We start from the raw sequence: 115,343 nt of genomic DNA, 5'->3' as shown, positions 1-115,343 counted from the left end.
GGCTATTTGAGCTACGGTGAAACTGGCACAAGCACCTCCGGAACATTTGATTTTTTATACAAAAGCTTGATGTTCTTGGGAACAGCCTGTTTCGACAAACTTTTGGTGGAATCAAGTCAGATGCATTGTTTTCGCTTGTTGAAGCCTATGATGGCGGATTTGTATTTACTGGGTATAGCAATAGCTATTCCTCTGGTCCTTTAAACTTGGTAATTGGAAAAACCGACTCACTTGCCAATTTGCTATGGGTAAATGCTTATGGTTCCTCAGGGATTGATATCGGTTATGAAATAATTAATGAAAGAGATAGCGGCTTTTTAGTGATAGGAAATACCTACCAAAATGGCTCTGATGAATATTTTTTGTTTCATGTGAATGACAGCGGTAAAGTTGTGGGCATGCCGGATTGGAAAGAAAGATTAGATCAAGTGCAGGTGTATCCAAATCCAAACAAAGGAATCATTAGGATAGTTCTGCCAACAAAGGCTTCCGGCGAATTTCGGCTGGAACTTTTTACCCTCGATGGACAATGTGTTTATATGGATTCACAACAACAACAATATTCGAATGAGTTAGTAGTGCATTTTGGAGATTATCATACCGGTGGGGTGTATTTTTTAAAAATTACCCATCTTCTTGAAAACTATTATGCTAAGATTTTTGTTACCAACTAAATATAGTTAATTTTGCAAACATTCTTTAACCCAAATTAATACATGAAATCAATCTTTACACTTGCTGCTGCACTTTTTTTAGGCACTACTTTTACACAGGCACAAAGCCTCAAACTAATTGATTTAAATGGAAACGACGTTACAAACGGAGTTTTTAGTGATGTGGTAGATACCTCTAGCTTGGATCCTTATGAGTATGATGTGGATGTAATAAATCTCTCCTCAAATGCTCTGTCTATTGGTTGTTCAAGAGTGTTTAACCAGTTTCCCGGACAATCAGAAAGTTATTTTGCTGGGATGTATGTTATTTGCCAATGGTAAACGTGGCTTTCAGTCCTTTGTCAGTAAATGCAAACGACACCATTAGTGGTTATTTTCATTCTTATTTTCGCCCCAATTATGAAGTGGGTACTGCTACAACTCGATATAAATTCGTGAATACAGCCAATGCAAACGATACAGCCACTATCACCGTTATTTTATATTCGGGAACACTGGGTGTAAAGAATGCCAATTTGAATGCTACTTCAGCAAAAATTAATGCATATCCAAATCCAGCATCTAGCTTTGTTTCCTTAAAATATGACGTTGCTGCATCAAAACAATCGGCTGTGGTAATAACAAATGAGTTAGGGCAAACAGTTTATGAAAAATCAAACCTCAGCGGATTAGGTTCAATTCGCTTGGAAACAGCTGATTTTACACCGGGAATTTATTTTTATTCTTTGTTTGAAGGAAGCGCTCGAGTAGCAACAAAAAAGTTAGTGATTACTCAATAAATATTTTTTAAAAGCCTTTTTACTAAAGCCGGAACACCAGTTCCGGCTTTTTTCTTTATGTGTTTTGCTTGCGTTCCAATACTGGCAGAAATCGTATTGGGGTCCACCAAATAAATTGGGCAGTCTAAGGGAGCATAATTCAATAAATTGGCAGCCGGATACACATTTAGGGAAGTTCCCACTACAATAAATATATCTGCTGTTGCAGCTATTTCGCAAGCACGGTCCATTTGAGGAACTGCCTCTCCAAACCACACAATATGAGGTCTTAATTGAGCCCCTTTCGGACACAAGTCGCCCAAATTGAGTGTATCACCTTCGAGTTTTTGTATATATGCAGCATCAGAAGTGCTGCGTGCTTTGAGAATCTCGCCATGCAAATGCAACACTTTTTTGAACCGGCCCGTTCATGCAAATCATCAATGTTTTGTGTAATAACTTGTACATCGTATTTCGACTCTAACTCTGCTAAAGCAAAATGTGCGGAATTGGGTTTAGCCTTTATTACCTGCTTACGGCGCTCATTATAAAAATCCAATACTAATTTCGGATTACGCTCAAAAGCATGTGGTGTGGCTACATCCTCAATTTTATATTGTTCCCAAAGTCCATCGCTGTCGCGAAAGGTTTTTAATCCGCTTTCAGCACTTATTCCGGCACCGGTAAACACAACTATTTTCATAGCTTTTTGTGGATTGAATTAAGAAAAAATTAAGCGCGATGGTAGTCGGCTTTCCAATTTTTTACTGCTTTTTTTATATCCGTATTGCTTAAGTTTTCGGTAACAGCACGTTGGGCGAGCGGCAAAAATTCCTCATCAGGAGCAAAGCGCAAAGCCACAATTTGATTTATTTTTAATCTTGCATCAAGCAACTTTCCGCACAACACAAAATGTCTTAAATTTTCTTCCGCTCGAATCGCTCTGTCTTGTGCCTTAAGCGAATAAGAACGAAATAAAAAATAGGCCATCACAAAAGAGATTGCAATAATAACCAGTAATAAGGCTTCCATTCTACCACTGGCAGCAAATAGCGAGCGAATGAACAATGCTTGCGCAAGAATGTTCATAATTAGTAAGGAGGCATAAAATGCTATACTTAATTTGTTGAGAGACTTAAGTGTACTGTGGTTCTGAAAGTTTTGTGTAGTCATAGTTTGGGTATATTTTAAAACACGAAGTTAGAATATCAAATTGAAAAGCTAGAATCAAATTTTTTAGGTGTTTGGGTTCTTTAAATTCGCTAAGCGGTACTTGATAATCATTTCAATTTTATATATTTACTTGTTTTTTGCCTATCAAAAATTTGAGCCAAGATCACACCATAAAAATAAATAAAATGCTTCGCGCATTTCCTCTTTTTCGAAAGTGTGGCTTTCTTATTTTTATAATCGGCCTACTTTTATATCAAAAGAGTGCGGCGCAAAATATTACAACCTGTGGAAGTACTGGAGGAGTGAACATTGTTGGTTCTATGCAGGGCTATTCACAACCTATTAATTGTTCCGCAAATTATCGTGTGCTTAACTATCGCAAAGTTTCAACTACTGTTGCAAATCCCACCGATGGCCGAGGACAGTGGAAAACCATTTGCAATGTACAATCCTCAGGAGGAGATTTTGCTCCAAGTAATATGACCGGTGGCGGTGGAGGTGGCGGGGGTTTTTTATTGACAAATGGAGATGTTTGCGGTAATACCGGACAGTATACACGGAAATGGGTTTTTCCTTCTGTGTTTCAAGGAACTTTAAACGGAATTACTGCGGTGAATTATTTTACCTCAGGAGGTTCGGATATGGGTTTAAATATGGGAACCGCAGGGAGGTACACTGTAGTGCTTCAGGATGTTGGATGCGCAAATTCATTTTATTATATTGGCTATACCTCAAATGCCCCGGTTACCTTGGCTTTTGGAGCTCAAACTTTAAACGGAGACGGTTCTTACACAGTTCCAATCACCACCAGTGCCGCACCTTCTGCGGGTGAAAACATTTTTATTCGATACCGTTTAACCACGAATGATTTTACTACCAGCACTTTCTTGGTGCAAGCTACAGGAGCTGGTACTGCATGGACTGCAACTATTCCAATACAAGCTACAGGGACGGTGGTGTATTACTATGCATTTACCTCCACCCGAACGCTTGCTAGCTTGAATGCCGATTCGGAATCGAATCGCTCGCTATCCACTTTAGAATATTTAGATAATAGCGGTAATAATTATACTTATACACAATCAGTAGTTGTTGGACCCATTTTGGTGAGCGGAACAACTCCCGTAAGTTCAGCATACTATACTTCCCTCACTCAGGCTGCTGGTGCATTTGCGGCTATCAATGCCGGGACTCATAAAGGTGCTATTACTATTTCAATTATGGCGAATGTAGCTACAGAGAATGGATTAAATCCACTTTATCAAAGTGGTTATTTGGCAACCTCCAGTTATAGCAGTATAACCGTTACACCGGTAGGAGCAAGAACTATCAGCGGAAGCGTTACTACCCAAATGATTGATTTGAATGGCTGCGACAATGTGACGATAAATGGATTAAATAGTGGTGGAAACTCGCTGATAATTGAAAATACTAGTGCGGCAGCATCAAACGGCACGATTCGGTTTATTAATGATGCGAGTAGCAATACCATTACCAACTGTACCTTAAAGGGCTCTTCCAATCAATCCAATGCGGCAGTGGTATATTTTAGTTCGGCAGATGGAACGCTTTTGCAGGGTAACGACAATAACACTATTAGCAATTGCATCCTTCATGAGCATCAATGGTGATCCGGTGTTTGGCATTAATTCATTTGGAACAAGCGGAGGCGTTGCTCCTGCTGCCAGATGGAATTCGAACAATAACATCAACAATAATCAAATTTTAAATGTTTACTCTCCCAACACTGCGCTTTGTGCCAGCATTCAACTCACCAATGGCGCAAATACCGATTGGACAATTACCGGAAATAGTATTTATTGGACAAATACAAAGACCTCTACTGCTGCAGCTGCCGATTATTATTATGGCATTCGAATAACCGGTGGAAATGGAGTTAATTTTAATATTAGCAATAATTTTATTGGTGGAACGGCCGTGAATTGTGGTGGTAGTGCAATGACAATCAGCAACAGCACCTTTGGAAATAAAATTTCGGCCATCGACATTAATACCGCAACAAGCGGTACAGCTTCATCGCTGCAAGGAAATACCATTGCCAACATTTCATTTTTAACCAATTCCAATAAATCGTCTGCACCATTTGTTTTCTCCGGAATAGTAATAGAATCCGGATTAGTAAACATTGGTACTGTTGCCGGAAATACGATTGGTTCTAATTCATCCATGGGTTCCATTTCTATTGGAACCGCTGCCACCGGCGCAGGAGGAGTGGCATGTGGTATTGCAGTGCTGGGAGCCAGTTCCAACGCTACCATCTCAAATAATCAGGTTTCGGGAATATTCATGAACAACAGTTCAGGTACACATTCTATTAGCTTTTTTCGGTATTAGAATCGCTGCCGGTACTGCTGCTATTAGCGCTAATGTTATAGGAAGTACAACACTGGGAAATAGTATTTTAAATACTACAGGTACTGGGTCAGCCGACTTAACTTCACTTGTGGGAATTCAACAAATTTCGGGAAGTACAGTAAGTGCAATAAGTAACAATACGATTGCCAACTTGAGTTATTCTGCCAGCGGAACCAATGCATTTGTTTGGGGTATAATAAATAATTCCGGCTCTACTTCCATTACCGGGAATACCATTCGAAACTGTGTTAATTCGGGCGTCGGTGTGCTTGCTGATGCAACAGTGGGAATATATACCAGTGTGAGCGAAACGGTTTCACAAAACACTATTTATTCATTAATTAATCCCGCCGCAAGTGCCGATGGGGATGTAATTGGTATTCGAGCCATTGGAACCGGTACTCCCATTATTAGCCGGAATTTAATTTATGACCTGGGAAACAATAATAAAACAACCAACTTTACCTTTGGGATTAAGGTGGTGGCAACCAATGCACAAGTTTCCAACAACATGATAAGTTTGGGAACTGGTATCACAAATTCCTGCTCTTACCGCTGCATCAGTCTAGAAGGTGCCGGAACCTATTCGGTGTATTTTAATTCGTTGGTTATTACAGGTGCCAGTTCGGAACGAATGGGAATAGCTATGCTTTAAATATATTAAGTGGTACGGTAACCAGTACCAATAATATTTTTTATAACGACAGAACACCTGCCGGTATTGGCAGTAAATGCTTGTCGTATGTAGGATCACTCACCTCCAATTACAACGATTTTTATGCAAATCCGGCGAATGCCATTGCAAATACATATACCACATTACTTGCTTACCAAGGTGCTACAAGTCAGGATTTAAATTCAAAAAATATACAACCGGTTTTGTAAATACTGCAAATAATCTGCACCTCTCATCCGGCAACTGTTCCTTATATGGTGCAGGTACGCCAATAGTCATAACAGTTGATTACGACAACGAAACCCGAAAAAATCCACCTGATTTGGGTGCTGATGAAAATATTGGTACCGGTGCTATGACTTGGACTGGACTAACTTCTACCGATTGGAATGTGGCCACTAATTGGTGCCCGCCGGTAGTTCCTCTTTCGAGTAGTAATGTTACCATTCCCTCAGCGCCAATAAATCAACCTTTAATTAGCAATGCAAATGCTGTTTGTAAGGATTTAACCATTAATGCAGGTGCTGCCCATTTGGACATGAGTACAAGCAGAACCTTAACACTAACTGCGACTGCCGTGTTTACAAATAATGGAGCATTCAATTGTGGAGTGGCCAACGAAGAAGTAATTTTTGCCGGCACAGGAACAGTAACCGGAGCCTCGCCAACTACTTTCCGAAACTTAACTATAAATGCCACTACTACGTTACTTAGTATTCCCACCATAAGTGCTAATTTAAAGTTGAATTCAACAGCCAATGTTACGGCATCTCCCAATTATGGCGCTTCCTCCACACTTATTTATAATAATACAGGAAGCTACAATGTGGTAACCGAATGGACTGGAAGTGCTATTACTGCCGGAACCGGAGTACCCAATAATGTAATTATTCAAAACGGAACCACTTTAAACATGCCTGCTGCATTGCGCGGCATGGCGGGCGATTTAACTATTAGCTCCGGTACATTGCAAATGAATGGAACCTCCGGGGCGGATTTAAATATTGGTGGAAATTGGACACGCGTTGCAGCTACTGGGGTTTTTAATCCCAACAGCAGGGCTGTAAGTTTTAAAGGTGCTGCCAACCAAACGGTAACTGTTGTGGGGGGCGGAATTGAACGATTTAATATACTTGTAATTGATAAGCCTAATGCCGGAACTTATTTATTGCCGAGCGCTGTGGTCGGAAACCTCACCGATATTACTGTAAATGGAAATATGGCAAGCAATGTGGCGGTGCTTCAATTTATCAATCAAGGTAGCCTCGATTTAAATGGTCGTACTTTTCGTGTGGATGGAAATAATTCGAGCAGTTATCCTGGACATATTTATGTAAATGGTGCGCGGACCATATACAATTCCAGTGGTATAACAAACGGTTCATTTGCCATTATGTCGAGTGCAAACCCAAATCAATCCACCTGGTATACACGGTCGGTATGGAATAATTTTGGAACCGGTACACTTACTTTTAATCAGGATGTTCTTGTAACACTAGCTGATGGTCGTATGGATTGGGGCTTGGATGCTTTGGGTGTGAATGTAACCACCATTCAAGGAGTGCTTCAAATTAATTTGGGCGGAAGCGTAGTTTACAATTCCTGTTATTATTCTTCCTCACCTCCGAGTACTTTACGCTTTGCTAACACTATCGATTATCAAGTAAATGCAGGAGATAAAACCTGGGCGTTTGGGGCTATTTATTCCGGATTACCCGGCATACCTTTTAACGTAGATATTAATAACACCAATACGGATTTAACAATTAATGAAGTTAGAGCATTGCGTAATAATCTCACCATTACCGACGGACGACTTACTATTAATGCAGGACCATTTAATGTGGGCGGAGACTGGACACGTACTAATCCTGCCGGAGTAACGGTGCCTCCTTGCGCTTTTATTCCGAATTCAAATAAAGTAGTATTCGATAAAACCGGTGCAGTAGATCAAATTATTACCTGCACTGTGAACAGCAATACTGAAACTTTTTATGATTTGGATATTTCTCCAGCTACCGTGAATGTTGCTTTTGGCGGGGCAACCAATGTTGTTGTAACAAATAATTTAATTCTAACATCAGGTAAAGTAGATATGAATGGCAATATGCTTACCCTTGGAACCACATCCGGAGCAGGTACACTTACCGGTGGCAGTGCAAGCAGTTATCTTCTTGCTTATAAAGCGGCCGTTAATGGAACCTTTAGGCGTTATACGCCATCAACCGGTGTCAGCTATTTGTTTCCTGTGGGCGATAATACTAATTATACACCCATGAACATCACGTATAATGCCGGTACTACCCTTAGCAGTGCATTTACCGATGGACAGCTTTATGCCGTGGCACATCCCCAAAAAGGAACAGCTACCAGTTATATTACTCGCTATTGGCCCATTACACCAAGTGGTGTAACAACGCCCGACTATAATGCTGTTTACACTTATGTGGATGCCGATGTGATTGGAACGGAAGCTATTTTATTTCCCTTTAAATACAATTCGTATGGATGGGTAGGTAGTGGAGGCAGTGGTGCTGCTTTTATGCAAGGAACCGGTAGTGTAAATACAGCAAGTAATACTTTTACCTGGAACAACATTAACAGCTTTAGCGAATTTACCGGTTTGGGAAATGGAAGTCCATTGCCAATAAATTTAGTATCCTTTACCGGGAAATTAATGGAGCAGGATGTACACTTAAATTGGATTACCGTTACCGAACAAAACAACGATTATTTTACGCTGGAAAGAAGTTGGGATGGAATTCATTTTGAAATCATCACAAAACAAAAAGGCGCAGGAAATTCAAACTTCACACTCAATTATTTTCATTCAGATAAATCGGTTGCAAATAGCGGTTATGAAAGGGTATATTACCGCTTAAAACAAACCGATTTTAATGGTGCCTTCACGTATTCTACAACAATAGCAATAGCACTTTCTCCTTCTACAAAAAGCTTCTATGTTGCGTGTTTCCCCAATCCTTTTTCGGAGGTGTTTCAAATACAGGTAAATACCACTTCAAATGAAACGGCACAACTCGAAATTTATACTTTAAGCGGCAAATTGATTTTTGCAAAGGCACTGGAATTAAGTGCTGCAAAAACGGTTATACCAATTGAGGCACTCAAGGGTTTTTTCTTCAGGACTTTATGTTGTAAAATTGATTGGTAAGAATCAAACTTACGTCCATAAAGTTATAAAGAATAAGACATACAATTATTTAATTCATTAGCTTCAAAATCATATATGAAACAACTTTTTCGCGCATTTTTTTTACTCCTTTTTATTCAAGCCAACTTACTCAAAGCACAACAAAAATTTATTTTGCAAGGTTGGTATTGGGATTTTCCTAAAACCAATCAAGGCGCCTATTGGGTTGATACGATGAATTTTAAAGCAAAGGAATTAAGTAATGCCGGTTTTACAGATGTGTGGTTACCTCCCACGAGCCTCGCCAATTCTGGCGCGTATAGTAATGGGTATGATGTAAGAGACTTATTTAATTTGGGAAATATTTCCAACAAAACAGGTTTTGGTACGCGCGTAAAAATTGATGCACTCGTTGCTAACTATAATTCGAATGGGTTGCGCGTGATGAGTGATATGGTATTTAACCACCGCGATGGAGGCCAGTTCGAAAGCAATGAAGCTGTAGCAGGGTGGATAAAAAATTACACTTTAGCAAAGCACAATAGTGGTGATAGAGCGTATCCTTCCGACCGAGTATTAATGGTAATTCCGGTTGGGGGCGCTACTGGAAGAGGGGCAGGTCACTATTATTTTAAAATTCGTTCGGCCTCCCAAAGCCCCGATTATTACAATAAAGGATATACAGTTTTAGCCTACACTGGTAAAGTAGGGAAGAAAAATTTACCCGATCGAACCGAGTCAGCTGTGATTGGGGTGGAGACTGTGGACAAAATCATGATACTATAAAAATTGGAATTACTACACTCGCAACAATTGACAATAGCGGTTGTGGAATTGATGAGTTTGAGCTGGTGTTAGATTCACTTGATTTTTATCCAACAGGCGATAGGATTTATGTGTCGCTTTACAACCCGAATGCAGATTATGCCGATCAATATATTTATGGCTTGTGGGATGCTAACAACAGCTTAAATATTAAGGATACTGTTCAATATTGGACACGAACAAAATTTGGAGGAACGCGAGGTCAAATGAGCAAACTTAATTTTAAACCCAATGGTAATCCCACTTGCCTGTGCGGGGATTTTGATTCTCCCGATTTTTATTACGATTACGATCAAAATGTTCCTGCAACACGCGATACCCTTTTTGAATGGATTAAATGGATGTGGACAGGTGTTGGTGCAAGGAGTTTTAGAGTAGATGCAGTGAAACATTTTTCACCACAATTTGTGGGCGACATGCTCGACTTTTTGCACACCAACAGCATAGACCCACCCTTGTACATTGGTGAGTTCTTTGATTACAATCCGGCTGTGCTTAAGGGTTGGGTTGATAATGTGAAAAGCAATATGAATGCAGCCACGCAAGCTGCAATTAAACCTGCTGTTTTTGACTTTAGTTTGCAAGGTGCTTTGCGCGATGCTTGCGACGCGTTTGGTTATGATGCACGTACTATTTTTACCAGCGGAATTGTGGATGGAGCCGGTGGAAATGCCGAAAATGCAGGAACTTTTGTTAATAATCATGATTTTAGAATGGCCTCTCAAGCGGTGGATAACGATAGAATGTTAGCCTACGCCTATATCCTTACCAATAACAAAGTGGGCACGCCGTCGGTGTATTATACCGACTATTATGATACAGCTAACAACTCACAAGGCAACAAAAATAAAATTGACAAACTCATTGAAATTAATCGAAAGTACATCAATAACTCAGCAAATAGAGATTACCTAAATCGATTTGGAACTCCTTATGCCGCCAATTTTATTTCGGGTGCTTCTGCCAATAGCTTGATTTATCAACTAAGTGGTGGAACTGCCGGTTGTGCGCAGAATAAGGATGCAATTGTTGCCATAAACTTTTCGGGACTTCAACTAAAAGTGGATCAGCAAGTAAATACAGGCGGAGGATTTAATTTGGCGATTGGAGATACCCTGATTGATATTTTAGGAAATTCTTCTTTTCCTATGCTATTGTGAATGGAAGCAGTCAAGTATATATGCAGCTACAAGCCCGTAATTATTCCATTTGGGTAAGGGAGGGCTCACTAAAACACCTAGTATTGCAGCGATGGGTGCAACAACATTTTGCCAAGGTGATTCTGTTTTGTTAATCGCAGGAAATGGAACTGCCTGCTATTCCTATCAATGGCAATTAAACAATCAGGATATTCCCGGTGCAACATCTGCTACTTATTACGCAAAACTAAGTGGTGCCTACAAAGTAAAGGTGAGTCAAAGTGGTTTGCTAGCTAAAAGCTCAACAACGATTTCTGTGCTTACAAATGCACCGTCAATTCCAACTATTAGTATTATAAACGACACTTTGCAAGCAAGTGTTGCCAATCAATACCAATGGTATTACAGTAGCGATTCTGTAAATTATACGTCAATATTAGGTGCCATTCAGCAAACATATGTGGTTCCTCAAAGTGGTTATTATTATATAAAAATCACGGATGCAAGTGGTTGTTCAAGCAATTCATTAACTCAATATGTGAATATAACAGATGTATTGTCAATTTCAGGACTGACATCCATTTCCATTCGCCCTAATCCAAGTAATGAAGGGAAGTTTTATTTGCGTGCTGCTGTTGCCGGGATTCGTCCCGAATGGAAAGTTTACAATTTAATAGGGGATGAAGTGCAAAAGTAAAGAAATGAAAGGCAACCCGGCTCAGACCAATTGATAAACCTGAGCGATGCACCGGCTGGGATTTACTATCTTCAGCTAAAGCTTAACACTGAGCAGCGAACAATAAAATTAGTGAAGCAATAAGCTAGGCGCGCTCCTCCCAAATGGCGGCGAGGTTTACAAGTGTTTCAACAGCCTTATTCATGTCTTGAATACTTACCCATTCGAGTTTGGAATGAAAGGCGTGTTCACCTGCAAAAATATTAGGGCACGGCAATCCCATAAATGATAAACGTGAACCATCGGTGCCGCCGCGAATACTTGTTTGAGTTGGCGTTAAACCACTTCTGCGCATGGCTTCCATGGCGTATTCAGTTACTTGCGGATGTTTATCTAAAACCAATTTCATGTTTCGATATTGTTCCTGCACTTCAAAATTTAAAGTTGATTTTGGATAATGCGATAACACCTTTTCGGCAGTTCTTTTAAGTTTATTTTCAAGTTCAATAAGTCCTTCATTGGTGAACGAACGAATAATGAATTTTATGACTACTTTTCTAACAAGCCATTGATAGAGGTCGGATGAATAAATCCTTCTTTTAGCTCTGTTGTTTCGGGAGATTCTTTATCGCGGGCAATGCACAAATTATATTACTTGCAATTTTAATTGCATTCTCCATTTTGTTTTTTGCAAAGCCGGATGTGTGCTAAGCCATTAACAGGTAAGCTTACACCATCGGCCGAAAATGTTTCATCTTCCAAATGCCCTAAGCTTCGCATCCACCGTATAGCCAAAATCGGCTGCTAATTTTTTCATGTCCACTTTTTCAACCCCTCTTCCAATTTCTTCATCGGGTGTAAAAAGGATGCGTATGGTACCATGTTTTATTTCCGGATTTTTTATCAGGTGATGCACTGCATCCATAATTTCGGCGACACCGGCTTTATTATCCGCGCCAAGCAAAGTAGTGCCATCAGCAGTAATTATATCGTGCCCCAACTTGTTTAACAGGTCGGGATGCTCGCTTGTTTTAAGCACTTGCGTTTTATCTTTTGGTAGCACAATATTCGCACCTTGATAATTTTTATGCACCAGCGGCTTCACATTTTTTTCCACTGCAGTCGGGAGATGTATCCATGGGGAGCAAAAGCAAACCGTTGGAATTTTTTTGTAGTGTTAGAAGGAAGTGTTGTATACATACCCATGTTCATCGAGCGCAGCATCGCTTATTCCCATCTCCAACAATTCGGCAACAAGCACTTTTCCTAAATCCTTTTGTTTTTCGGTACTGGGGTTGCGACGAAGAGTTCGGATCCGATTGGGTATCAATTTGAACGTATTTTAAAAAGCGCTCACTTGCAGTATGATTAATTTTCATGTTATTTATTTTAATAGCATTTCTGCTGATTTATGTAATGTTAAATACTCGCTTTTATTTAATGCCACGGAATCAAAATCATTGAAGCGCGACATATCAATGCTCACACTTCCATCGTCTTCGTTGCTTATAATATTCACAAACTTTGCTCCCACACAAATTTCGGAATGCTTGAAAGAACTTCGCCAATATACGGTTTGTGAAAAACTATCGTCGAATCCTTTGAGTAAAATGGAGAATTCAACATCGCGCTTTTTAAATTCTTCGGCGCTCATGTTTTTATTGGACTCAATTCGTCAATAGGATGCACAACTGTCCAATTGGTTGGGAAAAGTGAAATTTTATTTCGCTCCAATTCCAAAGGTAAAAATCGCCGCACAGGTTGTCCGTTTTCAATTATTTCAAGCGCTGCAACCACTTGAATTTCTACTTCAATTAATTGATTAACCTTACCGTTTATAATGCGAAACATGAGCCCATTTATATCCTTGTGAGGTGCTATAAGCGCATTTTACTTTGAATAATTCGCGCTTTGGGTCGGGAAAAGCGTCCGTAAATTAATCCGGTAATAATGGCGAAACTCATCAAGCCAACAATGCTTTCAATAGCGGCTGCAAAACTTGCCCAAAATCCAACCGGACTAATCCTACCATAACCCAAAGTAGTAACAGTTTGTGCAGAAAAGAAAAAGGCATCAAAGAATTTTTCTAATTCTGTAGCTCCCATTGCTCCTGCCAAATGCTGCATCCTGATAAGGTAAAACACCCAGGCAAAAATTAAATTCACACCAATATAAAAGAGCGAAACAAAAATTAAAAACTTGCTCCAACTCATGGTAATGAGTGAGTGATAAATATTAAAGGTATCCCAAAACGATTGCCCTTACGAGTTACGTTAAAAGACCCGTCACGGTTAATCATCCGCTGTTCTCTACCCGTTATTTTGTTCCGAAACCTAAATCTTCGGGCACATTTTTTATGCATGGTTATTTTTCAGATCAAATTACTGCGATACTTAATCGGCTACAAATTTATATTATTTCAACTCAAGCCCAATCCCGGGCAAAGCGAATAAAACTATTTTCCATGCGTAAGTTCGGGAGTTTTAAACGGGTTGTTTGAAATCATAAACGGTCCGTCTAAATCCACCCAATCTGCCAAAGGCGCCAGTTGTGCGGCAGCTAAATTTGCACAACTGCTTTCATTCATGCATCCAATCAGCACTTTCAACTTAGGTTGTCTTGCCTTTTGAATCATTTGATGCGCTTCTCGCATCCCGGTGCATTTCATGAGTTTTATGTTTATACCATGATAGGCACCTTTATTTTTCGATATCATCTAATCGTTGTACTGCTTCGTCTGCAATAATGGGCAAAGGGCTTCTGGCACTAAGCTGCGGTTTCTCCCAGCATTTCCTTCGGGAGAGGTTGCTCAATAAAAAGTACATTTTTTTCGTTCAGCCACTGAATCATTTCAAGGGCAAATTCTTTATTGCTCCATCCTTGATTTACATCCACACATATTGGTTTATCTGTAACTTCACGAATTGCTTCAATTATTTTTTTATCGTTTTCATGGCCTAATTTTATTTTCAACACTTTAAAATCATTGGCTTCTGCTACTTTTTTCTTTATCATTTCAATGCTGTCGATACCGATCGTCATGGAGGTTTCGGGCATCTTTTCAGGAGCTGCTTCAATAATTTTATGCCAAGGTGTATTTAAAATTTTTCCGACCAAATCGTGCAATGCTATATCAATTGCAGCTTTGGCAGCTGTATTTCCGGTTTCAATTTTGTCTATCTCTGTTAAAATGCCTGCTAAATCAAAAGGTAAATCATATTTCGCCAAATTAACTTTCGCTAAAAAGCGTAAAACACTTTCGTGCGATTCGCCTAAATAGGGCGGCATGGAGGCTTCACCATAGCCAATTAAGTTTTCGTATTTTATTTGCACCAACACAATTGGCGTACTGTTTCGAGTATTTGTCGCAATGGTAAATGGATGTAAAAGTTGAAGCGTATAAGGTGAATAGGAGAGCTTTAGCATCGTTAAATTTTGAGCAAAAGTATTTTAATTATTTTTCATCAGATAACGAAGCAAATAATTCGTTCGTAGTTGATTTTAAGCCATTGAACAAAAGGGGGCTTAAAGTGTTGTAATTTAACTTTGCATTCACTTTTTTTTTTTTATGTTTGTTCAGATAAGATTTTCACTTTTATTAACATTTAAATACAAAAACAAAGAATGAGGACAAATTACTTGACAAGATTTTTGCTGATTGGGTTTTTGTACTTCTCGGGGATGCTGCACGCATGGGCCCAAACGGGAAGTATAAGTGGTACAATTACCGATAAAAAGGAGAAACAGTTCCCGGCGTTTCAGTTTCAGTGCAGGGTACAACTGTTGGTTCGGTTACGGATTTAAACGGAAAATTTAAGATTGACAATTTAGCCGCCGGAGTTTATAAACTATCCATCTCATTTGTGGGCTTCGATACACAAGTAAAAGAAGTTACTTTAAAAGACGGCGAAAGCATCACCATCGATACTAAAATGGAAGAAAGCTCAATTGGGCTCAAGGAAATGGTGGTGGTAGGATACGGTACAACCGCAAAGAAAGATTTAACGGGTGCTGTAACCTCAGTGGGTGCAAAAGATTTTAACAAAGGTAATTTCGCAACACCGGAGCAATTGCTTACCGGAAAAGTTGCTGGAGTGCAAGTTACTCCGAATAGCGGACAGCCCGGCTCCGGAAGCAGAATTCGAATTCGTGGAGGTTCTTCTTTGAATGCCAGCAACGACCCATTAATTGTTATTGATGGTGTGCCAATCGACAATGGAACAATTAACGGTTCAGGAAACCCGCTCAGTTTGATTAATCCAAACGACATCGAGAATATGACCATCTTGAAAGATGCATCAGCTGCAGCTATCTATGGTGCGAGAGCAGCAAATGGTGTAATTATTATTACCACTAAAAAGGAGTAGGTGATGGGAAAATTCACGTTGATTTTAGTACGACTACCTCTCTTTCAAAATCATTAAATATGTGGATGTATTGTCTGCCGATGAGTTCAGAACTTTGGTAACAGATAGTGGTACAGCCAATCAGAAAAAATTGTTAGGTCCTGCAAACACCGACTGGCAAAAAGAAATTTACCGCATGGCTTGGGGAACCGATAATAACGTTTCCATTTCGGGCGGTGTTAAAAAATTACCTTATCGTTTAAGCATTGGATACTACAATCAAGAAGGGATATTGAAACGTTCACAAATGGACAGAAAATCTATCGGCTTGAATTTAAATCCAAGTTTCCTTGAAGATCATTTAAAAATTGAATTGAGTACCAAATTTGCAAATACAAAGAGTTGGTTTGCCGATCAAGGTGCAATTGGAGGAGCATTGACCTACAATCCAACCATGCCTGTTTATTCCGATACTACATTAATCGGCTATAAGCCACGCACTCCTAAAAATGCAGTTCCTTCCGATTATGGAAATTATTTTGAGTGGATTGATCCAAACTCTAAAGGTCTTCCCAACTCGCTTGCGGCGCGAAATCCTGTAGGGCTTTTGTATCAGAAAGATGATATTGGATACGTAAACAGATTTATTGGAAACTTAGGTGTGGATTATAAAATTCATTGGTTTCCAGAATTAAAAGTGCATGTAAATGCGGGTACTGATCTTGCCCGAAGCCATGGTACTACTTTCATTCCTGAAACCGCAGCTTCTAATTTTAATCAAAAGGGTTCTGATACAAAATACGAACAATTAAAAGATAATTACCTTTTTGAATCTTATCTTAATTATGTAAAAGAAATTCCGAAAATCAACAGTAGATTGGATTTTACTGCCGGATATTCTAAGCAGTATTGGTACACAAAAACACCAACTTTTGCAAGCTTAAATGCATTGGGCGATACGGTTACTCCCGCAGGCCCAAATCCTTCTGAAGAGGATTACGGTATTCGTTCTTACTTTGGTAGATTAAATTTCTACATCGCCGAAAAATACCTATTCACATTTAATTTAAGAAGAGACGCATCTTCCCGGTTTTATGAAGAAGAAAGAGCCGGATATTTTCCATCTGCGGCTTTTGCATGGAGACTTAAAGATGAAAAATTTCTTAAAAACGTAAAGGTATTATCTGACCTTAAACTTAGATTGGGTTATGGTATAAACGGACAACAAGATGGATTGGATAACTATGGTTACATAGCGAACTACTCTCAAGGAACTTCCACTGCGCAATATCAGTTTGGATACGATGCTAATGGAAACCCTCAGTTTTATTACCTGTTACGCCCTGCTGCATTTAATAAACTTCGTAAATGGGAGCGCACTACAACCTACAACTTTGGTATTGATGCCGGATTCTATAATGGAAGAATATCTGTAGCGCTTGATTATTTCAAGAAAAATACCGATCAACTTTTTGTTGTAACACCTATCCCGGCAGGGGCTAACTTTAGCAACAACTTAAATGCTAACGTAGGTAAAAAAGAGATTAGCGGCTATGAGGTTGTGTTAAATTTGGTGCCTATAGTAAATAAAAACTTCGAATGGCAAGTTGGTCTTAATGCCACTTATATTACCAACGTGATTACTAAATTATACTTGAACGATGATCCGAATAGTATTGGAATTATTGTAGGTGGAATTTCAGGCGGTACCGGAAATTTAATCCAAGTGCATTCCATTGATTATGCAGCCAATTCATTTTATGTGTACAAACAAAAATACGACGAAAATGGCTACCCTATTGGTGGTACAGGAAGTCCAACAAAGGATGTAATTGCGTATGAAGATATTAATGGAGATGGAAAGATTACTCCGGATGACCGTTATATCTATAAAAATCCGGAAGCAAATATTTTATTCGGATTTAACTCTTCTGTAACCTACAAGAACTTTTTCCTTGGCTTTTCAGCGCGCGGACAAAGAGGCAATTATGTTTACAATAATGTGAACTCTGAGAAAGGTAATTTTGGATATGTGGATGGAACTAAAAACTACACCAATAACATCACCAGCGATTATTATGATTCGCATTTGAAAAAAGTAACTACAACTAATTTCTTGTCGGATTACTTTGTTGAAAAGGCTGATTTTATAAAATTGGACTATGTGAACGGTGGATATACATTTAGAAATCTGGCAAAAACAAATATGTCGTTAAAAGCATCTTTGATTGTTCAAAATGTGCTTACTATAACTAAATACTCCGGACTTGATCCGGAAGTTTCCGGCGGTATCGATAATGGAATCTATCCGCGTCCAAGAGTATATTCTTTAGGCTTAAACTTAACTTTTTAATACTACGATCATGAAAAAATCAATCATAGTTTCAATAGCTTTTCTTGTAATGTTGGCACTCCCTTTCTCTGCCTGTAAAAAGGGATTAGACTATAAGCCTAAATATGGCTTAAACAGCGAAACCGTTTATAATGATCCCGATAATTATATTCACGTGTTAGCTAAAATATACGGGTCCTTTGTACTTACCGGAAATCAAGGCCCTGCCGGTCAACCGGATATTACCGGTTTTGATGAAGGTTCATCAGGTTTAGTTCGTGTGCTTTGGAATTTGCAGGAATTAACAACAGATGAAGCTGTTTGCGGATGGAACGATGCCGGAATTCCTGAATTGCATAACATGACATGGTCGAGTGATAACGTATGGGTGAAATACATGTATTACCGTATTTATTTCACCATACCTATGTGCAATGAATTTATTAGAGAATCGTCCGATAGTAAATTGGACGAACGTGGCTTTAATGAGGATACCAAAAACAAAATTAAAGCTTACAGAAATGAAGCGCGTTTTGTTAGAGCCTTGACCTATTATTATTTGATAGACTTGTTTGGAGGTGGTCCTTTTATTACTGAAGAGGATGAAGCAGGAGCGTTCAATCCTGAATACGGATCGCGAACACAAATATTTGATTATGTGGAAAGCGAATTACTATCCATTGAAGGAGATATGACCAATGCACGCCAAAATCAATATGGAAGAGCGGATAAAGCTGCGGTTCAAACCTTACTTGCCCGACTTTATTTAAATGCACAAGTATACACCGGTCAAGCGCGATATGGCGATGTAGTTGCAAATTGTGAAAAGGTAATAAACTCCGGCTATTCACTTGAGTCAAGCTACAAAAATTTGTTTCTTGCTGATAATAACAAATCCAATGAAATCATATTCCCAATTAATGCAGATGGAAGAAATACTCAAACTTATGGTTGCACTTCTTACCTCATTCATGCATCCATTGGTGGAAAAATGACTACCGGTGATTTTGGTGTTGTAGATGCTTGGGCTGGATTGCGCACAACAAAAAATTTGGTGAACCTTTTTACCGATACACTCGACGGACGCTACCTTTTCTTTAAAAAGGGACAGGATGTGGAAATTGATACCATTAGTGTTTTCACAGATGGCTATGCAGTAGCTAAATACAAAAACATTACTTCAACTGGAGCAATTGGCTCTGACCCTACTAAAAAATATGTGGATACTGATTTTCCAATGTTCCGATTGGCGGATGTTTACTTAATGTATGCTGAAGCTGTGTTAAGAGGTGGTGGTGGTAACCTTGGAACTGCAATTGGTTATGTAAACAGTTTAAGAGAAAGAGCTTTTGGCAATGCTTCTAACAACGTAGGTTCAATTGATTTAAATTTTATTTTGGATGAGCGTGCTAGAGAATTGCATTGGGAAGCAACCCGCAGAACAGATTTAATTCGTTATGGTAAGTTTACCGATGGAAGCTACTTATGGCCTTTCAAAGGAGGCGCAGTAAACGGACAAGGTGTGGGTTCATTCTTAAATATTTTCCCTATTCCTAATTCAGATATCAATGCCAATCCAAACTTATCACAAAACCCCGGATATTAATTTTTGAAGGGTAAACATAAATGCAAAAAATGCTTCACACCGTTGAAGCATTTTTTGTTTAATAAATTAACAAAGCAAAACAATGAAAAACCTATTTTTAGCACTATTTCTTATGTCAACTTTTGTTGCAAAAGCGCAAATGAAAATCCCCGGAAAAAAATACCAACAATGGCCGTATGGAGTGAGCTACGAAATTTTTGTGCGCTCCTTTGCCGATAGCAATGGCGATGGAATTGGTGATTTAAACGGCATAACCGCTAAATTAGATTACTTAAAGGATTTAGGTATTGAAGCCATTTGGCTCACTCCAATTTGTCCGTCTCCTACCTATCATAAATACGATGTAACCGATTACAAGGCAATTGATCCGGAATATGGGACCATGGAAGATTTTAAGCAGCTCGTAAAGGAAGCGCATAAATTAAATATTAAGATTATCCCTGATCTGGTGCCCAACCACAGCAGTGTGAAGCATCCTTGGTTTTTAGAAGCAAAAAAGGGGAAGGATAATACTTACCGAAATTATTATGTGTGGAGCAATTCAAAGCACTTGAAGGATAGTGCGAATTGGTATTATCCTAAAGATGAAAACAAAAAAAATATAGGAGACGAAAAATACTATGGCTTTTTTTGGAGTGGTATGCCAGATTTAAATTACGATAACCCTAAAGTACGGGAGGAGATGATTAGCATCGCCAAGTTTTGGTTAGAGGAGACCGATGTGGACGGATTTAGATTGGATGCAGCGCAACATATTTACGATGCTACTGAAGTGCAAAAAAATGTGGCTTGGTGGCAAGAATTCAGAGCTGCACTCGACCCAGTTAAGAAAAATGTATACTTGGTGGGTGAAGTGATGAATAAGGATACCGTGGTTGCAAAATACTTAAAGAATGCATTAAGTGCCTGCTTTAATTTCGACTTGGGAATAGCTTTGCAAAAATCCGCAAAAAGCGAGCAAGCTCTTGATTTAATTGATAAAGTAATTCGTATTCGAAAACTGTATCTGAAAAATAATCCCGAATTTATTGATGCCACTATTTTAAGCAACCACGATCAAAATCGGGTTATGGACGACCTCAACGGGGACATCAATCAAGCGAGTATGGCTGCTGCCTTGTTGCTTACCTTGCCGGGTTCACCTTACCTGTATTATGGTGAAGAAATAGCCATGCATGGGCAAAAGCCGGATGAAAATATTCGTGAACCATTTTTGTGGGATAAAGGTAAATCGGATAAATCACAAACATCATGGATGACCGCTCGTTTTACCACCGATTATACCGTTACTCCTGCAAAGCAACAAATGGAGGATAGCACTTCTTTTTGGCACCACTACAAATCGCTGCTACAATTTCGTGCAAAAAATGAATTTATGCGCTCCGGAGAAATTGCTAAATCAAAAATTAATAATTCTAATGTGTGTGCGTTTTTTCGTGTGTGGGAAGGCGATTCGGTTTTAGTGATTCACAACTTGAGCAAAAAAGAAGTTACTTTTGAATTGCCGGAAAGCGAATTAAAATACGAAGATGTTGAATTTATGAGTGCTGCCAAATACCTGCGCACTAAAAATAAAATTAAATTATCGCCCTATTCCACTGTGGTATTAGGAGAGCGTTTGCCGGAATAGAATATATTTTCAGCGTCTTTCAAACGGAAGCAAGATTAGTTCTAAAAGCAAGTAATTCATTGTAAGAGGTATGTTTCATACTGCCTCTTACTAAAATAAGCACAGCGAAAATCCGCCCAATCCGCGCCCTCCGCGTTCCATTTAAATTCAACCTGTAACACTATAATTTTTAATTTTGGGTGCAAACAATAGATGTAAAGTATCATGAATAACGATAACATAGCCGATGCATTAAAACTCACCGCACAGTTAATGGAGTTGCACAACGACAATCCTTTTAAAATAAAATCATTGTTGAATGCATCTTTCAAAATTGATAAACTGGATAAAGAACTTTCTACACTCAGCAGTGCCGAAATGGAAGGCTTGGAAGGTATTGGAAAAAGTGTTGCTGCAAAAGCTAAAGAACTCATTGAACTCGGAACCACCAAGGAACTTCAATCCCTGTTAGAAATAACACCTGCGGGGGTGGTGGATATGCTCAGCATTAAAGGAATCGGACCCAAAAAGGTACAAGCACTTTGGAAAGAGTTGGAAATTGAATCCGTAGGTGAGTTGCTCTACGCCTGCAATGAAAACCGATTGGTGGAGTTGAAAGGCTTTGGCGCTAAAACGCAAGAACTGGTGCGCAAAGGCATTGAATTTAGAATGGCAAGCGCTGGTAAATTTCACTATGCAACAGCCGAAGCCTTGGGATTGCAGTTGATTGATTTTATTCAAAAAAAGTATCAGCCCAAACATATTTCATTTATCGGCGCATTGCGCAGAAAATGTGAAATCATTGAAAAAATTGAACTGCTCGTAAGCGCTGCAACTATTGATGTCAGCGAATTTGAAAACCCTGTTGGAATTCAAATTGAAATTACAAGTTGCTCCGAAACAGATTTTTTTAATCAACTTTTTTTAAGAACAGGAACGGCTGAACATATTGCAAAATCAGGAATTGTACTAGGTCAAGCAGCAACTAATGAAAGGGAAATTTACACCCAAAACAACTTGCAATTTATTGAACCGGAACTGCGGGAAGGTATGCAGGAAATTGACTTAGCGAAAGAGAATAAAATTCCCGAGCTCATTCGCTTGGAAGATTTAAAAGGTATTTTACACAACCACTCTAAATATAGCGATGGCAACAATACCTTGGAAGAAATGGCCCGCTATGCCAAAGAATTGGGATATGAATATTTAGGAATTTGCGATCACTCTCAATCTGCTTTCTACGCCAGCGGGATGAAGGAAGATAAAATTATTGCCCAACATGCAGAGATTGAAAAACTCAACATCGAATTGGCTCCTTTTAAAATTTTTAAAGGCGTAGAGTCCGACATTTTAAATGAAGGTGGCTTGGATTATCCAGAGGAAATTCTTAAAACCTTTGATTTTATTGTGGCATCGGTGCATTCCAATTTAAAAATGAATTTAGAGAAGGCCACCTCACGCCTCATAAAGGCAATTGAAAATCCATACACTACCATACTTGGCCATCCAACAGGTCGCTTACTTTTATCGCGCGAAGCATATCCCATCGATCATAAAAAAGTAATTGATGCTTGCGCCGCAAATGGTGTTATTATGGAATTAAATGCCCATCCCTACCGCTTAGATATCGATTGGAGATGGATACCCTATTGTTTGGAAAAAGGGGTAAAAATCTCTATCAATCCCGATGCGCACAAAACAACCGGATACCACGACATGTATTACGGAACCTGCGTGGCACGAAAAGGCATGCTCACCAAAGAAATGTGTTTTAACGCCTTTTCAAAATCCGAAATAGAAGCACATTTTTTAAGTCGAAAAATTTAATTAGGACCCATTTCCCTTTGTGAGACCTATGTTTCCTATGATCCTATGTGTTTCAAAATATATTCGGTAAAAAATAAACACATAGCCACATAGACACATAGTCCAAACCTATGTTTCCTATGATCCTATGTGTTTCAAAAAAAATGGCCAACCTATTTTATCCTTAAACAAAATCAATTCGGGATACAATAGTTACCTTTGCCAAAATTATTTTAAAAATGGCGCGTAGAGGTGGTTTCAGTTCAGCTGACGATAAAGATCTTCCCAAAGTAAAACTCTCCAAGAACTCATTAAAGAAGGCCATGCGCCTTTTTCAATATATAGGTCCCTACAAAGGGCAATTCTTTTTGGGCTTATTATTCTTGGTACTTACAGGAGTTACAGCAATTGTATTTCCACGATTCATGGGTTTACTGGTCGATTCGAGCCAAGTTTCACTTACCCGCATTAATGAAATGGGATTAAAATTATTGGTATTGTTCGCCCTTCAAGCCATCTTCTCTTTTTTTAGAGTAGTGCTTTTTGTAAACGTTACAGAGAACATGTTGCTAGCTATTCGCAAAGCTACCTATGCTCATCTTATTCAAATGCCCATGTCCTTTTTTGCGCAACGCAGAGTGGGCGAAATCAATAGCCGTATGTCGGCCGATTTGGCGCAGATTGGAGATACATTTACCACGAGTATCGCCGAGTTTTTACGTCAGTTTATCATTATTTTGGGTGGCATTACTGCCTTGTTTTTTACGTCACTCAAACTCGCATTTTTAATGCTGGCTATTGTTCCTGTGGTGGCAATAATTGCCGTAGTTTTTGGCCGCTACATTCGTGGCTTCTCCAAAAAAGTGCAGGATAAAGTAGCTGAAAGCAATGTAATTGTTGAAGAAACCATGCAAGGCATCGCAAATGTAAAGTCGTTTGCAAATGAGTTTTTCGAAATTTTACGCTATACTAAAAATATTACCGAAATTAAAAAGCTGGCAATGACCGGTGGAAAGGCGCGGGGAGCCTTTTTTTCCTTTATTATTTTTTGTTTGTTCGGCGCCATTATTTTATTGATTTGGTTTGCGGTTAAATTAGAAAGCCAAGGACAACTTTCTCATGGCGATATGATTCAGTTTATGCTGTATACTGTATTTGTTGGCGCTTCCATTGGTGGTATAGCCGAACAGTATGCGCAAATTCAAAAAGCGATTGGTGCAACCGAACGTGTGATGGAAATTTTAGATGAAAAAAATGAAGCAATTACACTTCCTGAAACCACTGAATTTAGCACCGTTCCATTTACACGTGTAGCCGGCAATGTGGTGTTTGATCAGGTTGCATTTACGTATCCTTCGCGCAGTGAAGTGCAAGTATTAAAAAATATTTCCTTTAAAGTGAATACTGGTGAGACCATTGCATTCGTGGGGCCTAGCGGATCGGGTAAATCCACATTAACCTCCTTGATTTTACGTTTTTATGAGCCAGAAAGTGGCAGTATTTTTATTGATGGGAAACGCAGTTCCGATTATTCTTTAACAGAATTGCGCAACAACATGGCCATAGTGCCGCAAGATGTTTTACTTTTTGGTGGAACTATTCGTGAAAATATTGCTTATGGCAAACCGGATGCAAGCACAGAAGAAATTATGGAAGCTGCACGTAAAGCAAATGCACACGATTTTATTTCGAGCTTCCCAGAAGGTTATGAAACAATAGTAGGTGAACGTGGAATAAAGTTAAGTGGCGGACAACGTCAGCGCGTGGCTATTGCGCGTGCTGTTTTAAAAAACCCTGCGATCTTAATTTTAGATGAAGCAACGAGCTCACTAGATTCTGAATCCGAACGATTAGTGCAAGAAGCCCTCGATAAATTAATGGTGGGGCGTACTTCCTTTGTAATCGCGCATCGCTTGTCCACTATACGCAATGCCGATAACATTATTGTAATCGATAAAGGAACTGTAGTAGAAATGGGAACGCACGCGCAACTCATTGAGAAATCAGATGGCCTCTATAAAAACCTAAGCAAACTACAGTTCGAATATGAGAGTGTAGGTTAATGCAGCATAGTTTGCTATGATCCTATGTGTTTCAAAAAATATTCTGTGAAAATAAACACATAGACACATAGATCAAACCTATGTTCCTATGATCCTATGTGTTTCAAAAAATATTCAGTGAAAATAAACACATAGGCACATAGACACATAGATCAAATCTATGTTCCCTATGATCCTATGTGTTTCAAAAAAAATCATTGCCCTTAATTCCCCACCCTATTCAAACCTGCTTTTGCTTTTTGAGAAATACTATTTTGATACTCGTGTTCCTTTAAATTGAGGCATTGGGTAAAATAGGCCTTTGCTTGGGGATAGTTTTTTTGCTCTTCGTAAATGAGACCTAATTGTAAGGCTGAATTAGCGGCAAAGTAATAAGCATATCCGCTGCCGTTTTTCAATGTCAGTTGATAATTGCTGATGGCTTTTTCCAGGTTGTTTTGTTTGTGGTAGATGCGTCCCATGCGATACACCAGTTCCAGGTTATCCTTTACCGTTTTCAGTTTCTTGGGTTTAATTTTATTTAACTCCAGAAGAGCTTTATCAAAATATCCTCCATCAAAAAGCAGCCGCGCTTTCAGCAAACTCACATTCGGGATTTCTGCCGACTCACTCTCGTGCTTCGCTTGCTTGTCTTCATCCACAAGGGCCGCGCCTTTGCTTCGCGCTTTGGTAATATAAAAAGTATATTTAGTTGCATCGCCCGATATTAATGCAAACCATGCCAGCCGCAAGTTTGCTGCTTTCACAAAATTTATTCCTTTAAAGGTTTTCAAAAAAGTTTCGAGCGCAACATTTGCATCCTTATCTAAACGACTAAGCTTTGCCTGACCCAACATATAGTTTAAATAGGGAAAGGAAAAGGACTCCTTACTGAATTTATTTTTTTCGAGAAATACAATGGCCTCATCGGTTTTTCCGAGTTTCATGCAGCTGTTGGCATAACAAAACACTTGCAAAGGATTGGGTTTTTTTTCCTTTTCCAGCTCCGGTAAAATATGTTCTTTCACAAAGCCTTCATTGTTACGTAGATTTAATTCAATAACGCTAAGCAATAGCGCCACTTCTGTTTTAAAGCCACTATATAATGGATTTTTGAGGCTGGCTTCATACACTTCCATTACCTCTGCTTCACCTTGTTTTATGCTGCCTTCAAACCCAAATAATTTAATGGCCCATTTGTATTCGTCGGGAATTGTACCAACAGCGGCATGCAATAAGCCTAAGCACTTTTTATTGAGTACAAAATCCGGAAATTTTTTCTGGTTTTCTTCCAGCATTTTAAAGGCACGATTTACTTCCAGCGCCGCAGTTAAATACTCGTTAAACTTAATTCTGGCGAAAGCCCATTGCAAATTAATTTCGGCTTGTGTAAGCAAATAATAAGGAGAATTTACATCTCCCTTCTCCAGCATTTCCAGTCGTATGGTTTTGTTGTTTTTGAGCAAATCAAAACGCGGTTTTTCTTCCGAAATAACCACCGTTAAAAAATCAATATAATTATCAAGGTAAAAAGGAATCAGGTTTTTGGGATTTCTTTTGCGTTCATGTAAAAGGATGCTTTTAGCTTTTTTGAATTCCAAATTCAGAATGGCTTCTTGGGCATTGATGCAGGTGCTATTTAACTCAAATTGTGTTTGCGAAAATAAAAACCGAGGCACTAAAATTAAAAGGAATATGATTATGATTTTTTTCATAAATATATGCCTGGCATGAGGGGATTAACAGTTAAGAAATTCAAGCGCAGCAGTTGAAATCGAAAACACAAAAGAATAGCTGTCCTTGCAAATTGCTTCTCCATTTACTTTTTTCAAAGATATAATTTTTACGATTATTTATATTGAATATCCGTCGTTCAATAAAAACAATAGCAAGGGAATAAACCGGAATTGTACTCCAAGAGATTCAAATGCTGTAAAAAATAACCACAAGGGGCACAAAGGTTTCACAAAGTTCACAAATACTGTAAATACCTAACTAGTTTTACTTTGTGAGTGTTTTTCATAGTGCGAATAGTGATAAGAAATAAGCCACTAACGAAATGTATTCTTATTAATGAAAGGCCTTAGTGTCCTTCGTGTATTACTTTGTGAACTTTGTGGTTAAATCATAAGAATCGTTTAAAAATAGGGTTCAATTTTTAAAACGGTGCAGCATTATACGCTGCGTTTTATGGCAATAAAAAAAGGGAACCAAACTGATTCCCTTTTTTATCTATTTTTTGATTTGCTTATAAAATCGCAGCATCCACTAATATTCTTCCGCAGTGCTCACACACGATAACTTTTTTGTGTGTACGAATGTCCATTTGTGTTTGTGGTGGAATTTTATTGAAACAACCTCCGCAAGAATCACGGTCTACTGTTACTACAGCTAAACCATTGCGTGAATTGTTTCGTACTTTTTTATAAGCATTTAACAAGCGATCGTCAATGTGCTCTTCCGCATTTTTCGATTTCTTTTGAAGCGATTGCTCTTCCTTTTCAGTTTCAGCAACGATTTCATCCAATTCTTTTTTCTTTGCTTTTAAATCCTTTTTGCGCTCATTTAAAATTTCTTTTGCCTGATCCAATACCAAATTTTTGGTAGTCATATCTTGCTGAAATTCTTTGATTCTTTTTTGAGACAATTGAATATCCAAGTTTTGGTATTCAATTTCTTTGGTAATGGAGTCGTACTCACGGTTGTTACGTACTTTACCTTGTTGTGCTTCGTATTTTTTAATTAAAGATTGAGCTTCTTTTATGGCATTTTTCTTTTGAACAATTCCATCTTCGAACGCATTTACCTCATCGGTAATGTTTTTTACGCGGGTTTCAAGACCAATAATTTCGTCTTCCAAGTCGCTCACCTCAAGTGGCAACTCTCCACGAACAATGCGGATTTTATCAATGGTAGAATCAATTTGCTGCAAGTTGTAAAGGGAGCGCAATTTTTCTTCTACCGAAATTTCTTTTTCTAAAACGTTCGATTTAGCTTTTGACATGTTAAAGATAATTTATGGGATTGCTGTTTATTTTTGTTAAACGGAGTGCGAAAGTACTAAATTTTTTCCGAATAATGTCATATAACAGCTCTTTTGTGAATTGCTCGCTCTCATAATGCCCTATATCGGCAATAACGATGCGGCTTTCAGCATCAAAAAACTGGTGGTATTTGTAGTCGGCGGTGATAAAAATATCGGCCCCGGCTAAAATCGCATCTTTCAGCAAAAAACTGCCCGAACCCCCACAAACGGCAACGGTTTTTATTTTTTTGTTCAACAATTTCGTGTAACGCACCGTTCCGGCTTCAAAGGTACTTTTTAGCTGCCTTAAAAATTCCATTTCATCCATTTCTGCAGGCAATTCTCCCACCATACCCGAACCAATGTAGGCATGCTTATTTTGTAAGGATAAAATATCAAAAGCTACTTCTTCGTAGGGATGGGCTGCTTTTAGCGCAGCAATAAGCTTATGTTCTAGGAAGGAGGGGAAAACCAGTTCTATTTTGATTTCTTTTTCGTAATGCCGCTCATTTGCTTTTCCTACAAAGGGTTTTGCTGCAGCTGAGGCGCGAAAAGTGCCGATTCCTTCGCCGCTAAAACTGCATTCGTCGTATTCTCCAATTTGTCCGGCACCGGCCATAAACAAGGCATCTCTTACTTTATCCAGTGCAGCTTCCGGACAAAAGGTAACGAGTTTTTTAAGGACTTCTTTTTTGGGTGCAAGGATGCGTAAATTTTGAAGCCCGAGTTTCTCCCCAATTTTGGCATTTACGCCGCCGGAAATGTTGTCGAGATTGGTGTGCGAAGCATATAGGGCAATGTCGTTTTTAATGGCTTTAATCACGCATTTTTCAACGTAGTTGGAACCGTTTAATTTTTTTAGGCCGCTAAAAATTATGGGATGATGCGCAATAATGAGGTTGCAATTTTCGGCAATGGCTTCGTCAATAATTTCTTCGGTAATGTCCAAACTAATTAAAACGCCTGTTACCACTTGTTGAGGGGAGCCTACCATTAAACCGGCATTGTCGTAACTTTCTTGCAAAGCAAGAGGAGCAATGCTTTCGAGGTAATTCGTAAAATCTTTAACTAAGTATTTTTCCACTTTTGTTGCTATTGAGGATTCAAAAGTAGGAAATTTGAAAGGACTGAATTATTCTTTTATCCATTTTCCGTTTTGGACGGAATGTGCCGTGCGGATGGTGTAAAAATAAATTCCTTTTTCAAGGCTTTCGGTAGCCATTTGGATGGCAGGAACTTTAAGTTGCGCTTGCATAATTTCCTTTCCCGTAGCATCCCATAGCGAAAAAACTCCGCTTTCGTGAATCCCGCTAATGGTAAGCCCTATGCAGGATGGATTGGGAAACAAGGTAATATTTTCGTTTTCTGAAAGCGCTGGAACAGCGGTAGAAATATTGTTAAAACAATCCGTTCCGGAGTTGAATTGATAGGGAGAAAAAGTAGAAGAAGTATAGCACAATAGCTTTTCAGGTAAACCGCAATAAATAATATCATTTGGAACGCCGGCACAAAGCGTTGTAAATCCGCCTATAGGTCCAAACTTTTCGTTGATAACGGTCAACAACGAAATAATGTTCGTATCCGTTGGGTTCTGCTCCCACACGATGCTGTCGCCATTGGCTTTGCAGGCATGCACAACTATATTGCGCAACGGCAAACCGTTGTAAGAAATAAAATACACCGAATCCACTTTTGCATATTCATGTTGGTTGCTATAGCTACTCATTCCCAAATCCCAAATTTCACCTACCGTTGCATTGGTTTTAAATGCAAGTTGAAAGGAATTGTTTTTGTAAATAAAAACAGAATCATTGCTTTTATACACATAATAATTTGGCGTTGGAGTGTAATTTACTACCGAAACCCAGGTGAATGGACCGGTTAGAATGCGCCCCCAATTTTGAGAACTAATTTTTTGGCAAGCTTGATTATTAATTACAGTATCACCCACATAGCTATTTTGCTCATATCCCCACATGCCATTTCGCGAATCGGTAAAATGCCACACGGCCGCACTATCCGCCCAATGAAAGCTGGTTTGAGCGCTTGATGATAAGTTGCTCAAAAGCAGTATTGAAACAAAGCACCAAATTAATCTGCGAAACATGAATTAATTAAGGATTTAATTTAGATTAAAACTAAGCAATTTGAAGCAAAGTTCAAAACATTGCGGATAGCTAAAATGGATACGGTTCAAATTTATATTCCAAAGAATTCTCAATCTCCAAATCAGTAAAACCCTAAAATCAGCAAATCAGCAAATTAACAAATCGGTAATCAGCTAATCACCCTTCGACTCCTCTCAGGATGACATGGGTTTTCAATATTGTTTATTAATTAATCAACACATCAAATAATAATCGGCTAATCACCCTTCGACTCCGCTCAGGATGACATGGGTTTTCAATATTGTTTATTAGTTAATCAACAAATCAAATAATCATCGGCTAATCCAAATAAGGGCGTTCCCAGCCTCGGCTGGTCGGGTTTTCGCTACTCGCTCTTTTTGCTACTGGAAGCGGTAAAATAAACTAAACCCGATGAGCAAAAAGGAGCTCAAACAGGCGCTCAAGCTCTAACGCGGCATTTCGTTTAATTTGAACAGCTAAAAACCCTAATTACAGCTACGAAATACAATTTGTTTTAGACTAATTGCATTTTATAGTTGATTGTTTGGTTTTTAATTTGTTTTTTTAGACTAGGAAATTGGAAAGGAGATGATTAATAGGATATTCGCTAAGCATAAGTTTATTGGTAACTAAGCGAATGAGGTTTCTGGAATAAATCCGTTGTAAGCAAGCGTAAGAATTACTGTGCAATCAAAGACTTTATAAATAAAAACTTTTAAATCAAGAAATATGAAAAGACAATCAGTGGAATCCTCAAATCTTGCATCTGTTGGTTATGATGCAGAAAATGAAATCCTAGAAGTGGAATTTAAGCACGGTGGTGTATATCAATATTTTGATGTGCCTATGCACATTTATGAAGAATTGATGGATGCAGATTCACACGGAGTTTATTTTTCAGCCAATATAAGAAATGATTATAATTACCAAAAGCTGTAATAATGAGAAACATAATTATTAATGCCATTAAAAACAGACAACTTCTTGAATTTACATATAATGGACATTTTAGAATTGTTGAACCACATACTTTTGGTGTTTTTAGCAATGGTAACGAGATACTTGTTACATATCAAGTTGATGGCACATGCGATTCAGGAAAAGTGCCTGACTGGAGACCTTTTACATTTTCTAAAATTCAAAATTTGCAAATTTTGAACAATACCTTTTCAGGAGCACGGAATGGCTACAAAAAAAGGGATTCAAGATTTCAAACAATTTATCAAGATTTATGATTAAAAGAATTGAGCAAATAACCAATTTCGGAATTTATAAAAATTTCAATTGGAACTCTGTTTCAGGGTTGGTAGATTTTAGCCAAAAAAACTTATTCTACGGTTGGAACTATTCTGGAAAGACTACGCTATCAAGGATATTTTGCTCACTTCAAAATAAAAAAATGTTTGATAGTTATTCTTCAGGGGATTTTAAAGTAGTAACTGATACGGATTCTTTTAATAAAACTAATCTTGAAGCATTTCCTTTTAAACTTTTAGTTTTCAATTCCGACTACATAAAGGATAACTTAAAATGGGAACTTGATGATAATATAAATGCCATTTTCTTTGAGGTTGGTGAGAAAGCAAAAATTTCAGAAAAAATTGATGCATTAGAAGGTGAAATTCTTAAAATAAATGGAAGTAATGAAGTAAAAGGAGCAAGGGAAAAGTTTAATATTAGTATTGAATCCTTTGATTTTTTTGAAAATGCTTTATTTACAAATGAATCAAGAAGAATCAAAAATGAGGTATTTTCAAGTCTAATAGAGTTTAATAAGGGGCATTTCAAAAAACAATTGTCTCTCGTTGTACAGAATATTAATAGCTTTATTTTAAAAAAGGAAGAAATCGAAAGACTTAATAGAATTGTAAAAATTGAAAAACCAAAACCTGAAATAGAAACAGTTATTTTTGATTTTCAAATCAACTCCCTGATTGATGAAGTAAACAAAATATTAATTTCAGAACCTACTAAACAAGACGTTCTACAAATATTGGAAAATAGACCAGATGCACTTCAATGGGTAAAAAAAGGATTAGAAATAAACAAGAAAAATGAAAAGTGTTTGTTCTGTGATAATATCATTTCAAAAGATAGAATTGATATTCTTAATAAATATTATCAAAATGAAGCTGCAAAATTAAGAGAGGCATCACAACCAATACTTGAAAGAATTAGGACAGAAAAGGAAAATTTGAAAAATATAAATTTCCCTAATAGTATTCAAGAAATTAATGATGGCTATCAAGAACAATATGCAAAATCGAAAAAGGCTATAGATAGAGAAATTACAATATATGTTAAAGAATTAGTTAAGGTTGAAAACCAGTTAAGGCAAAAAATTGAAAATAGAATTTACGAAAAAGCAAATCCTCTAAGCAATTATGACCTTGCTTCCATTCAAATGGCAGCAGAAAATATTAACGAAATATTGAACCAGAATAACAAATTTTCCAAAGAATTTGACACCGTTATTCAATCGGAAAGAAATAAATATATCAATTATCTGGTTGCTAGATTTTTAAAAGAAAATCAATATTTATCAAAACAAACTAAATACGATAAGGCTTTAATTGAAATTGAAAAACTAAATACCAAGGTCAGTACTTATCAAAAAGAAATTGAACGGTTATTGGCTTTACGAAATAGTGCAGAAGAAGGAGGGCAACAATTCGATTATTTTATTCAAAGTTTTTTAGGAAAAGATGATATCAAGATAAAATATGATAAAAACGTTCAGAAATACAATCTATACAGAGGAAATGAAATAGCTAAGCATTTAAGTGAAGGAGAAAAAATGGCTATTTCTTTTTCACATTATTTAGTCACACTAAAAAGTTTAGAGCAAAAAAATGAACTAAAGGATACTATTTTATTTATTGATGATCCTATTTCAAGTCTAGATGGAAATCATATTTTTCAAATAAACGCCATATTGAAGGATTTTTTATACGAGAAAGTTGATGACCCAAATAATGCTAGTCAAAAAATGTGGATTCAGAAGTGCAAACAACTATTTATCTCGACTCATAACTATGAATTCTTTAATCTTTTAAAGGAAATGCCAACATCAAAAGGCTTTGGTTATGATAAAAAGAATAAAAAGGAAATACGATATTTTATTTCAAGAAAAGTTAATGATTCAGAAATAGTTTGTCTGCCTAAAGTATATGACGATTTTAAATCTGAATATCACTATTTATTTAAACAGATATTTGAATTCAGCAAAGAATCTCCATCAGAAAAAGTTCTAATAATGCCAAATATTTTAAGACGATTTTTAGAAATCTATACTCTTGCAAAATATCCTAGTACCGAAGAAGTAGATGATAGGGCTACTGAAATATGGAATAATGAGATTTCTAAAAGAATTTGTAAGCCCTTCCACTATTTTAGCCACTTTAACAATATTGACCGAATTGGGCAACATAGCGAATTACTAGCCGATATAAGCCAGTCTTGTAAGGAACTCATCAAACAACTCAAAAAGGATAAAACGCACTATAAAGCGTTACAAGCAACATTATAATTATGGCAACAATAAAAATAAACCAACAACTCAAACGAATTGAAATCAAAGGATTTGAAATCGAGAATCAAATCGTTTTCAATTACTTTGACAATCTTTCTGCAAATGATAGAGATGATAAATTGCTAAGAGCAATTTACATTGGAGTGTTGGCTCTAATGGAAGACCGTATTTCATCTTTTCTTTCAAAAACATCCAATGAGTTGGGAACAGAACTCGAAAGTTTGAAATTGATTTTTGAAATGAAGAAAGAACTTTTCTTTAAATCAACCATTAAAGGAACTTTGGCAGAAGATGAAATTGCAGAATTTTTAAACCAATATTTTGCAGACAAAAAGCTAAAAGACAGAGCATTTTTAACAGGCAATTCAGCAGGTAATTTACCCAAAAACAAAACAGGTGATATTATCTGTGAAGTAAACGGAACAACTGATTTGAAAATAGCTATTGAATGTAAGTTTGACAAAAGTGTTCGTTTAGGCGACATTGAAAGCAAAGACATTTTTACTCGCAAATCTGATACAGCTTGGAGTCAGTTAATAGAAGCACAAGCCAACAGAGACAGCAAGGTAAGTTTGATTGTTTTTGACATTTCCTTATTAGAAAACTCAATTCTTAAGAATTTTGAAAATGTAGGTTACATTCCTAGTGTTGGTTTTGTTGCCATTATCAATTCACAAAAAGGAGACTACCGCAATTTAGCTATTGCATATATGTTAGCGAGAGATATTGCTTTAAATGCAAGAGAACTCGAACTCGATAAGGATATTTTGGCAATGATGGTAAACCGAATCATTAAAGACATTAATGAAGTTTTGACAATTAAATTACTAGTTCAAAACAACATTGAAAACAATAAGGCAATTTTAAGGCAATTGGAAAAATCAATCCTCTTAATGGAATTCAACCAAGAATATTTGAAACGCTTTTTAAGTCAAGGAACATTAACCAAAAAAGACTTGCTAGACTTTTATTCAGGAGAAGATGTAAAAGACAAATATCGTTTAATTGAAAAGGAAATTAATGAATTATAATGCCTAAACCGAAGGGAAATAAAAATTTTATGACCCCAGCTCGTACGCGTTTGCAACGCGGATGCCTTGAAGTATGCGTTTGTAACGTATAACTAATACTATTTTACTATTACTTCATACCCTTTGAAATCCGAATAATCCTATGTGCTGCTTTAAATATAACCTTCAGCATCCTGCACAATCCCATAACTCGTCCGCGTTTGCAACGCGGATGCCTTGAAGTATGCGTTTGTAACGCATAACTAATACTATTTTACAATTACTTCATACCCTTTGAATTCCGAATAATCCTATGCGCTGCTTTAAATATAACCTTCAGCATGCTGCACAATCTTTCTTGTAAATAAATCAAGCTCATCCGCAATAGTTAAGGTTAAGAAATAATGTCCTTGAATATTAGCTATTTTGTATCGATCTCAGCTCATAAATCAAATCTAAAAGATTCGTATTTACTTTTACAATAGTGTAAAAGCAGTATTTTTGTTTGTTGCGTTGCAAACGCAAATCTGGTGCATCCGTGTTGCAAACGCGGACGAGAAGGGGGAGGAATAATCATTTGACAGAATTATTAACTAAAATTACAAAACAATGTCAGTCGAAATTCTATTAAAAATAAAAAAAGCGTTAGCAGTCATTGTACAACAACAACCGGCAAAAATACTGAATGAGAAAATTACAAAATAAACGAACAATATTTTTTTAAAATAATAATGACAAGAATTAAACTTTCAGACTATGGCAATTCACCTTTTGAAAAGCTTATCGGACACAATAAAACTGTATTGGATAAGTGGATTGATTTAGAAGTTGCATTATTTTCAGAAACAAAACTTGACAAAAATCTAATGGAACAAGTTAGGAGAACAATTGCATTTGAAAATGAATGTGAATATTGTATGGTTAAAGCAGGAAAGCCAAATTTCGACATAACTGAAAAAAGAATAAGTTCCGCAACTGCATTTGCTCAACTTTTTGCAATTGACCACAAATCAATAAATGACAGTCATTTTGACATATTAAGAGAAGAATTTGACGAACAAGAAATTTCAGAATTATGTTCATTTATTAGTTTTATAACTGCATGTCAAAAATTAGGAAGAGTATTTAATTTAACCGAGAATTATCAGCAGAATAAAGCAATATCAATTGCAGAACTAACGAATGAAAAAACAACGAACCGTTAACAAGGGTTTTGCGTCAGGCAGGCTGAAGTGCAAACCCCCAACTCGTCCGCGTTTGCAACGTGGATGCCTTGAAGTATGCGTTTGTAACGCATAACTACATTCTATTTTACAATTAATACATACACTTTGAAATTCGAATAATTCTATGCGCAGCTGTAAATATAACCTTCCGCATGCTGCACAAACTTTCTGGTAAATAAATCTACTCAAATCAAGTTTTGTGGTAAAAGTCCCTCCAACTCATCCGCGTTTGCAACGCGGATGTCTTGAAGTATGCGTTTGTAACGCATAACTACTTAATATTTTATTATTCCTACATACCCTTTGATATCCGAATAATCCTATGCGCTGCTTTAAATATAACCTTCAGCATCCTGCACAATCTTACGTGTAAATAAATCTACTCCATCCTCAACAGTTAGGAAATAGCTATTTTGAGGATTGGCTATTCTGTATCGATCTCTGCTCAAAAACCAAATCAGAAAGATTCGTATTTACTTTTACAATTGTCTAAAAGCAGTATTTTTGTTTATTGCGTTGCAAACGCAAATCTGGTGCATCTGCGTTGCAAACGCGGACGAGTGGGGGAGTGGGGGTTGCAAATACAAATCTAGTGCATCGAGAAGAAAAGTTCAAGAACCAAGATTATCATTGCAGATAAGAGCTTTCAGCTATAAATCTCATTTCCAACATTTGCCAGCAAACCCTAATTGCTATCCTTCGTTTGAATTCAAACATTTGACACTTTTATTAATTTGCTGTCTTTTGTTGGTTTTTGATTATCTTTGCAATCTAAAGCGAACAAGACCTTGGCAAAAGATTTCATAATAGAACGACTTAAAAAGGAATTTAAAGGAAGAGAATCATTTTCCAGAGAAGAACTCTTTGACTTCTACCGTCATTTTGAACCTGAGTTGAAAGAGACAACTTTCAGATGGAGAATTTACCATCTCAAAAGCAAACAGGTAATCACTACAATTTCAAGAGGACTTTTTACACTTTCGTTCAAACCAGTTTTCAAACCTGATGTTGAAGACACTGAAAGAAAAATATTTTCAAAACTTGAGAAGCAATTTCCATCACTTAAACTCTGCATTTGGTCTACCAAAATCGCTAATGAGTTTATGCTTCATATTCCTGGAAAATTCATAACGATATTACAAGTTGAAAAGGAAGCAATAGAACCTGTTTACGGTTTTCTTAAAGACCAAAATTTTCGGAATGTTTTTATTCAGCCCGAAGAAAAAGAAATTAAACGCTACATTTATGAAACAGAAACGGCAATTGTATTACAGCCAATAGTTTCAAAATCTCCAACACAAAAAGTAAAAAAGGTTGCGACAACTACGCTTGAAAAGTTAATAGTAGATTTGTATTGCGACAAAAAGCTTTTCGGTGCTTTTCAAGGAAGCGAATTCGTTCACATCATCAACAACGCATACAAAAGATACTCAATTGACTTCACTAAACTTTTTCACTACGCAAAAAGAAGAAGGAAGGAAACTGACCTTGTAGAATTTTTTTCAGACAAAACCGATATTCCCAATAGTATATTGAATGATTGACATTAAATCACTTTCAGCCGAATGGGTTGCTGAGAAAAGAAATAAATACAGCAAAGACCCCAATTTGATGGAAAGCATGATTTATGCTTTGTATCTGTTAGAGCAATTGCAGTTAACGGGATTAGATTTTATTTTCAAAGGTGGAACGAGTTTGATTCTGTTGATGGTAGAACCAAAAAGATTTTCAGTTGACATAGACATTATAATCAGCCCGAAAATTAAAAGAGAAGAATTAGAGAAATACCTTTCGAAAATTATTGAGACAAGTGTATTCACAAGAATGGAATTGGACGAAAAGAGAAGTTATAATGGCGATATTCCAAAAGCACATTACAAGTTTATTTTTAATTCAAACTTTCCAAATAGAAATAAACAAGGGAACGTAATTTCCAATCCTGAAAGAGAAATTCTGCTTGATGTTCTCTTTGCAGACAATCATTATCCAACAGTTATTGAGAGGGCATTAGAAACAGATTGGTTACTACAAACTGACAAACCAGTAATCGTTAGAACTCCTGACATTAATTCAATTACAGGCGACAAGCTCACGGCATTTGCACCCAATACAACAGGTGTTCCATACAACATGGAGAAGGAAAAGGAAATAATGAAGCAACTATTTGATGTTGGAAGCTTGTTTCACTTACTGACTGATATGGAAATATTCAAAAAATCATTTAATGAATCAGCAAAAGGAGAAATTGCATACCGACCAGAAAGGAAGATTGAATCTGTTGAGCATGTTCTAAGAGACACTATTGAAACTGGATTGCTAATCGCAAGAAAGGACATCCTAAAAACTGATGATGAAAGAGCCAAGTATGGTGAGATAAACACTGGCATCAACCAATTCAGACATTTTGTTTTTCTTGGAAGATTTGACATCTTAGAAGCACAGGTAGCCAGTGCAAAAGCCGCTTACTTAGCTGCAATTATTTTGACAGACCACAAGGAAGAGTTAAATAAATTCAGCAAAGAAATTCCATTGACGGAATACTTAATAACGAACACTGACTACATTTACTTGAACAAGAGATTAAAATTTGTAGCAGAGGGAGAAGCACTTTTTTATTGGTATCACACAATTAATTTACTTTATCCAACGAATGAATAAGAAAGCTAACGCACAAAAAAATACACTCTTAAAAAACGCACAAGCCAACACTGAATGCAATTTTTTTAAGAGAGTATTTTTTTCGCCACCTAAAAAACCACTCTGCCTTTTTTTACAAATTAATTTTTCCCAACGCACGAGCTTTGCGGGTAATCGGACGAGCATCACTTCTAATGTAAATCGCTTCGTTCAAAGTGTGTGCGGATTTTGGACGATATCGCTTCGGATAGACAAAAGGGCATCCGGTAACAGCGGGTTTAAGAATTTAACGGTTCAGTGCTTAAATGAAGCGTTGTGCTCTGTATCAAGTACAGTGCTGGCAGACAGTTTTGTTCTCCAAAATCGCCAACTTCTTAAACCCTCAAACCGTTATGCGTCATGCTTGGGGACAGTGCTAACTTGAAACGGATATCAATAAACAAACTGAACAAAATTTAAAATGGATAAAGAAATATTTTCACACGTTGACAATTACATTAGCGGTTTACTTGCACCAGAAGACAAGGCATTGACCGACACAATTAAATCATTAGACACCGAAGGAGTTCCACAACATAGCGTTTCGGCAAACCAAGGAAAGTTTTTGCAAGTAATGATGATGGCTTGCAACGCAAAAACAGTTTTGGAATTAGGAACTTTGGGTGGTTACAGCACAATTTGGATAGCAAGAGCTTTGCCTGACAATGGAAAAGTAATAACTATTGAGGTTGACAAACACCACGGGGATGTTGCACAAAAAAACATTGACAACGCAGGGCTTTCACAAAAAGTAGAATTAAGAGTTGGAAAAGCGTTGGACATTTTGCCACAAATAATTGCAGAAAATCATGACCCATTTGATATGATTTTTATTGATGCCGATAAACCACCTTACACAGAATATTTTGAATATGCATTGCAACTGTCTAGACCTGGCACAGTTATTATTTGCGACAATGTAATTAGAGAAGGTAAAGTTCTTGACATGAATACCACAGATGAAAAAGTACAAGGTGTGCAACGGCTAAACAGAATGTTAAGCGAAAATAAAAAAGTTACAGCTACAATTATACAAACAGTTGGAGTAAAGGAATATGATGGGGTAGCAATTGCAGTTGTAAACAGAATTCACGAATGATAAATACTGCAATAGCAAAATGGGCTTTATCTGCAACCGATCTCATACGCTAGCGGTTTGTGACACGTTATCTAATCTGCATGAGTACTAATTATGAACATAAATCTTAAAACTAAAAGACTGAACATAAAACCTATTTCAGAGAATTACATTGAAAATGTATATCATTTACAATGCTTAGAAGAAACCGCAAAGTATAATACGTCAAGTATTCCTAATAGTATTAATGATACAAAAATTACAGTAGAAAAATGGATTAGTGAAAATAACAAAGAAAAAGTTACACAATTTACCTTTGCAGTAGAATTAATTGGTGAAAACAAATTCATTGGATTAATTGGAGTTCGTTTAGGAAAAGAACACTACAAAAATGCTGAAGTTTGGTTTCAATACGATTATTGTTTCTGGAATAAAGGATATGCAACAGAATGTTTAAGAAAAATAATAGAATTTGGTTTTGAACAGCTTAAACTTCACAGAATAGAAGCTGGTTGCGCTTTTGAGAATATTGGCTCTATTAGAGTATTAGAAAAAGTGGGAATGCAGAGAGAAGCACATACAAGAAAATTATTGCCACTAAAATCAGGCTGGTCAGATAATTATGGTTATGCAATTTTATCTATTGACCTGAGAAAATGAAATATTTTAAATAACTGATAGCTGATACGGAAATGATTTTACAAATTAAAACGACAACCAAAATGGAGTTAAAAGCTCAATTTAAAAATGAAAAATAAGCTTGCGATATTTGACATTGATGGAACATTAACGAATAGCGTCAAGATTCATCAATCAGCTTTCGTAAAAGCCCTTAATATCTTCGGACTATCTGACTTTAACACTAATTGGTCCGCCTATAAGCATCACACCGACAGTTATATTTTTAAAACAATATTCGAGACTCAGTTAAAAAAGCCTTTAATGCATAAAGACATAGAGCGCTTTGAGGGCTTGTTATATGAACTAATCTCGGAAGCGATAATTCAAAATCCGCTAAAAGAAATTGAAGGTGCTAAAAATTTCTTATCTACATTAACACACAATTCCAACTTTGACATTGTTTTCGCAACAGGCTCGCTATTTAATCCTGCTAAATTAAAGCTTGAACAGGTCGGCATTTCCTTACCCGACACATTAATAATTTCGGCAAATCAAATATTTTCAAGAGACGAGTTAGTTTTAAAAGCGATTGCAACGGCCAAAGTATTTTACTCTAATACTACATATGAGCAAATTATTTCTTTTGGTGACGGTCTTTGGGACTATGAAACTTCAAAGAATATAAATATTGATTTTATCGGAATTAATAATGAAAAACTGAAAGATTACAACGTTCCATCATTTTATTTAAATTTTGCAGACATCAAATTATCTAAAAAGCTAAACATTGAAAAAGCCACTCATGTTGAACCTGACTTCGAAGTAAAACCTAAAGGCAAAATCTCAGAAGCGTTTCTTAATAATGGTATTTTGACTTTTAGGCAGGCGACAAAATATATTCAAAACCTGCCTTACGGGCGTAATCCAAATAAAAACGACTTAACAACCTTGTTCACCGACAACTGCGGCACTTGCAGTACAAAGCACGCTCTACTAAAACAATTGGCGGACGAAAACAATTTCACAGACATTATTTTAATTTGCGGCTTATTTAGAATGAGCAGTCAAAATACTCCCGAAATATCTTCTACATTAAACAAGCACGGACTTGCCTTCATTCCGGAAGCACACAATTATTTAAAATACAAAAATCAAATACTTGATTTTACAAAACCAGATGCAAACGCTATTGATTTTATAGATGACCTTATTGAGGAGATTGAAATACTTCCGCATCAAATAACTGATTATAAAGTGACCTATCATAAAAAGTATTTGGAAAAATGGCTTGCAAATAATACTAAAATTAAACTATCGCTTGCTGAGCTTTGGACAATTAGAGAACAATGTATTCAAAACTTAGCAGATAACGGACACAAACAACCTCAACAATCGACATTAATAACCAAACCGAATACCGGAACACGTTAGCAAACCAAATGGAATTTACGCATCTGCTAAATCCTGATTTTCCCGAACTCGTCCGCGCTTGCAAAGCGGATGCATGAAGTATGCGTTTGTAACGCATAACTACTTCCTATTTTAAAGTTATTTCATACTCTCGTGTTCTGCAACAAATTTATACTTCCGCATGCCTCACAAACTTTCCCTAAAAGCCATATTTGTACGTACTAAAAATCATATACTTTAGACTAATTTATATTTTGTAGTTGATTGTTTGGTTTTTTATGTGTTTTTTTCACCTAGGAAATTATAAAGAAAGTTGAAGGAAAACATTTCGGGAAGTACTCTATTTGTGATTGCTATACGAATAGGATTTCGGTAATATAACCGTTAGCAGCAACAATATGACGACAGTAAAACAGACCATATTAGTATTGACTTTATTAGTTTACGGACTGACAGCCTGTAAGCATCAACAGACAACTGAAATTCGTAATGACTTTAAAAAGTATTACGATCAATTCAACGTTGAGGGTTCTTTCGTGCTTTACGACACGCAAGCAGACAAGTATGTTTTTTATAACCAAGACCAATGCGAACAGACTTTTTCACCTGCTTCAACATTTAAAATTTGTAATTCACTTATCGGACTGGAGACAGGAGTAATAAAGGGCAAGCACTTTGTGATTCAATGGGACAGCGTAGTAAGAAATCCAGTATGGGATAAAGACCACGATTTGCAGACTGCATTCACTAATTCTACCGTTTGGTATTATCAAGAGCTTGCAAGACGTGTAGGTGAGCAAAGAATGAAATATTGGCTTGACAAAACTAACTATGGCAATGCTGACACTTCAGGCGGAATTGACCAGTTTTGGTTAACAGGCGGACTTCGTATTTCACCACAACAACAAATTGACTTTCTAAAACGACTTCACGACAATCAACTTCCTTTTTCAAAACGTTCAGTAGATATTGTAAAAGACATAATGATTACAAAGGACACATTGGACTATGTAATAAGGGCAAAAACTGGCTGGGGTGGACATGGCAAAAAAGATATTGGTTGGTATGTAGGTTATCTTGAGACAAATGACAATGTTTATTATTTCACTAATTGTGTTCAAATAGAAAGCGAGAAATTAAACGATGTTAATCGTGCAATTAGTTTTGATAATTCAAGGACAGAAATTGTTTATAAAATATTGGAAGAACTTAAACTGACGAAGCAGTAAGAATTGCTGCTGGTAACACGGGTTTTTCGTTAGTGGGTGGACAGTGCGAATATGAACATTTGAGCTATTAATAAACTTTGGTGCTGGCAGCCAGTTTACGGTTTCAAAAGCCCACCAAAGCAAAGCCCGAAACCGCTAGTAGCTAATTGAAAAATAAATCCACAAATTCAAGAATCCAAGGCACATGCGAAAGATATTTTTAGGCATTACAATACTAGCACTCAGTGCTTCTTGTAATACACAACATGACCGTGTCAACCAGGAAAGCAAGGTTGAACAAAAAGCGAATCCAATTTCCGATCCGGATCTGTTTATTGGAAAACATAAGGCAAAGGCAATGGTTTTAGGAGTATTCCATTTTGACAATCCTGGATTGGATAGTTATAAGCCTAAATATGCTTTCAACATACTTGAAAAAAAAAGACAAGAAGAATTGGAAATACTTCTAAATAAAATTGCCGTTTATAAGCCAACAAAAATATTAGTGGAATGGGACAGAATCAAAAAAGATAGTATTACCAATAAACGTTATCAAGAATTTCTCAACGGAACTTTTAGCATTGACGATAAAAGCAATGAGGTATATCAAATTGGCTTCAAGCTTGCAAAAAAAATGGGACACCAAAGAATATTTTGCTCAGACGCTACTGCTGAATGGTTTGGCGTGGAGCTGGATTGGGACAACTATGATGTAGTGGCTTATTTAAAATCAAAAAGGCAATATGAAAAGAGCACACGTTATGATTTTCAATCGTTTTACGAATGGAGCGACTCATTAAAAACTTTACAAACGCTAACGGAACATTTAGCTATGCTTAACAGTCCCCAAAACAGACGAAAAGACCATCAAGCATATTTAACTGAAATAGTATTAGAAGGAGCTGGAGATAATTATATTGGAGCCGATGCTGTTGCAAAATGGTATAGAAGGAACTTGAGAATTTTTGCTAACGCCTATGATTTCACAGATTTTGATAGCGAAGAAAGATTGTTGCTTATCTACGGATCAGGTCACGTTTGGCAGCTAAGGCAATTTTTAATGGACTCTCCAGATTTTGAATATGTTGAATTAAATGAATACTTAACGAAATGAAAACTATTGCCAACAGCAGCTTTATGAAATTGGCGATTCTGAGTTTAGATGAAATTCCCAACTCGTCTGCGTTTGCAATGCGGATGCTAGAAGTATGCGTTTGTAACGCATAACTAATTAATATTTTATTATTTCCCTATACCTTTTGATATCCGAATAATCCAATGCTCTGCTTTAAATATAACCTTCAGCATCCTGCACAATCTTTTTGGTAAATAAATCTACTCCATCCTCAACAGTTAGCCTTAAGAAATAGCTTCCTTGAATATTAGCTATTTTGTATCCATCTCCGCTCATAAATCAAATCTAAAAGATTCATATTTACTTTTACAATAGTCTAAAAGCAGTATTTTTGTTTGTTGCGTTTGTAACGCATATCAACATACTTTTTTACGATTTCCAATTATACTAACGCAATTTTAAATCAATGAAAAATCTAACGAAAATACTCCTACTTTGTATGGCAACATTTTTATCTGTAGTGAATATAAGTTGTGAAACGAAATTTGATGATTCAAAAGATATTCAGGAGAAAATCATCAAGCTTGACAAAGCTGGTTGGGAAGCCTGGAAGAATAAAAGTGGTGAATGGTTTGAACAAAATACAACTTCAAACTTTGTTTCCATTAGTGCAGATGGTGTTAGCGACAAGAAGGAAGTTATTGCCGCAACCATTTCTAATTGCAATGTAACCAGCTACGCATTAGAAAATATTAAATTTAGTATGTTATCGGATAAATCGGCATTATTAACCTATAAAGTTTTTCAAGATGGAACATGTAATGGAGTAAAGTTAAGTCCGAAAATTCAGGTTGCTGCAAATTATATTTTTCAAAATGACAAGTGGTTAGAAGCCTTTTATATGGAATCCAAAATGGAGTAAAAATTCAATCAACAGGTAATAGCCCCGAACTCGTCCGCGTTTGCAGCGCGGATGCCTTGAAGAATGCGTTTGTAACACATAACTACATTCTATTTTACAATTACTTCATACCCCTACTCGCCTGATTTTATGATCTTGAAAACACGCACACAATCTTCTTCGGGCCTTAACTCCAGGTAATAGAGCCCGGGATGCAAATTGATGACGTTAATCTCGTTTTCATTTTCAATTCTACCGTCTTGAACAATCTGCCCTACAGCTGAGCAGAGTCGAAAGTGAGAGAGTTATTGCCAAGGTTTATGAACACTTCAAAAAAATCAGCGCTTATAGTTGCCGAATTTTTTCATACCTTAGACTCACAAAGCACTATCCCAATGCAAGCCCCAAAAAACAATCATACTTCTTTCTACTTATTATTTGAAAGAAATTTCATGTCTTTTATGATAACATTATTTTTTGTTATCACCGTGCCTTTCACCGTATTTTCTCAAGGTTGCTGGACTCAAGTAGCAAATATGCCACAAGCACGATACAATCTCGTTTCTTTTGCTATTGGAGATACAGGATATGTAGTTACTGGGCAATCGGCAGGCGGAACATTTCGAAATGAATTCTTCAAGTATGATCCGAATTTAAATCAATGGACACAACTAGCGAATTTCCCTAGCACTGGGCGCACAGGGGCTGTTGGCTTTAGTATTAATGGCAAAGGGTATGTTGGAACTGGCAGAGACAATACTAGTAATACGAATGAATTTTGGGAATACGATCCTCTCCTAAACAGCTGGACACAAAAAGCAAATTTTCCTCCCGGTAATCGCGAAAGTGCAACAGGTTTTTCTATCGGTAACAAGGGGTATGTAGGAATGGGACTCAATGGTTCAGGCAAAACAGATTTTTATGAATACGATCCGCAAACGAATACGTGGGCACAAAAAGCGGATTATCCGGTAGCAGTTGGCCGGTATGCGACGGTGGAATTTTCTATTGGCAGTAAAGGATACGTAGGCACAGGTTACCACAGTGGATTTACAAGAAACAACGATTTTTGGGAATATAATCCTGCAACAAATGCATGGACGCAATTAGCTAATGTTCCTGGCCCTTTAAGAGCATATGCCGTAGGTTTTTCTGTTTCGGGAGTTGGTTATGTAGGAACGGGAAATCAATACATGGATTTTTATAGTTATGATGTAAATAGCAATACCTGGTCGCAAATTACAGATTATGGTCCTGGAAGTAGAGAAAAAGCTACAGCCTTTGTTGTAAACAATATTGCTTATGTTGGAAGTGGATATTATCTATCTATTAAATCCGATTGGTGGAAACTGGATCCAGCATCGTTCGTGACCAATGCAGCATTACTGGGTTGTGATAGTTTGTTGCTCGATTCTATTTATTACACTGCAGACACCACTTTAATTAGGACAGTACCTGGTGTAACTGCCAATGGTTGCGACAGTATTTACTATCAACCCATCATCATCCATACTTCTTCTTCTGTTGTTCTTCCTCCGATCACCGAATGCGATAGTACGCTGATAGGTGGAATATTTTACAGTAATGATACAACCGTAATTCAAAATCTTTCAAGTGTAGTAACAGGTTGCGATTCTCTCGTGACAGTCGATCTCACCATTAATCGTGCAGATGCAACCGTAACCAGCATGCAAAATACCATCACCGCCAACGCAATGGGAGCAACTTACCAATGGCTCGATTGCAATAACAATTTTGCGTTAATTGTTGGTGAAACTTCTCAATCTTTTGCAGCTACATCCAATGGAAATTTTGCGGTCATGGTGACTGAGAATAATTGCACCGATACTTCCAATTGCGTAAACATTACAGGGATTGGGATAAATGAAATGATGGGATCGTTTAACATAACCATTTCTCCGAATCCGAGTTCTGGTAGTTTCTTTGTTTCTTCGGGTAACGAAGGCCAAATCAAAACTATTGAAATAGTAAACTTTCTAGGGGAAGTTGTTGCAGTGAAAAAAACGACTAATTCTATTTCAGAGTTTGATGTGAGTGAGCTGAAAGGTGTTTTTTTGGTTCGGTGTAAAGAGAATGGTATTACAACAAACGGACGCGTCGTATTGCTTTAGAGCAAAATGTAAAATTTAGCATCTTTTCATTGGATAAAACTTGGTAAATCCTATCTATAGTTTCCATCCCCCAACTCGTCCGCGTTTGCAACTCGGACGAGTTGGGGTTGCAGACGAGGACGATTAGTGCAAGCAGCCAACATAAAGACCAGGTAACATCCATAAAATTGAAATAAATACTTAGAAATATGGGAAGACAGATTTTATTCGCAGCATTACTACTACTATCTAATATCAATTCCTCATTTGCACAGGAAACACGTTGGGTGGATGATATTGTGCAAGATAGTTTGCAAGATGGAGTTTCGTTTAAGCTTTGTAACAGCAATGAGCAAATTATCCAATACTTCAACAATGGGAAAGGGGTGGAGTACATAGGAGGGAAGAAGGCCATTGATAGTTTATTCTTTGCAAGCTATCAAAAAGTGGACAGCGATAAATCAGGTATGATAAGAATTCGATTTGTAGTCAATTGTACTGGCGAAACAGGGAGATTCAGGCTGCTGAGTGCTGACTTGAACTATCAGCCCACACTCTTCCAGGATGCTGTAAGCAATCAATTATTGCAAATCACAAAATCAATGAAGGGTTGGCAAACAAAAACATGGAAGGATATGAAAATAGATTATTACCAAAATCTTATTTTTAAAATTGAAAAAGGTCAACTAATAAACATTGTTGTATGAAGCCTATAAACACCCTTGTCCTAATTCTTTTCTGTACTATAAACGCTACTGCTCAGCCCAATTGCAATGTATTTCTGTGGAAGGGAGATACAGCACAATATAAAGCGTGTACTCTTTTATCAGAAAACCAAAACAAGTATTATCAGTTTAGCAAGGAGTTTCATCATTTAGTGGACAGTGCCATTCAGATATGTCCTTACTTTGCTTATGCTTATAGGGAAAAGGCCGCACCTTACGTAAAATCCGGCAATTTTATACTTTGGAAAAAATACATTGACCTTGCAGTAAAATATGACACTTTAAGCTATCTGCCTGTCCGAGCATCTTTACGCTACAAATTCTTTGGTGATTATTCGGGTACGATTCAAGATATAGAACTACTCGAAAAAGTAAGTTCTACGGAGATGGCTTATACATCTAACGGAACCTATCACCTTACTGTTGTAAAAGCCCTGTGTTATAAACAACTTAATATGTTAGATGATGGTATTCGGATTATGGAAAATCTGCTATCTAATAAAAATTATGATATTGGATTTTTCGATCGGTTTCATTTGGGAGTAATGTATTATCAAAATAAGCAATACGAAAAAGCAATTGAGATTTTAAACAAGCAGCTTCTTGAATTCGATTTTGCGGAAGCCAGATATTATCTTTCATTAAGCTATAAAATGACAGGAAATTCAGAAGCGTATAACCAATCGAAACAATTTGCTTTAAAATTGTATGATGAGCAAAAAAGAATGTTTGACCAGTATCATTATATGATTGACCAGATTTCTAAACAAGAAATTAGCAGTTTATGATATTTATTTTTTACCATACTTCTTGCGCTTAAATTTTATGAGCTAAGCCAATCCATCAACTCTTTCTTTCGATCACGTGCAATACCGAGTTTTATACCGTTTGATAATTCAACTTGATCAGGACGTGTATTTAGTATTCTTTTAATGTTGTCTTTATTGATGATATACGATTGATGAATTCTGAAAAATTGTTTGTTATCAAAGGTATCTTCGAATTCTTTTAACGTTTTAGATGCGATATATTGTCCATCAGCTAAAACTATCCAGGTATAATTTTTATCGCCTTTCAAATAAATAATATCATTAACTTTAATAACCTCGTAACCGTTTTTATTGCTTACAATTATTTTTTCGGCAAATGCTTGTTGCTTCCCATAAATCTCTTTAAACAAGTCAATGTTTTTCGAAAAATCATTTTTTAATTCAATATTTTCAATAGCTTTTGATACTGCATTTTTAAGCTCAGCAACATTTATGGGTTTTAGTAAATAATAGCATGCAGAGAGGTTAATAGCTTTGATAGCGTATTCATCATAAGCAGTAGTAAAAATTATTTGCAAATTTTTTGTGGAAATATATTCCAGCATTTCAATTCCACTTTTGCCAGGCATATTGATATCTAAAAAAATTATTTCGGGAGATAATTTATTTATAAATCGAATTCCTTCATCAGCATCCTTAGCCTTACCAATCACCTCAATGGAAAGATCATTTTTTTTAATAATTAATTCAATTGTATCACGAGCAGTTAACTCGTCATCTATTATTAATGCACTATACGTCTTACGCATATTTGTTGGGTAGTATTAATTCCACTGTTGTGCCATTTGGTGTTTCAAAAATTTTCATGGAAGCTTTAGTTTCTGAGATACTATTTAAAGCTTGAATTCGGTCGTAAATTAAAGTTGTTCCTTTTGATTGATGTTTTGATGTGGATGATTTTAATTCAGTGCTTTTGGTGTATCCAATTCCATTATCTGAAACACTAATTTTAACAGCATCTTCTTCCACATGAATCACCCGAATAACAATTTCGCCTGTATTTTTACTATGTTCTAATCCATGCCAAATTGCATTTTCAACAATTGGTTGCAGTAACATTGAAGGTACCATCAAATTGTATTTATCAATATTTTTATCGATTAGTATTTCAAAGTTGAAACCACTTTCTTTTCTTATTTTCTCAATATCAACATAGTTTTGAAGATTTACTAATTCCTCTTGTAAACTTACGTGAGTTTTATCGGAGTTATTTAGTGTATTGCGGAGTATTGTCGAAAATTTGCTTAAATAATCTTGTGCTTTCTCTTCTTTATTGGATAAAAATAAAAACTGGATAGAGTTTAATGCATTAAAAATAAAATGCGGATTTAGTTGAGCCCTCAGCGCCTTTTGTTTAGTTTCAGAAAGAAGCAATTGTATTCTGTTTTCTTTTTCGGTTCTTCGTTTGTACAAATAAAACAATAATATAATACTTAGTACTAGCAGCAGAAATAATGTAGCTATGAATGTAAATGATTTATAAAAGGGTACATTTATTTGAATGGGAAGAACTAGCGTTTTACTCCAAGTACCCTCACTATTTTTGCATTTTAGCGCTAAAAAATAATTGTCCGGAGCAAGACTTAAGAAGTTTAAATTGGCAGAATTTGATTTTTTCCAATTCAAGGTATCTTTTCCGAAGGCATACCAGAATTCAATGTTTCTTCTACTTAAATAAGAAATACCACTAAAGCTAAGTTCAATATTGTTTTGGGTATGACTTAAGTTTAATGTTTTACCAAGTACTTGCTTGATTGAATTAACGCGTAAATCAACTATATTAATGAAGGGAGGCGGAGAGGTAATTTTTTTTTGATGATTTAATTCATACAAACCGGTTGGTGTAGCAAACAAAATTAATGAATCGTTTAATGGAAATAAGTCATTTATAAAAATAGTAGACAATCCCAAAGGAGCTGTTATATTTTCAGTTATAGAAAAAGTTTTAGCATTTAATTTTGATATTCCTTTAGTAGTTGAAATCCATATAAATTCATTTTTATTATCGATAGATAGTGAGTTTACTTGATTGCTAATTAATCCATCTGCAGTTGTAATGTGTTTAAGATTTCCATTTTTATAACAATAAACACCATCAATATCTGATGAAAAAATAAGGTCATTTTGAATGGTATAGGTAATTGATGTTATTCGAGAAGTTACATTGGGGAAATATTTTTCAAAACTATTCTTGCTTTTTTTGTAAACGCCATCAATTGCACCCAGCCAAATATCATTGTTAAGGTCCTTACAAATCGAAAAAGTTCTTTTGTGAAATATTATTTGGCTTTTTTGCTTTTCCGGATCTGAATCTACTAACAGATCTTTCAGCGATTGTTTTAAAACCGATGAAGATCTTGCAAAGTAAACAGAGTCTTTATCTATCAGAATTTTTTTGATTCCACCTTTCCACTTATTCGAAGCAAATTTTTGTGTTTTATTAGTTATTATAACTATCCCAACAGTACTTGAAATTACTAAATTGTCTCTTTCTAAAAACTCTATATCGGTTATTGGCTCTTGGTTCCAATAGGAAGAGTTAATGGCGGTTGCATTAATTTTTTTGCTAATTAAATTATAGGTAAAGAATTTTCCCACACTTGTTATAAATAGTTCGTTTTCATCGTATGGGTTAGCAATTATTTTATTTATGTTGGAATCGAAGCCTTCAATTTTATTGACAAAAGAGTTGGGATGATAATATATTCCATTGTTTCGAGTGGTTAGCCATTTTCCATTTTCAAAGTCAACTAAAATAGAAGTTGTTGCTTTATTGTTTTCTAACTTACCAATTACTTGAATTTTGTCGTTCAAAATAAATTCACCCGAGGAAGTACTTAGGTAAAGTTTATTTTGGAATTGAGTAATGGTATAGGGAAATGAAACAAAAAAATCTTTCTGTTCATCAAGTAGGACTTTCTTTAATTTTGATAAGGATGACCCATAATACATGGATAATTTTTCTTGCCCAGTTTCCCCTCTATCTAAAATAATATGTAACTTATTGAAGAAAATGTAATTTGTTAGAATTGAATTTATTTTGATACTATCCTTACAAATCAGTTGTCCATTTATGAAGTCATATAAAAAATAAATTTTATTGTTTCCAGAATCCAGTTTAAATGCTAATATTTTGGGTGTATTTCCCGCTTTATATAAAGAAACAAAATTGAATATTTTGCCCGATTGTATCCTAGAAAAGGTATTGTTTTTTAAAACATAGCATTCAGTTGAATACTCCTTAAAGAAAAGCAAATCACCATTCGTTAGTTCTGTAATAGTTGTGAAAAATGAAGAAAATTTTTGATTTGCTAAAAATGGGTTGTTTTGTGGATTGTAAAATTTTCCTTCTAAAAAATAACACAAAATTCCACTGTGTGTTAAAAACCAAATTCGCTTTTTCGAATCTTGAAATAGTTTAAATACCTCATTGTCTGTTAAGCCATCATCTATCGTGAAATTTTCGAATGTAAAGCCATTAAACCTTGAAACTCCATGGTTGGTGCCAAACCAAAGGTAGCCATTTGAATCTTGAATGGAACAGTAAATGGTGTTTGTAGATAGGCCATTTTCTGTTGAATAATTAATTGAACTAGATTGCGCAAATACAGTGATTGTGGTTAAAAGAAATAGAAAATGTAATAAACTGCTGCATCGAATCATGTAGCCAAAATAAAAAAAAATACTCTTGCTTAATGTAATAGGTAAATAATATTAGGCTGTATTTACAAGCTATTTGTCTATTTTGATATGAGTCTGTCCTGTATTTTGTACGAAGCATCCTTAGATTTATTCAAAGCGATAAATCGATACAACTTTAATTGAATATAGCTTTTTTATGCAAGAGATTTGTGCTGTCTTACTGCTAAATAATTCTCACATTCTAATGCTATGAAAAAAAATTACCTTGTTCTTCTGTTATCTATTTTATGCTCACTGCAAGACAGTTATTCGCAGTCTTGGCAATCAATAAATTCCGGTGCAAATTCTACACTCAATACCGTTTATTTTGCATCAGCAACACATGGGTGGGCAGCCGGAAATGGCGGAAATAACATCATTGCAACTACCAATGGAGGTAATACTTGGACAGCACAATCAACCGGATTAAGCTCTTTGGTTGTTTGGAATGGAATACACTTTACTTCTGTTAACAATGGTATTGTGGTAGGTCCTCAAGCGATACTATGCACAACTTCTAATGGCGGAAGTACATGGACACAGGTAAATAGTGGAACAAACTATGCTTTAAATTCAGTTCACTTTTCGTCAAGCACCAATGGCTTTGCTGCTGGCGAAGGAAGTGTAATTATTGCAACCACCAATGGAGGCTCATCATGGACTACAAAATCGGCCGGGGTTATAACAAATCCTTCAATAAGGAGTATTTATTTTGCAAGTAACTCAGTTGGTTGGGTTGTTGGTGATAATGGTTTGATTAAAAAGAGCAGCGATGGTGGAACAACATGGTCAACCCAAACTTCCGGGACTACCCAAAATTTATTGGATGTGTATTTTGTGAGTTCAAGTCAGGGATGGATAGTAGGATCAAATGGAAGTATTTTAACAACCTCAAATGGTGGAACAACCTGGTCGGTGCAAACTTCCGGAACTACCACCAAGCTAAGATCGGTTCATTTTGTTTCCTCTTCATTCGGATGGATTACGGGTGATAACGGACTTATCTTAACAACTACAAATGGAGGAACTACATGGACTGTGCAAGCAGCACCGCCATTTTTTAATGTTCCACTTCATAGTGTATTCATGAGTTCAGCAACATTGGGTTGGTCGGTTGGTGTAGCTGGAAATTTAATTAAGTTTTGTACTGCTCCTGCACAACCCGGTACAATTTCGGGAAATACTACTATTTGTGGAGGTAGTTCACAAACATATACTGTTGCTGCGGTTGCCGGTGCAACTACCTATACATGGACCTTGCCAAATGGTTGGACTGGCACATCTTCAAGCAACAGCATTACAGTTGTTTCAAACACAACAGTTGGACCAGTAACAATTTATGTAACGGCAAATAATGGTAGTTGTCTTTCAGCTCAAAGAGCATTGAATGTTACTATAAGTGCTTTACCGGTGCAGCCAGGAAATATAACTGGAAATAGTAATCCATGTGTTGGAACCAGTCAATCCTATAGCATTGCATCAGTAAGCGGTGCTACATCCTATACATGGACGTTACCTTCAGGATGGTCAGGTACTTCAACGTCAACTTCCATCTCAACTAATGTTGGAAATACCGGGGGTACTATTTCAGTAAAATCAAACGGCAGTAATGGATGTAGTTCAATTAATAGAACCTTGTCTGTTACCGTAAATGCAATACCTTCAAGCCCGGGAGTAATTTCAGGGAATGCAACAATTTGTTCAGGATCCGCGCAAACGTATTCTATTTCTACCGTAGCGGGAGCGTCAAGTTATAGTTGGACTTTACCTAATGGTTGGACAGGTAATTCTACTACCAGTACATTAAGTTGTAATGCTGGTGCATCTTCAGGAAATGTAACCGTATCAGCTACAAATTCATGTGGTACTTCTGCTCAAACGAATAAAGCTATTTCTGTAAATACAAGTCCTGCATCACCTGCAAATATTGTAGGTAGTACAAACATCTGTTTTAATACTGTAACGAGTTATAGCATAAGTTCTGTTTCAGGTGCTACATCTTACAATTGGACTTTGCCGGCAGGTTGGTCAGGTTCTTCATCTGCCGTGAACCTTGTTGCAACTTCCGGAAATTCAGGTGGAACAATAAGTGTAACAGCAACGAATAGTTGCGGAACTTCATCACCTAAAACATTGGCTGTATCAGTTAATACAGCCCCAGCGACCCCGGGTTCAATTAGTGGCGGTTCAACAGTATGTTCAGGGACAAGTGGCTTAAGTTACAGTATCAATACGGTTGCCGGCGCTACTACCTATACATGGTCATTGCCATTAGGATGGACGGGTGTTTCAACAACCAATAGTATTTCTTCTGTAACAGCAGGCTCAGCTTCAGGAAATATTTCTGTAACAGCTACTAATCTTTGTGGTTCTTCAAGCTCCTCAACACTTCCAATAAGTGTAAACGATATTCCTGCAAGTCCTAGTGTTATTAGTGGTGCTTCTTCAATTTGTTCAGGGATTTCACAAACCTATTCAATTAACAATGTGCAAGGTGCTACTTCGTACACCTGGACCTTACCAAATTCTTGGTTTGGAACTTCAACAACTACCAGCATTACAACTACAACCGGTACTACAGGTGGTAATATATCGGTAATTGCATTAAATACATGTGGTAGTTCGGTACCAACTACATTGGCCGTTTCCTTAGCAGGAACTGGTAGTGTGCCACCATCCCCTTTAGCAATATTAGGTAGCGACACCACTTGTGAATCAACTTTGCAAAGTTATTCTGTTGCTGCAGTTGCAGGTGCTTCGTCGTATTTATGGACTTTGCCAACAGGTTGGACTGGCACTTCTGCTACCAATACGATTTATGTTACTACAGGAGTTGCCACAGGGGATATTACAGTATCAGCTATTAATTCGTGTGGTTCATCTGCTACGATATCCATGAATGTTGCCGTAAATAAAAGTCCTATTATGTCAGGAAACATTGTAGGAGCAGCTTCTGTTTGCGATAGTAGTAGTCAAACATATACTTTAAACTCTATACCGGGAGCAAACAGTTATAATTGGATTTTACCAAATGGATGGTCAGGTTCATCTTTAAGCAATAGCATCTTAGCATTTGCAAATGGCAGCAGCGGAACAGTTAGTGTTACAGCTGCTAATGGTTGTGGAACAAGTTTGCCGCAAACACTCATCATATCCTTAAACAGCCTACCAACAATAATTTTTGCACAACTCGATACTTTGTGTTATACCAACAATCCAATTGTTTTGCAAGCAGCAACACCCGCTGGAGGAGTGTATACAGGTGTAGGTATTACAAACGATAGTATTTTTAATCCTTCACTATCGGGTGCAGGAAGTTTTTTGATAAACTATACTTATACAGATTTAAATAATTGCAGTAATATTGCACACAGTGCACAGGTAGTGGATTTGTGTTTATCTCTTGAACCTGAAATCAGTCTTCAAAGCAACATTAAGTTTTTTCCGAATCCAGCTAATGAATGTATTCATATAACTGATGCAAATGGAGCTGACGTTGCAGTTTTAAATAGCATGGGAGAAATAGTAGAAACTGTTTTTATTAAGTCGGATTTTTACAGTATGAACATCAAAAAATATCTACCCGGGATTTATTTTTTAAGGGTTACACGTGCGAATAGACCAAGTAACCACTTATTTATCAAACAGATTTCGAACTAATCAATTTAAAACCGACCTACAATAAAAATAATATTAACTCAAAAAACTTATATAAAATGAAAAACCTAAAATTATTAGTTCTATTGGTTCTTTTTAGCCAACACTCATTTTCACAAGCTCCTGAAATTTGGGGAGTTGGCAAATCAACAATTAATAGTACAAGTTATACTATTTATAAAACGGATACAAGTTTGAATAATCCGGTTACTACTGTAAAAGTATTATCATCACAAATTGATGGTATTCCAACCGGTAATTTAGTAAAGGGAATTTACGACAGTTTAATTTATGGAGTATTAACGTCTCAGTCAGGTTTGTTTAAAATTTATAAAATAAATACACTCACAAACTTTTTTTCGATTCTTTATCAAACCACAACAGTTAATCAAGGAGCTTACGTAGTTGGAGAGTTAATGAAACATCCGAATGGAAAATATTACGGAATGACCTATTCAGGAGGCAGTCAAGGTTTGGGAGTTCTATTTGAATGGAATCCAATAGCTAATACTTACCTTGTGAAACATCATTTTAGTGGTGCTGATGGCTCCACACCAAGAACAAATGCTTCCTTGAGATATTGTAACAATGATGGTTATTTTTATGGGTTAACTGAAGCGGGTGGAACGAATAACTATGGTGTTTTATTTAGATATAAAGTCACAACAAGCACTTACGAGGTAATTAATAATTTTAATTATTCCAACGGTATTGCTCCGAATGGCTCTGTTCAACTTTTAGAATATGCAAACGGTGATTTAAATATTTTGTATACTTTATGTTTAAGTAATAGCAATAATTGGGGAACCTTATGTAATACACGTTATACCAATAGCACAGCAGCATTTACAACTACCTACCACAGTTTTTCAGGATTATATTTTTACAATAACACAATGCAATTCAGCAACCCAGCAGGCGAAATTATTAGATTAAAAACCAATAATTCAAATAATGATGCACAGTTTATGGGAATGGGAAGAGCTGGTAGTCAAAATCTATATGCCTTGTATTCATTTGCTGTTAACAAAATAACCAAACAAGTTTATACAAATACCACTTTGAATTTTACAAGCTATTTTCCAACCGATCAAGTGTATGCGACGAACGATAATATAGTGCAAAGCAACTTTGCAAATGGGGTTGTGTATTTAGCAACAAATGGATTTGATTATTCAAATACCAATGGTAGTTTCATTCGGAAGTATTATCCAATGAATAACTATTTTGCCGTTAACAGAGATATTTATAACACACAAAATTTGTCTAATTTAGTGGAGGGCTGCCGTCCGTATATACATACCTATTCCCCTTGCGTTGCAGCAACTTTACCTGTTTTGTCGAGTTCAGCAACTAATGTTTGCAATAACAATCCGGTTACTTTATCTATTACCGGTGGTTCTCTTAATGGTTCAGCAGCTTGGAATTGGTATACAGATAGTTGTGGTGGAAATTTAGTTGGTACAGGCACCAGCATTACTGTAACACAAAGTTCAACAACTACATATTATGTGCGTGGTGAGGGAGGTTGCAGTACAAACGGAAATTGTGCCAACATTACTGTTTATTGTATACCGGCAGGTACCGGCAATGATTTATTTTTTTCTGAATACATAGAAGGTAGTTCAAATAATAAGGCATTTGAAATTTTTAATCCTACTAGTTCTATTATAGATTTGTCAATCTATAATGTTGAACTTTATATAAATGGTTCAACAACACCTACAAATTCGCAAGTATTAACAGGCAATTTAGCTCCCGGAGATGTTTTTGTTTTGGCCAACACAGGTGCAGCAGCACAATTTACTGCTGTTGCAGATATTCTTTCAAATGCATGCAATTTTAATGGAGACGACGCAATCGTGCTTAAAAAGAATAATGTTCCTATCGATATTATTGGACAAGTAGGAATAGATCCCGGTTTAAATTGGCCGATTTCTGGTGGTGGGGCAACTTCCGATTTTACTTTAGTTAGAGATAGCCTGGTTAATAACCCTGAAACAAATTGGACCATTGCACAAAATCAATGGTATGTATACCCAATAAATACAGCTAGTTATTTGGGTTATCATAACATGCACTATACACCTAATTCAGTGGAAACACTGCAAGCTAACCAAGGAATGCAGATTTATCCCAATCCCGGCAATGGCTTAATTACGCTGCAGTTAAAGGAAAAATCAATAATTACGCTTACAAACAGTATGGGGCAAATTATTTATAAATCGAATTTTGCGGATTATAGTTTTGAGCTCAACATACAAGAGTTTGCTCCTGGCTTGTATTTTATTAAATCTTCCAACAAGGTGATGAAATACCTAAAATTATGAATTTCAACTAATCGGTAAATTATTAATTGCTTATTTTTTGATATTTCTGAAGTCGAAACGGTTTGGTAAAAGCCTGTCTTAACTTCACAACAGCTCAACTCGTCTGCGTTTGCAACGCGGATGCCTTGAAGAATGCGTTTGTAACGCAGAAAATAAAAATTCCATTTCTTTAAATGTCTCTTAGAAAAGCAAGTCCTTTTGAAACGCGCTTTTGCGACAGGGATGGAACGGCCTGTTTGAGCTCCTTTGCGCCGGCTTTTCGCCAAGCAAAGAGCGAGTAGTGACAGCCCGGTACCGCCTTTTTGGAGGTGGTAGGCGCCCAAAACATCCAGTGGGTTAAGCTGACAACTATACAATTATTAAATAAATTTGAAATTTAGCTACCGCTCACTCGCTTGCATCCTGCGAGCGAGGTATATTATTAGGCATCTTGCCTTAAAGCGGAAGCCCATTAAATGGCACCTTGTCTTATACTTGATTTATGAATCACTTGGAAGGAATAAATCCAATTCGCAAAATTTTCCCTCACTCGCTTGCATCCTGCGAGCGAGGCACATTAATATTCATCTGGCCTTAAAGCAGACGCCCATAAAATGGCACCTTGCCATATGCCGGATTTATGAATCACTTTGAAGGAATAAAATCCAATGCGCAAAAATTCCTATTTTTATCCAATGCAAGCATTCCGATTTTTGTTAGTGCCACTTTCGTGGATATATGGAATTATCACTTTTATCCGTAACAAGTTTTACGATTGGGGCATTTTTAAAACGCATGAATTTAACTCTTCGCTCATTTGTGTTGGCAACCTAAGTGCAGGCGGAACCGGCAAAACACCTATGGTGGAATACCTGATTGAATTGCTTCAAAAAAACTATGCCCTGGCTACCTTGAGTCGAGGCTACAAGCGCAAAACAAGTGGTTTTTATATTGCCGATGCAAACAGCACTGCACAGGATATTGGCGATGAACCCCGACAGTACAAACAAAAATTTCCCGACCTGCATGTGGCCGTGGATGCTAAGCGTAAGAGAGGTATTGAATTGCTTCATCAAAATTTCAAAAATCTGGATGTGGTGCTGCTGGATGATGCATTTCAACACCGAAATGTGAAAGCTGGAATGTCTATTTTATTGACCGATTATGCTAACTTATTTTTTGAAGACAGTATGCTTCCTGCGGGAACATTGCGCGAATCCGCCTGGGGCATGAAACGCGCCGATATTATTGTGGTAAGTAAAACGCCGCAAAAGCTCACACCGATTGAAAGGCGAATTATCATAAAAAAAATTAATGCATTCGATTACCAACACGTTTATTTTTCGTTTATTCGATATGGTGAATTAATTGCTGCCACAACGGACGTCATTTTGCCCGAAAACAAAAAAGTAACGACTGTGCTGCTGCTTTGTGGCATTGCCAACCCTACTCCATTGAAAGAGCAATTGATTTTGGAATACAAAGAAGTGGTTCCACTATTTTATCCGGATCATTTTGATTTTAAAGTAGTGGATTTACAAGAAATTGTGAAACAGTTTGAACAAATATTAAATCCAAATAAAGTAGTAATTACCACCGAAAAAGATTGGATGCGCCTACAAAAAATGGACTTGCAGGAATGGGTAAAAAAATTACCTTTGTTCTACGTCCCAATAAAAACGGACTTTAATGAACCTGAAAAAGAAGAATTTAATTCACAAATACTAAATTATGTTAGAACAAATTAAAGCCACCACCGACTACATCAAAGCTAAAACAAATGCCTCCCCAAAAATTGGAATCATACTGGGAACGGGCTTGGGAGGCTTGGTAAAAGAAATTGCTGCGGAACATGTATTGCCATACGAAACCATTCCCAACTTTCCGGTGAGTACTGTGGAAGGCCATTCAGGTAAATTGATTTTTGGTAAACTGGGCGGAAAGGATGTGGTGGCCATGCAAGGTAGATTTCATTATTACGAAGGTTACGACATGAAGCAATGTACTTTTCCGGTGCGTGTGATGAAGTACCTGGGTATAGAAAAATTATTTGTGAGCAATGCCAGCGGAGGTGTGAATCCGGGCTTTGAAATTGGCGATTTGATGATTTTAAATGACCATGTAAATTTATTCCCAACAAATCCATTAATAGGAAAAAATTATCCTGAACTGGGCCCTCGTTTTCCGGATATGAGTGAGCCTTATGATATAAGCATGATTGCAGCAGCACAAGCGATTGCAAAAAAACATAACATTAAAACGCAAGTGGGAAGCTATGCGGGCGTGAGCGGTCCTTGTTTAGAAACACCGGCTGAATACCGCTACATTCGCAACATTGGTGCCGATGCAGTAGGAATGAGTACCGTGCCCGAAGTAATTGTTGCGCGCCACATGGGTATACCTTGTTTTGCCATTTCGATTATTACCGACATGGGCGTGGATGGTCGTATTGTGAAAGTTACACATGAAGATGTGCAGCGTGTAGCTGAAGTGGCAGAGCCTAAAATGACCTTATTGATGAAAGAATTAATCCAAAGTTTATAACATGAAAAAATCTTTAGTTGTATTTGTTTTGATAGGGATGGCATTGCATGCTTCCGCTCAGTTCACATCACAAAACATTAATTTGTATGCACGCTGGTTTGATTCTACAGTGGTGCAGGAGCCTAACTACCACATTAAATACAACAGTATTTGGGGATGGAAAAATACCCTACAAAATAAAGAATATGCCATACTTGGTTCTACCGCAGGTACTTATTTTATTGATGTGAGCAATCCTTCTAATCCGGTGAAATGTGATTATGTTGCCGGAAGAAGAGCGGGCTGCATTTGGCGTGAATTTAAAACCTATTCGCATTACGCTTATTTGGTGAGTGATGATCCGGGTGTCAATAGCTTGCAGATTGTGGATTTAAATTACTTGCCCGATTCAGTGCATGTGGTGTATGATTCGAATCAATTGTTTCAAACTTCGCATACGGTTTTTATTGATGGCAGTAAATTGTATTGTGGTTACAACCGCACGCTAACTAGTGCCTATTCTATGGCTGTATACGATTTAGCACCTAATCCAGAGTTACCGGTATTTTTACGTTCCTTAAGTCAGGATGATCCGGGTATAAATCTCGTGCACGATATGTTTGTGCGCAATGATACGGTTTACGCTTCTTGCGGATATCAGGGTTTGTATGTGTATAAATTTACCGGAACTGCATTTGTATCGCTGGGTTCACTTACCAATTATCCGTTTAGTGGCTACAACCACAGCAGTGCTATGGCTCCCGGAAGTCATAAAATGGTATTTTGTGATGAAGTACCTGCAGGTTTACCGGCCAAAGTGGTAGATGTAACCAATCCTGCGAATATGGTTTTTAAATCGAGTTTTGAATCTACACCTAATTCAACTTCCACCCCTCATAATCCATTCATGTTGGGCGAGAGTGTAATTATTGCGTATTATCAGGATGGTTTGCAAATTTTTGATGTATCGGATCCAATGGCTGTTACACGCACTGGGTATTACGATACCAATCCTGACGATTGCCCAACATGCCCCAATCCCGATTACAGCGGCTGCTGGGGAGCTTATGTGGATTTACCAAGCGGGATTATTTTGGCAAGCGATATGCAAAACGGGCTTTTTATTTTGGATGCTAATGCTGCTTTAGGAATTAAAAATGAGAGTTTGGAAACTGATTTGTTTTCGGTATATCCCAATCCCGCCAAGGATAAATTGAGTATTCATTTAAAACAAAATTTACCGGCAAATACTACACTAGAGGTGAGTGATATGAATGGTAAAATTTTGCTTTCCGAAACAATTGTAAGCACTGCAAAATCAACTCAATCTATACCTGTAGAAATGCTTGAAAGCGGTTTGTATGTTTTAAAAGTGAGTTATGGGAATGAAACATTCATTCGTAAATTTTCTAAGCTGTAGGTTTTTTAAACACATAGGCACATAGGTATCATAGGTTTCGCATAGGATTGTTGTTACTGTTAAATCCGCTCAAATCCGCCCAATCCGCGTTATCTGCGTTCTATTTTCCTAGCATAAAAATCAGAATCATCTTAAAGAATCTGCGTTCTTTTCCACCCCCTGTCCCCGCCGGCGGGGGATAAAATAATCATTCCTTTATCATCAGGATTCTAATTGCAGGTTGCTAATCCGCCAAAATCCGCCCAATCCGCGTTATCCGCGTTCAATTTCCTTATCATAAAAATCATAATCATCTTAAAAAATCAGCGTTCCAATCCACCCCTGCCCCGCCGGCGGGGATAAAACAACATTCCTTATCATAGGATTCTATCTGCAGTTTACTAATCCGCCAAAATCCGCCCAATCCGCGTTCAATTTCCTTATCATAAAAATCATAATCATCTTAAAAAATCAGCGTTCCAATCCACCCCCTGTCCCCGCCGGCGGGGGATAAAATAATCATTCCTTTATCATCAGGATTCTAATTGCAGGTTGCTAATCCGCCAAAATCCGCCCAATCCGCGTTATCCGCGTTCAATTTCCTTATCATAAAAATCATAATCATCTTAAAAAATCAGCGTTCCAATCCACCCCCTGCCCCCGCCGGCGGGGGATATATAGATTGATTATTTTAATTCTGGAGATGAAGTTGGCTTAATCAATAGCAGGTCAAAAATTATTTTTGCCCAAATTAAAATGCAGGGAACTGCTTTTAGCACATACGGCACTACGTAATTTACCCGAATGTATTTTGGAAATAAATCGGTTGGGGAAAGCACTGTGAATACAAATGCCAGTAGCACCAGCACCACATTTTCGGGTTTTTGTTTTTGTGAGAAAAACCAAATGGCAACACCGGAAACAGCGATCACATAGGTGGCAGATTCGGCGCGGTGATTGAAAATAATTACCCAAATTAAAATCGAGGAAAGAAATAACAGTTTAAAATGCAATTCCTTAAAAGCTTTGTAATTCAATAAGGGCAAGCAAAATAAAAGCACACCAAGTAAAACTACTCCGGTTTTTGCCTCCACCCCAAACCAGGTACTTAACCATCCCGCTACCGAAATACCGGTTGAAATTCCATGATCGGTTTGCAATAAATTGAGCCAACTTTTGTAGAGAAAAACTAAATAATCGAAGGGTACGAAAGCTAAGGGAAGTGCGGCCAATAAGACTGTCCAGCCCAGTGTATAAAGCGCCGATTTTAATTTATTCGGATACAATAAAAAAAGTGCAAAGGCTACCAATCCAAACAGTTTAATAAAAACCGTTAAAACAATAAAAAGCGCAGCCAATGAAACTTGATTGCGTTCTAAAAATATCAATGCAAAAATGAGTAATCCTGCTATGAGTGCGTTACTCTGGGAGTTTTGTGTGGAGGTAATCAGTTCAAGTAAAATAAATCCCAACATGTAAAGCCTTGTTTTGCTGGTTTGGCCGGGAAGTTTCCATAATGCAAAAAACAATACCAATACATTTAAACTGTTCCAAATAAAAAGTCCAATACCATCGGGTAAAAGCGACATAGGAGCCATTAAAACTGCAAAACTCGGACTGTATTTATACAAATCCCAATGTTCCTCCGGAAAGAGTTGATATAAATCTTTTTGCTCGAGCAGATGGAAAAACGATTGTTTAAAAATTACATAATTGTTGTAATGCTGATATTTTAAACCACTATCGTCAAAAGTTTTTTGATGTTTTAAAAAGCTTTGTGCGGTAATGCCAAGCGTTATAAGCAGCAATAAAATTGCGATGTAGGTGGGTTTTGATAGCCATTTAGCTAATTTAGAAGAGTTGAGCCGTTCTTGCACCTTGTTAGCTTGATTTGGAGTTTGTTGCATAAATTGATTACAAAGAAAATTAAAAAATTAATATCCCTTTGTTTTTAATCATTTTAACATACAAGCTGCTAGCAACGGGATTGCTTTTTGCTCCCAAAATTCCAACAAAAAAATTTACATTTACACCTCAATTGTAAGATAATATGGATACCATGACCTATTTGGGTAATGCCGAAATTGCTTCGCTGGAAGATATGTATCAGCAATACAGAAGCAATCCTGATTCGGTAGATTTTGGATGGAAAAAATTCTTTGAAGGATTTGAGTTTTCAAAAGCCAGTTTTGAAAAAACTACCGTAAATACAACCATTCCAACTGAATTTCAAACCGAGTTTAAAGTAATAAATTTAATCAATGGATATCGTTCCCGAGGACATTTGTTTACCAAAACAAATCCAGTGCGTGAACGCAGGCCTTATTTGCCAACACTTGCCATCGAAAATTTTGGATTAGCTAAGGAAGATTTGGAAACAGTGTTTCAAGCAGGAACACAAATTGGTATTGGGGCTGCAAAATTAAAAGACATCATTGCGCATTTGGAGCAAACCTACTGCGAATCTATTGGTGTGGAGTACATGTACATTCGCAATGCCGAAATCGTTTCGTGGTTGCAAAGTAAAATGGAGGGCACCAAAAATACCCCCCATTTTAGTGTCGAAGAAAAAAAATCAATCCTTGATAAACTCAATGAAGCAACGGTATTCGAAAATTTTTTGAATACAAAATTTGTGGGCCAAAAACGGTTTTCAATCGAAGGGGGTGAAACGGCTATTCCTTCGCTGGATACGATAATTGAGACAGGCGCTGAATTAGGTATTGATCACTTTGTGGTGGGAATGAGTCACCGCGGAAGATTAAATGTATTGGCCAATATTTTGCGCAAACCCTATCAGGATATTTTTGCAGAGTTTGGTGGTTTGGGTAGTGATGATAGCCATTTCGATGGTGATGTAAAATACCATCAAGGCTACAGTGGAAACACCTTAACGCAAAGTGGCAAATATGTGCACCTAAGTTTAACTCCCAATCCTTCGCACTTAGAAGCGGTGGATCCTGTGGTGGAAGGCATTGCCCGCGCTAAAATCGATAATTTGCACAAAGGCGATAACAACAAAGTAGCGCCCATATTAATTCATGGAGATGCTGCTATTGCCGGACAAGGAATAGTTTACGAGGTGATTCAAATGAGTCAGTTGGATGGCTATAAAACAGGTGGTACCATACATTTGGTGGTAAACAATCAAGTTGGTTTTACAACTAATTATATTGATGGCCGCTCCAGTATTTATTGCACGGATGTTGCCAAAGTAGTGCTTTCGCCTGTGTTTCATGTGAATGGCGACGATGTGGAAGCATTGGTGTTTACCTCTAAAATGGCCATGGAGTTTCGTCAAAAATTTCATAAGGATGTTTTTATTGATGTGCTGTGTTACCGCAAATACGGACATAACGAAGGTGATGAACCACGATTTACACAGCCTGTATTGTATAAATTAATTGCCGATCATCCCAATCCACGGGAGATATATTACGAGAAATTAAAATCACAAGGTCATGTGAATGATGCTTATTTGAAAGAAATTGAAGATAAATTTAAAGCGCATTTGCAAGAGAAACTGGAAGAAGGGAAGCAAGCACAAAAGGCAAAAATCACCTCTTTTTTAGAAGGCTCCTGGGTAGGTAAGCGCATGGCTAAAGCCGAAGATTTTTATGCATCGCCGGATACTGCTGTGGGCAAGGAATTGTTTTTAGAACTGGCAAAAAAAATAACCACACTTCCGCAAGGTAAAAAATGGTTTACCAAAACGGTAAAATTGTTTAAAGACCGGGAAGCAATGATTGCCAATAATAATTACGATTGGGGCATGGCAGAGTTGTTGGCTTATGCTACACTTTTAAATTCCGGAAATCAAGTGCGTTTTAGTGGCCAGGATGTGGAACGTGGAACATTTAGTCACCGACATGCTGTTATAAAAATTGAAGATTCAGAAGAAGAATACATTCCATTAGAACACTTGCACGAAAAGCAGGGAGTATTTAATATTTACAATTCTCACTTATCTGAATATGGTGTCTTAGGATTTGAATTTGGATATAGCATGGCTACGCCTGATACCCTCACCATTTGGGAAGCACAGTTTGGTGATTTCTTTAATGGAGCGCAAATCATGATTGACCAATTTATTACTTGTTCCGAAAATAAATGGCGCAAGATGACGGGCTTAGTAATGTTGCTTCCGCACGGATACGAAGGTATGGGTCCGGAACATTCGAGTGGTCGAATGGAACGCTTTTTACAAATGTGTGCGGATAACAATATTCAGGTTGCGAATTGCAGCACGCCTGCCAATATGTTTCACATCCTGCGTAGACAGCTAGTGCGCGAGTTCCGCAAACCATTGGTTGTATTCACACCGAAAAAATTATTGCGCTATCCCACTTGTGTATCTCCGATGGAAGATTTTACCAACGGAGGATTCAAAGAAGTGATTGACGATACAACGGCCAATGCCGACACGGTTACCAAACTTGTTTTTTGTACCGGAAAATTATTTTACGATTTAATAGAGCGCAAGGAAAAGGATAAAAACAACACAGTGGCAATTGTGCGCATCGAGCAATTATATCCCTTGCCATTGTTGCAACTCAATGAAATTATTGAGAAGTATAAAAATGCAAAAACCTACATCTGGGCGCAGGAAGAGCCCGAAAACATGGGTGCCTGGAGTTTTTTACTGCGCGTGTTCAGAGAAGTTCCGCTGCAAGTAATTTCACGAATGGAGAGTGCATCCCCGGCAACGGGTTTTAGCAAATCGCATGAAACACAGCAGAAAGCAATCGTGGACAGTGTTTTTGCAGCAGCATAATTTTGATAAAAAGTAGATTCTAATAATTAAACAATGACAATAGATATTAAAGTACCAAGTCCGGGAGAATCCATTACAGAAGTGGTAATAGCACGTTGGTTGAAAAAGGATGGAGATGTGGTGCGTAAGGATGAAGAGCTGTGTGAAATTGATAGTGACAAGGCTACACTTACCGTAAATGCAGAGGATGCCGGTGCTATTAAAATATTGGCCAAGGAAGGTGATACAGTAAAAGTAGGTGCTGCAATTTGTACCATCGATACCAGTGTGGCTTCACCTGCCGCAGTTAAGGAAACCGCTCCGACTAAAGTAAAGGAAGCTGAATCTAAGCCGGCACCTGTTGTTGTGGCGGATGCTAAGAAGTCGGATTCTTATGCGAAGGACACACCATCGCCCGCTGCTAAAAAATTAATGGATGAAAAATCCTTGCAAGCCAATCAGGTAAATGCTTCCGGAAAAGATGGAAGAATAACCAAAGCGGATGTACTGAATGCCTTAGCAAAAGGATTTACGGTTACTGCGCCCCCAGCACCTGTTTCGAACCCTGCTGCGGTGATGACCGGTAGCCGGGATGTGGATAGACAAAAAATGAGCCCCTTGCGAAAAAAATTAGCGCAACGCTTAGTAGCAGTGAAAAATGAAACAGCCATGCTCACTACTTTTAACGAGGTAGACATGAGTGGAATTATGAGCTTGCGCGCCAAATACAAGGATAAATTCAAAGAAAGTTTCGGGGTGAATTTGGGCTTCATGTCCTTTTTTACAAAAGCGGTTACAGAAGCATTGCAACAGTTTCCGGCAGTAAATGCGCAAATTGATGGAGAAGAAATTGTGTATCACAAATATGCCGATATTGGAATAGCAGTGAGTGCACCAAAGGGTTTGGTTGTACCTGTGTTGCGAAATGCTGAACTGATGAGCTTGGCACAAATTGAAACAGAAATAAAAAATCTGGCGCTTAAAGCCCGCGACAATAAAATAACTCTAGAAGATATGAGTGGCGGAACATTCACCATTACCAATGGAGGAGTGTTTGGAAGCATGATGAGTACACCCATAATTAATCCGCCGCAGAGCGCAATTTTAGGGATGCACAATGTGGTAGAGCGACCAATAGCGGTAAACGGACAAGTTGTGATTCGCCCTATGATGTATGTGGCATTAAGTTATGATCACCGAATTATCGACGGTCGCGAATCGGTTGGTTTTTTGGTTAAAGTAAAAGAGATGCTCGAGAATCCTGTTAAAATGCTCTTCTCAGGAAAGGAACCGCAAGAAATATTATTGGGTTTATAAAAAGCGTTTACTTTAGTACACTGCCTTTTTTCAACTGACTCGTAATTTTCGACATTTCCTTTTGCAGTAGATTAACGGTATTCAGCAATTCATCTTTATTGCCATCGGGTTGTGGTAGCTCGTGGCTGATGTAATTGATGAATTTCCAGATTTCGCGCACTTCGCTTAAAGGCAATTCGTAAGGTTCGTAAGTTGTATTTAGCGATTTGAGTAAAAATTTCTTTTTGCTGCGCAGTTGGTTAAACACCACTTTAAATACCACGCCATCGTCCTGTGTGAGGATGATGTATGCATTTCCATCTTTCACGTTCATCCAATTATCCACAAATTCGGCCGTTACATAACTCTTGTCGGGAATGGGTAACATACTGTCGCCACTGATTTGAAAAGTGCGGTACTTGCGATCGGGAGCCAAAAAGGGCAATTGAAAGGTAGGTAAGGAACTAATAAATTCCGGATCGTTATAGCCTGCTGTGTAACCGGCCTTTGCCTTTACCGGCACCAGCTCTATGTTATCGCGGTTTTTGCTGTCTACCGTAGTTGCTAGTACCCGCAGCTTGGCACCTTTAATAAAATCATCGTGCCCCAGTTCTAGTTCCCGCAATTTACTTTCGGAGAGTTTGCTTAAATCTACTTTTACTAAGGTGTCAATCGATAATTTAAAATAGCTCGAAAAACCAATTAATGCTTCTACCGTAGGGTTGGTAATTAACCCATTTTCATAACTGTTAAAGGTGGAGCGACTCATCCCGAGTTCACCTGCCACCACATCTTGCGTGCGCTGCCTGCGCTGACGAAGAAGCTTAATGTTGTTGCTGAAATGCATAGCTTTTGAGGTTTTATAAGTATTGGCAATTTAATTAAAATCTTTACTCCCGTGGTGAAAAAAATAAACACATAGCCACAAAGTTCATTCCTATGTGAAAACCTATGTTACCTATGTTTCTATGTGTTTCATAAAAATTTAATCTAACTACATAGTTCATCCATATGTGAAACCTATGTTACTATGCTTCTATGTGTTAAAAATCACATAGGATTTGAATTCTAATTTTTACCACAACGATTTCACCCACTCATCCTAAACCACTTTTTTGTGTCCTACCCAAAATCAAAAAATTCATCCACAAAGGTTCACAAAGGCGAAGAGCCGACTACTAACCAAATAGAACTAAAAAACATCCTTCTTTGTGCTTTTCTCCCTTATAAACTTTGTGGTGGATTTTTTCTTCTGCAAATATAAATGATTATATTGTAATCACAAAATTGTTTGCAATACAATCATTATTTTAACTGCTTATCATGTCAAATAACCACAATTCAAAAGACTATTTAAAAGGCAGAGGTGCACAGCTAAATACAGCCAACCGCTTTTTAAAACAAAGTTTGGTTACCGAACATATAGAAGGCCTGGATGAAGAACTGCTGAGCAATTCCAAAACTGAAGTGTTTATTGAAACACCGCGCAAGGTGGTAAACAAAATGAACAGCCCCGATGTAGGCATGATGAACAGTTTAAATCCCTACCAAGGTTGCGAGCACGGCTGTATTTACTGCTATGCCCGCAATTCGCACCAATACTACGGCTTCAGCGCCGGCCTCGATTTCGAACGCAAAATAATTGTCAAACCCGATGCCCCTAATTTGTTGCGCAAGCATTTTGATCGAAAAAATTATAGCCCGGAATCCATAGTGTTTTCAGGTAATACCGATTGTTATCAACCCCTCGAACGCAAGTACAAAATTACCCGCAGTTTGCTCGAAGTAATGCTGGAGTATAAAAATCCGGTAGGTATCATCACCAAAAATTCCCTGATTTTGCGCGATGTAGATGTACTGCGCGAATTGGCCAAACTCAATTTGGTGCAGGTTATGGTTTCGATTACTTCCCTGCGCGAAGAGTTGCGCCTCATGCTGGAACCCCGCACCGCTACCGCCAAAAATCGTTTGCGCGTCATTGAAGAATTGGCTAAAAATAATATTCCCGTAGGAGTGATGACAGCCCCTATCATTCCCGGATTAAACAGCGATGAAATTCCCGAAATTATTAAAGCTGTGGCTGAACGCGGAGGCCAAACTGCCGGCTATACGATAGTACGCCTCAACGGAGAAATTGCCACGCTGTTTCAAGATTGGCTTTTTAAAAATATGCCCGATGCAGCCGATAAAATTTGGAACCATATTAAAGCCTGCCACGGCGGACAAGTAAACGATTCGCGCTTTGGCACCCGCATGAAAGGCGAGGGAAAAGTAGCCGAAAGCATTCGTCAGTTGTTTTACATGGCCAAGAAAAAATACATGGCGAATTGCCATTTTCCCGAATACGATTTTACCCAGTTTAAAAGACCCGAAAAACACGGACAATTGAATTTGTTTTAAAAATGATTATGCAAAGCAAGAGTATAGATAGCCCATCGCTCCGCTGGCGGGGCTTGGGCGAAGAGGATCACCGAACAGTTGTGCACATGGACCTCGATAGCTTTTTTGTTTCCGTTTCCCGACTCATGCATCCCGAACTTATCGGAAAGCCGGTGCTGGTAGGGGGAAGCAGCGATAGGGGAGTAGTAGCAGCCTGCAGTTACGAGGCGCGTGCCTTTGGAATTCATTCGGCCATGCCCATGAAACTCGCCCGGCGCTTGTGTCCCGATGCACTGGTGGTGCGCGGTGATTACGAAGAGTACAGCAAGCGCTCCGATGAGGTAACACAAATAATAAAAGAAAAAGCACCGCTCTTTGAACGAGCTTCCATCGATGAGTTTTACATGGATTTTACCGGCATGGATAAATTTTTTGGCTGCTATCAATATGCTACCGAGCTGCGCCAGCGCATCATGCGCGAAACCGGTTTGCCTATTTCATTTGGCATGAGCGCCAATAAAACGGTGAGCAAAGTAGCTACCGACGAAGCCAAGCCCAACAACCAAATGAAAATTGATTTTGGCTTGGAGAAAAATTTTCTGGCTCCGCTTTCCATTAAAAAAATTCCCATGGTAGGTGAAAAAACCTATGCCTTGTTGCGCAGCATGGGTGTTGAAAAAGTGCATACCGTGCAGCAAATGCCCATCGAACTGTTGCAAAATGTATTGGGCGAAAACGGAGGCCTCATCTGGCGCAAAGCAAACGGCATCGACAATACGCCTGTAGAGCCTTATAACGAACGCAAAAGCATTTCCTGTGAAGAAACGTTTGATAAAGACTCCATTGATGTGAGCATGCTCAAAGCCTTGCTGGTAAAGATGGTGGAGAAAACCGCTTTTCAACTGCGCAGCGAAAATAAACTTACAGGCTGTGTGAGTGTAAAAATCCGCTATACCAATTTTGATACACACACCATGCAGTGCCGCATTCCGCATACTTCCAGCGATCATGTACTCATTGCACGGGTAAAGGAATTGTTTGATAAACTCTACAGCCGCCGCATGCTCATTCGCTTAATTGGCGTGCGTTTTAGCCATTTGGTAGGCGGAGGCTATCAAATTAATTTGTTTGAAGACAGTGCACACATCATCAACTTGTATCAGGCCATGGACAAAATGCGCATCTTATTTGGAGCAAAGGCCATACAGCGTGCAGTGGGCGTTACCAGTTCCTTGCGCACTTTTAATCCCTTTAACGGAATTTCATCCTCACCCGAAAAAAGCGGAAAATTAAGCGAGAAGGAATACTGCTATCAGGTAGTGATTTATCCCCCTAAACACCTCAGTGACGAAATCATGCAGGAGAAAAAACACTTTGCACAACAGTATAAATTTCCACGCGCCGAAAAAGGGAATCCACAACTGGTGCTGGCTTCTTTTTATCAGGATGAAAGCGTGGAAGATGCACTGGTGCAGGCATTGGATGAAGTGTGCTTGCAACAACCTCCATTTGAAATACAGCTGAATAACTACAATTTTTTTCCGCAGCACAGTGTATATATAGATGTGCTGCATCCTTTTTCGCTGGTGGATTTTGTGAAAGTGTTGAAGAAAAAACTGGCGCTTCCGCCGAGTATGGCTACGTTTTGTTTTCACCCGCACTTGCTTATCGCAGAACAACTAACCCAACAATTGTTTCAAAAGGCAAGTGCTGAATACGAAAAAAAGGAATTCCGAAATTCCTTCATCCTGCAAAAAATGGTCCTGCTCCGCCGCAAAGATGAATTTGATTCTCCATTGGAGATTAGGGAGTTTGAGTTTAGTTCGGTGGTGCTGGGGAGGAGGGGGGTGGGGGTTATGTAATAAATATGAATTGTAAATTAAACTTAAATTTATTTAAATTTAGATAATTAAAGCATTCAATAAAATACACAACATAAGAGTGAAAATCCCAAAGCATCGAATATAGAAATGAAACTAAATCTTAATACGAATCTTTCCAAAGGATATTCTAATAATTCGCAGATTGCAAGAATTTTAACAGAGAATTGGGTTAAGGAAAACTCGTATTGTCCCTGTTGCGGAAATGATTCATTAAAGGGATTTGAAAATAATAGACCTGTGGCAGATTTCTATTGCAATGATTGTACTGAGGAGTTTGAACTTAAAAGTAAATGTGGTGACTTAACAAATACAATTAACGATGGAGCTTACTCAAAAATGATTGAAAGAATAAATTCAAATAAGAACCCCAACTTTCTCTTTTTGACATACACAAAAAATTGGTCTGTTAATAATTTTTTAATTATTCCTAAGCAATTCTTTACAGCTGAAATTATAATTAAGAGAAAGCCACTAGCAAGTACAGCAAAAAGGGCGGGTTGGCAGGGGTGTAATATTAATATCTCAAATGTAGCAGAGGCAGGAAAGGTGTTTATTGTTAAGGATTCACAGCTAATAGAAAGAAACAAAGTTGAAATTGCCTTTAAACGGACGTTATTTTTAAGAGATAAATCAGACGAATCCAAGGGTTGGATTCTTGATGTTTTGATGTGTATTGATGCAATTAAAAGTCAGAGCTTTAAACTTGATGATGTTTATAAATTTGAGGGGAAATTAAAACTCAAGTATCCGAATAATAATTTCATTAAAGATAAAATCAGGCAACAACTTCAAGTCTTAAGAGACAAGGGAATTATAGAATTTTGTGGCAATGGTAACTATAAAAAATTAGCTCATGGAAATTTTTAAAATAGAAGTAAAGGAGGTGCTTTCAAGAATTATTGAAATAGAGGCTAATTCTGCCGAGCAGGCTTTATCAAAAGTCATTGAGTTATATGGAATAGAAGAAATTGTTTTGGGTGCAGAGGATTCAAATGGAACTGAATTTTTCGAAGTTGAAGAATAAGTTTCCGGGCTATACCAATTTAAATATTTGAATTTATGCTACCCAAATTAAGTAATATAAGTTTATTTACTGTTCAAGATACTCATTGCAATAAGAAAATTCATCGTTGAGAATTTTGGATGAAACGCACATAGCATGTAACTTCACAAAAAATGGATTGCAAATAGTGAGTGAAATATAGAGGTAATAGGACTTAGTAACAAAGTTTGATATTGGTTTAATTGAAGCATTGAACTCTATTTCAGAATTGTAAAGCAAATCAAATAAATTACTTAAATTACCAGAACCTCAAGTTGAATTTTTTTAAGTGATTAAACATTGCAAGATATGGAAATAAGTAACTCCAATAATTTCTATTTAATAAAAGGGAGCTCAATTTTATTTTGGGGCATGGATATACCTTCAAAAGAGATTGAATTAACCAATTCAATTAAAGAATTTATTAAGCAAAATGATGTGTCGATAGATGAGGTGGTTGAAATATCAGATACTATAGATGAGGAACTTTATAATTTATTTTTGCAAAGCCTAAAATAATTGTCAACCAACTATTTAGTTTAAGGCTTGTAAATACAAGTATTCTAGTGTCAAATGGAAAATATCCTCTTAATCTTAATAAATGCAAAAAACGCTCTATCTCAACACTATGATATTAACAACTTTAATTGCATCAAAGCCAAGGCGAAATTTAGTTTAAATGACGTTTCACAAATATTTTTATTATCGTTCAATCTGACAACAAATATCAATTAAGTTTAATTAAAACTGAATATAAATGAACAGTCGAAACATAATTTTATTTGAAGACAGGCAAGTTCGCCGATATTATGATGAAGAAAAGGATGTTTGGTATTTTTCTATAGTTGATATTGTCGGAGCTCTCACTGAATCTGTAAACCCAACTGACTATTTAAAAAAAATTAGAAAAAGAGATGCTGAACTTGCTATTTACCTAGGGACAAATTGTCCCCAGGTAGAAATGTTATCTAATGGCAAGAAACGTAAAACTTTAGCAGGCAATGTACAAGATATTTTTAGGCTTATTCAATCTATCCCATCACAGAAGGCAGAACCATTTAAGCAATGGTTAGCAAAAGTGGGATACGAGCGAATGCAAGAAATTGCTGACCCAAGCCAAAGTATAGATCGAGCTAGAGAAAATTGGCAAAAATTGGGACGAAGCGAAATGTGGATTCAACAACGAATGACTGGACAAGAAACCAGAAATAAGCTTACTGATTACTGGAAGGAGAATGGAGTTGAAAAAGCGAATGAATTTGCATTGCTCACCAATATTATTCATCAAGAATGGACAGGACTAACTGTAAAAAGCCATAAAGATTTTAAAGGACTAAAATCCCAAAACTTGAGAGACCACATGAGTGAAGCCGAATTGATATTTACTGCATTAGCTGAACTTTCGACACGTCAAATAGCTCAAACAGATGAGGCGATAGGATTACAAGAAAATGCAAAAGCCAGTAAAAAGGGAGGTAAAATTGCGAAAGATGCGAGACTTCAATTAGAAATGCAAACGGGTAAAAAAATAATAACTGGAGATAATTTTTTGCCACATTCAAAAGCAAAGAAAAAATTAAAGTAATTTGCTCTCATACCTGAAATGATAGATATAATTCATCCAATCAATTATTCAAAACAAAATGAAAAGATCCCTCCTCCTTACCACACTCTTCCTAACAGCATTCATCTCGAATCTAGCCACCGCCCAACTTGTCTACAAAGATGTAGCCTTCATATTTTACGCCCGCTGCAGCAGTTGTCACCACCAAAACCAACATGCGCCCTCGATGATGAATTACACCGAAACGGTGAATAACCTTGGCAACATGTTGAGCAAATTACAAAACAATGAGATGCCACCTTGGAGTCCGGATACAACGTATTCGCGCTTTGTGCATGAACGCTTGATTTCAGCTTCTGAGAAAAATGATTTGATTAGCTGGCTCAATCAAGGCGCCCTTGCAGGGGATACTACTTTGGCTCCCGCTCCACCTGTTTACACATCAGCCTACGAGCTAAAAGGAACTCCTACCATCGAACTAAAAACCGGAACCTTTGTGAGCAATGCCAACAATGATGATAGTTATGTGTGTTTCTCTATCCCCACCGGATTTACACAAGACCGCATTTTACAAGCCTATGAAATTGTGCCCGGCAATGTGGCCATTGTACATCATGTTGTAGTGAATGTGGATACGCTGGGAACAACTGTAAACGATTTATCCGGAAACTGCTACACCATATACGGACAAGTTGGTATCGGAGCTTACGCACCGGGCGCACCTGCCACTGTTTTTCCGGGTCAGTTTCCTTTAAAAACGGGCATTCGTGTAAAGGCAGGTTCAAAAATTGTGATGCAAATTCATTATCCTGCAGGAACAGTGGGGGAAATAGACAGTACTAAAATCAGAATGTTTTTTTATCCCATCGGAGAAACAGGTGTGCGCCCTATTTATGATGTAGTTCCATTACAAAACTGGTTTCTTAATTTGCCAGCAAATACGGTATCTTCCTTCACGTCTGCCTATCCCGGAACAGGTGGTTTACCTTTTGATATGTCGCTGTTTGCTGTGTTTCCGCACTCCCACAAAGTGTGTACTAAAATTATAAATTATGCTTATCAAGGAACCGATACAATTAACATGATTCGCATCAACGATTGGGATTTTGAATGGCAAGGATTTTACACGTTCAAAAAACTTCAAAAAATTCCGATAGGATATAAATTGTTTTCGAAGCATATATACGATAATACAGTCAACAATCCACATAATCCTTTTTCACCTCCTCAACATGTTACTGCAGGTACAAGCACTACCGACGAGATGTTGTTTGATGGAATTCAATTTTTAGCCTATCAACCCGGCGATGAATTAATAAATGTGGATTCACTCTTAAATACGGATCCACTTATTAGCGGAGTTTACAAAAATGAAACAAGTGAATCACTTGATTTTATTGCCTTCCCGAATCCGGCAAACGAGACCTTGAAACTTTATTTTGCTAAAAATGCTACTGTTAAAATTCGGATGTTCAGCAGCACCGGCACAAAAGTGTTAGAGAAAATAATTAGTGGAGAATACAGCAATCTCGATGTTAGCAAGCTCAGCAGAGGAATTTATATTGTTGAAATGCAGGATGTAATTACTGGAACACGCAACAGCAAGAAAATAATTATTGAAGGGAATTAGAAATTCTTTTTCTATCCAAAAATTTCGCTGACTTTCGGAAACCTATGTGTTATAGCCTATTTCACAAAGATACTTAACAGTTAAAAACAAAATAATTATGACAACAACAATTAAAACACTGACATTTCTAGTAATAGTTATATTAATGTCTTCATTTGCAAATAAGAATTCTGACCAGTTTATTGGGACATATGGTGTTTCTGCATCCGATCCGGCCCAAATCAAATTGATTATTAATTCTGACCATACATATTATTATCAAGACTTTTCATTTTCAAACAAGAAAATTGTAGCTAAGGGAAATTGGAGGTTAAGAGGGAATAAAGTTGTTCTAATGGACAATGAAATTAAATTTCATAATGTTTGGGCATTTGAAAAAAATGGAGAGGTGGCCAAATCTAGAAAAGGAATTACTTTTTATAGACTCTGCAAAATGGACCAATAGAAAAACTGGCTAGAACACAGGCTGGGAAAAAGTGGCGGTTCACTGCTCCTCAGGCACAATTGTGTTGAATAAATAATTGGTTCTCAGTGTCAGGTTTAGTGGTAAAATCGAAACCCTCACCAACCACGAGGTTGTTCAAAACAGTTTTTTTTACTTTACACTTAAGAGGAAATGCACTATGGCGTTTTCGCGGTTATCATTTTTATAAATCCAACAACAGCAACTCCGGATATTCCACCGGTACAATAGCTTCCGGCACATTGCGGTTATTGCGCGCATTGTTCACAAATTGCGAAACAGTGTAGGCTTCCATCTTGCGTTCATCAAAGGGTTTAATTAATTTTTTTACCTCTTCTGCAGGCAGTTCCGGATTTATCCAAGCGGCTTCATCTCTGCGATTCAAGATAAGCGGCATACGCATTTTACTGTTGTGAATTTTTTCCATTAATGGATTTGCAGGAGTGGTAAGTATCGAAAAAGTGGGAAAAACTTCCCCTGTTTTGCGGTCCATCCATTCTTCGTAAATGCAGGCCAGACTTGTAAATTCCTCGTCGCGTGCTTTTATAAAATACGGATATTTCAATTTGTGTTCTTCACGCCATTCGTAAAATCCACTCACACCCAAAATGCCTCTTTTGCCCGCCATACTTTTACGGAAGGAAGGTTTTTCGAAAGCTGTTTCGCCCATAGCATTCAAGGTTTTGGTACGGATGTCCTTAGCGTTTTCAGTATCTTTAATCCAACTCGGTATCAATCCCCAGGAATAGAGCTCAATGCCATCGTGCTTTACAAGAGGTAGTTTAGCATGTGTAAATCCACTGATAAAATAATTGCTCGGAATTTCTATCGCATCCAAATTTAACTCCAGCTGCTCAGTTACAATCTCCTTGTAGCGCGCAGCATATTTATCTCCCCGCTTTTCAATATAGGCAACGTTGTAACACATAAGAGTAAGTTTAGCAAGTGTGTGAGCAGTTCATAAAATGATACAGCAAACCAAAGTTATAAAATTAAAAATCATTTCTCTACAAACAAAATCTATCCCCCGCCGGCGGGGGCAGGGGGTGGTCAAGTGTACACTATTTTAAGTAGTAAGTTATATAAAAAAGGATTGTAATACAATCAATGATAAATTAAAATATAATTACCTACGCAAAGATGTTTTTAATTAAAATTCATTTAAGTACTAAATATATTGACTTATAAAACTTCAATGCCTATATTTGAAAGAAGCATAATGATTGTATTGCAATCATTATGTAAAACATATTGCTATTTATAAAAGTGTAAAACCTAGTCATGCTACTCAACACACATTCCTATTTCAGTTTAAAATACGGAGTCATGTCGCCCGAAGACTTACTCCGTGAAGCCTATCAAAAGGGATTTAGCACAGTAGCACTTACCGACATCAATAACACTTCCGGCATACTCGATTTTTTTCGGCTTGCTCCACGCTTCCACATAAAAGCGGTGGCAGGCATCGATTTTAGGAATGGCAATCGACAATGCTACCATGGCATTGCAAAAAATGCGGAAGGTTTTAATGAGCTAAATATTTTTTTGTCGCAGCATTTACAAAGCAAAGAGCCTTTTCCGATGAGGGCACCGAAATTTCAAAATGCCTTTATCATTTATCCTTTTCAGCAACTCCATGCAGGACTTTCAAACCTCGACTCCAAAAGTGAATAGCGCAACTTTCCTGGCGATGCAAGAAAGATTGGAGGAGCAGGAATATATTGCGGTTTCGGTAAAGGATTTTTTTAAACTTCAAAGTTCTAAGTTTCGATTTCACCTGCACAAGCTGCTGGTGCATGCGCCACTTACTTTCCGCAACAAAAGCGATTTTAATACCCACCGCTTGTTGCGTGCAATTGATAAAAATTGTTTGTTGAGTAAACTCGAATCGGAAGAACAAGCTCCTGCGGATGAGCTTATAATGTCACTTCCCGAATTAAAACAGCTATACAAAGACTATCCACACCTGCTCCGCAACACCGAAAAATTGCTGGAAGAATGCAACATCGATTTTGAATTTAAAACAAACAAAAACCGAAAGTTTTATACCGGCAGCGCTGCCGAAGATGTGGAACTGCTGATGAAACTGTGTAAAGATAATCTCACCTATCGCTATCCCACACAAAACAAGGTGTTTGAAGAGCGCTTTAAAAAAGAGATTGATGCCATCACCTCACAAGGTTATACTTCTTATTTCCTCATCAATTGGGACATTGTGCGCTATGCTCAATCTAAAAATTATTATTACGTAGGTCGAGGAAGTGGCGCCAATTCGCTGGTGGCTTATTTGCTGCGCATCACCGATGTGGATCCCATCGATTTGGATTTGTATTTCGAACGTTTCATCAATGCCTCGCGTACCAGTCCGCCCGATTTTGATATTGATTTTTCGTGGAACGACCGCGACGATGTAACCGATTATATTTTTAACCGTTCGCGTTTTGGAAAAGATAAAGTGGCGCTATTGGCTACCTATAGCACTTTTCAAAAGGATTCAGTAATTCGGGAATTAGGAAAAGTATTTGGCTTGCCTCCGGGCGAAATTGATGTATTGCAATCCCGCGAATTTCAAGCACAACAGATGGATTCCGTTTCGAAATTAATTTTTCAGTACAGCAACCGCATTCACGATTTGCCCAGCCACCTAAGTGTGCATGCAGGAGGAATATTAATTTCCGAAAAACCAATTACCTATTACACGGCATTGGATATTCCACCCAAAGGTTATCCGCTCACGCAGTTCAGTATGCTCGAGGCAGAAGATGTGGGGCTTTATAAATTTGATATTCTCTCGCAACGAGGTTTGGGTAAAATGAAAGATGCGGTGGATATTGTAAAACAAAATCAATCCATCACCATCGACATACACGATGTAAGCCGCTTTAAGCAGGATGCGCAAGTGCGTAGTAATTTGCAACAAGCCAATTTGATGGGCTGCTTTTATGTGGAATCGCCTGCCATGCGCATGTTGCTGCGTAAACTGCGTGCATCCACTTACCTCGATTTGGTGGCGGCAAGTTCCATCATTCGTCCGGGAGTAGCGCAAAGCGGAATGATGCGCGAATACATTTTACGCTTTCACGACCCCGAGCGCAGAACCTACATTCATCCACTCATGGAAGAGCTCATGGCTGAAACCTTTGGCGTGATGGTGTATCAGGAAGATGTAATAAAAGTGGCGCATCATTTTGCACAGCTCACCCTCACCGAAGCCGACATGTTGCGCCGCGGCATGAGCGGGAAATACAGGGGCCGTGAGGAATTTAAAAAAGTAGAAGAAAAATATTTCGCCAACTGCAAAGCCATTGGTTACCCCGATGAAATTACCAAAGAGGTGTGGCGGCAAATTGAAAGCTTTGCGGGATACGCATTCAGCAAAGGGCATTCCGCTTCTTATGCAGTGGAAAGTTATCAATGCATGTACCTTAAAACCTATTTCCCACTGGAGTATATGGTGGCTGTGATAAACAATGGCGGAGGTTTTTACAGCACCGAAACTTATTTTCACGAAGCCCGCATGTGTGGCGCCAACATTCACGCTCCGCACATCAATAAAAGCGAAAGCCTTACCACTATTTATGGGAATAATATTTACATCGGTTTGTCGCACTGCGCAGAATTGGAGCACAAAGTAATTGAGTTGATTTTACAGGAACGTAACCTTAACGGGATGTTTAGCTCGCTCGAAAATTTTATGCAGCGCCTAAGCATTGCAGTGGAGCAGTTGCGCATATTAATTCGTGTAGGTGCATTTCGCTTTAGCGGAAGAAGTAAAAAGCAATTGCTATGGGACATTCATACCTTAATAGGAGCCGAAAAAAAGACGGCAGCCCGGCATGAATTATTTGAAGTGGAGCACAGAGAATTTACCTTGCCCCCTTTGTATCACCACTCACTCGACGATGCCTGGGATGAAATTGAAATTCTTGGTTTTCCTTTGTGTTCTCCTTTTAATTTGTTGAAGAATTGGGGAGGACAAGAAGGCACAAAGGCACAAAGAAATGAACAAGATGCAGATGCCGTGCCGCAGAGTTATCAAGGTAAATTCTTTTTACATTCAGCTGCTTTATTCCCGGAACAGTTAGGAAAAATAGTTTCTATTGTAGGCTATCACGTTACACGCAAACGCACGCGCACCAAGCGAGGCGATGAAATGGCTTTCGGAACTTTTTTGGATAGAAACGGTAAATGGATTGATACCACGCACTTTCCCAATGTGCTCAAGCAATATCCCTTTCGCGGAAGCGGTTGTTACCGGATAAGCGGAAAAGTAGTAGAAGAATTTGGTTTTTACAGTTTAGATGTAATGGAAATGGAAAAACTCGATTACATCACCCGCGCTGATATTAGTGAGGATACATCCGTTTTGTTGATTAGCTGATTAGCTGATGTGTTGATTAGCCGATTAGCCAATTAATACTCTTCGACTTCGCTGAGGGTGACATATAATACATAGTATAAATCTAAAAAATACATTTCCAAATCAATCCATCAAATCTTAAAAAAATCATAATCATCCTAAAAAATCAGCGTTCCATTCCACCCCCTGCCCCCGCCGGCGGGGGATACAAAAAATAGAACCATCCGCGTTCCGTAAAAAACTCGGGATTCACCGCATCAAAAGCAAATCTTAAAAAAATCATAATCATCCTAAAAAATCAGCGTTCCAATCCACCCCCTACCCCCGCCGGCGGGGGATATATAAATTCGTTAATCCGCATCCCCCTTCGACTCCGTTCAGGAGGACAATCTTTATAAAAATGGATAATCAACAAATCAGCTAATCGGCTAATCAGCTAATCAACACATCAACTAATCAAATCGATTTCGCCCGCAGCATTTCCGCGAATGTTTGTTTCTTAATGAAACTATTCACGGCTAGGGCAATACGTTTGGCTCGGGTGGTATCTGTTTTGGCGCTTTCAATCCATTTGGAATAATAGCGTTGATGGGAGGCTGGCATTGCCGAAAAAATTTTATCTGCTTCGGGTGCATCTTTCAAACAGGTTAAGAATTCAGCGTTAATTTGGTATTCGGATGTATCAACTTCTAATTGCACCTGTAGCATGGCACCGTGTTTTTTGCCGATTGCCTTGCGCACATCTGCTTTTAAAGCAAGAATAAATTCCCCTTCTCCCATAGGTAGCAAATTCATCCCCGAAAAAGAAAACGCATCCAGCTTTCCTTTTACTTGAAATGATTTTCTTACTCCGGGATTCAATTGTTGCGCCACATCTGTAGGAACAACAATGTAAGTCCAACCGGTTTTTTCACCTTGTTTATCGAATTTTAAAATGGTAGTGGTGTAGGTGCAAGCTTTCTTTTTCATTGATGCTAATGTATAAATTTCAATATATTTACCCGCAACAACAACACATAAAATTTATACTAAAAGCGATGTTCGAGAATTTATTGGAATTGGTTAAAAGTAATGCAGGTGAAGCCATTATTAATAATGCAGCGGTACCAAATGAAAAAAATGAGGCTGTTATTTCACACACCTCTTCTTCGATTATGGAAAGTTTGAAAGGCCAATTAGGCGCAGGAAACCTTTCGGATGTGCTTAACACCTTGGGTGGAAAAGCGGGATTAACTAATAATCCTGTGGTAAGCCAGGTAATTAGCAGTGTAAGTGGTTCTTTAATGAGTAAATTTGGATTATCGGCTGATGCGGCTCAATCCGTTACTTCAAGCTTAGTTCCCTCAGTTATGAATCAGTTGGTTACTAAAACCAACGACCCCAATGACAGCAGTTTTGATTTAGGGGGAATTTTAAATTCACTCAGCGGTGGAAAAACACAAGGGCTTGATTTATCCAGCCTCCTATCCGGAAATGGGGATTTGAAAGACTTAGCCGGTAAAATTTCAAGCGGCTCAAATTCAGGCGGTATTGGTGGAATGTTGGGCGGATTGTTTGGGAAATAAATCTCGTTCCGGAGTGAAGACATTCACGCACTTTCTCGCTAATCGTTTTCAATCTTTTCAATTAGCTTTCTCATCAATTCATCCATCTTTTTAAAATAGCGGTAGCGTTGCTTTTCAGCTACACCACTTATTAAATTGGATTTGCGAATCAAATTTTTTAACCAAATATCTGTTTCATTGCAAAAACTTTGATTGGTAGTAACCATCGAATTAAAACTGAAACAGGAGATATAGCTGGCGCGGGCACTACCGGTATTGGCTAAAATGCAATTGTTGCCTATCATCACATCGCTGTGATACAAAGCGTAGTTTTGGACTTCATTAATTGATTTTCCATTCTTAATTAATTTAGTGTTTAGCTCGGCTTGTCTGCTAATGCGTTGCAACATTTGATTCATTTCGGCACAAATTTCTAAGGCATCTTCTTTTGATTTAAATACTCCGGATTCCCAATAAAATTCAATCTGTTTAAAGGTGCTATTAACAGTATCGTCACTCCAAATTTCAATCGAAGGAACTTTTGTATAACCTTCATACACTGATTTACCCAATGCAATCAAATCTTGCGGAATGAGCTTAACATCAAATTTTTGGTTTTCTAATTCTTTGTCATTCAGGAAGGATTTATTCCAGTAAAAAATTTTAAAAGCAGCTAAAAGCGGTTGTTCAAAATGATGAAATACAGGCACGTCTTCAGCTGCAAATAAAATTTGACTCTCCGGAAATTGAGCCAATTTTTCTAAGTCTTTTTTGATGCTCAATAAATACTCCTTAAATGAGTTTACGCCGCTGTTGAGTTGATGGTAAGAAAAGTTTACTTGACCATCGTTCCCGCTATGCATAAAGGAATCGAACGAAATTTTAAAATGTATGCAGATGGCAGAAATTTCTTCAATGCTTAAAGCTGTTTCACCACGTAATCGACGATAAACACTATCGTTACTCAGTTGTAGCAAATCTGCCAGCGCATCTACCAAAGAAATACTTGTAGGTAAAGCACTTTTTAGCTGCTGAAAAAAAATCAATTGAGCGGATTCTTTCAAATTAGTTGACATAAATGTTAGTGAAGAATGATAAAGCTATTGACAATTATTTGCAATATATAATAATTCCGTGAATCAGATTTGCGAAAATCGCAAATAATGAATCTTGAATCAGATTTTTTAGATGAGAAGATGCAAGAATTGCGGAAAATATAAATCAAAGAGCAAAAGTCAGTTTTAGCGGAGCCTTTGTCAGTCCTAGTTTTGCCAAAAAAAAATCTAAAACTATTTCTCATGACAAAAAAATCTTTCCTATTAAACTTCGCCCTAACAGCAATCCTAAAATTATCATACGGGCAGGATACCATACAACTTCGAAATAATTCCATTTCTATAGGCTACGTAAAAGAAATAAGCACCCTAGAAGTAAAATATAAAAAAATCGAAAACCCCGACGGCCCTTTGTACATTTTGAATAAGTACGAGGTGGAAAAAGTAAAATACCAAAACGGCACAGTCGACAAGTTTGAATATGTTGCACCTTGGCGTAGAAAAAATTCGCCAAGCTCCACAGGAACTATTGCTTATGATACTGCTTCTTCAAATACTTCCAACCAAAACATAACGCAACCCGTTATCGGCAATAAATTACTTGCCCCAATTGAGTTTGAAAATTTTGGCTACCGCGAAAGAAGAAATTGTTTCAGTGCAAATAATAGGGTTTTAAAAGGGAATGGATTAAATCGTTTTTTACGGGCGCAACACAATCCTGTTATAAATTTGAATGTAAGCAAGGCGAAAAGCTATCAAACTCAAAGTTATTTAGGCTTTTTAGCTATACCAATGGCTGCGGTGGGAGCATACTACATGTTCAATAATACTAACCTGTATCAAAGCTCAGAAAGCATGAAGCTTGATCGGCAAAAAGGAATAGCATGTCTTTTTGCATCTGCAATGACCGTTAGTTATTCCATTCGAGTGAACAACCTTCGCACCAAGCACTTACAAAAGGCAGTTGATGCATACAATGAAAACAGAACAGAAAACAGGTTAGAACAAAGCGTGTATACCCACAAAATTGATAAAAGCAAAACTTCGAATCAACCTCCAATTGTCCTACTTAATTCACATCAGTTTGTATATCAAGGAGAATTAAAAGATGAGTATCAGTTACAAGAAATTATGCTAAAAAAGCACGATCCCGTAATTCAACAAAAAATTGAAACGGCCAGAAAGGGAAAGCTGTTGCGCTATATAATTTTTGCTGATATACCACTTACAATTGCCGGATTTGGAATACTTGCCGATGCATTAAATCATCACATGCATGGTGACGAGCTTTACCAGAAACAACTTCTTTCAAGTGCATTTTTAGTTGCCGGTGCGGCATGTTTCACCATTGGGATTTACAATGCAGCAGCCTATAAAAAAAATACTCAAAAAGCAGCATTGCGGTACAACAAACTTTACAACAACTAATTCTAAAATTATTTAACCTCAAAATCAAAAACAAATGAAAACCTCAAACATTGAATTCACAAGCGTTTCAGAACAAAAATGGCAAAACTTAAAAACAGAAATAACAATGGAAATAGAAAAAAACAATTCAAAAATGAAAAAGCAAAAATTTATATTAATTATTGCCTTATTGCTAATGGTTTATCTCGCCAAAGCACAAGATATAAGCGTGGCAAGTGCACTCACTAAACCAAGTGTAACCGTGCTAAATATCGACAGTAAAGGCTTGAATCTAGACCCCACACAATTGGGAAACATGGTTCGAATAGAACTCGAGAAACTGAATAAATTTGATGTGATGGACCGTTACGATGTGAGTTATGTAATCGAAAAAAATCAACTCAACATAAATAATTGTTACGGTAAAATATGTTTGTTGGAAATAGGTAGCATCATTCACTCCGAAAAGATGTTTACCGGAAGTGCAGAGTTAATAGGCGAAACAATAATAATCACCTTTCGATTAATAGATGTGAAGACCGCCGCAATTGAAAAAACGCAGGTAAATGAATATTTAAATTTGCCTAAGGAATTGCAGGAAATGGTAAAAATTTCAATTCGTCAGCTATTTGGTTTGCAAAACGATGAACCCATGTTAAATTACCTTACCAAACGAAATAATTTCGAAAGTTCAACGAATAATGCCAATAAAACCTCGGTTAATTTATCAGGCCCCAGAAGTGGTTTTACTTACTTTACAGGTGAAGCAGGTAAAGTGCTAGCACGCAAGAAATCAGAAGGAGGATATGGATCTTATCCAGTGATGTTTCAATTCGGCTACCAGTTTGAAGTACAATATTTAAATGAAGGAAATTACCAGGCATTATTTGAATTTGTTCCCACAATTTCAGGATTTAATCAAAATATATTTATTCCGAGTGTTACCATTATGAATGGATTTAGAAACAATAAGCACGGATGGGAAATTGCATTTGGGCCAACATTTAGCATCGTGAATAAGGCCAAAGGATATTATGATTCCAACAATCAATGGCACATGCAAAATGAATGGGAAGATAAAACAACAAGCAATCCATTCGGTATCGAAAAGCGTTTGGATAGCAGAGGTACCGCCGAAATTCAAGCCGGATTTATTGTAGCGGTGGGAAAAACCTTCAAATCCGGAAAATTAAATATCCCCTTAAATTTATATTGTGTACCAAATAAAGATGGAATTCGATTAGGTGCTTCCTTTGGATTTAACGCTAAAAGAAGTAATTAGTTAAACAAAAATAATTCTCCTCCAAATTATAAAAATGCTCTGCTGAAAAGTGGAGCATTTTTATTTTTAGTTTTGCAGTTCAAACAAACACCTATGAAGGCTTATAATCCCAAAGATTGGATGTCGCTTATTTTTCAGTTTCATAAAACCGATACATTTCGAATGCTAATTCCGGCAATACTGGGTTTGTCGGCACTTTCGAGTGTGATTTGCTACCTGCATGTAACCGTACACTTGGTTACCTTTAGAAGCACTACTGTGATGCATTCCTTGTTGGGATTTGTTATTTCGATGTTACTTGTTTTTAGAACCAATACGGCCTACGATCGCTGGTGGGAGGGTCGCAGAATGTGGGGCGACTTAGTAAATAATTCTCGTAACTTAATGTTAAAGATAAATGCATTTATCCCGGATGAAAAGCGCGACCTTAAGATTCGTTTTCGCATCTTAATCAGTAATTATGGTTTTGCATTAAAAGAACATTTACGAGGAGGATTTAAGCCCGAACAATTGGAAGATTGCGATACCTTAAGGGTGATTGAATTGGAAAAATATCAACATATCCCCAATCGCATTGCGGGTCAGCTTTATAAAGAAACAGAAGCCTTAAAAAATAAAGGTGTTTTAAATGAAGAGAAATTATTAATGCTTAACGATGAACTCAAATCCTTTACCAACATTGCAGGTGCTTGTGAACGCATTAAGGGAACTCCAATTCCGTACTCCTATAGTTCGTTTATTAAACGCATTATTTTTTTGTATTCTATTACCTTACCTTTTGGATTAATTGCCGACTTAAAATGGGCTACTGTTCCAATTACTGTATTTGTTTTTTATACCCTTGCAAGTATTGAATTAATTGCCGAAGAAATAGAGGATCCGTTTGGAAGTGATACCAACGATTTGCCTACGGATGATATAACAGCAAGGATTCGTAAAAATTTAATAGAAATAGTGGAATAATAATTTCCTTTATTAACAGTTAAATTGTATTAATTTATTAGTTTAACCCTTCGAAACTGAATAAAAATTAAGCACCTTGCAGTCTAATTTTTTATAATTTTTATTTTTATTTTTCTGTGAATTCAATTCGTAAAATGGCACCACGCATTTTTATTTTAGCATTGGTTTTACTCGCTGGTATTGCTCGCGCTCAAGTCAAAACTTACCTTATTGTGGGTAGCATTAATCCGGAGGGTGGAGAAAAGGGCCTTGCAAAAGTAGAATTGAGTAAGGATGGCGGAGCATTTAAAGATTTTCCGGTGGATGTTAACGGTCGCTATGAATTAAAACTCGATTTCCAAAAGGAGTACATGTTGCGTTTTTCTCAAAGTGGATATCTCTCTAAACTGATTTCATTATCTACGGTTGTGCCTGTTGAAAGGATTAAAGACGCTTTTCATCCCAATGAAATTAATGTGAGTTTATTAGAAGATGTGCCCGGTGTAAATGCAGATTTTTTAAAGGATCCCGTTGGGAAAATTATTTTTGATGAGGATTACAATGATTTCTTTTTCGACGATGATTATAACGGTGCAATGGATAAGAAAGTGGCAGCTTTGAAAAAAGCAATTGAAAAACAAAAGCTCTTAAATAAGACCAATTCTGCAGATGCGGAAGCCAAGAAGAAAGCTGAGGAAGAAGCCGCTGCTAAAGCAAAGGCCGATGCTCTTGCAAAAGCGGCAGCAGATAAAGCAGCGGCCGATAAGGCAAAGGCTGATGCAGATGCGAAAGCTGCAGCAGATAAAAAAGCCAAAGAGGAAGCAGATGCTAAAGCCAAAGCGGAAGCCGATGCCAAGAAAAAAGCTGAACTAGATGCCGCAGCAAAAGCGAAGGCAGATGCTGAAGCGAAAGCACTTGCAGAAAAAGAAGCTGCTGCCAAAGCCAAAGCGGATGCAGATGCGAAAGCTGCCGCAGATAAAAAAGCTAAAGATGAGGAAGCAGCGCGCTTAAAAGCAGAGGCCGATGCCAAGAAAAAAGCAGAAATGGATGCCGCAGCAAAAGCCAAAGCAGATGCGGATGCGAAAGCACTTGCAGAAAAAGAAGCAGCTGCCAAAGCTAAAGCAGATGCAGATGCTAAACTAGCTGCCGATAAAAAGGCACAAGAAGAGGAAGCAGCGCGCCTAAAAGCGGAAGCTGATGCAAAAAAACGCGCCGAAATGGATGCCGCCGCCAAAGCTAAAGCAGATGCAGATGCCAAACTTGCTGCCGATAAAAAAGCACAAGAAGAGGAAGCAGCGCGCCTAAAAGCGGAAGCAGATGCAAAAAAGCGTGCTGAAATGGATGCCGCAGCAAAAGCCAAAGCAGATGCGGATGCCAAAGCACTTGCAGAAAAGGAAGCTGCCGCCAAAGCTAAAGCAGATGCAGATGCTAAACTTGCTGCCGATAAAAAAGCACAAGAAGAGGAAGCTGCTCGCTTAAAAGCGGAAGCAGATGCAAAAAAACGCGCCGAAATGGATGCTGCTACGAAAGCCAAAGCTGATGCGGATGCCAAAGCGCTTGCGGAAAAGGAAGCCGCAGCAAAAGCTAAAGCAGATGCAGATGCTAAACTAGCTGCCGATAAAAAAGCACAAGAAGAGGAAGCTGCACGCTTAAAAGCGGAAGCAGATGCAAAAAAGCGCGCCGAAATGGATGCAGCCGCAAAAGCCAAAGCAGATGCTGAAGCGAAAGCCCTTGCAGAAAAGGAAGCTGCCGCCAAAGCTAAAGCAGATGCAGATGCTAAACTAGCTGCAGATAAAAAGGCACAGGAAGAGGAAGCAGCGCGCTTAAAAGCGGAAGCAGATGCAAAAAAACGCGCCGAAATGGATGCAGCTGCAAAAGCCAAAGCTGATGCAGATGCCAAAGCGCTTGCAGAAAAGGAAGCTGCCGCCAAAGCAAAAGCAGAAGCAGATGCCAAACTGGCTGCCGATAAAAAAGCAAAGGATGATGAAGCAGCTCGTTTAAAAGCGGAAGCAGATGCAAAAAGAAAGGCTGAAGCAGAAGCCGCTGATAAGTTGCGGAATGAAGTGAATGACAAAGCAGCTCAGGAAAGAAAGGAAAGGGAGGAACGCGCTGCAAGAGCAGTTGCAGAGTATGAGGCGAAAAGACAAGCAGCAAAAGAAAATTCACCCATTAAAACGAACCCTAATTTTAAACCGTTTATGGGTACCTACTCCAGTTCAGGAGCCAATAAAAACAGGCCTTATGGGTACATTAACTTTGGCGATGGAAAAGGAAATCAAGACCTCAGTCGGGAGCAGTATGAAGAATATTTGAGAATTTATCCTAAGTAAAACTTAGTTTACATATCCCAATTTAATCATGTTTGCACGCCCCTTATCCTTCATTGGAATACTGGCAATGTTTATTATCAAATCGTCGACCGCCACATAATTTCCTTTTTTCAAAAAGTCTTTAATGTCGGCAATTGTATCATCTGTACTTTCGTATTTATCGTAATAGAAACCACGCACGCCCCATACCAAACTTAAGGTATTTAAGAGGGAGCGGTTATCTGTAAAAATAAAAATGTTGGCTTTGGGTCGATGACTCGACAATTTAAAAGCGGTATAGCCCGAATTAGTCATTGAAATAATACCGCGCGCTCCGGCTTGTTCAGCCATCACACAAGCATTGTAGCAAATAGAATCGGAAATAAAAGTTTGATTTTTTAATTGCGGCGGGTGCTCTTTATAGTAAATTTTTCCTTCGCGTTCGATGGAGGCAACAATGTTTTGCATGTGCTCTATAACTTTCACCGGGAATTTACCAACAGAAGTTTCTCCGCTTAGCATCACCGCATCTGCACCATCCATCACAGCATTGGCAACATCGTTGACTTCGGCACGTGTGGGACTATAATTGGTAATCATGCTTTCCATCATTTGTGTGGCGATAATTACCGGTTTTGAGGCATTAATGCATTTAGAAACCAGCATTTTTTGAATTAAGGGCACACGTTCCATTGGCATTTCCACACCTAAATCTCCACGCGCAACCATTATAGCATCGGTCATATCGATGATGTTATCGATTTCGGCAATGGCTTCCGGTTTCTCTATTTTTGCCACTACACGGGTTGTTTTCCCATGGTGCTTAATGATTTCTTTTAAATCGATGATATCGGTTACCGAACGCACAAAGGAAAGCCCAATCCATTCCACATCATTTTTTAATGCAAAATCCAAATCTTGTAAATCTTTTGGAGTTAAGCAGGGTAGCGAGATTTTAGTATTGGGAAGATTCACACCTTTTTTTGATGAGAGAATACCACCGTTGGTAATGGTTGCTCTTACTGTTTTGTCACGATCAGTAGCTATTACGCGAAGCTCTAGTTTTCCATCATCAATCAATACTTTATCTCCCACAGCCACATCTTTTGGAAATTCGGGATAAGTCATGAATACCTTTTCGGCTGTGCCTATACATTCTTCGGTAGTGATAATAATTTCTTTCCCGTTTTCAATCAGTACCTCATTATTTTCCATCACACCAATACGAAGCTTAGGGCCTTGCAAATCCACCAAAATTGCGGTGTTTAAGCGGTGCTCGATATTTATTTCGCGAATAATATCTATTACTTTTTGATGTTGTTCGTAATTGCCATGCGAAGAGTTTACACGGCACACATCTACACCAGCCATAATCATTTCGGTAAGCACTTCTTTGCTCGACGATGCAGGTCCGAGGGTAGCAATAATTTTGGTTTTACTCCAAGTCTTCATACTCAGTATTAAATTTAAAAAATAAGGTTTTGTTTTGATTTCAGTGATGCTACATCAATTTCGAGGCAGGTAATTACCGCTTCCACGGTGCATAATTTAGCCAGCAATTCACGCATATTCGCTTTCGAGAACATTCCCTTTATCATCCAAAAGTAGTCTAAATTTTTGTGTTCAGGAAGCAGTAAGCCGGAAGTGCCACTATTGCCAATTATGTAGTGGAAGTTAAAGTTTTCTTCTTCTTCAAATTCATAAAAGGAAAAGAGTGAAATTTCGCGCATTTTTACCAACTCCACTTTCAAATCTTCTTTTTTGGTGAATTTAGTTTGGAGGGCGGTATTTAAACTCCAACACAAACGATAATCTTTCGAATGGCTTGAAATTCCGATAAGGGAAAATTCATAATCGTTGTCAATTGATAGTTTTTTGGTTGCCATTTTTCGGATTTCAAAGATAACATAATGGAGCGTTTTATTTTTGATATTGATTTATAGGCATTAGAATAAATATGAATTAGTCTGCTAAAAAGGAATGAACCTTTTCTAAAATGAGTTGTTACAAGAGCCATGAACTCACACTTTTATTATTCCGAAACCTTAATTGACCGACCGCTTGCAGAAGTATTTGAATTTTTTAGCGCTGCTGAGAATCTGAATAAACTGACCCCTCAAGCGTTAGAGTTTAAAATTTTAACGCCGCTTCCCATCACAATGAAGAAGGGACTATAATTGATTATAAGTTAAAATTGAGTGGCATTCCGTTTTATTGGAAAACCGAAATTAGTGCATGGAATCCGCCCTATAGTTTTGTGGACAAGCAAATTAAAGGGCCATATAAAATATGGATTCATGAGCATACTTTCAAGGAAGTGAATGGCAAAACGCACATGCGGGATATGGTTGAATTTCTTTCTCCCGGTTGGATTTTGGAGCCTTTGATTAATGCCCTTTTTATTCGTCGAAAGGTGAAAGAAATTTTTAGTTACCGTGAGAAAGTTTTGGCCGAATTATTTCCGAGATCAATTTAAATGCCCAAAGTTGAACATACATTTTCGGACGCCATTTGCTCGGCAATTTTTTTAGAGAATCCTTTACCTGTTCCGGCTACTTCTCCTTCGATGCAGAGGTTAACGGTGTAAAATTTTTCGTGCCCTTTCCCTTCTTCGCCCACCAATTCGAAGCGAATGGGTTTTTTCTCTTTCTGGCTCCATTCAATCATTTTACTCTTGTAATCGGTATCGGTATGCTCCAAAGCTTCTAAATCGACATGAATTTTAACGATACGATTAAGCACAAAATCTTGAGCCACTTTGTATCCTTTATCCAAATATACCGCGCCAATAAAAGCTTCTAAGGCATCTCCATTCATGGATTTAAATCCGGGTCGCGCATCGTTCACTTTCATGATAAAAGATTCAACGCCCATTTTTACTGCCAGTTTGTTAATGTTTTGGCGGCTTACAATGCGGGAGCGCATTTTGGTTAAGAATCCTTCATCCCGAAAGGGGAATTTGGTAAAAAGAAAATGTGCCACTACCGAACCGAGCACCGCATCGCCTAAAAATTCGAGTCGTTCGTTGCTGTTGCTTACACCGCTTTTAACGTGTTGCGCAACGCTGCTGTGGCGGAATGCCATTTTATACAATTCAATATTCCCGGGTGAAAACCCGCAAATATTTTTCAGCGATTCATACAGCTTTTTGTCTTCAACTGAACGGGATCGCCAAAAGGAAAATAAGCTCAAAAGATAAATATCAGGAATTATACTTTTTTACAATCACAGAAGCATTGTGTCCGCCAAAGCCAAAAGTATTGCTAAGGGCAGCGCGAACAACACGTTTTTGGGCCTTGTTGAAGGTGAAATTCAAACGCGGATCAAAAACCGGATCATCGGTAAAGTGATTGATGGTGGGTGGAATAATATCGTTTTTAACCGCCAGTACAGCTGCAATTCCTTCAATCGCTCCGGCAGCACCAAGTAAATGGCCTGTCATCGATTTGGTTGAGCTGATATTGAGGTTATAAGCATGGTCGCCAAAAACACTTTTAATAGCTTTGGTTTCGCTTACATCGCCAAGTGGTGTAGAGGTACCATGCACATTGATGTAATCAATATCGGTTGGAAGCATTTCAGCATCACTCAGTGCATTTTTCATCACGTTAAGTGCGCCCAAACCTTCGGGATGTGGTGCGGTAATGTGGTGTGCATCGGCACTCATGCCTCCGCCAACTACTTCGCAATAAATTTTTGCACCACGCGCTTTTGCATGTTCCAATTCTTCTAAAATCAAAGCTCCAGCACCTTCTCCTAACACAAAACCATCGCGATCCAAATCAAATGGACGGGAAGCAGTTTTAGGAGAATCGTTGCGCTCGCTCATGGCATGCATGGCATTAAATCCACCCATTCCAGCCTGATTAACAGCAGCTTCGGAACCTCCGGTGAAAATAATATCAGCTTTGCCTAAACGGATATAGTTAAAAGAATCAATCAATGCATTTGTACTGGATGCACATGCCGAAACAGTTGTAAAATTTGGTCCGCGAATGCCGTATTTAATGGAGATATGCCCGGAAGCGATATCGGCAATCATTTTAGGTATAAAGAAAGGATTAAAGCGAGGAGTACCATCGCCCAAAGCAAAACCGGTTGCTTCGGTTAAGAAAGTATCCAATCCGCCAATTCCACTGCCCCAGATTACTCCGGCACGGTCAAGATCAATCTTGGTTAGATCAATACCTGAATCTTTAAACGCTTCATCAGAAGCCACTAATGCATACTGTGCATAGGCATCTAACTTACGTCCTTCTTTGCGGTCAAAAAAATTGTTGGGGTCAAAACCTTTTACCTCACAGGCGAATCGGGTTTTGAATTTAGACGCATCAAAACGAGTAATGATGTCAGCACCGCTGACACCATTAATTAAATTTTCCCAGTACTCGGGAATGGTATTACCAATTGGAGTTAATGCTCCTAATCCTGTAACTACTACCCGTTTTAATTGCATACGTTATTACTTTATGTTCGATTCAATATAAGCGATGGCTTGACCAACAGTTCCGATGTTTTCGGCTTGATCGTCTGGAATGGCAATGTTAAATTCTTTTTCAAACTCCATAATTAACTCAACGGTGTCGAGCGAATCGGCACCCAAATCGTTGGTAAAACTTGCTTCGGCTGTTACTTCTTTCTCGTCTACGCCTAATTTATCAACGATAATTGCTTTTACTCTTGATGTAATGTCTGACATTTTTATTGAATTTGGTTTATAAATTAATGTGCAAAGAAATAAATTAATTGTTTTAAAATCAAAATTATTTATGAAGGGTGGTTTTTAGACTAAAATCGAGTTTGACTGACTTTTTGTATAGCTCTTGTAATCAGTGACATTCAACAGGATTTGTGTCTCTTTTTTGTAAATGACTTTGTTGAAAACTAGGGATGAATGGTATGGTTATATGGGTTGATTTTTAGCAATTCATAGAAATAGCTGAAATTGGGAACGAAAATCTTTGTAAAATTGTGTTTGAAATAGAACGCTGATGACGCGGATGATTATGATTTGAGCGGATTTGTTTTCGTTGGAAATAAAATTAGCGTTTTACTTTGTTCTTTTTTGAATTTATAATCGATACACGAATTTAATAAATATAAATAATGTTCAGAGCTATTCTTCCGCTGGTTTTTGGTATTCTATTTTTGGTTTGGTTTTTTTATCGAACTTTTGTGAAAGGAGATATTAAGCAACAGCTGAATTCGCTTTATTTTGGGCTTTTCTTTTTGGGGGTGTGGGCTATTATTTATTGGTTGATTCTGTAACATTATTCTAACATCACTTTACTCCCAAACGTAACTTCACAAGTATTTCGAAGGCTTATTAATGCAGTATTTTCTTAGCTTTTCGTAAAGTACACACGGACAAAAAATAACCGCAAAGAAGCAGAAGAGCAAAGAGGTCGCTGAGAATTTCATTAACTGATTTTTAATTTAAGCAGTCACAAAAAAGCCCCGAATTTTTATCCGGAGCTTTTTTATTTTGCAATTATTTTTTCAGTAAATCTCTGATTTCGGTTAATAATACTTCTTGTGCAGGAGGTGGAGTAGGAGCGGAGGGTGCTTGCGCTTCTTTCTTTTTCATGTTATTCATGGCTTTTACCACCATAAAAATGGCAGCGGCAACGATTACAAAATCGATAATTGCTTCCAAAAAACTACCATAGTTAAGCGATACCGCTGCGGATGTTTCTTTTCCATCCGCACCTAGTACAGCTTCTTTCATCACGTATTTTAAATCTCCAAAATTGGTTTCGCCAATCATTAATCCAATAAGTGGCGAAATAATATCGTCTACAAATGAAGATACAATTTTTCCGAAGGCCGCGCCAATAACAACACCCACGGCTAAGTCAACCACATTGCCTTGGTTGATAAAGGTTTTAAATTCTTTTACTAGTCCCATGTTTTTTTGATTTAGGTAGATTCTTATATGATTTCAAAAGTAAACTTTAATTTTATTTTATCAACTCAAACTGCTTAGCATGATGCATACAATGCTTGTAAAGCAAATCTATCCACAATTCATTATTTAATTCTCCAAAAAAGGGATTCATTAAAACACCATCCGGGTGCTTTTTAAAGTAAGCAAAAAAATCAGCAATTTCTGTTTTCAATTCTTCGATGGAGGCTTGCATGCTCGCTTTTTGTGCAGGCACTGCCACTTCGGGAAGTAGAACGTTTTTAGTGTTGGGTTTAAATTCGCGATCGCTCATTACAAAGGCTTGCATGCGCTCCACATTTTCAGCCGGAGTTACCAATTCATAGCTGTCTTTTCCGTTAGCCATACGAAAGGCATAGCTCATGTGCTCGACCATTTCCTGTGCATTCATTACTCCCCAAATTCCTTTGGCATGAGGGCGAAGGGTTTCCAAGAGTTCTACAAATCCGGTTCTGATAAATTTTTCTTTTTCAGTCATGTTTGATTAGTTTAGGGTAAAGAAGTTCCTTTTGCAGCATACCAAGGATGAATTTCTATCATTAATCTCCCGGATTTAACTGCAGGATCGGATTCAGCTAATGTTTTTGCTTCTTCTAACGTTTCGGTATTGTAAATACAAATTCCGCGCAGGTCGGTATTGTCCATTAATGGTCCGGCAATGCACATTTTTTTATCCTCGAACATTTTGGTCAGGTGCGCCATGTGTTGTTCTTGAATTTTTGCAACGGTTGTAGAATCTTGTGTCCGGATTGGTCCTTTTTTCAAGAATACAAGGTAATAGGTTTTCATTTCGAATTGCTCGTTCAGAGGTTTTGATTGCTGTGCGAAAAGGGGCAAGCAGCCAAACATCATAAGGAAAATAATTAGTTTAGATTTTTTCATAGGAGATTATTTTATTTCGTTTGATTCCAAGTTTTATAAACATCCTGTTGCTTTGGGCGATTGGTTTCCACTTCCCGCAAAGGCTCGCATACTTTTAAAGAAGCATAACAATCGGCAGGTAATTGTTGGTATAATTTTGTGCCTTGGGTTTTCCAAGTTATCATTTCATCGCTAACTTCTTTCAATACTTTTGCAGGATTTCCTACCACTACTTTTCTTTCAGGAATTATTGAATCGGCAGGAACGAAACAAAGGGCTCCAACAATGCAATTGTCGCCAATTACCACATTATCCATCACCACGGCATTCATTCCCACCAACACATTTTTACCAATGGTACCACCGTGAATGATGGCACCATGGCCAATGTGGGCACCTTCTTTTAATAAAACCGTAACGCCGGGAAACATGTGAATGGTGCAATTTTCCTGCACGTTGCAGCCATCTTCAATAATAATTTGCCCCCAATCGCCGCGAATGGCAGCACCCGGACCGATGTACACGTTTTTACCAATAATGACATTGCCTGTAACAGCTGCTTGAGGATGAATAAAGGAACTTTCGTGTATGACAGGTTTGTAGCCTTGAAATTCGTATATCATTTTGAGGAATTGGGAATAAGGAGTAAGGATTTGGGAATTTGGAATTACTATAAGGATAATGGATTTTAGAATTTTTATAAAAGTTAAACTTAGTTGGTTAGGTTTTTGGATTTAATGGTTTTGATAGCGGCTGAAAAAATGGATACTAATTCATCAGCTTCTTTCATCAATAGAGCCAATTCTTTTTTGTCGCAGTTAAATTCAAGTTCATTAATAAACTCGAGCCAAAACAAGGTTTCGTCAGCCTCTTCGTCCACGACTTTTAATTTGTTTAAAAAATCAGCACTGGATTTTCCTCGGCATGCAGAACGATAGTTTGCTGCAGTTGAAGAAGCTGACTTTAATATTTGAAAAGATATTACTTCAACAGCCTTGTTTTTTTCAACTGTTAAAATAAATTTAACTACCCGAACAGCAAATTTTTTTGTCCTTTTTTTTAACTCCTCTTTTGTCATCTTTAAATATTTTTGGTTAACTACAAATCTAAAATTCGTAAATCCTAAATCGTAAATCCTAAATCCTTAATCTAAGCCTTTTCAATTACTACTGCATAACCTTGACCCAATCCAATACACATGGTAACTAATGCATACTTTTTATTTTGTTCGTGCAATTCGATGGCTGCTGAATTTAGGATTCGTGCGCCACTCATGCCAAGCGGATGCCCTAAAGCAATAGCGCCTCCATTTGGATTAATTCGGGGATCGTTATCTGCAAGTCCCCATGCGCGCGTGCAGGCCAATGCTTGTGCGGCGAAGGCTTCGTTAAGTTCTATGATATCAATGTCGTTAAATGTTAATCCGGCTTTAGCCAAGGCTTTGTTAGCCGCTTCCACCGGACCGATTCCCATGATGCGAGGTTCCACACCGGCAGCACCACTTGATACTATTCTTGCTTTGGGTGTTAGTTTATATTTTTTAATTGCAACTTCTGAGGCGAGCAAAATTGCTGCTGCTCCATCATTTAATCCGGAAGCGTTTCCTGCGGTAACAGTTCCACCTTCTTTGCGGAAAGAAGCCTTGAGCTTGCTTAATCCTTCGAGTGTGGTTGTCGGTTTGCAAAATTCATCGGCATTAAAAATGTGTGCATCTCCCTTTTTTTGTGGGATAGATACAGCCATTATTTCTTTGGCCAAACGACCATTAAGTTGCGCTTTGCCAGCTTTTTGTTGGCTCAACAAGGAAAATTTATCTTGATCTTCTCTGCTTATTTTATCTCGTTCGGCAAGGTTTTCGGCAGTTTCGCCCATGGCATCCACTCCGTATAGTTCTTTCATTTTAGGATTGATGAAGCGCCATCCGAAACTCGAATCAAATAATTGAGAATCTCTACCAAAAGGGGTTGAGGCTTTAGACATGACCCATGGGCCACGTGTCATATTTTCGACGCCACCTGCTATCATCAAATCGGCATCACCAACCATAATGGTTCTTGCTGCAGCAATGCTGGCGCTTAATCCGGAAGCACACAAGCGATTCACTGTTTCGCCAGGGACAGTTACCGGCAAACCTGCAAGTAAAAGAGCCATGCGTGCTACGTTGCGGTTATCTTCACCAGCTTGATTGGCACAGCCAAAAATAACATCCGCAATTTCTTTCGGGTCGATGCTGGGATTGCGCTTTATAAGTTCTTTAATGACCTGTGCAGCCATATCATCCGGGCGCACAACAGCTAAGGTGCCGCCAAAATTACCAATGGCAGTGCGGATTCCATCAATAATAAATACTTCTTTCATATTTGTTTTTTTTGAACGCTGATTTTTTAAGATGATTATGATTTTTTATGATTTGATTGCGTTAATAATACTATTCTTGATACATCAGCGTGCTATTAATTACCAATTTCCCAATCTTTTGAAGTACGATATACTGTACCTTTAAAGAAAGCAACTTTTTCATTTTTTTGATTTGCAATTTCGATGTGGTAGGTGGCTGTTTTGTTGGTTATGCTGAGTTCTTTGGCTTCGCAAGTTAATTCATCACCCACTCTAACCGCAATAGCAAATGAAATGGAGCATTCAAGTGCAACACTTAATCTGCCATAGGCATTGGAAGCAAAAGCAAGCGCGCTATCCGCAAATGAGAACGCAATACCGCCGTGCGAAATTCCGAAACCATTCACCATTTCTTCGCGGATGTTCATCTTTAAAATGCAATGCCCTTCTTCCACCAAAACTTTTTCAATACCCAACCAGGCACTGAATTTATCTTCGGCCAGCATTTTATCTACAATTTTATTTGCTTTTGAATTAGGCATAAAACGTTTGATTTTGTTTCACCATTCTTTTTAAGAGCACTGCAGGTCGATAGCGGTCTTCCTGGTATTCGTTGTATAAATGTTGCAAAGTAGTAAGTACTTTTTCCAGACCAATTTCATCTGCCCATTTTAATAAACCTTTGGGATAATTTACGCCTTTAGTCATGGCTAAATCGAGGTCTTCTTTGCTGGCCACCTTAAGGTAAAGAGCATCTACAGCTTCATTAACAAGCATTGAAATTACACGGTTGAAAATTTCTTTTCCAATCTTTTCATCCTTCTGAGGTGCAGGATTTACAGCACCTTCGGCATAATTATAATATCCTTTACCTGATTTTTTACCATATAATTTTGCTTCGTATAATCTTTTTTGGGTAAGAGATGGTTTGAAGCGAGGTTCGTAAAAGAATTGCTGCCACACACTTTCGGTAACTTTGAAGTTGATGTCGTTGCCAATAAAATCCATCAATTCAAAGGGCCCCATTTTAAATCCTCCAAATTCTTTAAGCGCCCAATCGATGGTAGCAAAATCCGCTATGCCTTCTTCATAAATACGAATGCTCTCACCATAGTAAGAGCGGGCAACGCGGTTCACAATAAAACCGGGAGTATCTTTGGTTAGCACAGTTACTTTTCCCCATGCGTCAATAATCTTTTTTGCTTCAAGAGTTATTTCATTAGCGGTAGTGATTGCGGGAATGATTTCCACCAATGGCATAATGGGTGCAGGATTAAAAAAGTGAATTCCAAGTACTCTTGAAGCGTTTGTGCAGGAAGATGCAATGGATGCAATTGAAAGCGAAGAAGTGTTGCTGGCTAAAATGCAATTGACTGAAACAATTTTTCCAGTTCCGTAAAAACCTGCTGTTTGATTTCCAAATTTTCAACGATTGCTTCAATTACTAATTCACAATTTTTAAAATCGCTAAGCTCGCTGGCATAGCTGGTTTGGTCAGAAATATTTTTTGCATCCGCTTCAGTTAGTTTTTGTTTTTCAACTAATTTTTTAAGCGTGGTTTCCAAATTTGCTTTGGCTTTTTGAAGGGCTGTTTGATTGTTGTCGTAAACAATAACGCTATGTCCGGCACTTGCTGCTACTTGAGCAATTCCGGCACCCATCGCGCCTGAACCAATGATTCCGATTTTCATTTTGAGAAATTATATTATGCATACTTAATAACTCAATCTAGCTTAAAATTCAAATTCTTTAACCGTATCCACAAAGCATTTTACTTTGTCTTTTTCGACATCTGCATACACCCCATGTCCAAGGTTGGCAATGTGGCGATTGGGACCAAATTCTTGGAGCATTTTTATGGTTTCTGACTTAATTGTTTTATAGTCTGCATACAATAAACAAGGGTCCATATTGCCTTGTAAAGTTTTATTATCACCAATCACTTTACGTGAAACACTAATGTCCATGTTCCAGTCTAAGCCAATCGTTTCGCAGTTTGTTTTCACAAAATTTCGTAGTGCAAAAAATGCACCTTTGCAAATACCGTTTTGGGGTATTCGGATATTCAGCTTTTAATGCATCACAAATCTTATCGATGTAAGCATGCGAAAATTCAGCGTATTGGGCAGGGCTTAAAATACCGGCCCAACTGTCAAAAATTTGGATGATATCTGCACCGGCAGCAATTTGTGCTTTTAAATAATTGATGGTGCTGTCGGTAATTTTTTGGAGCAGTTTATGTGCTTCTGTAGGATGGGTGTATAGAAATTTTTTTGCCTTTGAAAAGGTTTTTGAACCTGAACCTTCTACCATATAGGCCAATATGGTCCATGGAGCGCCTGCAAAACCAATAATAGGTACTCGATTGGCTAATTCCTTTTTCAATAATTTTATGGCATCCACAGTATAATGCACATCATGAGCTTGAGCTACTTTTAGTGCATCAATATCTTTTTCGTTTGCTATTGTTTTTTCAAACCACGGTCCGCGGCTTTCCACCATTTTATAAGGGAGACCCATTCCTTCTGGAATTACTAAAATATCAGAAAAAATAATAGCAGCATCTACTCCTAAAATGTCGACTGGTTGAATGCTTACTTCACAAGCAAATTCAGGGCTTTCGACTAACTCTTTAAATCCGCCCATTTTAGCCCTCACTTCGCGGTATTCTGGTAATATTCTGCCTGCCTGACGCATGAGCCACACAGGAGTTCGCTCTACTTTTTCGCCTCTGGCGGCGCGTAAAATCAAATCATTTTTTAACTCCATCCCGCAAAAATAGTATTAAATGGGGAATGTTTGGAAGGGGAGCAAGAAGCGCATGGTTTGCAAAAGAAAGCGAGAAATTTTGTATTTCAATAATGGGTGAGAACTGAAATGCTGCCAATTAAAATAGTAAGGGCTGCTGCAGATTTGAACACTAAAAATATGGAACAATTGAAGCTGCAATTAAATTACTTTTTATCAACTATACAGGTTTCGAATCACCACTTTTTGCAATTCTCGCTTGATAATTAATTCGCTAATAACTATGGAGTATGATTTTTTAGCATTTGATTTTAATGCTTGAATTAATTGATTTTCGCTAATGTCGGTGCGGTTGAGAATAAAATTTAATTTGGGTTTGTTGGTAATTTCTAATTCTTGAATAAGGGGTAGGAGTTGTTCAAATAATTCTTGAAATGCAATCGGGGAGGGCTGAACAGCCTGAATAGAGAAATTATCAATACCGATATCCTTGCTAATTTGACCGGCTAAATCACGAATTATTTTCTCACTGTTGAGATAGGGCAGTAGTTCATTTTGGTCCATCATCAAAGCAATATGATATTTTTAAGCCTTTTTATAATCTTTTGCTAGGCGCAATCTTTCAACAGGCCTATTATGGAGTAAGTGCTCGTCAATAATTTCGTTTACGTCGGCTGCAGTTACACCCACATAAAAAATTCCTTCCGGGTATACGACTAAGGTAGGCCCAAAGTCGCAAATATCAAGGCACCCGGATTTTTGCACTCTAATTTTTAAATCGATGTTTCGTGTTTTTAGTTCCTCTTTAAATTTGGAAACGAGTTCTAAACCATACGCTTCTCCACAACTTTTTCGGGTTGAATTTTTGCGTTCATTGGTACAAATAAATATGTGCTTGTCGTAAATCATAAAAGGGAGAGGTGTTTATTTAGATTAGTCCTATGAGGAACAAAGATGCTGAAAAAAGCGGACATTGCTTGTTCATAAAATGCCTCTTATTGCTATTAAAGTTTATTGACATGCATTATACTTTTTTAACAAAGCAATGCAGGTTAAGTCTTTTGAACGACTTTTTTATTCGGCTATTCCTATTAATTTTACACCACAAATTTTTATAAGCTGATGAAAAAAAGTTTCCTTAGAATACTACTCTCTTTCTTTTTATTATTGGGATTAACTTCTGTGCAAGCTCAAATTTATACTCCTGTTAAATGGGCATTTTCTTCGAAAAAAATAAGCGACACTGAAGCTGAACTAATTTTTTCGGCCACTATTGATAAGGGTTGGCATTTGTATTCTCAATTCGTTATTAAAGACGGCCCTATACCTACTTCATTTAAGTTTACAAAGAATAAGTCCTTTGCTTTGAATGGAAAGGTTGAGGAAAGTAAGGCTATTGAAGAACAGGATGAAATGTTTGGTGCCGTAATTAAGTATTTCACGAACAAGGCCACATTCACTCAAAGAATAAAACTTATAGATACCAAACCATTTGTTGTTAAAGGAAGTTTGGAGTATATGAGTTGCGACAATAAGATGTGTACCCCTCCTGAGGAAATTGAATTCGAAATTGAGAGCGAAGGATCAAGCGTGGTCCCCATACTTAATGAATCAAAAACTATTATTGCAGTGCCTGAAACTACAGACACACAAACAACCCCGGTAGATACAGGAAAAGATGTGGAACAAGTTCTTCCAATAGAGAAAAAAAAAACTGAAGTAGTTACTACTGCTGTAGTAGAGGAACAAAAGTCGGCTTTGGGAATTTTTATTGCCGGATTTTTAGGTGGTTTGCTTGCATTGCTCACCCCCTGTGTGTTTCCGATGATTCCATTAACGGTAAGTTTCTTTACCAAACAAAGCAAAACGCGGCAAAAAGGAATTACAAATGCATTAATTTATTCCTTTTCTATAATCGCAATTTATGTAACACTGGGTATGCTCATTACGCTCTCCTTGGGTCCGGATGCCTTAAATGCCATGGCCAGCAACGTGTGGGTGAATTTGTCGTTCTTCATCATTTTTGTAATTTTTGCGGTATCTTTTTTAGGAGCTTTTGAAATTACACTTCCAAGTGCTTGGATAAATAAGGCCGATAGCGCCAGTGAACGTGGAGGTTTGATAGGCATATTTTTTATGGCCTTTACCCTTTCCTTGGTTTCGTTTTCCTGCACCGGACCCATCATTGGCAGTTTACTGGTGCAAGCGGCGGTAGGCGGAAATGTCATTAATCCGGTAATTGGGATGATTGGTTTTTCAACTGCATTAGCTTTGCCCTTTGGCTTATTTGCCACCTTCCCGGGATGGTTAAATTCTTTGCCAAAATCGGGTGGATGGTTAAATTCAGTAAAAGTGGTTTTAGGATTATTGGAATTGGCACTAGCTCTAAAGTTTTTATCGAACGTAGATTTAGCCTACCATTGGGGGTTCTTGAAACGCGAAATTTTTATTGCTTTATGGATAATTATTTTCTCGGTATTGGGATTTTATTTATTGGGCAAGCTCAAGTTTTCTCACGACAGTGAACTAAAATATATTTCAATTCCGCGCTTACTTTTTTCCATACTCACCTTTTCGTTTGTAGTGTATTTAATTCCCGGAATGTGGGGAGCGCCCTTAAAACTTATCAGTGGATTTCCACCGCCAACTTTTTACAATGAGGGGTGGACAATGAATTCAGGAGCATCGACAGCTGACAAAAAAATTGTGGAAGGAACGGATCCGGAGCATTGTCCCCATAATTTAAATTGCTTTCACGATTATGATGTGGCCTTGGCTTATGCCCGAAAAATTGGTAAGCCGCTGATGGTGGATTTTACCGGATGGAGCTGTGTAAATTGCCGAAAAATGGAAGATCAAGTTTGGATTGATCCAAGAGTGTTGCAGCGACTGAATGAAGATTATGTTTTGGTTTCGCTTTACGTGGATGACAAAACGGAATTGCCTGAACAGGAGAAATACGTTTCAAAAATTACAGGAAAAAAAGTGAAGACCACAGGGAATAAATACAGTGATTTGCAAACTACTCGCTTTAAAACCAATTCACAACCTTATTATACCTTACTTGATCAAAACGAGCAATTACTGATAACTCCTCAAGGTTATGACCCAAATATTGAAAAATTTATTTCGTTTTTAGATAGTGGAAAAGACGAGTTTCAAAAGCGACAATAGCAATTATTTAAAGAGGCTTATAGTACCATTTTTTTCAATCACCTTTCCATCACACTCGCTTGTTGCTTTGAGGCTGTAAAAATAAACGCCATCGTTTACTGCTGTCCCTTTAAATTTTCCATCCCAATTATCGGTGATGGATGACCATTTGTAGAGTTCCTGTCCCCAGCGGTTATAAATTGAACCGGATACATTCATTAATCCAATTGTGTTTAATTTGAATACATCATTTTGTCCGTCATTATTGGGAGAAAAAACATTTGGCACAAATTCAGCTTCTACCCCTTTTTTTACAAAAATGCCGACGGTGTCTGAATAAATAAACAGCCCACATCCAAAAATTTGGCATCTATAAAGTAAGCCGTTAAAGCTTGCATCGGCATTTAAAATTGAGAGATCTGACATGTTAACATTTTGATAAACGGAATTATCAATAAGGTTGGTGAAAGTTAATCCACTATCTAAACTGATTTGCCATTGATAGCTGTTTGCATTTAAGGCGTTTGCGGATAAAGATAATGTTTGGGTGCCACACACTTCTTGATTTTGAGGTTGTGTAGAAGCCTGAAGCGGAGCAAATGTTATGGAAGCAGGGGCACTTGGGATAGAAGGTCCGCAGCCGCTGATGATGCATTGGTATTGATAATTGTTATAGTTAGCACTTACACCATTAATGGTTAATGTAGGAGTTGTTGCATTAATATACGTTCCGGTATTGTTGATGAAAACAAAGCCACTGCTGATATTTTCGAGCCATTGATAACTTGCTTGAGTATTCGTTGCAACAGTAAAGCTCACGGTGTCACCAACACACACTATTTGGGGAACCGGCTGTGAGGTGAATGCCACAACCGGATTTACAGTTAATCCGGCCGAATCGCTAGGAAAAGCATTTCCACATATTCCGCTGATGATGCATTTGAATAGGTAGTTATGAAGGAAAAATGGAGTACTTAGGATTTGTAATGTAGAAGAATTTGTTCCTGCAAAGGGCGAACCTACCGGAGCAGGTGTGTAGGTTAAACCGCTGTCGGAGCTCATCATCCATTGATAGGTTGCAGATGGAATTGTTGTACCAACAGAGAATGAAGTAGTTGTACCTTCGCAAATAGTTTGATTTTGAGGTTGTGTTATGCTTGTTGAAAGCGCTGTAACATCAAATTTAACAATGGCATCTACGGGGCGCTGAAAATATTCGATTACGAGTAAAGCAGGGCCATTCATACATACTCCATTTGGAAAGGCAGCATCAGTATTTTGACTCGCCAAAGCATGTTCCGTAAACATATCAATTAACCAAGTTGCACCACCATCAATACTTAAACGTGCACCATCATCTGCCGCAAGGCGAAAACGATAAAAGCCCGGAGTAAAATTTTGGTTACGGTAGAAGCGCAAACTATAGTTTGTTGTATAGCCATCGCCACACTGAAAACTTGTTCCATTGTTTACTAATCCCACAGTCCCGGGCATTTTACTGCTACCGGTGGTGTTTGTAAAATTTAAACTAAAATTTAAAGAGTCCTTTAAGAAATGTCCTTTATAGTTTGCTTGTGCGAAAAAACTTTGTTGTGCAATTAATGCAGGAGTGGTAAGTGGTGAGCCTGTAGTAGGTACCCATGTATAGGCATGCGCTATCCATTGATTGCTACCAATGGTACTTGGGGCAATAGCTGCGAGTGGCGCATACCCCGGCGTAATCGTCATACCACTGCAAGTTCCTCCCGGTAGATTTAAGGTATTACTAGTTGTAAAAGGTGAAACGGCGGAGCGGAATTTAATGTTGTAATTTGCTCCTGGGGCCTGAGAAACAGGGATAGTGATTTCGAAAAATAGATCATTTATGTCTCCAGCAAAAGTGTAAGCACCAATTGTCCATGGTCCGGTTGCACTTACTGTGCTATACCTGTTGCAATTAAATAGTGTTGTGCCGGAAGTAAAAGAACCGGAAGGGTTGGATAGCAATGCCTGCACCGTAGCGCCGGTAGGTAATCCTTGCACATGAAAAATTTTGAATAAAATGGTATTGCCGGCGCAAATGCTGGGACAACCAAAGGGCACAGGTTCGCCTATGTCGATAAAAGCTGCTTTTACAGAAAAACTCAAGAGCAGACTTAAGAAGAAAAGATGGACTTTTTTTAGCATGGTACTTTAACGAGGATTAATAAGATTCTATTTATAAAGAGTTAACGTTCCTTTTTTTTCTAATTTTTTATCGGCGCAATTACTTGTAGCTTCAATGGTGTAAACGTAAACACCCGCAGGTAAAACAGCACCTTTGTATTTACCATCCCATTTAGTTAAAAGTGAATTCCATTCAAATAGAATTTCACCCCACCTGTCAAAAATTTCGCCCTTTACGTCTCTTAATCCGTAAGGGTTAATTTGGAAATAATCATTCAGTCCATCATTATCGGGCGAGAACGCATTAGGAATGTAAAGTGTAGTAGCATTTTCGGTAGCATCGACCATAGCCGGATTCGAATATATGGTTTGATTACAGCCATCAACTGCACAGCGGTAAAAATTATTTTTCATATCGGTGCTCACACTGTTAATGATAAGCTGTGCAGTATTTTCATTTGAGTAATTCGGGATATTTAAAATATCGGAAAAGCTAATTCCTCCGTCGGTGCTTATTTGCCAATGATAGGACAGGTTTTTTCCACTAGCGACTATTGAGAAGTTGGCACTTTCATCTTCACATTTTTTTTCATTTACAGGCTGCACATCAATAATGGGTGGCGATTGAACAGTGAATGGAATTGGAAGGGAAATTTTACCCGGGCCACAACTTGTATAGATGCATTGGTAAATATTGCCATTTTCAGAAATACTAACATTCGATAAAGTTAGCATGGAAGTTGTCGCGCCTGAATAAATTCCACCGTCGCTAACATTTGTAAAACCAGAACCGAAATTTACCTGCCATTGAAAACTAGGGTTTCCGGTGGTTGTAAGAGTTAGGTTGGTGCTTCCGCCTTCGCACAAGATGGCACTTTGTGTTTGGTATAAAAGTGTTGAAACAGGTGAAACGAATAAACTGGCAGGTGCACTTGTAGCTGTTGAACTGCCGCAACCACTGACAACACATCTATACAAATAGTTATGCAAAGCAAGTGTGACTCCATTGATGTTTAGTACTGCAGTAGTTGCGTTGTTGTATATCCCACCATTCGCTAAGGATTGAAAACCGGAACCGGAATTAACCTCCCATTGGTATGAAACAGCATCAAGTGCAGTTATAGAAAAATTGATGTTATCGCCTTCGCAAACATTTTGATTTAGGGATGCACTTGAGATGCTAACTGCAGGTGTCACGATAAGTGTTACAAGCGATGTACTAATTGTTCCGGAGCAATCGGTAAGGATGCATTTCACTTGAAAATTAGTTTGAAGTGAAGTGACATTCGATAGCACAAGTGTGGAGTTATTAATTGTAATATTGCCTCCGTTGACTAACGGACTAAAAGTTCCACCCAATCCACCTTCCCAGCTATACGATTGAACATTTGTTGCAGAAAATGAAAATGTTGCTGTTCCTCCCATACATACCGTTTGATTGGCGGGTTGGCTAGCAATTGCAGCAAGTGGAGAAACAGTTAAGGTTACTGCATTTGAAGTAACTGAATTTCCGGAACAAGCACTAATAATACATTGATATTGATTTCCTGATAATGCAGCTGTAGCTCCTGTAATGGTGAGTGTAGCAGTAGAAGTATTCGAATAATTCGGGCCATTCACCAGATTTACGAAACCACTGCCTGTATTAACTTGCCAGGTGTAGGAATTTGCATTTGATGCGATAACGCTAATTGAAGTATTACCAGGTCCACATAAATTTACTGCCGTAGGTTGGCTGGTTATAATGGCTGAAGACCCTAAGTATAAAGTTACAGTATTACTGGTTACAGAACTACTGTTGCAGCCCGAAACAATACACTGATATTGGTAAGTATCCATAGCAGCTTGCATACCGCTAATTTGCAGCGAAGGAGTTGATGCACCGCTATATAAACTTCCATTAATTATGTTTGTAAAACCACTGCCGCTATTAACTTGCCATTGACATGATACACCTACCGGCACACCAATGGTAAAAGCACCGGGTCCAAATAAACATAAAGTATTATCGATGGGTTGAACATTGATACTTGCAGCTGTACCAACGGTTAACAGCGCAGCAGTAGTAGGAATACCGGCACCACAACCGGTAACAATACATTGATATTGATTTCCGTTCATAAGTGACGTTGCACTTGATATGGCAAGAGTTGCAGTTGTTGCTCCTGAATAAATGCCACCATTGCTGATGGAAGTAAATCCTGCACCCGTATTTTCTTGCCATTGATAGCTGAGTGCATTACTTGCAACTACAGAAAAACTTGTATTATCGCCGGCGCAGATAGTAGAGGCTGCCGGCTGGCTGTTAATACTTGCATTACTGGTAACCGATAACGCAACAACAGAGCTTGCTGTATTTATGGCACATCCTGTAACAATGCATTGATAATTTGTATTGTTCATTGCCGCACTTACCGGTGAGATGCTAAGCGTAGCACCATTTACATTGGAATAAACTCCACCGTTGTGGATATTTACAAAAATACCACTGCTGTCTCTTTGCCATTGATACGCTGCAGTGCCTGCTGTTCCTATTGTAAAAGTTGCTGTTCCCAAATCACAAACGCTTGTACTTTGTGGTTGAGTGGTAATATTTGGTGCGGATGTGGTGACTGTTAGCAAGGCATTACCGGTAGTGACAGGATTAGTGCAAACGCCTGTTACGATACAGTTATATAAATATGAATTCTGAATGGTGCTACTAGGTATAATTTGAAGCACATTACTGGTTGCACCACTGTAAGGTGCCCCGTTTGAAATAGCGTTGAATGTGGCGCCACCATTAGTACTTACTTGCCACTGATAAGTTGCTCCGATAATTGAAGTAGTTGAAAATGCGGCATTTTGACCTGCACATACAATCGAATCTTTTGGTTGAGCAATTGCAGCCGGTGAAAGCAATTGGGAGGAAAAACGAATGTGCGCGTCAGCAGGGCGTTGAAAATACTCAATTACGAGAGACGTAGGACCGGATAAACAAACTCCACTTGGAAATAGCGTTGCAGTTGTTTTCATGCTACCTGCATAGGCTTGTTCGAGAAAGCTATTTAATATCCAAGTTATGCCCCCATCAATACTTAAGCGAATACCGTCATCACCTTGAATCTCGAATTGATATAAGCCGGCAGCAAAATTTTCGGTGCGGTAAAAGCGTAAACTAAAATTTGTAGAGTAGCCATCGCCGCATTGAAAACTAGTACCATCGTGCAAAACTGCTAGAGGCCCCGGCATTTTACCACCATTGGGTGTATAATCTAAATTAAAGCTCAAGCTATTTTTTAAAAAGTGACCTTTGTAATTTATGGGGTCAAAAAAGTTTTGCGCAGCAACGAGCGCTGCAGTATTAAGTTGTGCACCAGTTGTAGGTGTCCACGTATAAGCATGTGCTATCCATTGGCCGTTTCCGTAAGTTGACGGAGCAAGCGCTGCGAGAGGGCTGTAGCTGGGAGTAATTGTAAAGCCAGTACAAGGCATTTGCATGTTTGCGCCTACTGTTGCCCCTGATTTAAAATGAACTGTATAGCCGGTTGCCGGTGTTGCAGTGGCCGGAATTGTAAATTCAAAAAAAACATTGCTTGCGTTAGATGAAAAAGCGTAAGGCCCGTTAATCCAAGGTCCTGTTGCACTTGAGGTGCTGTATCGATTACAATTTATTGTTGTGGTTCCGCTACCAAAACCTCCTGTTGAGTTAGATAAAATAGCTTGCACCTGAGCACCGGAAGTTAAATTTTGTAGTTGAAATATTTTTAAAACAAGTGTTCCGCCAGCACAAACACTTGGACAGGTATATGGCACCGTTTCGCTCGTGGAAATATACTGCGCTTGCGCTACAATAGGAACAAAGAAAAGAATAGTAAAAAACCGAACTACGAAATTTTTCATTTATGGTGTAAACTTAAAAGTTTCAAGGGTTGAATTTAATGTTTTTTTATGGGATAAGTAAGCTCATTCGCTCTATATATTTATTGCTCCGACTAACAGGTTTATTTTTTAACATCACCCTTTATTAAGATAGCTCTTGATTAAAAAAAAAGCGCCCATGTTCAATGGACGCTTTTTTAATGGAGCAGTGGAATGCTTTACTCCAATTTTACAAATTTTCTTATCCAAATAGCATCACCTTGTGAAAGGCGAATAAAATAGACACCTTGTTTCCATGTTTCTGTATTGATTTGAATATGATTTTCTGTTTCATTATCCTTTGAATACACTATCCTTCCTGCAGCATCGCTTATTCGTAAGCTCATTTCCTTTTCCAATTTAGTAATCAAATTTAAGTTATTACTAAATGGATTGGGATAGATTGAAGGAGCATAAATTAAATCCGATAAATTAGTTGTGCCAATCAATACCGATAGACTGGTAACAATAATACTATCGCAGCCATGCAATGCCGCAAAAGTATCGGAATAATAGCCGCTTGTATATTGATAGGCACCGGCGAGAAATATACTGTCTCCTTGAATAATTGTTGCTGTGATGGTATCCATGTAAGAGGGCCATACAGCCAATGTACTTGTAATCGTGCTATCACAATTGTTTGCATTTGGAATTACATCTGTGTAAACATTAGCAGTAGTTTGATAAGCACCACCTAAATATATACTATCTCCATCACAGATGTAAACTGTTTGAGTGGAGCTGCTCGCTTGGTTCACAAATAATTGTGTAACCACCACACTGTCGCATCCATGCGATGAAGTAAGCACATCGGTAAAAGTTCCGGGATTAAGTTGATAGGCACCTTGCAAATAAATGCTATCTCCACTACATATGTTTGCATTCGTATTTACAATGTTTACGAGGTATTCTGTAACGGTTGTAACAACTGTGCTATCGCAACCATGAATCGAAGAAAAATGTTGGGTATAAATGCCCGGAGCACTAATGGTTACACCGCCTACAATAACGCTCTGGCCGGTGCAAAAACCTGCAGTAGCACTATGTTGGTAGGAGGAATACAGCGCTAAATTAGTATGCACAATACTGTCACAGCCTCCAATACTTAACAACGAATCGTGATATAAGCCTGCAGTTTTGCGCCAAGCACCTTGCAAAAATAAACTATCGCCGTTGCACACAAAGCGATTTACTGTTTGAGTTGTTGGTGGTGTTACCGAAACCACTATTGAATCAGTTGAACAAACGGTTCCCAAAGCATTGCATTCAGTTAGTTTTAATTTGTGAAGACCTGTAAAGCTCCAGTTTACATTTACAGTATTTGTTCCTGCGCCGGAGGTAATTGTACCGCCTGTAATAGACCATGAATAGGTGTTTCCAAGATGCGCTGCAGAGATGTAGGCGTTATTGAAAACTGTGCTATAACATAAAGCGCTCGCACCGTTAATATCGGTAGTAAAATTATCGATGTCGATGTCCATATTTACAACGATACCAAAATTATTACCCCATTGTCCAGAAGCTGATTTAACACGAAGGTATAATACATGTTTGCCCATTAATACAGGAGATGGAATATTGGCACCCTTAATTGTTTCGAGTGCTGAATTAAAATTACCATCAAAAGCCAGCATGGGAGTTGCGTTTCCATTTCCCGGATCGGTATCGAAAAAATACTCGGCAGCGCTTACTTTTATAGACCTGGTGGTGACTAAATTGGGAGTAATGTCAACGATTGTGCTGAAGGATTTTCCCCATTGATTTTGAGCATCGCGCACACGCATACTAAATTTATGAATTCCGGGTGCAGGTAAATTAATTCCACTTTTTGTAAGTGTTTCCAATGCTTCATTAAAGGCACCATCGAAAGCAAGAAGTGCTAATCCATTACCTTGTCCAGGATCTGCATCCCAAAAATACTCGGCAGCTGTAATTTTAATTTGCCGAATGGTAAGAATAGAAGGGGCGATATCAATCACCGTTTTAAAAGCTGTGCCCCAGTGGTTTTCGGCATCTTTAACGCGCATAGAAAAGGAATGCACACCCACAGTTGGAAGCGCAATACCTGAATTTACGGCTGTTTCAAGCGCTTCATCAAAAGCACCATCGAATGCAATTAACGGTGTTCCGTTGCCTTGTCCGGGATCGGTGTCCCAAAAATATTCGGCGAGGTTAACTTTTATTTGTCGTTTAGTGACAATTGCAGGAGTAATGTCTACAATGGTTTTGTAGGCTATGCTCCACTTGTTGGCATGATCTTTTACCCGAATAGAAAAGGTATGAATTCCGGTGGCGGGAAGCAAATTGGCAGATCCAATTATTTCTTCTACAGCCCCATTGAAACTCCCATCAGCCGCAGCCATAGGCGTTCCATTACCTTGACCGGGATCGGTGTCCCAAAAATATTCGGCTGCTTTGATTTGCTGTGCTGTGTTTTTTTGAGAAAAACAGAGTAAAGCAAGAAGCAGAAAAATGAGTTTAAAATATAGTTTCATTTTAAATTATGTTTTTAATAAAACTATCTGTCAAAAGCATTTGCTTTCACATTCAAGGTGTTTCCGGAACGGATATTAAATGGATAAACCACCGAATAAATTCTAGCAGCGCCACTGTGTAAGGGAAAGAAATTGTTTAAAGAGAGTGAGCCACCATACGCGCCTGCATCTCCGGGGGTTAAATCTAAATCATAAAATGGATTGGCAGGATTTCCGCCGTCAATACTGGCATCTCCACTGGTTAACACACCCGTACTTGAATTAAAACTTACCGATAAATTGGTGGTATTATTTCCTGAAAAGGTAAAATTACCGGCAATTGGTGAGCTGAAATTAAATTCAATATGGTTATAATAAGCATTTGCTTGCCCACTTACTGCCGATGCATAAATACCGTATTTGGTGCCGCTTGCATTTCCATCAACCACATTATTCATCACTTCTGTTATGGATAAACCGGGAAGATTACTTATTAGTATTCCATAATTGGTAAAAGAATAATTTTCAGCCCAAATAGTATTGTTGTAGATGTAGCTGGGAATTGAAGCGTTGGCGCAGGAGTTAATATAAATACCGCAATAACTGTGTGTAATAAAATTATTCTTTATATGTAAAATAGACGCGGTAGAATTGGAATATAATGCTGCAGTTCCTGCATAAACATTTTTGATTTTATTACCAATTATGTAAACAGTATCATTTTGAAATAAAGATGTATTGCTTATGGTTACAACTTCATTTGAACTTGCATTAATATTTGTAATGCTGTTACCAATGATGCTCCCCGACGCAATAGAAACAATTCCATTAAGCATCGAGCAACCTGCAATTGTAGTATTAAACACTTTGGCACTTAATAAAATATTTCCATATGTGAAATAGCTGTCAAATACATTGACTGTAGTGGCTTTGTTAGCACCTGTGGAATTCCCTCCAACAATACCGCCCGAAAGATTTTTCATACCAATAAAGGTAATGGTTCTTCCTGCGGCTGCATCTAACGTATAAGTGCCTTGCACTACAAAAAAAGTATCGTTGTCGTAACTTAAAAACTCGAGGCTTTTAGATACATTAATGTTTTCGATCCATGGAATATTACCTGCTCGGTTACGCACTAAAATGCGGTCGCCATCCACAGCAGCAGTAACGGCTGCATTAATAGAGGAATATGCCGGAGCTGTTCCAAATTCTTCCACAACGAGGTCGGTTGCAAAAAGTGGTTTAGTAAAGAAAAGTGCTGCAACAAGCAGCACGGAGAATAATTTGTTGGTTTTCATTTTGTGGATTTTAAATTTTATGAATGAATAAAAATAGGGTGGCAAAGGTAGAAAATTTGATTTTAGGATTTCAAGGTTTTGCAGAGATATGGCAACACCTTAAAATTGTGTACTTTTAGGGAGTAAATTTAAATTGAAATGATTATCAGGGTTAAGATTTAATTCACTATCAAAAGGCATTTATTTTTTAACTATTTCGGATGGAGAAAATGAAAAAACAAAAAAAGTGGTGATTGCACAATAACACTCTTCCAATTTC

Annotated in this window: 90 protein-coding genes and 7 pseudogenes (1 of these 97 cut by a window edge); 58 read left to right on the top strand and 39 right to left on the bottom strand. The window is 37.9% G+C overall.

Features of this window, described 5'->3' with window-relative positions; translation table 11 throughout:
- The 4 genes in view from IPP32_01200 to IPP32_01185 are tightly spaced (at most 42 nt apart) and all read left to right on the top strand, a layout consistent with a single transcriptional unit that may run on beyond the window.
- A protein-coding gene (locus IPP32_01200) for a hypothetical protein (protein ID MBL0046704.1) crosses the window boundary here: on the top strand, positions 1–204 show its final stretch. 747 nt of this gene lie to the left of the window's left edge; the window shows 204 of its 951 coding nt (coding positions 748–951); the start codon falls outside the window, past its left edge; its stop codon occupies positions 202–204.
- Entirely contained in the window at positions 126–674 is a 549-nt protein-coding gene (locus IPP32_01195) for a T9SS type A sorting domain-containing protein (GenBank protein MBL0046703.1), read from the top strand. The genes IPP32_01200 and IPP32_01195 overlap by 79 nt, the downstream gene beginning before the upstream one ends.
- A 42-nt stretch (positions 675–716) precedes the next feature.
- Positions 717–995 (top strand): hypothetical protein, encoded by a 279-nt coding sequence (locus IPP32_01190; protein MBL0046702.1) that lies wholly within the window; start codon positions 717–719, stop codon positions 993–995.
- 2 nt (positions 996–997) lie between these two features.
- Positions 998–1,453 (top strand): T9SS type A sorting domain-containing protein, encoded by a 456-nt coding sequence (locus IPP32_01185; GenBank protein ID MBL0046701.1) that lies wholly within the window; start codon positions 998–1,000, stop codon positions 1,451–1,453.
- On the opposite strand, the pseudogene IPP32_01180 reads toward IPP32_01185, so the two are convergent.
- Positions 1,447–2,135: pseudogene (locus IPP32_01180) on the bottom strand (NAD-dependent deacylase). The gene IPP32_01185 and the pseudogene IPP32_01180 overlap by 7 nt on opposite strands.
- Positions 2,136–2,164: 29 nt before the next feature.
- Positions 2,165–2,605, bottom strand: coding sequence for a hypothetical protein (locus IPP32_01175; GenBank protein MBL0046700.1), 441 nt, complete (start codon positions 2,603–2,605; stop codon positions 2,165–2,167).
- A 185-nt stretch (positions 2,606–2,790) separates the two neighbouring features.
- On the opposite strand from IPP32_01175, the gene IPP32_01170 reads away from it, so the two are divergent.
- The 8 genes from IPP32_01170 to IPP32_01135 all read left to right on the top strand — a co-directional run bounded on the left by IPP32_01170 (position 2,791) and on the right by IPP32_01135 (position 11,592).
- Positions 2,791–4,236, top strand: coding sequence for a hypothetical protein (locus IPP32_01170; protein ID MBL0046699.1), 1,446 nt, complete (start codon positions 2,791–2,793; stop codon positions 4,234–4,236).
- Positions 4,220–4,960 carry a hypothetical protein gene (locus IPP32_01165; protein ID MBL0046698.1) on the top strand — a complete coding sequence of 247 codons (741 nt, stop codon included), beginning with the start codon at positions 4,220–4,222 and terminating at the stop codon, positions 4,958–4,960. The genes IPP32_01170 and IPP32_01165 overlap by 17 nt, the downstream gene beginning before the upstream one ends.
- Positions 4,961–5,069: 109 nt before the next feature.
- A complete protein-coding gene (locus tag IPP32_01160; GenBank protein MBL0046697.1) occupies positions 5,070–5,636 on the top strand; it encodes a hypothetical protein in 567 nt (188 codons plus the stop codon).
- Between the two features lie 76 nt (positions 5,637–5,712).
- Complete coding sequence (locus IPP32_01155) at positions 5,713–8,829, top strand: T9SS type A sorting domain-containing protein (GenBank protein ID MBL0046696.1); 3,117 nt, start codon at positions 5,713–5,715, stop codon at positions 8,827–8,829.
- A 75-nt stretch (positions 8,830–8,904) separates the two neighbouring features.
- The gene (locus tag IPP32_01150) at positions 8,905–9,594 is read left to right on the top strand and encodes a hypothetical protein (protein MBL0046695.1); all 690 of its coding nucleotides are present in this window, start codon (positions 8,905–8,907) and stop codon (positions 9,592–9,594) included.
- A 65-nt stretch (positions 9,595–9,659) separates the two neighbouring features.
- Entirely contained in the window at positions 9,660–10,793 is a 1,134-nt protein-coding gene (locus tag IPP32_01145; GenBank protein MBL0046694.1) for a hypothetical protein, read from the top strand.
- A gap of 91 nt (positions 10,794–10,884) precedes the next feature.
- The gene (locus IPP32_01140; protein MBL0046693.1) at positions 10,885–11,469 is read left to right on the top strand and encodes a hypothetical protein; all 585 of its coding nucleotides are present in this window, start codon (positions 10,885–10,887) and stop codon (positions 11,467–11,469) included.
- Positions 11,470–11,499: 30 nt separating this feature from the next.
- Positions 11,500–11,592, top strand: coding sequence for a T9SS type A sorting domain-containing protein (locus IPP32_01135; protein ID MBL0046692.1), 93 nt, complete (start codon positions 11,500–11,502; stop codon positions 11,590–11,592).
- 1 nt (position 11,593) lies between these two features.
- Here the strand turns inward: IPP32_01135 and pepT are convergent.
- The 5 genes and pseudogenes from pepT to IPP32_01110 all read right to left on the bottom strand — a co-directional run bounded on the left by pepT (position 11,594) and on the right by IPP32_01110 (position 14,874).
- Positions 11,594–12,827, bottom strand: a pseudogene (gene pepT / locus IPP32_01130) (peptidase T).
- A 5-nt stretch (positions 12,828–12,832) separates the two neighbouring features.
- Complete coding sequence (locus IPP32_01125) at positions 12,833–13,102, bottom strand: hypothetical protein (protein ID MBL0046691.1); 270 nt, start codon at positions 13,100–13,102, stop codon at positions 12,833–12,835.
- Positions 13,099–13,299 carry a hypothetical protein gene (locus IPP32_01120; GenBank protein MBL0046690.1) on the bottom strand — a complete coding sequence of 67 codons (201 nt, stop codon included), beginning with the start codon at positions 13,297–13,299 and terminating at the stop codon, positions 13,099–13,101. The genes IPP32_01125 and IPP32_01120 overlap by 4 nt, the downstream gene beginning before the upstream one ends.
- Before the next feature lie 26 nt (positions 13,300–13,325).
- On the bottom strand, positions 13,326–13,661 hold the full coding sequence (locus tag IPP32_01115; protein MBL0046689.1) for a hypothetical protein: 336 nt from the start codon (positions 13,659–13,661) through the stop codon (positions 13,326–13,328).
- A gap of 242 nt (positions 13,662–13,903) precedes the next feature.
- A pseudogene (locus IPP32_01110) lies at positions 13,904–14,874 on the bottom strand (dipeptide epimerase).
- Positions 14,875–15,215: 341 nt separating this feature from the next.
- Here IPP32_01110 and IPP32_01105 point away from each other — a divergent pair.
- The 6 genes from IPP32_01105 (at position 15,216) to IPP32_01080 (ending at position 25,210) form a co-directional block, all read left to right on the top strand.
- On the top strand, positions 15,216–15,815 hold the full coding sequence (locus tag IPP32_01105) for a TonB-dependent receptor plug domain-containing protein (GenBank protein ID MBL0046688.1): 600 nt from the start codon (positions 15,216–15,218) through the stop codon (positions 15,813–15,815).
- 61 nt (positions 15,816–15,876) lie between these two features.
- A complete protein-coding gene (locus IPP32_01100) occupies positions 15,877–18,147 on the top strand; it encodes a SusC/RagA family TonB-linked outer membrane protein (protein ID MBL0046687.1) in 2,271 nt (756 codons plus the stop codon).
- A gap of 10 nt (positions 18,148–18,157) precedes the next feature.
- Positions 18,158–19,732, top strand: a complete 1,575-nt coding sequence (locus tag IPP32_01095) for a RagB/SusD family nutrient uptake outer membrane protein (protein MBL0046686.1) — start codon at positions 18,158–18,160, stop codon at positions 19,730–19,732.
- A gap of 82 nt (positions 19,733–19,814) precedes the next feature.
- A complete protein-coding gene (locus IPP32_01090) occupies positions 19,815–21,362 on the top strand; it encodes an alpha-glucosidase C-terminal domain-containing protein (GenBank protein MBL0046685.1) in 1,548 nt (515 codons plus the stop codon).
- Between the two features lie 204 nt (positions 21,363–21,566).
- Complete coding sequence (locus IPP32_01085; GenBank protein MBL0046684.1) at positions 21,567–23,168, top strand: DNA polymerase/3'-5' exonuclease PolX; 1,602 nt, start codon at positions 21,567–21,569, stop codon at positions 23,166–23,168.
- 218 nt (positions 23,169–23,386) lie between these two features.
- Positions 23,387–25,210 carry an ATP-binding cassette domain-containing protein gene (locus IPP32_01080; GenBank protein ID MBL0046683.1) on the top strand — a complete coding sequence of 608 codons (1,824 nt, stop codon included), beginning with the start codon at positions 23,387–23,389 and terminating at the stop codon, positions 25,208–25,210.
- Between the two features lie 203 nt (positions 25,211–25,413).
- Here the strand turns inward: IPP32_01080 and IPP32_01075 are convergent, their stop codons facing one another.
- The 4 genes from IPP32_01075 to IPP32_01060 all read right to left on the bottom strand — a co-directional run bounded on the left by IPP32_01075 (position 25,414) and on the right by IPP32_01060 (position 30,321).
- Positions 25,414–26,904 carry a tetratricopeptide repeat protein gene (locus tag IPP32_01075; GenBank protein MBL0046682.1) on the bottom strand — a complete coding sequence of 497 codons (1,491 nt, stop codon included), beginning with the start codon at positions 26,902–26,904 and terminating at the stop codon, positions 25,414–25,416.
- A gap of 533 nt (positions 26,905–27,437) precedes the next feature.
- Positions 27,438–28,193 carry a hypothetical protein gene (locus IPP32_01070; protein MBL0046681.1) on the bottom strand — a complete coding sequence of 252 codons (756 nt, stop codon included), beginning with the start codon at positions 28,191–28,193 and terminating at the stop codon, positions 27,438–27,440.
- Position 28,194: 1 nt separating this feature from the next.
- On the bottom strand, positions 28,195–29,298 hold the full coding sequence (locus IPP32_01065) for a Nif3-like dinuclear metal center hexameric protein (GenBank protein ID MBL0046680.1): 1,104 nt from the start codon (positions 29,296–29,298) through the stop codon (positions 28,195–28,197).
- A 48-nt stretch (positions 29,299–29,346) separates the two neighbouring features.
- Positions 29,347–30,321: a T9SS type A sorting domain-containing protein gene (locus IPP32_01060; GenBank protein MBL0046679.1), complete on the bottom strand. Its 975-nt coding sequence runs from the start codon at positions 30,319–30,321 to the stop codon at positions 29,347–29,349.
- 751 nt (positions 30,322–31,072) lie between these two features.
- Here IPP32_01060 and IPP32_01055 point away from each other — a divergent pair.
- The 13 genes from IPP32_01055 to IPP32_00995 all read left to right on the top strand — a co-directional run bounded on the left by IPP32_01055 (position 31,073) and on the right by IPP32_00995 (position 45,101).
- On the top strand, positions 31,073–31,282 hold the full coding sequence (locus IPP32_01055) for a KTSC domain-containing protein (protein MBL0046678.1): 210 nt from the start codon (positions 31,073–31,075) through the stop codon (positions 31,280–31,282).
- A gap of 2 nt (positions 31,283–31,284) precedes the next feature.
- On the top strand, positions 31,285–31,578 hold the full coding sequence (locus IPP32_01050; protein MBL0046677.1) for a hypothetical protein: 294 nt from the start codon (positions 31,285–31,287) through the stop codon (positions 31,576–31,578).
- Positions 31,575–33,872 (top strand): AAA family ATPase, encoded by a 2,298-nt coding sequence (locus IPP32_01045; protein ID MBL0046676.1) that lies wholly within the window; start codon positions 31,575–31,577, stop codon positions 33,870–33,872. The genes IPP32_01050 and IPP32_01045 overlap by 4 nt, the downstream gene beginning before the upstream one ends.
- Positions 33,873–33,874: 2 nt before the next feature.
- Entirely contained in the window at positions 33,875–34,906 is a 1,032-nt protein-coding gene (locus IPP32_01040) for a hypothetical protein (GenBank protein ID MBL0046675.1), read from the top strand.
- A gap of 710 nt (positions 34,907–35,616) precedes the next feature.
- Entirely contained in the window at positions 35,617–36,090 is a 474-nt protein-coding gene (locus tag IPP32_01035) for a carboxymuconolactone decarboxylase family protein (protein ID MBL0046674.1), read from the top strand.
- A gap of 809 nt (positions 36,091–36,899) precedes the next feature.
- Complete coding sequence (locus IPP32_01030; protein ID MBL0046673.1) at positions 36,900–37,655, top strand: hypothetical protein; 756 nt, start codon at positions 36,900–36,902, stop codon at positions 37,653–37,655.
- Positions 37,648–38,769 (top strand): nucleotidyl transferase AbiEii/AbiGii toxin family protein, encoded by a 1,122-nt coding sequence (locus IPP32_01025; protein ID MBL0046672.1) that lies wholly within the window; start codon positions 37,648–37,650, stop codon positions 38,767–38,769. Before IPP32_01030 ends, IPP32_01025 begins: the two co-directional genes overlap by 8 nt.
- 439 nt (positions 38,770–39,208) lie before the next feature.
- Positions 39,209–39,886: an O-methyltransferase gene (locus IPP32_01020; GenBank protein ID MBL0046671.1), complete on the top strand. Its 678-nt coding sequence runs from the start codon at positions 39,209–39,211 to the stop codon at positions 39,884–39,886.
- A gap of 93 nt (positions 39,887–39,979) precedes the next feature.
- Positions 39,980–40,525 (top strand): GNAT family N-acetyltransferase, encoded by a 546-nt coding sequence (locus IPP32_01015; GenBank protein MBL0046670.1) that lies wholly within the window; start codon positions 39,980–39,982, stop codon positions 40,523–40,525.
- Between the two features lie 87 nt (positions 40,526–40,612).
- Positions 40,613–41,917, top strand: a complete 1,305-nt coding sequence (locus IPP32_01010; protein ID MBL0046669.1) for an HAD hydrolase-like protein — start codon at positions 40,613–40,615, stop codon at positions 41,915–41,917.
- Between the two features lie 377 nt (positions 41,918–42,294).
- On the top strand, positions 42,295–43,125 hold the full coding sequence (blaOXA, locus tag IPP32_01005; protein ID MBL0046668.1) for a class D beta-lactamase: 831 nt from the start codon (positions 42,295–42,297) through the stop codon (positions 43,123–43,125).
- 184 nt (positions 43,126–43,309) lie between these two features.
- Positions 43,310–44,218 carry a hypothetical protein gene (locus tag IPP32_01000; GenBank protein MBL0046667.1) on the top strand — a complete coding sequence of 303 codons (909 nt, stop codon included), beginning with the start codon at positions 43,310–43,312 and terminating at the stop codon, positions 44,216–44,218.
- Between the two features lie 427 nt (positions 44,219–44,645).
- Positions 44,646–45,101 carry a nuclear transport factor 2 family protein gene (locus IPP32_00995; protein MBL0046666.1) on the top strand — a complete coding sequence of 152 codons (456 nt, stop codon included), beginning with the start codon at positions 44,646–44,648 and terminating at the stop codon, positions 45,099–45,101.
- Positions 45,102–45,214: 113 nt separating this feature from the next.
- Here the strand turns inward: IPP32_00995 and IPP32_00990 are convergent, their stop codons facing one another.
- Positions 45,215–45,349 carry a T9SS type A sorting domain-containing protein gene (locus tag IPP32_00990; GenBank protein ID MBL0046665.1) on the bottom strand — a complete coding sequence of 45 codons (135 nt, stop codon included), beginning with the start codon at positions 45,347–45,349 and terminating at the stop codon, positions 45,215–45,217.
- A gap of 192 nt (positions 45,350–45,541) precedes the next feature.
- On the opposite strand from IPP32_00990, the gene IPP32_00985 reads away from it, so the two are divergent.
- From IPP32_00985 to IPP32_00975, 3 genes are all read left to right on the top strand, one after another.
- Positions 45,542–47,212 carry a T9SS type A sorting domain-containing protein gene (locus tag IPP32_00985; GenBank protein ID MBL0046664.1) on the top strand — a complete coding sequence of 557 codons (1,671 nt, stop codon included), beginning with the start codon at positions 45,542–45,544 and terminating at the stop codon, positions 47,210–47,212.
- 188 nt (positions 47,213–47,400) lie between these two features.
- The gene (locus IPP32_00980; GenBank protein MBL0046663.1) at positions 47,401–47,898 is read left to right on the top strand and encodes a hypothetical protein; all 498 of its coding nucleotides are present in this window, start codon (positions 47,401–47,403) and stop codon (positions 47,896–47,898) included.
- The gene (locus tag IPP32_00975) at positions 47,895–48,704 is read left to right on the top strand and encodes a hypothetical protein (protein ID MBL0046662.1); all 810 of its coding nucleotides are present in this window, start codon (positions 47,895–47,897) and stop codon (positions 48,702–48,704) included. The genes IPP32_00980 and IPP32_00975 overlap by 4 nt, the downstream gene beginning before the upstream one ends.
- A 35-nt stretch (positions 48,705–48,739) precedes the next feature.
- Here the strand turns inward: IPP32_00975 and IPP32_00970 are convergent, their stop codons facing one another.
- Positions 48,740–49,495 carry a response regulator transcription factor gene (locus tag IPP32_00970; GenBank protein MBL0046661.1) on the bottom strand — a complete coding sequence of 252 codons (756 nt, stop codon included), beginning with the start codon at positions 49,493–49,495 and terminating at the stop codon, positions 48,740–48,742.
- Positions 49,488–52,409: a histidine kinase gene (locus IPP32_00965; GenBank protein MBL0046660.1), complete on the bottom strand. Its 2,922-nt coding sequence runs from the start codon at positions 52,407–52,409 to the stop codon at positions 49,488–49,490. The genes IPP32_00970 and IPP32_00965 overlap by 8 nt, the downstream gene beginning before the upstream one ends.
- Before the next feature lie 228 nt (positions 52,410–52,637).
- Here IPP32_00965 and IPP32_00960 point away from each other — a divergent pair, with 228 nt between their 5' ends.
- The 5 genes from IPP32_00960 to IPP32_00940 all read left to right on the top strand — a co-directional run bounded on the left by IPP32_00960 (position 52,638) and on the right by IPP32_00940 (position 62,336).
- On the top strand, positions 52,638–56,087 hold the full coding sequence (locus tag IPP32_00960) for a T9SS type A sorting domain-containing protein (protein MBL0046659.1): 3,450 nt from the start codon (positions 52,638–52,640) through the stop codon (positions 56,085–56,087).
- 56 nt (positions 56,088–56,143) lie between these two features.
- Positions 56,144–58,414 (top strand): lamin tail domain-containing protein, encoded by a 2,271-nt coding sequence (locus IPP32_00955; protein ID MBL0046658.1) that lies wholly within the window; start codon positions 56,144–56,146, stop codon positions 58,412–58,414.
- Positions 58,415–59,088: 674 nt separating this feature from the next.
- Positions 59,089–60,141, top strand: coding sequence for a tetraacyldisaccharide 4'-kinase (gene lpxK, locus IPP32_00950; protein MBL0046657.1), 1,053 nt, complete (start codon positions 59,089–59,091; stop codon positions 60,139–60,141).
- Positions 60,125–60,937, top strand: coding sequence for a purine-nucleoside phosphorylase (locus IPP32_00945; GenBank protein MBL0046656.1), 813 nt, complete (start codon positions 60,125–60,127; stop codon positions 60,935–60,937). The genes lpxK and IPP32_00945 overlap by 17 nt, the downstream gene beginning before the upstream one ends.
- Before the next feature lies 1 nt (position 60,938).
- Positions 60,939–62,336: a choice-of-anchor B family protein gene (locus IPP32_00940; protein MBL0046655.1), complete on the top strand. Its 1,398-nt coding sequence runs from the start codon at positions 60,939–60,941 to the stop codon at positions 62,334–62,336.
- A gap of 665 nt (positions 62,337–63,001) precedes the next feature.
- Here the strand turns inward: IPP32_00940 and IPP32_00935 are convergent.
- Positions 63,002–64,222 carry a DUF2029 domain-containing protein gene (locus tag IPP32_00935; GenBank protein MBL0046654.1) on the bottom strand — a complete coding sequence of 407 codons (1,221 nt, stop codon included), beginning with the start codon at positions 64,220–64,222 and terminating at the stop codon, positions 63,002–63,004.
- A gap of 143 nt (positions 64,223–64,365) precedes the next feature.
- On the opposite strand from IPP32_00935, the gene IPP32_00930 reads away from it, so the two are divergent.
- Together IPP32_00930 and odhB are read left to right on the top strand one after the other, a co-directional pair.
- A complete protein-coding gene (locus tag IPP32_00930) occupies positions 64,366–67,089 on the top strand; it encodes a 2-oxoglutarate dehydrogenase E1 component (GenBank protein ID MBL0046653.1) in 2,724 nt (907 codons plus the stop codon).
- 33 nt (positions 67,090–67,122) lie between these two features.
- Positions 67,123–68,385 carry a 2-oxoglutarate dehydrogenase complex dihydrolipoyllysine-residue succinyltransferase gene (gene odhB / locus IPP32_00925; protein ID MBL0046652.1) on the top strand — a complete coding sequence of 421 codons (1,263 nt, stop codon included), beginning with the start codon at positions 67,123–67,125 and terminating at the stop codon, positions 68,383–68,385.
- Positions 68,386–68,392: 7 nt separating this feature from the next.
- Here the strand turns inward: odhB and IPP32_00920 are convergent, their stop codons facing one another.
- Positions 68,393–69,211: a helix-turn-helix domain-containing protein gene (locus IPP32_00920; GenBank protein MBL0046651.1), complete on the bottom strand. Its 819-nt coding sequence runs from the start codon at positions 69,209–69,211 to the stop codon at positions 68,393–68,395.
- Positions 69,212–69,687: 476 nt separating this feature from the next.
- Here IPP32_00920 and IPP32_00915 point away from each other — a divergent pair, with 476 nt between their 5' ends.
- The 8 genes from IPP32_00915 to IPP32_00880 all read left to right on the top strand — a co-directional run bounded on the left by IPP32_00915 (position 69,688) and on the right by IPP32_00880 (position 77,307).
- On the top strand, positions 69,688–70,764 hold the full coding sequence (locus tag IPP32_00915; protein MBL0046650.1) for a PA0069 family radical SAM protein: 1,077 nt from the start codon (positions 69,688–69,690) through the stop codon (positions 70,762–70,764).
- Between the two features lie 8 nt (positions 70,765–70,772).
- Positions 70,773–72,605, top strand: coding sequence for a DNA polymerase IV (gene dinB / locus IPP32_00910; protein ID MBL0046649.1), 1,833 nt, complete (start codon positions 70,773–70,775; stop codon positions 72,603–72,605).
- 108 nt (positions 72,606–72,713) lie between these two features.
- Positions 72,714–73,493, top strand: a complete 780-nt coding sequence (locus IPP32_00905) for a restriction endonuclease (protein MBL0046648.1) — start codon at positions 72,714–72,716, stop codon at positions 73,491–73,493.
- Positions 73,480–73,650: a protein dpnD gene (locus IPP32_00900; GenBank protein MBL0046647.1), complete on the top strand. Its 171-nt coding sequence runs from the start codon at positions 73,480–73,482 to the stop codon at positions 73,648–73,650. The genes IPP32_00905 and IPP32_00900 overlap by 14 nt, the downstream gene beginning before the upstream one ends.
- Positions 73,651–73,977: 327 nt before the next feature.
- On the top strand, positions 73,978–74,187 hold the full coding sequence (locus IPP32_00895; protein ID MBL0046646.1) for a hypothetical protein: 210 nt from the start codon (positions 73,978–73,980) through the stop codon (positions 74,185–74,187).
- 238 nt (positions 74,188–74,425) lie between these two features.
- Positions 74,426–75,253, top strand: a complete 828-nt coding sequence (locus tag IPP32_00890; protein MBL0046645.1) for a hypothetical protein — start codon at positions 74,426–74,428, stop codon at positions 75,251–75,253.
- Positions 75,254–75,311: 58 nt separating this feature from the next.
- Positions 75,312–76,862: a T9SS type A sorting domain-containing protein gene (locus tag IPP32_00885; protein ID MBL0046644.1), complete on the top strand. Its 1,551-nt coding sequence runs from the start codon at positions 75,312–75,314 to the stop codon at positions 76,860–76,862.
- Between the two features lie 97 nt (positions 76,863–76,959).
- The gene (locus IPP32_00880; protein ID MBL0046643.1) at positions 76,960–77,307 is read left to right on the top strand and encodes a hypothetical protein; all 348 of its coding nucleotides are present in this window, start codon (positions 76,960–76,962) and stop codon (positions 77,305–77,307) included.
- 202 nt (positions 77,308–77,509) lie between these two features.
- Here IPP32_00880 and IPP32_00875 read toward each other — a convergent pair whose 3' ends face one another.
- Positions 77,510–78,253: an SOS response-associated peptidase gene (locus IPP32_00875; protein ID MBL0046642.1), complete on the bottom strand. Its 744-nt coding sequence runs from the start codon at positions 78,251–78,253 to the stop codon at positions 77,510–77,512.
- 353 nt (positions 78,254–78,606) lie between these two features.
- On the opposite strand from IPP32_00875, the pseudogene IPP32_00870 reads away from it, so the two are divergent.
- A pseudogene (locus tag IPP32_00870) lies at positions 78,607–81,706 on the top strand (DNA polymerase III subunit alpha).
- Between the two features lie 435 nt (positions 81,707–82,141).
- Here IPP32_00870 and IPP32_00865 read toward each other — a convergent pair.
- A complete protein-coding gene (locus IPP32_00865) occupies positions 82,142–82,654 on the bottom strand; it encodes a DUF1905 domain-containing protein (protein MBL0046641.1) in 513 nt (170 codons plus the stop codon).
- Between the two features lie 68 nt (positions 82,655–82,722).
- Between IPP32_00865 and IPP32_00860 the strand changes: the two genes are divergently transcribed.
- A complete protein-coding gene (locus IPP32_00860) occupies positions 82,723–83,250 on the top strand; it encodes a hypothetical protein (GenBank protein ID MBL0046640.1) in 528 nt (175 codons plus the stop codon).
- Between the two features lie 38 nt (positions 83,251–83,288).
- Here IPP32_00860 and IPP32_00855 read toward each other — a convergent pair whose 3' ends face one another.
- Complete coding sequence (locus tag IPP32_00855; GenBank protein ID MBL0046639.1) at positions 83,289–84,305, bottom strand: hypothetical protein; 1,017 nt, start codon at positions 84,303–84,305, stop codon at positions 83,289–83,291.
- 222 nt (positions 84,306–84,527) lie between these two features.
- Between IPP32_00855 and IPP32_00850 the strand changes: the two genes are divergently transcribed.
- The 4 genes from IPP32_00850 (at position 84,528) to IPP32_00835 (ending at position 90,245) form a co-directional block, all read left to right on the top strand.
- The gene (locus IPP32_00850; protein MBL0046638.1) at positions 84,528–85,712 is read left to right on the top strand and encodes a hypothetical protein; all 1,185 of its coding nucleotides are present in this window, start codon (positions 84,528–84,530) and stop codon (positions 85,710–85,712) included.
- A gap of 34 nt (positions 85,713–85,746) precedes the next feature.
- Positions 85,747–86,973 carry a hypothetical protein gene (locus IPP32_00845; GenBank protein MBL0046637.1) on the top strand — a complete coding sequence of 409 codons (1,227 nt, stop codon included), beginning with the start codon at positions 85,747–85,749 and terminating at the stop codon, positions 86,971–86,973.
- Between the two features lie 93 nt (positions 86,974–87,066).
- Positions 87,067–87,936 (top strand): hypothetical protein, encoded by an 870-nt coding sequence (locus IPP32_00840; GenBank protein ID MBL0046636.1) that lies wholly within the window; start codon positions 87,067–87,069, stop codon positions 87,934–87,936.
- Between the two features lie 134 nt (positions 87,937–88,070).
- On the top strand, positions 88,071–90,245 hold the full coding sequence (locus IPP32_00835) for a hypothetical protein (protein MBL0046635.1): 2,175 nt from the start codon (positions 88,071–88,073) through the stop codon (positions 90,243–90,245).
- Positions 90,246–90,248: 3 nt separating this feature from the next.
- Here IPP32_00835 and pyk read toward each other — a convergent pair whose 3' ends face one another.
- Positions 90,249–91,676, bottom strand: a complete 1,428-nt coding sequence (gene pyk, locus IPP32_00830) for a pyruvate kinase (GenBank protein MBL0046634.1) — start codon at positions 91,674–91,676, stop codon at positions 90,249–90,251.
- A 14-nt stretch (positions 91,677–91,690) separates the two neighbouring features.
- Positions 91,691–92,110 (bottom strand): IPExxxVDY family protein, encoded by a 420-nt coding sequence (locus IPP32_00825; protein MBL0046633.1) that lies wholly within the window; start codon positions 92,108–92,110, stop codon positions 91,691–91,693.
- 129 nt (positions 92,111–92,239) lie between these two features.
- On the opposite strand from IPP32_00825, the pseudogene IPP32_00820 reads away from it, so the two are divergent.
- Positions 92,240–92,700: pseudogene (locus tag IPP32_00820) on the top strand (SRPBCC family protein).
- Here IPP32_00820 and rnc read toward each other — a convergent pair.
- The 14 genes and pseudogenes from rnc to IPP32_00750 all read right to left on the bottom strand — a co-directional run bounded on the left by rnc (position 92,697) and on the right by IPP32_00750 (position 103,023).
- A complete protein-coding gene (gene rnc, locus IPP32_00815) occupies positions 92,697–93,308 on the bottom strand; it encodes a ribonuclease III (GenBank protein MBL0046632.1) in 612 nt (203 codons plus the stop codon). The pseudogene IPP32_00820 and the gene rnc sit on opposite strands and share 4 nt — an antisense overlap.
- Before the next feature lie 118 nt (positions 93,309–93,426).
- Positions 93,427–94,680, bottom strand: coding sequence for a beta-ketoacyl-ACP synthase II (fabF, locus tag IPP32_00810; protein ID MBL0046631.1), 1,254 nt, complete (start codon positions 94,678–94,680; stop codon positions 93,427–93,429).
- A 6-nt stretch (positions 94,681–94,686) separates the two neighbouring features.
- Positions 94,687–94,923: an acyl carrier protein gene (locus tag IPP32_00805; protein MBL0046630.1), complete on the bottom strand. Its 237-nt coding sequence runs from the start codon at positions 94,921–94,923 to the stop codon at positions 94,687–94,689.
- Positions 94,924–95,715: 792 nt separating this feature from the next.
- Positions 95,716–96,132 carry a large-conductance mechanosensitive channel protein MscL gene (gene mscL, locus IPP32_00800; protein ID MBL0046629.1) on the bottom strand — a complete coding sequence of 139 codons (417 nt, stop codon included), beginning with the start codon at positions 96,130–96,132 and terminating at the stop codon, positions 95,716–95,718.
- A 52-nt stretch (positions 96,133–96,184) separates the two neighbouring features.
- A complete protein-coding gene (locus IPP32_00795; GenBank protein MBL0046628.1) occupies positions 96,185–96,646 on the bottom strand; it encodes a hypothetical protein in 462 nt (153 codons plus the stop codon).
- An 11-nt stretch (positions 96,647–96,657) separates the two neighbouring features.
- A complete protein-coding gene (locus IPP32_00790; protein ID MBL0046627.1) occupies positions 96,658–97,050 on the bottom strand; it encodes a hypothetical protein in 393 nt (130 codons plus the stop codon).
- 11 nt (positions 97,051–97,061) lie between these two features.
- Positions 97,062–97,652 (bottom strand): transferase hexapeptide repeat family protein, encoded by a 591-nt coding sequence (locus IPP32_00785; GenBank protein MBL0046626.1) that lies wholly within the window; start codon positions 97,650–97,652, stop codon positions 97,062–97,064.
- Positions 97,653–97,741: 89 nt separating this feature from the next.
- Complete coding sequence (locus tag IPP32_00780; protein ID MBL0046625.1) at positions 97,742–98,107, bottom strand: four helix bundle protein; 366 nt, start codon at positions 98,105–98,107, stop codon at positions 97,742–97,744.
- Between the two features lie 71 nt (positions 98,108–98,178).
- Positions 98,179–99,387, bottom strand: coding sequence for a 3-oxoadipyl-CoA thiolase (gene pcaF / locus IPP32_00775; protein MBL0046624.1), 1,209 nt, complete (start codon positions 99,385–99,387; stop codon positions 98,179–98,181).
- A gap of 95 nt (positions 99,388–99,482) precedes the next feature.
- Positions 99,483–99,908, bottom strand: coding sequence for a hotdog fold thioesterase (locus IPP32_00770; protein MBL0046623.1), 426 nt, complete (start codon positions 99,906–99,908; stop codon positions 99,483–99,485).
- Positions 99,901–101,057 (bottom strand): annotated as a pseudogene (locus tag IPP32_00765) (NAD(P)-binding domain-containing protein). Before IPP32_00765 ends, IPP32_00770 begins: the two are co-directional and overlap by 8 nt.
- Positions 101,058–101,099: 42 nt before the next feature.
- Positions 101,100–102,135 (bottom strand): annotated as a pseudogene (gene hemE / locus IPP32_00760) (uroporphyrinogen decarboxylase).
- A gap of 195 nt (positions 102,136–102,330) precedes the next feature.
- Positions 102,331–102,681, bottom strand: coding sequence for a hypothetical protein (locus tag IPP32_00755; protein MBL0046622.1), 351 nt, complete (start codon positions 102,679–102,681; stop codon positions 102,331–102,333).
- Positions 102,682–102,699: 18 nt separating this feature from the next.
- Positions 102,700–103,023, bottom strand: coding sequence for a (2Fe-2S) ferredoxin domain-containing protein (locus IPP32_00750; GenBank protein ID MBL0046621.1), 324 nt, complete (start codon positions 103,021–103,023; stop codon positions 102,700–102,702).
- 213 nt (positions 103,024–103,236) lie between these two features.
- On the opposite strand from IPP32_00750, the gene IPP32_00745 reads away from it, so the two are divergent.
- Entirely contained in the window at positions 103,237–105,288 is a 2,052-nt protein-coding gene (locus tag IPP32_00745; protein MBL0046620.1) for a thioredoxin family protein, read from the top strand.
- Positions 105,289–105,291: 3 nt separating this feature from the next.
- Here IPP32_00745 and IPP32_00740 read toward each other — a convergent pair whose 3' ends face one another.
- The 4 genes from IPP32_00740 to IPP32_00725 form a co-directional block, all read right to left on the bottom strand.
- Entirely contained in the window at positions 105,292–107,433 is a 2,142-nt protein-coding gene (locus IPP32_00740) for a gliding motility-associated C-terminal domain-containing protein (GenBank protein ID MBL0046619.1), read from the bottom strand.
- 27 nt (positions 107,434–107,460) lie between these two features.
- Positions 107,461–111,294 (bottom strand): gliding motility-associated C-terminal domain-containing protein, encoded by a 3,834-nt coding sequence (locus tag IPP32_00735; protein MBL0046618.1) that lies wholly within the window; start codon positions 111,292–111,294, stop codon positions 107,461–107,463.
- Positions 111,295–111,491: 197 nt separating this feature from the next.
- Positions 111,492–113,807 carry a T9SS type A sorting domain-containing protein gene (locus IPP32_00730; GenBank protein MBL0046617.1) on the bottom strand — a complete coding sequence of 772 codons (2,316 nt, stop codon included), beginning with the start codon at positions 113,805–113,807 and terminating at the stop codon, positions 111,492–111,494.
- 23 nt (positions 113,808–113,830) lie between these two features.
- The gene (locus IPP32_00725; GenBank protein ID MBL0046616.1) at positions 113,831–115,084 is read right to left on the bottom strand and encodes a hypothetical protein; all 1,254 of its coding nucleotides are present in this window, start codon (positions 115,082–115,084) and stop codon (positions 113,831–113,833) included.
- Positions 115,085–115,262: 178 nt separating this feature from the next.
- Between IPP32_00725 and IPP32_00720 the strand changes: the two genes are divergently transcribed.
- A complete protein-coding gene (locus IPP32_00720) occupies positions 115,263–115,328 on the top strand; it encodes a hypothetical protein (GenBank protein ID MBL0046615.1) in 66 nt (21 codons plus the stop codon).
- Positions 115,329–115,343 lie beyond the last annotated feature (15 nt).

It is taken from the genome of Bacteroidota bacterium (assembly GCA_016721765.1).
Lineage (GTDB): Bacteria > Bacteroidota > Bacteroidia > UBA4408 > UBA4408 > UBA4408.
The sequence above is the reverse complement of the archived record's forward strand: the minus strand, read 5'-3'. Positions and strand labels throughout refer to the sequence as shown.

Bases quoted from the DNA above. Each gene is read 5' to 3' on its own strand.
- IPP32_01190 (MBL0046702.1), top strand. From the start codon at position 717: ATGAAATCAATCTTTACACTTGCTGCTGCACTTTTTTTAGGCACTACT.
- IPP32_01175 (MBL0046700.1), bottom strand. From the start codon at position 2,605: ATGACTACACAAAACTTTCAGAACCACAGTACACTTAAGTCTCTCAAC.
- IPP32_01170 (MBL0046699.1), top strand. From the start codon at position 2,791: ATGCTTCGCGCATTTCCTCTTTTTCGAAAGTGTGGCTTTCTTATTTTT.
- IPP32_01165 (MBL0046698.1), top strand. From the start codon at position 4,220: ATGAGCATCAATGGTGATCCGGTGTTTGGCATTAATTCATTTGGAACA.
- IPP32_01155 (MBL0046696.1), top strand. From the start codon at position 5,713: ATGCTTGTCGTATGTAGGATCACTCACCTCCAATTACAACGATTTTTA.
- IPP32_01150 (MBL0046695.1), top strand. From the start codon at position 8,905: ATGAAACAACTTTTTCGCGCATTTTTTTTACTCCTTTTTATTCAAGCC.
- IPP32_01140 (MBL0046693.1), top strand. From the start codon at position 10,885: ATGGGTGCAACAACATTTTGCCAAGGTGATTCTGTTTTGTTAATCGCA.
- IPP32_01125 (MBL0046691.1), bottom strand. From the start codon at position 13,102: ATGAGCGCCGAAGAATTTAAAAAGCGCGATGTTGAATTCTCCATTTTA.
- IPP32_01120 (MBL0046690.1), bottom strand. From the start codon at position 13,299: ATGTTTCGCATTATAAACGGTAAGGTTAATCAATTAATTGAAGTAGAA.
- IPP32_01115 (MBL0046689.1), bottom strand. From the start codon at position 13,661: ATGAGTTGGAGCAAGTTTTTAATTTTTGTTTCGCTCTTTTATATTGGT.
- IPP32_01095 (MBL0046686.1), top strand. From the start codon at position 18,158: ATGAAAAAATCAATCATAGTTTCAATAGCTTTTCTTGTAATGTTGGCA.
- IPP32_01090 (MBL0046685.1), top strand. From the start codon at position 19,815: ATGAAAAACCTATTTTTAGCACTATTTCTTATGTCAACTTTTGTTGCA.
- IPP32_01085 (MBL0046684.1), top strand. From the start codon at position 21,567: ATGAATAACGATAACATAGCCGATGCATTAAAACTCACCGCACAGTTA.
- IPP32_01080 (MBL0046683.1), top strand. From the start codon at position 23,387: ATGGCGCGTAGAGGTGGTTTCAGTTCAGCTGACGATAAAGATCTTCCC.
- IPP32_01075 (MBL0046682.1), bottom strand. From the start codon at position 26,904: ATGAAAAAAATCATAATCATATTCCTTTTAATTTTAGTGCCTCGGTTT.
- IPP32_01070 (MBL0046681.1), bottom strand. From the start codon at position 28,193: ATGTCAAAAGCTAAATCGAACGTTTTAGAAAAAGAAATTTCGGTAGAA.
- IPP32_01060 (MBL0046679.1), bottom strand. From the start codon at position 30,321: ATGTTTCGCAGATTAATTTGGTGCTTTGTTTCAATACTGCTTTTGAGC.
- IPP32_01055 (MBL0046678.1), top strand. From the start codon at position 31,073: ATGAAAAGACAATCAGTGGAATCCTCAAATCTTGCATCTGTTGGTTAT.
- IPP32_01050 (MBL0046677.1), top strand. From the start codon at position 31,285: ATGAGAAACATAATTATTAATGCCATTAAAAACAGACAACTTCTTGAA.
- IPP32_01045 (MBL0046676.1), top strand. From the start codon at position 31,575: ATGATTAAAAGAATTGAGCAAATAACCAATTTCGGAATTTATAAAAAT.
- IPP32_01040 (MBL0046675.1), top strand. From the start codon at position 33,875: ATGGCAACAATAAAAATAAACCAACAACTCAAACGAATTGAAATCAAA.
- IPP32_01035 (MBL0046674.1), top strand. From the start codon at position 35,617: ATGACAAGAATTAAACTTTCAGACTATGGCAATTCACCTTTTGAAAAG.
- IPP32_01025 (MBL0046672.1), top strand. From the start codon at position 37,648: ATGATTGACATTAAATCACTTTCAGCCGAATGGGTTGCTGAGAAAAGA.
- IPP32_01020 (MBL0046671.1), top strand. From the start codon at position 39,209: ATGGATAAAGAAATATTTTCACACGTTGACAATTACATTAGCGGTTTA.
- IPP32_01015 (MBL0046670.1), top strand. From the start codon at position 39,980: ATGAACATAAATCTTAAAACTAAAAGACTGAACATAAAACCTATTTCA.
- IPP32_01010 (MBL0046669.1), top strand. From the start codon at position 40,613: ATGAAAAATAAGCTTGCGATATTTGACATTGATGGAACATTAACGAAT.
- blaOXA (MBL0046668.1), top strand. From the start codon at position 42,295: ATGACGACAGTAAAACAGACCATATTAGTATTGACTTTATTAGTTTAC.
- IPP32_01000 (MBL0046667.1), top strand. From the start codon at position 43,310: ATGCGAAAGATATTTTTAGGCATTACAATACTAGCACTCAGTGCTTCT.
- IPP32_00995 (MBL0046666.1), top strand. From the start codon at position 44,646: ATGAAAAATCTAACGAAAATACTCCTACTTTGTATGGCAACATTTTTA.
- IPP32_00985 (MBL0046664.1), top strand. From the start codon at position 45,542: ATGATAACATTATTTTTTGTTATCACCGTGCCTTTCACCGTATTTTCT.
- IPP32_00980 (MBL0046663.1), top strand. From the start codon at position 47,401: ATGGGAAGACAGATTTTATTCGCAGCATTACTACTACTATCTAATATC.
- IPP32_00975 (MBL0046662.1), top strand. From the start codon at position 47,895: ATGAAGCCTATAAACACCCTTGTCCTAATTCTTTTCTGTACTATAAAC.
- IPP32_00970 (MBL0046661.1), bottom strand. From the start codon at position 49,495: ATGCGTAAGACGTATAGTGCATTAATAATAGATGACGAGTTAACTGCT.
- IPP32_00965 (MBL0046660.1), bottom strand. From the start codon at position 52,409: ATGATTCGATGCAGCAGTTTATTACATTTTCTATTTCTTTTAACCACA.
- IPP32_00960 (MBL0046659.1), top strand. From the start codon at position 52,638: ATGAAAAAAAATTACCTTGTTCTTCTGTTATCTATTTTATGCTCACTG.
- IPP32_00955 (MBL0046658.1), top strand. From the start codon at position 56,144: ATGAAAAACCTAAAATTATTAGTTCTATTGGTTCTTTTTAGCCAACAC.
- lpxK (MBL0046657.1), top strand. From the start codon at position 59,089: ATGCAAGCATTCCGATTTTTGTTAGTGCCACTTTCGTGGATATATGGA.
- IPP32_00945 (MBL0046656.1), top strand. From the start codon at position 60,125: ATGTTAGAACAAATTAAAGCCACCACCGACTACATCAAAGCTAAAACA.
- IPP32_00940 (MBL0046655.1), top strand. From the start codon at position 60,939: ATGAAAAAATCTTTAGTTGTATTTGTTTTGATAGGGATGGCATTGCAT.
- IPP32_00935 (MBL0046654.1), bottom strand. From the start codon at position 64,222: ATGCAACAAACTCCAAATCAAGCTAACAAGGTGCAAGAACGGCTCAAC.
- IPP32_00930 (MBL0046653.1), top strand. From the start codon at position 64,366: ATGGATACCATGACCTATTTGGGTAATGCCGAAATTGCTTCGCTGGAA.
- odhB (MBL0046652.1), top strand. From the start codon at position 67,123: ATGACAATAGATATTAAAGTACCAAGTCCGGGAGAATCCATTACAGAA.
- IPP32_00920 (MBL0046651.1), bottom strand. From the start codon at position 69,211: ATGCATTTCAGCAACAACATTAAGCTTCTTCGTCAGCGCAGGCAGCGC.
- IPP32_00915 (MBL0046650.1), top strand. From the start codon at position 69,688: ATGTCAAATAACCACAATTCAAAAGACTATTTAAAAGGCAGAGGTGCA.
- dinB (MBL0046649.1), top strand. From the start codon at position 70,773: ATGCAAAGCAAGAGTATAGATAGCCCATCGCTCCGCTGGCGGGGCTTG.
- IPP32_00905 (MBL0046648.1), top strand. From the start codon at position 72,714: ATGAAACTAAATCTTAATACGAATCTTTCCAAAGGATATTCTAATAAT.
- IPP32_00900 (MBL0046647.1), top strand. From the start codon at position 73,480: ATGGAAATTTTTAAAATAGAAGTAAAGGAGGTGCTTTCAAGAATTATT.
- IPP32_00895 (MBL0046646.1), top strand. From the start codon at position 73,978: ATGGAAATAAGTAACTCCAATAATTTCTATTTAATAAAAGGGAGCTCA.
- IPP32_00890 (MBL0046645.1), top strand. From the start codon at position 74,426: ATGAACAGTCGAAACATAATTTTATTTGAAGACAGGCAAGTTCGCCGA.
- IPP32_00885 (MBL0046644.1), top strand. From the start codon at position 75,312: ATGAAAAGATCCCTCCTCCTTACCACACTCTTCCTAACAGCATTCATC.
- IPP32_00880 (MBL0046643.1), top strand. From the start codon at position 76,960: ATGACAACAACAATTAAAACACTGACATTTCTAGTAATAGTTATATTA.
- IPP32_00875 (MBL0046642.1), bottom strand. From the start codon at position 78,253: ATGTGTTACAACGTTGCCTATATTGAAAAGCGGGGAGATAAATATGCT.
- IPP32_00865 (MBL0046641.1), bottom strand. From the start codon at position 82,654: ATGAAAAAGAAAGCTTGCACCTACACCACTACCATTTTAAAATTCGAT.
- IPP32_00860 (MBL0046640.1), top strand. From the start codon at position 82,723: ATGTTCGAGAATTTATTGGAATTGGTTAAAAGTAATGCAGGTGAAGCC.
- IPP32_00855 (MBL0046639.1), bottom strand. From the start codon at position 84,305: ATGTCAACTAATTTGAAAGAATCCGCTCAATTGATTTTTTTTCAGCAG.
- IPP32_00850 (MBL0046638.1), top strand. From the start codon at position 84,528: ATGACAAAAAAATCTTTCCTATTAAACTTCGCCCTAACAGCAATCCTA.
- IPP32_00845 (MBL0046637.1), top strand. From the start codon at position 85,747: ATGAAAACCTCAAACATTGAATTCACAAGCGTTTCAGAACAAAAATGG.
- IPP32_00840 (MBL0046636.1), top strand. From the start codon at position 87,067: ATGAAGGCTTATAATCCCAAAGATTGGATGTCGCTTATTTTTCAGTTT.
- IPP32_00835 (MBL0046635.1), top strand. From the start codon at position 88,071: ATGGCACCACGCATTTTTATTTTAGCATTGGTTTTACTCGCTGGTATT.
- pyk (MBL0046634.1), bottom strand. From the start codon at position 91,676: ATGAAGACTTGGAGTAAAACCAAAATTATTGCTACCCTCGGACCTGCA.
- IPP32_00825 (MBL0046633.1), bottom strand. From the start codon at position 92,110: ATGGCAACCAAAAAACTATCAATTGACAACGATTATGAATTTTCCCTT.
- rnc (MBL0046632.1), bottom strand. From the start codon at position 93,308: ATGGCATTCCGCCACAGCAGCGTTGCGCAACACGTTAAAAGCGGTGTA.
- fabF (MBL0046631.1), bottom strand. From the start codon at position 94,680: ATGCAATTAAAACGGGTAGTAGTTACAGGATTAGGAGCATTAACTCCA.
- IPP32_00805 (MBL0046630.1), bottom strand. From the start codon at position 94,923: ATGTCAGACATTACATCAAGAGTAAAAGCAATTATCGTTGATAAATTA.
- mscL (MBL0046629.1), bottom strand. From the start codon at position 96,132: ATGGGACTAGTAAAAGAATTTAAAACCTTTATCAACCAAGGCAATGTG.
- IPP32_00795 (MBL0046628.1), bottom strand. From the start codon at position 96,646: ATGACTGAAAAAGAAAAATTTATCAGAACCGGATTTGTAGAACTCTTG.
- IPP32_00790 (MBL0046627.1), bottom strand. From the start codon at position 97,050: ATGAAAAAATCTAAACTAATTATTTTCCTTATGATGTTTGGCTGCTTG.
- IPP32_00785 (MBL0046626.1), bottom strand. From the start codon at position 97,652: ATGATATACGAATTTCAAGGCTACAAACCTGTCATACACGAAAGTTCC.
- IPP32_00780 (MBL0046625.1), bottom strand. From the start codon at position 98,107: ATGACAAAAGAGGAGTTAAAAAAAAGGACAAAAAAATTTGCTGTTCGG.
- pcaF (MBL0046624.1), bottom strand. From the start codon at position 99,387: ATGAAAGAAGTATTTATTATTGATGGAATCCGCACTGCCATTGGTAAT.
- IPP32_00770 (MBL0046623.1), bottom strand. From the start codon at position 99,908: ATGCCTAATTCAAAAGCAAATAAAATTGTAGATAAAATGCTGGCCGAA.
- IPP32_00755 (MBL0046622.1), bottom strand. From the start codon at position 102,681: ATGATGGACCAAAATGAACTACTGCCCTATCTCAACAGTGAGAAAATA.
- IPP32_00750 (MBL0046621.1), bottom strand. From the start codon at position 103,023: ATGATTTACGACAAGCACATATTTATTTGTACCAATGAACGCAAAAAT.
- IPP32_00745 (MBL0046620.1), top strand. From the start codon at position 103,237: ATGAAAAAAAGTTTCCTTAGAATACTACTCTCTTTCTTTTTATTATTG.
- IPP32_00740 (MBL0046619.1), bottom strand. From the start codon at position 107,433: ATGCTAAAAAAAGTCCATCTTTTCTTCTTAAGTCTGCTCTTGAGTTTT.
- IPP32_00735 (MBL0046618.1), bottom strand. From the start codon at position 111,294: ATGAAAAATTTCGTAGTTCGGTTTTTTACTATTCTTTTCTTTGTTCCT.
- IPP32_00730 (MBL0046617.1), bottom strand. From the start codon at position 113,807: ATGAAACTATATTTTAAACTCATTTTTCTGCTTCTTGCTTTACTCTGT.
- IPP32_00725 (MBL0046616.1), bottom strand. From the start codon at position 115,084: ATGAAAACCAACAAATTATTCTCCGTGCTGCTTGTTGCAGCACTTTTC.